Source organism: Streptomyces iranensis, assembly GCF_017874715.1.
Lineage (GTDB): Bacteria > Actinomycetota > Actinomycetes > Streptomycetales > Streptomycetaceae > Streptomyces > Streptomyces iranensis.
Genome location: NZ_JAGGLR010000022.1, coordinates 115,344 through 230,686, shown reverse-complemented (window position 1 = coordinate 230,686; position 115,343 = coordinate 115,344). Strand labels below are relative to the sequence as shown.

97 protein-coding genes and 2 pseudogenes (2 of these 99 cut by a window edge) are annotated in these 115,343 nt (G+C 71.5%); 43 read left to right on the top strand and 56 right to left on the bottom strand.

What is annotated here, in order from left to right; all coding sequences use genetic code 11:
- From J2Z30_RS35120 to J2Z30_RS35110, 3 genes are all read right to left on the bottom strand, one after another.
- On the bottom strand, positions 1-2,345 hold the beginning of the coding sequence (locus J2Z30_RS35120) for a non-ribosomal peptide synthetase (protein ID WP_209468964.1). It extends 8,530 nt beyond the left edge of the window; the window shows 2,345 of its 10,875 coding nt (coding positions 1-2,345); its start codon is at positions 2,343-2,345; its stop codon lies off the left edge, out of view.
- Positions 2,346-2,416: 71 nt separating this feature from the next.
- Positions 2,417-4,429 (bottom strand): ABC transporter transmembrane domain-containing protein, encoded by a 2,013-nt coding sequence (locus J2Z30_RS35115; protein ID WP_308280203.1) that lies wholly within the window; start codon positions 4,427-4,429, stop codon positions 2,417-2,419.
- A 57-nt stretch (positions 4,430-4,486) separates the two neighbouring features.
- A complete protein-coding gene (locus tag J2Z30_RS35110; RefSeq protein WP_044568350.1) occupies positions 4,487-4,693 on the bottom strand; it encodes an MbtH family protein in 207 nt (68 codons plus the stop codon).
- 221 nt (positions 4,694-4,914) lie between these two features.
- On the opposite strand from J2Z30_RS35110, the gene J2Z30_RS35105 reads away from it, so the two are divergent.
- Complete coding sequence (locus J2Z30_RS35105; protein WP_044568351.1) at positions 4,915-5,568, top strand: response regulator transcription factor; 654 nt, start codon at positions 4,915-4,917, stop codon at positions 5,566-5,568.
- A gap of 8 nt (positions 5,569-5,576) precedes the next feature.
- Positions 5,577-7,022 carry a sensor histidine kinase gene (locus J2Z30_RS51110; protein WP_063790869.1) on the top strand — a complete coding sequence of 482 codons (1,446 nt, stop codon included), beginning with the start codon at positions 5,577-5,579 and terminating at the stop codon, positions 7,020-7,022.
- On the opposite strand, the pseudogene J2Z30_RS50075 reads toward J2Z30_RS51110, so the two are convergent.
- The 7 genes and pseudogenes from J2Z30_RS50075 to J2Z30_RS35070 all read right to left on the bottom strand — a co-directional run.
- A pseudogene (locus tag J2Z30_RS50075) lies at positions 7,021-7,812 on the bottom strand (alpha/beta fold hydrolase); the annotation flags it as partial. The gene J2Z30_RS51110 and the pseudogene J2Z30_RS50075 sit on opposite strands and share 2 nt — an antisense overlap.
- Before the next feature lie 2 nt (positions 7,813-7,814).
- Positions 7,815-9,308, bottom strand: coding sequence for a tryptophan 7-halogenase (locus tag J2Z30_RS35095; protein WP_044568354.1), 1,494 nt, complete (start codon positions 9,306-9,308; stop codon positions 7,815-7,817).
- Between the two features lie 79 nt (positions 9,309-9,387).
- Positions 9,388-10,665 (bottom strand): (3,5-dihydroxyphenyl)acetyl-CoA 1,2-dioxygenase DpgC, encoded by a 1,278-nt coding sequence (gene dpgC / locus J2Z30_RS35090; RefSeq protein WP_044568355.1) that lies wholly within the window; start codon positions 10,663-10,665, stop codon positions 9,388-9,390.
- On the bottom strand, positions 10,662-11,321 hold the full coding sequence (gene dpgB, locus J2Z30_RS35085; RefSeq protein ID WP_044568356.1) for an enoyl-CoA-hydratase DpgB: 660 nt from the start codon (positions 11,319-11,321) through the stop codon (positions 10,662-10,664). The genes dpgC and dpgB overlap by 4 nt, the downstream gene beginning before the upstream one ends.
- A 14-nt stretch (positions 11,322-11,335) precedes the next feature.
- Complete coding sequence (gene dpgA / locus J2Z30_RS35080) at positions 11,336-12,409, bottom strand: 3,5-dihydroxyphenylacetyl-CoA synthase DpgA (RefSeq protein WP_044568357.1); 1,074 nt, start codon at positions 12,407-12,409, stop codon at positions 11,336-11,338.
- Positions 12,410-12,489: 80 nt separating this feature from the next.
- Complete coding sequence (locus J2Z30_RS35075) at positions 12,490-13,842, bottom strand: aminotransferase-like domain-containing protein (RefSeq protein ID WP_044568359.1); 1,353 nt, start codon at positions 13,840-13,842, stop codon at positions 12,490-12,492.
- A 148-nt stretch (positions 13,843-13,990) separates the two neighbouring features.
- On the bottom strand, positions 13,991-15,121 hold the full coding sequence (locus J2Z30_RS35070) for a prephenate dehydrogenase (RefSeq protein WP_107073492.1): 1,131 nt from the start codon (positions 15,119-15,121) through the stop codon (positions 13,991-13,993).
- Positions 15,122-15,310: 189 nt separating this feature from the next.
- Between J2Z30_RS35070 and hppD the strand changes: the two genes are divergently transcribed.
- Together hppD and J2Z30_RS35060 are read left to right on the top strand one after the other, a co-directional pair.
- On the top strand, positions 15,311-16,477 hold the full coding sequence (gene hppD, locus J2Z30_RS35065) for a 4-hydroxyphenylpyruvate dioxygenase (protein WP_044568361.1): 1,167 nt from the start codon (positions 15,311-15,313) through the stop codon (positions 16,475-16,477).
- Positions 16,461-17,555: an alpha-hydroxy acid oxidase gene (locus J2Z30_RS35060; protein WP_044568363.1), complete on the top strand. Its 1,095-nt coding sequence runs from the start codon at positions 16,461-16,463 to the stop codon at positions 17,553-17,555. Before hppD ends, J2Z30_RS35060 begins: the two co-directional genes overlap by 17 nt.
- Before the next feature lie 362 nt (positions 17,556-17,917).
- On the opposite strand, the gene J2Z30_RS35055 is transcribed toward J2Z30_RS35060, so the two are convergent.
- Both J2Z30_RS35055 and J2Z30_RS35050 read right to left on the bottom strand, forming a co-directional pair.
- Positions 17,918-18,883 (bottom strand): ParB/RepB/Spo0J family partition protein, encoded by a 966-nt coding sequence (locus tag J2Z30_RS35055; RefSeq protein ID WP_044568365.1) that lies wholly within the window; start codon positions 18,881-18,883, stop codon positions 17,918-17,920.
- A gap of 554 nt (positions 18,884-19,437) precedes the next feature.
- Positions 19,438-20,040 carry an LmbU family transcriptional regulator gene (locus J2Z30_RS35050; protein ID WP_044568367.1) on the bottom strand — a complete coding sequence of 201 codons (603 nt, stop codon included), beginning with the start codon at positions 20,038-20,040 and terminating at the stop codon, positions 19,438-19,440.
- Between the two features lie 213 nt (positions 20,041-20,253).
- On the opposite strand from J2Z30_RS35050, the gene J2Z30_RS35045 reads away from it, so the two are divergent.
- Entirely contained in the window at positions 20,254-20,547 is a 294-nt protein-coding gene (locus J2Z30_RS35045) for a DNA gyrase inhibitor YacG (RefSeq protein ID WP_044568369.1), read from the top strand.
- On the opposite strand, the gene J2Z30_RS35040 is transcribed toward J2Z30_RS35045, so the two are convergent.
- The 6 genes from J2Z30_RS35040 to J2Z30_RS35015 all read right to left on the bottom strand — a co-directional run bounded on the left by J2Z30_RS35040 (position 20,537) and on the right by J2Z30_RS35015 (position 27,074).
- Positions 20,537-21,610, bottom strand: coding sequence for an LLM class flavin-dependent oxidoreductase (locus J2Z30_RS35040; RefSeq protein WP_308280202.1), 1,074 nt, complete (start codon positions 21,608-21,610; stop codon positions 20,537-20,539). The genes J2Z30_RS35045 and J2Z30_RS35040 overlap by 11 nt on opposite strands.
- Before the next feature lie 54 nt (positions 21,611-21,664).
- Positions 21,665-23,008 carry an MFS transporter gene (locus J2Z30_RS35035; protein ID WP_044568370.1) on the bottom strand — a complete coding sequence of 448 codons (1,344 nt, stop codon included), beginning with the start codon at positions 23,006-23,008 and terminating at the stop codon, positions 21,665-21,667.
- A gap of 427 nt (positions 23,009-23,435) precedes the next feature.
- Positions 23,436-24,107: a TetR/AcrR family transcriptional regulator gene (locus tag J2Z30_RS35030; RefSeq protein ID WP_044568371.1), complete on the bottom strand. Its 672-nt coding sequence runs from the start codon at positions 24,105-24,107 to the stop codon at positions 23,436-23,438.
- Between the two features lie 92 nt (positions 24,108-24,199).
- Positions 24,200-25,282 (bottom strand): 4-hydroxy-2-oxovalerate aldolase, encoded by a 1,083-nt coding sequence (gene dmpG, locus J2Z30_RS35025; RefSeq protein ID WP_044568372.1) that lies wholly within the window; start codon positions 25,280-25,282, stop codon positions 24,200-24,202.
- The gene (locus J2Z30_RS35020) at positions 25,279-26,244 is read right to left on the bottom strand and encodes an acetaldehyde dehydrogenase (acetylating) (protein ID WP_044568373.1); all 966 of its coding nucleotides are present in this window, start codon (positions 26,242-26,244) and stop codon (positions 25,279-25,281) included. The genes dmpG and J2Z30_RS35020 overlap by 4 nt, the downstream gene beginning before the upstream one ends.
- Entirely contained in the window at positions 26,241-27,074 is an 834-nt protein-coding gene (locus tag J2Z30_RS35015; RefSeq protein WP_209468961.1) for a 2-keto-4-pentenoate hydratase, read from the bottom strand. The genes J2Z30_RS35020 and J2Z30_RS35015 overlap by 4 nt, the downstream gene beginning before the upstream one ends.
- Before the next feature lie 323 nt (positions 27,075-27,397).
- Here J2Z30_RS35015 and J2Z30_RS35010 point away from each other — a divergent pair, with 323 nt between their 5' ends.
- Entirely contained in the window at positions 27,398-28,198 is an 801-nt protein-coding gene (locus J2Z30_RS35010; protein ID WP_044568374.1) for an alpha/beta fold hydrolase, read from the top strand.
- Between the two features lie 13 nt (positions 28,199-28,211).
- Here J2Z30_RS35010 and J2Z30_RS35005 read toward each other — a convergent pair whose 3' ends face one another.
- Entirely contained in the window at positions 28,212-29,342 is a 1,131-nt protein-coding gene (locus J2Z30_RS35005) for a 50S ribosomal protein L11 methyltransferase (RefSeq protein ID WP_044568375.1), read from the bottom strand.
- 478 nt (positions 29,343-29,820) lie between these two features.
- Between J2Z30_RS35005 and J2Z30_RS35000 the strand changes: the two genes are divergently transcribed.
- The gene (locus J2Z30_RS35000) at positions 29,821-30,960 is read left to right on the top strand and encodes an alpha/beta fold hydrolase (protein ID WP_044568376.1); all 1,140 of its coding nucleotides are present in this window, start codon (positions 29,821-29,823) and stop codon (positions 30,958-30,960) included.
- Positions 30,961-30,979: 19 nt separating this feature from the next.
- Here the strand turns inward: J2Z30_RS35000 and J2Z30_RS34995 are convergent, their stop codons facing one another.
- The 3 genes from J2Z30_RS34995 to J2Z30_RS34985 form a co-directional block, all read right to left on the bottom strand.
- Complete coding sequence (locus J2Z30_RS34995) at positions 30,980-31,603, bottom strand: class I SAM-dependent methyltransferase (RefSeq protein ID WP_044568377.1); 624 nt, start codon at positions 31,601-31,603, stop codon at positions 30,980-30,982.
- A gap of 393 nt (positions 31,604-31,996) precedes the next feature.
- A complete protein-coding gene (locus tag J2Z30_RS34990) occupies positions 31,997-32,209 on the bottom strand; it encodes a DUF397 domain-containing protein (protein WP_044568378.1) in 213 nt (70 codons plus the stop codon).
- 1 nt (position 32,210) lies between these two features.
- Positions 32,211-33,041 carry a helix-turn-helix domain-containing protein gene (locus tag J2Z30_RS34985; protein WP_245388783.1) on the bottom strand — a complete coding sequence of 277 codons (831 nt, stop codon included), beginning with the start codon at positions 33,039-33,041 and terminating at the stop codon, positions 32,211-32,213.
- A gap of 68 nt (positions 33,042-33,109) precedes the next feature.
- Between J2Z30_RS34985 and J2Z30_RS34980 the strand changes: the two genes are divergently transcribed.
- Both J2Z30_RS34980 and J2Z30_RS34975 read left to right on the top strand, forming a co-directional pair.
- Positions 33,110-33,313, top strand: coding sequence for a hypothetical protein (locus J2Z30_RS34980; protein ID WP_308280201.1), 204 nt, complete (start codon positions 33,110-33,112; stop codon positions 33,311-33,313).
- 7 nt (positions 33,314-33,320) lie between these two features.
- Positions 33,321-34,427 (top strand): NAD(P)-binding domain-containing protein, encoded by a 1,107-nt coding sequence (locus tag J2Z30_RS34975; RefSeq protein WP_044568380.1) that lies wholly within the window; start codon positions 33,321-33,323, stop codon positions 34,425-34,427.
- Here J2Z30_RS34975 and J2Z30_RS34970 read toward each other — a convergent pair.
- A complete protein-coding gene (locus tag J2Z30_RS34970) occupies positions 34,398-35,408 on the bottom strand; it encodes a LacI family DNA-binding transcriptional regulator (RefSeq protein ID WP_044568381.1) in 1,011 nt (336 codons plus the stop codon). The genes J2Z30_RS34975 and J2Z30_RS34970 overlap by 30 nt on opposite strands.
- Positions 35,409-35,697: 289 nt before the next feature.
- On the opposite strand from J2Z30_RS34970, the gene J2Z30_RS34965 reads away from it, so the two are divergent.
- Together J2Z30_RS34965 and J2Z30_RS34960 are read left to right on the top strand one after the other, a co-directional pair.
- Positions 35,698-37,170, top strand: coding sequence for a sugar porter family MFS transporter (locus J2Z30_RS34965; protein ID WP_044568382.1), 1,473 nt, complete (start codon positions 35,698-35,700; stop codon positions 37,168-37,170).
- On the top strand, positions 37,167-37,526 hold the full coding sequence (locus J2Z30_RS34960) for a universal stress protein (RefSeq protein WP_044568383.1): 360 nt from the start codon (positions 37,167-37,169) through the stop codon (positions 37,524-37,526). Before J2Z30_RS34965 ends, J2Z30_RS34960 begins: the two co-directional genes overlap by 4 nt.
- A 60-nt stretch (positions 37,527-37,586) precedes the next feature.
- On the opposite strand, the gene J2Z30_RS34955 is transcribed toward J2Z30_RS34960, so the two are convergent.
- From J2Z30_RS34955 to J2Z30_RS34920, 8 genes are all read right to left on the bottom strand, one after another.
- On the bottom strand, positions 37,587-38,606 hold the full coding sequence (locus J2Z30_RS34955) for a LacI family DNA-binding transcriptional regulator (RefSeq protein ID WP_209468967.1): 1,020 nt from the start codon (positions 38,604-38,606) through the stop codon (positions 37,587-37,589).
- A gap of 116 nt (positions 38,607-38,722) precedes the next feature.
- A complete protein-coding gene (locus J2Z30_RS34950) occupies positions 38,723-39,748 on the bottom strand; it encodes a LacI family DNA-binding transcriptional regulator (RefSeq protein WP_044568385.1) in 1,026 nt (341 codons plus the stop codon).
- A gap of 2 nt (positions 39,749-39,750) precedes the next feature.
- Positions 39,751-41,178 carry a BNR repeat-containing protein gene (locus J2Z30_RS34945; RefSeq protein ID WP_044568386.1) on the bottom strand — a complete coding sequence of 476 codons (1,428 nt, stop codon included), beginning with the start codon at positions 41,176-41,178 and terminating at the stop codon, positions 39,751-39,753.
- Between the two features lie 178 nt (positions 41,179-41,356).
- Positions 41,357-41,542, bottom strand: a complete 186-nt coding sequence (locus J2Z30_RS34940; protein ID WP_044568387.1) for an L-rhamnose mutarotase — start codon at positions 41,540-41,542, stop codon at positions 41,357-41,359.
- 11 nt (positions 41,543-41,553) lie between these two features.
- Entirely contained in the window at positions 41,554-42,630 is a 1,077-nt protein-coding gene (gene rhaS, locus J2Z30_RS34935; protein ID WP_044568388.1) for a rhamnose ABC transporter substrate-binding protein, read from the bottom strand.
- A 29-nt stretch (positions 42,631-42,659) separates the two neighbouring features.
- Positions 42,660-43,631: an ABC transporter permease gene (locus tag J2Z30_RS34930; RefSeq protein WP_044568389.1), complete on the bottom strand. Its 972-nt coding sequence runs from the start codon at positions 43,629-43,631 to the stop codon at positions 42,660-42,662.
- Positions 43,628-44,671, bottom strand: coding sequence for an ABC transporter permease (locus tag J2Z30_RS34925; protein ID WP_044568390.1), 1,044 nt, complete (start codon positions 44,669-44,671; stop codon positions 43,628-43,630). Before J2Z30_RS34925 ends, J2Z30_RS34930 begins: the two co-directional genes overlap by 4 nt.
- Positions 44,668-46,437, bottom strand: a complete 1,770-nt coding sequence (locus J2Z30_RS34920) for a sugar ABC transporter ATP-binding protein (RefSeq protein WP_411858613.1) — start codon at positions 46,435-46,437, stop codon at positions 44,668-44,670. Before J2Z30_RS34920 ends, J2Z30_RS34925 begins: the two co-directional genes overlap by 4 nt.
- Positions 46,438-46,685: 248 nt before the next feature.
- Between J2Z30_RS34920 and J2Z30_RS34915 the strand changes: the two genes are divergently transcribed.
- The 10 genes from J2Z30_RS34915 (at position 46,686) to J2Z30_RS34870 (ending at position 63,619) form a co-directional block, all read left to right on the top strand.
- Positions 46,686-49,910, top strand: a complete 3,225-nt coding sequence (locus J2Z30_RS34915; RefSeq protein WP_044568391.1) for an alpha-L-rhamnosidase — start codon at positions 46,686-46,688, stop codon at positions 49,908-49,910.
- A 30-nt stretch (positions 49,911-49,940) separates the two neighbouring features.
- A complete protein-coding gene (rhaI, locus tag J2Z30_RS34910; protein WP_044568392.1) occupies positions 49,941-51,101 on the top strand; it encodes an L-rhamnose isomerase in 1,161 nt (386 codons plus the stop codon).
- A 135-nt stretch (positions 51,102-51,236) separates the two neighbouring features.
- On the top strand, positions 51,237-53,276 hold the full coding sequence (locus J2Z30_RS34905) for a bifunctional rhamnulose-1-phosphate aldolase/short-chain dehydrogenase (RefSeq protein ID WP_044568393.1): 2,040 nt from the start codon (positions 51,237-51,239) through the stop codon (positions 53,274-53,276).
- Between the two features lie 245 nt (positions 53,277-53,521).
- A complete protein-coding gene (locus J2Z30_RS34900; protein WP_044568394.1) occupies positions 53,522-55,138 on the top strand; it encodes a rhamnulokinase in 1,617 nt (538 codons plus the stop codon).
- Entirely contained in the window at positions 55,129-55,881 is a 753-nt protein-coding gene (locus J2Z30_RS34895; protein WP_044568395.1) for a (Fe-S)-binding protein, read from the top strand. Before J2Z30_RS34900 ends, J2Z30_RS34895 begins: the two co-directional genes overlap by 10 nt.
- Before the next feature lie 101 nt (positions 55,882-55,982).
- Entirely contained in the window at positions 55,983-57,467 is a 1,485-nt protein-coding gene (locus J2Z30_RS34890) for a lactate utilization protein B (protein WP_044581058.1), read from the top strand.
- A 62-nt stretch (positions 57,468-57,529) separates the two neighbouring features.
- Positions 57,530-58,180: a LutC/YkgG family protein gene (locus J2Z30_RS34885; RefSeq protein WP_372453362.1), complete on the top strand. Its 651-nt coding sequence runs from the start codon at positions 57,530-57,532 to the stop codon at positions 58,178-58,180.
- A 177-nt stretch (positions 58,181-58,357) separates the two neighbouring features.
- Entirely contained in the window at positions 58,358-58,549 is a 192-nt protein-coding gene (locus J2Z30_RS34880; RefSeq protein ID WP_044581061.1) for a hypothetical protein, read from the top strand.
- Positions 58,550-58,633: 84 nt separating this feature from the next.
- Positions 58,634-60,235 (top strand): penicillin-binding transpeptidase domain-containing protein, encoded by a 1,602-nt coding sequence (locus J2Z30_RS34875; protein ID WP_044568396.1) that lies wholly within the window; start codon positions 58,634-58,636, stop codon positions 60,233-60,235.
- Positions 60,236-60,688: 453 nt separating this feature from the next.
- The gene (locus J2Z30_RS34870; RefSeq protein ID WP_044568398.1) at positions 60,689-63,619 is read left to right on the top strand and encodes a glycoside hydrolase family 2 TIM barrel-domain containing protein; all 2,931 of its coding nucleotides are present in this window, start codon (positions 60,689-60,691) and stop codon (positions 63,617-63,619) included.
- A gap of 281 nt (positions 63,620-63,900) precedes the next feature.
- Here J2Z30_RS34870 and J2Z30_RS34865 read toward each other — a convergent pair whose 3' ends face one another.
- Together J2Z30_RS34865 and J2Z30_RS34860 are read right to left on the bottom strand one after the other, a co-directional pair.
- The gene (locus tag J2Z30_RS34865; protein WP_044568401.1) at positions 63,901-64,356 is read right to left on the bottom strand and encodes a peroxiredoxin; all 456 of its coding nucleotides are present in this window, start codon (positions 64,354-64,356) and stop codon (positions 63,901-63,903) included.
- A 35-nt stretch (positions 64,357-64,391) separates the two neighbouring features.
- A complete protein-coding gene (locus J2Z30_RS34860; RefSeq protein WP_044581063.1) occupies positions 64,392-64,700 on the bottom strand; it encodes a hypothetical protein in 309 nt (102 codons plus the stop codon).
- 246 nt (positions 64,701-64,946) lie between these two features.
- On the opposite strand from J2Z30_RS34860, the gene J2Z30_RS34855 reads away from it, so the two are divergent.
- From J2Z30_RS34855 to J2Z30_RS34845, 3 genes are read left to right on the top strand one after another with little or no spacing between them, the layout of a single operon-like run.
- Entirely contained in the window at positions 64,947-67,205 is a 2,259-nt protein-coding gene (locus tag J2Z30_RS34855) for an MMPL family transporter (RefSeq protein WP_044568403.1), read from the top strand.
- 7 nt (positions 67,206-67,212) lie between these two features.
- A complete protein-coding gene (locus J2Z30_RS34850) occupies positions 67,213-68,589 on the top strand; it encodes a sensor histidine kinase (RefSeq protein ID WP_044568405.1) in 1,377 nt (458 codons plus the stop codon).
- Positions 68,586-69,278, top strand: coding sequence for a response regulator transcription factor (locus J2Z30_RS34845; protein WP_044568407.1), 693 nt, complete (start codon positions 68,586-68,588; stop codon positions 69,276-69,278). Before J2Z30_RS34850 ends, J2Z30_RS34845 begins: the two co-directional genes overlap by 4 nt.
- Positions 69,279-69,395: 117 nt before the next feature.
- On the opposite strand, the gene J2Z30_RS34840 is transcribed toward J2Z30_RS34845, so the two are convergent.
- The 4 genes and pseudogenes from J2Z30_RS34840 to J2Z30_RS34825 form a co-directional block, all read right to left on the bottom strand.
- Positions 69,396-70,286, bottom strand: a complete 891-nt coding sequence (locus J2Z30_RS34840; protein ID WP_044568409.1) for a helix-turn-helix domain-containing protein — start codon at positions 70,284-70,286, stop codon at positions 69,396-69,398.
- Positions 70,287-70,441: 155 nt separating this feature from the next.
- Positions 70,442-70,522 (bottom strand): annotated as a pseudogene (locus tag J2Z30_RS34835) (IS5/IS1182 family transposase); the annotation flags it as partial.
- A 359-nt stretch (positions 70,523-70,881) separates the two neighbouring features.
- Positions 70,882-72,105 (bottom strand): FAD-dependent monooxygenase, encoded by a 1,224-nt coding sequence (locus J2Z30_RS34830; protein ID WP_044568411.1) that lies wholly within the window; start codon positions 72,103-72,105, stop codon positions 70,882-70,884.
- Positions 72,102-73,508: an MFS transporter gene (locus J2Z30_RS34825; protein ID WP_044568413.1), complete on the bottom strand. Its 1,407-nt coding sequence runs from the start codon at positions 73,506-73,508 to the stop codon at positions 72,102-72,104. Before J2Z30_RS34825 ends, J2Z30_RS34830 begins: the two co-directional genes overlap by 4 nt.
- Before the next feature lie 270 nt (positions 73,509-73,778).
- Here J2Z30_RS34825 and J2Z30_RS34820 point away from each other — a divergent pair, with 270 nt between their 5' ends.
- On the top strand, positions 73,779-74,816 hold the full coding sequence (locus J2Z30_RS34820) for a serine hydrolase domain-containing protein (protein WP_308280200.1): 1,038 nt from the start codon (positions 73,779-73,781) through the stop codon (positions 74,814-74,816).
- A 50-nt stretch (positions 74,817-74,866) separates the two neighbouring features.
- On the opposite strand, the gene J2Z30_RS34815 is transcribed toward J2Z30_RS34820, so the two are convergent.
- The 4 genes from J2Z30_RS34815 to J2Z30_RS34800 all read right to left on the bottom strand — a co-directional run bounded on the left by J2Z30_RS34815 (position 74,867) and on the right by J2Z30_RS34800 (position 79,157).
- A complete protein-coding gene (locus tag J2Z30_RS34815) occupies positions 74,867-75,727 on the bottom strand; it encodes a glycoside hydrolase family 16 protein (protein ID WP_044568414.1) in 861 nt (286 codons plus the stop codon).
- A gap of 100 nt (positions 75,728-75,827) precedes the next feature.
- Positions 75,828-77,162 (bottom strand): ROK family transcriptional regulator, encoded by a 1,335-nt coding sequence (locus J2Z30_RS34810; RefSeq protein ID WP_044568416.1) that lies wholly within the window; start codon positions 77,160-77,162, stop codon positions 75,828-75,830.
- Between the two features lie 129 nt (positions 77,163-77,291).
- Positions 77,292-78,557, bottom strand: a complete 1,266-nt coding sequence (locus tag J2Z30_RS34805; RefSeq protein ID WP_044568418.1) for an ROK family transcriptional regulator — start codon at positions 78,555-78,557, stop codon at positions 77,292-77,294.
- A 177-nt stretch (positions 78,558-78,734) separates the two neighbouring features.
- Entirely contained in the window at positions 78,735-79,157 is a 423-nt protein-coding gene (locus J2Z30_RS34800; RefSeq protein WP_044568419.1) for an ankyrin repeat domain-containing protein, read from the bottom strand.
- 240 nt (positions 79,158-79,397) lie between these two features.
- On the opposite strand from J2Z30_RS34800, the gene J2Z30_RS34795 reads away from it, so the two are divergent.
- Both J2Z30_RS34795 and J2Z30_RS34790 read left to right on the top strand, forming a co-directional pair.
- Complete coding sequence (locus J2Z30_RS34795; RefSeq protein ID WP_020866907.1) at positions 79,398-79,592, top strand: hypothetical protein; 195 nt, start codon at positions 79,398-79,400, stop codon at positions 79,590-79,592.
- A gap of 1 nt (position 79,593) precedes the next feature.
- Entirely contained in the window at positions 79,594-81,237 is a 1,644-nt protein-coding gene (locus J2Z30_RS34790; protein ID WP_044568420.1) for a membrane protein, read from the top strand.
- A gap of 159 nt (positions 81,238-81,396) precedes the next feature.
- On the opposite strand, the gene J2Z30_RS34785 is transcribed toward J2Z30_RS34790, so the two are convergent.
- Positions 81,397-82,920, bottom strand: a complete 1,524-nt coding sequence (locus tag J2Z30_RS34785) for an SCO1417 family PLP biosynthesis transcription factor (RefSeq protein WP_044568421.1) — start codon at positions 82,918-82,920, stop codon at positions 81,397-81,399.
- Positions 82,921-83,016: 96 nt separating this feature from the next.
- Here J2Z30_RS34785 and yczE point away from each other — a divergent pair, with 96 nt between their 5' ends.
- Complete coding sequence (gene yczE, locus J2Z30_RS34780; RefSeq protein ID WP_044568422.1) at positions 83,017-83,682, top strand: membrane protein YczE; 666 nt, start codon at positions 83,017-83,019, stop codon at positions 83,680-83,682.
- 256 nt (positions 83,683-83,938) lie between these two features.
- On the top strand, positions 83,939-84,313 hold the full coding sequence (locus tag J2Z30_RS34775) for an RNA polymerase-binding protein RbpA (RefSeq protein WP_014056358.1): 375 nt from the start codon (positions 83,939-83,941) through the stop codon (positions 84,311-84,313).
- A gap of 109 nt (positions 84,314-84,422) precedes the next feature.
- On the opposite strand, the gene fxsA is transcribed toward J2Z30_RS34775, so the two are convergent.
- Entirely contained in the window at positions 84,423-85,028 is a 606-nt protein-coding gene (gene fxsA, locus J2Z30_RS34770; RefSeq protein ID WP_044568423.1) for an FxsA family membrane protein, read from the bottom strand.
- A gap of 237 nt (positions 85,029-85,265) precedes the next feature.
- Here fxsA and J2Z30_RS34765 point away from each other — a divergent pair, with 237 nt between their 5' ends.
- From J2Z30_RS34765 to J2Z30_RS34740, 6 genes are read left to right on the top strand one after another with little or no spacing between them, the layout of a single operon-like run.
- The gene (locus J2Z30_RS34765) at positions 85,266-85,430 is read left to right on the top strand and encodes a hypothetical protein (protein ID WP_209468959.1); all 165 of its coding nucleotides are present in this window, start codon (positions 85,266-85,268) and stop codon (positions 85,428-85,430) included.
- Complete coding sequence (locus J2Z30_RS34760) at positions 85,427-85,861, top strand: MrpF/PhaF family protein (RefSeq protein WP_044568424.1); 435 nt, start codon at positions 85,427-85,429, stop codon at positions 85,859-85,861. Before J2Z30_RS34765 ends, J2Z30_RS34760 begins: the two co-directional genes overlap by 4 nt.
- A complete protein-coding gene (locus J2Z30_RS34755) occupies positions 85,858-86,142 on the top strand; it encodes a Na(+)/H(+) antiporter subunit B (RefSeq protein WP_044568426.1) in 285 nt (94 codons plus the stop codon). Before J2Z30_RS34760 ends, J2Z30_RS34755 begins: the two co-directional genes overlap by 4 nt.
- The gene (locus J2Z30_RS34750; RefSeq protein ID WP_044568428.1) at positions 86,139-86,939 is read left to right on the top strand and encodes an MnhB domain-containing protein; all 801 of its coding nucleotides are present in this window, start codon (positions 86,139-86,141) and stop codon (positions 86,937-86,939) included. The genes J2Z30_RS34755 and J2Z30_RS34750 overlap by 4 nt, the downstream gene beginning before the upstream one ends.
- A complete protein-coding gene (locus J2Z30_RS34745; protein ID WP_044568430.1) occupies positions 86,936-87,280 on the top strand; it encodes a sodium:proton antiporter in 345 nt (114 codons plus the stop codon). Before J2Z30_RS34750 ends, J2Z30_RS34745 begins: the two co-directional genes overlap by 4 nt.
- Before the next feature lie 4 nt (positions 87,281-87,284).
- Positions 87,285-89,099 (top strand): complex I subunit 5 family protein, encoded by a 1,815-nt coding sequence (locus J2Z30_RS34740; protein WP_044568431.1) that lies wholly within the window; start codon positions 87,285-87,287, stop codon positions 89,097-89,099.
- 40 nt (positions 89,100-89,139) lie between these two features.
- On the opposite strand, the gene J2Z30_RS34735 is transcribed toward J2Z30_RS34740, so the two are convergent.
- From J2Z30_RS34735 to J2Z30_RS34715, 5 genes are all read right to left on the bottom strand, one after another.
- On the bottom strand, positions 89,140-89,328 hold the full coding sequence (locus J2Z30_RS34735; protein ID WP_020866919.1) for a Rho termination factor N-terminal domain-containing protein: 189 nt from the start codon (positions 89,326-89,328) through the stop codon (positions 89,140-89,142).
- Between the two features lie 126 nt (positions 89,329-89,454).
- Positions 89,455-90,186: a polyprenol monophosphomannose synthase gene (locus tag J2Z30_RS34730; RefSeq protein WP_044581066.1), complete on the bottom strand. Its 732-nt coding sequence runs from the start codon at positions 90,184-90,186 to the stop codon at positions 89,455-89,457.
- 158 nt (positions 90,187-90,344) lie between these two features.
- Complete coding sequence (gene lnt / locus J2Z30_RS34725) at positions 90,345-92,324, bottom strand: apolipoprotein N-acyltransferase (RefSeq protein WP_372453356.1); 1,980 nt, start codon at positions 92,322-92,324, stop codon at positions 90,345-90,347.
- Between the two features lie 578 nt (positions 92,325-92,902).
- Positions 92,903-94,450 carry an amidohydrolase gene (locus tag J2Z30_RS34720; protein ID WP_245388793.1) on the bottom strand — a complete coding sequence of 516 codons (1,548 nt, stop codon included), beginning with the start codon at positions 94,448-94,450 and terminating at the stop codon, positions 92,903-92,905.
- Positions 94,451-94,595: 145 nt separating this feature from the next.
- Positions 94,596-95,036, bottom strand: a complete 441-nt coding sequence (locus tag J2Z30_RS34715; protein WP_044568435.1) for an Lrp/AsnC family transcriptional regulator — start codon at positions 95,034-95,036, stop codon at positions 94,596-94,598.
- Between the two features lie 217 nt (positions 95,037-95,253).
- Between J2Z30_RS34715 and J2Z30_RS34710 the strand changes: the two genes are divergently transcribed.
- A complete protein-coding gene (locus J2Z30_RS34710) occupies positions 95,254-95,619 on the top strand; it encodes a hypothetical protein (protein WP_044568437.1) in 366 nt (121 codons plus the stop codon).
- Between the two features lie 82 nt (positions 95,620-95,701).
- Here J2Z30_RS34710 and J2Z30_RS34705 read toward each other — a convergent pair whose 3' ends face one another.
- On the bottom strand, positions 95,702-96,874 hold the full coding sequence (locus J2Z30_RS34705) for an acyl-CoA dehydrogenase family protein (RefSeq protein ID WP_044581070.1): 1,173 nt from the start codon (positions 96,872-96,874) through the stop codon (positions 95,702-95,704).
- Positions 96,875-97,260: 386 nt separating this feature from the next.
- On the opposite strand from J2Z30_RS34705, the gene J2Z30_RS34700 reads away from it, so the two are divergent.
- From J2Z30_RS34700 to adh, 4 genes are all read left to right on the top strand, one after another.
- On the top strand, positions 97,261-98,544 hold the full coding sequence (locus J2Z30_RS34700) for a glycoside hydrolase family 18 protein (RefSeq protein ID WP_044568438.1): 1,284 nt from the start codon (positions 97,261-97,263) through the stop codon (positions 98,542-98,544).
- Positions 98,545-98,852: 308 nt separating this feature from the next.
- Complete coding sequence (locus tag J2Z30_RS51105; protein WP_262704163.1) at positions 98,853-98,987, top strand: hypothetical protein; 135 nt, start codon at positions 98,853-98,855, stop codon at positions 98,985-98,987.
- 91 nt (positions 98,988-99,078) lie between these two features.
- Complete coding sequence (locus J2Z30_RS34695) at positions 99,079-100,467, top strand: GAF domain-containing protein (RefSeq protein ID WP_044568439.1); 1,389 nt, start codon at positions 99,079-99,081, stop codon at positions 100,465-100,467.
- Between the two features lie 107 nt (positions 100,468-100,574).
- Positions 100,575-102,098, top strand: coding sequence for an aldehyde dehydrogenase (gene adh, locus J2Z30_RS34690; RefSeq protein WP_044568440.1), 1,524 nt, complete (start codon positions 100,575-100,577; stop codon positions 102,096-102,098).
- Positions 102,099-102,186: 88 nt separating this feature from the next.
- Here adh and J2Z30_RS34685 read toward each other — a convergent pair whose 3' ends face one another.
- Both J2Z30_RS34685 and J2Z30_RS51855 read right to left on the bottom strand, forming a co-directional pair.
- Positions 102,187-102,615, bottom strand: a complete 429-nt coding sequence (locus tag J2Z30_RS34685; protein ID WP_209468958.1) for a zinc-binding dehydrogenase — start codon at positions 102,613-102,615, stop codon at positions 102,187-102,189.
- Complete coding sequence (locus tag J2Z30_RS51855; protein ID WP_372453361.1) at positions 102,560-102,916, bottom strand: alcohol dehydrogenase catalytic domain-containing protein; 357 nt, start codon at positions 102,914-102,916, stop codon at positions 102,560-102,562. The genes J2Z30_RS34685 and J2Z30_RS51855 overlap by 56 nt, the downstream gene beginning before the upstream one ends.
- A gap of 42 nt (positions 102,917-102,958) precedes the next feature.
- On the opposite strand from J2Z30_RS51855, the gene J2Z30_RS34675 reads away from it, so the two are divergent.
- Positions 102,959-103,669: a TetR/AcrR family transcriptional regulator gene (locus J2Z30_RS34675; RefSeq protein WP_308280199.1), complete on the top strand. Its 711-nt coding sequence runs from the start codon at positions 102,959-102,961 to the stop codon at positions 103,667-103,669.
- Between the two features lie 163 nt (positions 103,670-103,832).
- Positions 103,833-105,053 (top strand): metallophosphoesterase, encoded by a 1,221-nt coding sequence (locus J2Z30_RS34670; RefSeq protein WP_044568442.1) that lies wholly within the window; start codon positions 103,833-103,835, stop codon positions 105,051-105,053.
- A 12-nt stretch (positions 105,054-105,065) separates the two neighbouring features.
- Here J2Z30_RS34670 and J2Z30_RS34665 read toward each other — a convergent pair whose 3' ends face one another.
- The 3 genes from J2Z30_RS34665 to J2Z30_RS34655 all read right to left on the bottom strand — a co-directional run bounded on the left by J2Z30_RS34665 (position 105,066) and on the right by J2Z30_RS34655 (position 108,599).
- A complete protein-coding gene (locus J2Z30_RS34665) occupies positions 105,066-106,199 on the bottom strand; it encodes a hypothetical protein (protein WP_308280198.1) in 1,134 nt (377 codons plus the stop codon).
- A gap of 169 nt (positions 106,200-106,368) precedes the next feature.
- Complete coding sequence (locus tag J2Z30_RS34660; protein WP_044568444.1) at positions 106,369-107,319, bottom strand: TauD/TfdA family dioxygenase; 951 nt, start codon at positions 107,317-107,319, stop codon at positions 106,369-106,371.
- A 44-nt stretch (positions 107,320-107,363) separates the two neighbouring features.
- A complete protein-coding gene (locus J2Z30_RS34655; RefSeq protein WP_044568445.1) occupies positions 107,364-108,599 on the bottom strand; it encodes a cytochrome P450 in 1,236 nt (411 codons plus the stop codon).
- 103 nt (positions 108,600-108,702) lie between these two features.
- On the opposite strand from J2Z30_RS34655, the gene J2Z30_RS34650 reads away from it, so the two are divergent.
- Positions 108,703-109,668, top strand: a complete 966-nt coding sequence (locus J2Z30_RS34650) for a hypothetical protein (RefSeq protein ID WP_052701240.1) — start codon at positions 108,703-108,705, stop codon at positions 109,666-109,668.
- An 89-nt stretch (positions 109,669-109,757) separates the two neighbouring features.
- On the opposite strand, the gene J2Z30_RS34645 is transcribed toward J2Z30_RS34650, so the two are convergent.
- Positions 109,758-111,017 (bottom strand): cytochrome P450 family protein, encoded by a 1,260-nt coding sequence (locus tag J2Z30_RS34645; protein WP_052701241.1) that lies wholly within the window; start codon positions 111,015-111,017, stop codon positions 109,758-109,760.
- A 29-nt stretch (positions 111,018-111,046) separates the two neighbouring features.
- Positions 111,047-115,343, bottom strand: the final stretch of a protein-coding gene (locus J2Z30_RS34640; RefSeq protein ID WP_052701242.1) for a non-ribosomal peptide synthase/polyketide synthase. Its footprint extends 18,089 nt past the window's final position; the window shows 4,297 of its 22,386 coding nt (coding positions 18,090-22,386); its start codon lies beyond the right edge, outside the window — the gene reads right to left on this strand; the stop codon is at positions 111,047-111,049.

The following is a 115,343-nucleotide window of genomic DNA, read 5'->3' as shown; positions in this document are numbered from 1 at the left end:
CGCCGCGCACTGTCGGCCTGCGTGGCCAGGTCCCGCGCCCAGTGGCGGAACGACGTCGGAACCGACGCGATCTCCCGCCCTACGACCGCGGCGGCCACGTCCTCCAGCAGGATCCGCCAGGACACCGCATCGACCACCAGCCGGTCCGCGACGACGAGGAGCCGCCCCGGCGCGTCCCGTCCGCTGTCGCACCACACGGCCTGGGCCATCACCCCGGCCCGCCGGTCCAGCCGCCGTCCGGCCCCGGCCGACTCCGCGGCGAGCAGTCGCTGGAGCTGGTCGGCGTCCATGCCTGCCGTCGCCACTCGCCGCGTCCACGGACGGACGGACACCGAGCCCGCCGGGGGCACCGTCAGCCGCCGCTCCGGTGTGGTCTCCAACCGGGCCCGCAGCATGTCGTGGCGATCGACGACAGCCTGCAGCGCACGGGAGATGTCGTCCAGGTCGGGCCCGGCCGGGAGGTCCAGCACGGCCGACCGGAATCCCGCGGCCGCCTCGGGTCTCCCGGGCCGCTGAAGTCCCTCCCGGTCCAATAGTTCGTGCATGGCCGGGGAGAGTGGCAGGTGTCCGGCGCCCCGCGCCCGGTCGCCTGTCGCGGCGCTCTCATCCAGTGGCTCGGCGATTTCGGCGAGGCGGGCCGGGGTGGCGAGCTCGAACACCTGGTACGGGGCGATCACCAGCCCGGCGCGCCGGGCCACCGACACCAGCAGCATGGTCAGAATCGAATCGCCGCCGAGCTCGAAGAAGGATGCCTCCGCGCTGACCCGCTCCAGGCCGAGGATCTCGCCATAGAGCCGGCAGAGCAGTTCCTCGGTGGGCGTCCGCGGACCACGGCCCCCGGCGGCGCCGGTGAAGTCGGGGGCGGGGAGGGCGGCGCGGTCCAGCTTGCCGTTCACAGTGACCGGGAGCGCGTCCAGGGCGACGACCGCGGTGGGCACCATGTACTCCGGCAGCCGCTCGGCCACGTACTCCCGCAGTCCGCCGGGGTCCACGTGGTCCCCCTCGGGAACGACGTAGGCCACGAGCCGCCGGTCCCCGGGACGGTCCTCCCGTACGACCACGGCGACGTGGCCGACACTCCGATGTCCGGCGAGGACGGCCTCGATCTCACCCGGCTCCACCCGGAAGCCACGCACCTTCACCTGCTCGTCGGCACGCCCGCCGAAGACCAGCTCACCGTCGGCCGTCCGCCGGGCGAGGTCGCCCGTGCGATACATCCGCCCGTCCGTGAACGGGCAGGCCACAAAGCGTTCCGCCGTCAGTCCCGGGCGGCGCAGATAGCCCCGCGCGAGCCCCGGACCCGCGACATACAACTCGCCCAGCACACCCTCGGGGACCGGCCGCAGAAGCTCGTCCAGCACGAACACCCGCGTGTTGGCGATCGGTTCACCGAGCGGCACCGGCCCGTGCTGCTCCAGGGGCGCGCTCATCGTGGCGCACACGGTGACCTCGGTCGGGCCGTACCCATTGATCATCCGCCGTCCAGGGGCCCACCGCGCCACCAGCCCCGGCGGGCACGCCTCACCCGCCACCACCAGCGTCCGCAGACTCTCCGGCAGCTCCTCCACCGTGGCCAGCACCGACGGGGGCACGGTGGCATGCGTGACGCCGTACTCGGCGACCGTCTCGCTCAACGACCCCTGCGGCGGCAGCCTGTCCGCGTCCGCCATCACCAACGCGGCACCCGAGAGCAACGCCATGCAGATCTCGGAAACCGCGGCGTCGAAGCTCAACGACGCCAGCTGCAGCACCCGCGCATCGGCGTCCACCGCGAACCGTTCGATCTGGGCGGCCGCCAGGTTGCCGATGCCGCGATGGGTCACGAGCACGCCCTTGGGACGGCCCGTCGAACCCGACGTGTAGATCACGTACGCCACGTCATCGGCGCCCACGGACGCCACGTAATCTGCGCCCACGGACACCGCGGGCGCCGATTCACCCTCCGCGGCCGGATCCCGGACCAGGCATTCCACCCCGGCCGGAACCAGCCCCCGCGTCTCCTCCGAGCACACCGCCAGCACCGGTCCGGCGTCCTGGACCATCCATCCGATCCGCTCCGCCGGATAGGCCGGGTCGACCGGAACGAACCCCGCCCCGGCCTTCACCACCCCCAGCCACACCGCCACCAGCTCGGCGGACCGGCCAAGCACCACCGCCACGAGGTCACCGCGCCGGACCCCGCGGGTGGCCAGCGCCCCGGCCACCCGGTCCGCCCGCGCCCCCAGCTCCGCGTACGACCACCGCAGACCGTCCGCGCCGATCACCGCCACCGCGTCCGGCGACTCGGCCACCTGGGCGTCGAACAACTCGCCCAGCGGTCGCCAGGATCCGGTCGTGCCATGCATGGATGTCTCCTTCTGCTGCGGTACGCGATGGCGGTGGTCGGAGCTCCGTGCTCAGCCGTGCTCAGCCGTGCTCAGCCGTGGCCGGGCGGCGGGCCGCCGGGCATCGCCCGCATCCCCGGATGAGGCCCCGGCGCATGCCCATGAGGCCCCGGCGCATACCCATTGCCCACCGGCCCGTGGCCATGAGGCGGCACCGGTCCACGCCCATTGGGCGGCGTCTCATGACCACCCGGCCCGCCACGCCCCGCGAACTGCGTGCGATACAGCTCCGCGTAGAGCCCACCCAGGGCGAGGAGTTCCTCATGGGTGCCGCTCTCCCGCACCCGGCCGCCGTCGACCACGAGGATCTGGTCGGCGTCGCGGATCGTGGACAGCCGATGGGCGATCACCAGCGAGGTGCGCCCCGCGAGCGCGGTCTCCAGCGCCCGTTGCAGCGCGGCCTCTGACTCGGAGTCGAGGTGTGCGGTGGCCTCGTCGAGGACGACGACCGGTGGCGCCTTGAGCAGCAGCCGGGCCATGGCGATTCGCTGTTTCTCGCCGCCGGAGAGCCGGTAGCCGCGGTCGCCGACGACGGTGTCGAAACCGTCGGGCAGGGACTCGAGCAGACCCCAGATCTGGGCGGCCTTACAGGCGTCGATCATCTCCTGCTCGGTGGCCTCCGGGCGGGCGTAGCGGAGGTTGTCGCCGATGGTGGCGTGGAAGAGGTAGGCGTCCTGGGTGACGACGCCGATGGTGTCGTAGAGGGACTCCAGCGTGAGGTCCCGGAGGTCGTGTCCGTCGATGCTGACGGTGCCCTCGCCGGGGTCGTACAGCCGGGGTACGAGATGGGTGATGGTGGTCTTGCCGGCCCCGGATGGGCCGACGAGGGCGGTGAGCTTCCCGGCGGGCAGCCGGAAGCTCAGCTCGCGCAGGGTCCAGTCGTTCCCGGCGCGCTCCGTCCGCGGTAGGGCGATCGATTCGAGGGAGGCGAGCGAGACGTCCGCGGCAGCCGGGTACGAGAACGAGACGCCGTCGAAGACGATTTCGGGCGCGCCGTCGCGGGGCAGGGCGATCGCGTCGGGCTTCTCGGAGATGAGCGGCTTGAGGTCGAGGATCTCGAAGAGCCGGTCGAAGCTGACGAGGGCGGTGACCACGTTGGCCTGCGCGCTGGAGAGCTGGTTGATCGGGCCGAAGAGCCGGGTGAGCAGCGTGGCCAGGGCCACCAGGGTGCCGATCTCGAAGGCGTCGTCGATGACGAGGCGGCCGCCGACTCCGTAGACCACGGCGGTGGCGAGCGCGCTGAGGAGGACCATCGACAGGAAGAGCAGTTTGCCGTTGACGGCGGTCAGGACGCCGAGGTCGCGGACCTTGCCGGCCAGCTTGGTGAACTGGCGCAGCTCCCGGCTGGGCCGGCCGTACAGCTTGGCCAGCAGCGCCCCGGTCACGTTGAACCGCTCGTTCATCAGCGCGCCCATTTCGGCGTTCTGCTCCATCTGGGAGCGCATGAGCCGCTGCAGCCGACGCCCGACGACCTTGCCGGGGAGGATGAAGAAGGGCAGCACGACCAGGGAGATCAGGGTGATCACCCAGGACAGGTAGAACATCGTGATGAGGACGAACAGCAGGGTGAGCGCGGCCGAGACGACCGTGGACAGCAGTGAGGTCAGGGCCTGCTGGGCCCCGACCACATCCGCGTTGAGCCTGCTGACCAGGGCGCCGGTCTGGGCCCGGGTGAAGAACGCCAGTGGCTGGCGCTGCACATGGTCGAAGACCTTGGTGCGCAGCTCGTAGACGAGCCCTTCGCTGACCCGGGCCGAGTACCACGCCTCGCCGAACCCCAGCAGCGCGCCGAGGACCGCCAGTCCGCCGACCGCCACGGCGATACCCACGACGACATCGGAATCATGTTCGGCGATGCCATTGTCGATGAGGTATTTGAAGAGGATGGGGACGGCCACCACAATCGCGGCGTTCGCCACGGTCATGAGCAGCAGCAGACAGATGCTGACGCGGTACGGCCGGGTATACGGAACTATCCGTTTCGCGGTCCCGGCTTTTATTTTCTGCTTGGTCACGGATGGGTCGGGGCCCACCGCGCGAATCATCATCGGCCCTGGGCCGCCTATGGACACGACGCTCTCCTCGGCTTGGGTCGTTCCGACCTATGTGAGCTGGTCGATGAGGCTCTTGGGGCGCATGTCGCGCCAGTTCTCCTCGATGTAGTCCAGGCAGCTCTTGCGGGCGTCCTCGCCGAATACGACACGCCAGCCGGCCGGTACCTCGGCAAAGGCGGGCCACAGCGAATACTGGCCCTCGTCGTTCAGCAGGACCAGAAAGGAACCGTTTTCGTCGTCGAACGGATTGGTCATCTTCACTCCTTCCAACTTCCCCGGAGCGGGCCGGAATTCAAGGTAACGAGGGCCCATCGGGAGCGGCAAGGTCGACTATTGAAGTGGCGTCCAACCGCGTATTCTCTGCACTTGGACAACGGGTGAAACCCCGCGGAAACCGGAGCCGGGGCATTCTGGATCCCGCTGTCCAGGGGGCAGGGCCGAGCAGGGCCGGTTGGACAGACCGAGGAGGGGAACGGGTGCGCGTGCTCGTGGTGGAGGACGACCAGGAAATGGCGCAGGCGGTGGCCGTCGGCTTACGGCGGGCACAGATGGCCGTCGATGTGGCGTACGACGGGGAGAGCGGTCTTGAGCGGGCGCTGCTCAGTGACTACGACGTAATCGTGCTGGACCGGGATCTGCCCGGGGTGCACGGCGACGAGATCTGCGCCGAGCTGATCGCGTCCGGCTGCCGCAGCAGGGTGTTGATGCTGACCGCGGCGGCCTCGGCGGAGGATCTGGTCGACGGGCTCAATCTGGGGGCCGATGACTATCTGGCGAAGCCGTTCGACTTCCCGGTGCTGATCGCCCGGATCGGCGCGCTGGCGCGGCGGGCGCATCCGGCCGTGCCGCCGGTGGTGCACCACGGCGATCTGGTGGTGGACACGGCGCGGCGCAAGGCCGCGCGGGCGGGCCGGCCGCTGGAGCTGGCGCCCAAGGAGTTCGGCGTGCTGGAGCTGCTGCTGTCGGCCAAGGGGCGGGCGGTTTCGGCGGAGGAGCTGCTGGAGCGGGTGTGGGACGAGGCGGCCGATCCGTTCACCAGCGCCGTGAAGATCACCATCAGCAGGCTGCGGGCCAAGCTGGGCGATCCGCCGGTGATCGAGACCGTCGCCAAGCGCGGCTACCGGATCTGAGGCCGCCGATGTCTCCGCTGCCCCGGCTCATGTCTCCGCTGTCCCGGCTCACCGCCCGGCTCGCGCACTCAGCCCTGCCCCGGCGTACGGTCCGGCTGAAGCTGACCCTGCTGTACGGGGCGCTGTTCCTGCTCTCGGGGGCGGCGCTGCTGACGATCACGTATCTGCTGGTGCTGGGTTCCAACGGCGGTTCGCTGTCCGGCGGGCAGCCCGCGCCGGACGGCGGTGGGCCGCGGGCGGGCGAGACCGACGGCCACTCTCCGCCGGTGCCACCGCCACGGGGGCGCATCGGGGAGAGCACCCGCGACGTCCTCCCGGCCGCGGCGCGGGAGATCATGGAGCTGCAGCGGGACGCCGTGCTGCACGACCTGCTGGTGCAGTCCGCCATCGCGCTGGGGCTGATGTCGGTCATCTCGATCGCGCTGGGCTGGGTGGTCTCCGGGCGGATACTGCGCCCGCTGCGTACGGTCATCGGCGCCGCCCGGGAGATCTCGGCGACCAGCCTGCATCAGCGCCTCGCCCTCGAGGGCCCGAGCGATGAACTCAAGGAGCTGGGCGACACGTTCGACGGTCTGCTCGGCCGGCTGGAGACGTCGTTCGAGGCACAGCGCCGGTTCGTCGCCAACGCCTCGCATGAGCTGCGCACCCCTCTCGCCAGGCAGCGGACGCTGGGGCAGCTGGCCCTGTCGGATCCCGACGCGGACGCGCGATCGCTGCGCGCGGCGCATGAACGGATCCTCGCCGCGGGCGCCCAGCAGGAGCGCATGATCGAGGCGCTGCTCACCCTGGCCCGTAGCCACGCGGGGATCGAGGTGCGCAGGCCGTTCGACCTGGACCGGCTGGCGGGGGAGGTCGTGGCGGCCCGCCGGACGGATGCGGAGCAGCGGCGGGTCACGCTGCGCTGTTCGCCGGCGGCCACGGTCGCGGCGGGCCACCGGCCGCTGGCCGAACGGCTCGTCAGCAACCTGGTGGACAACGCGCTGCGACACAACGAGCCGTACGGCTGGGTGGAGGTGGCCACGGCGGACGAGCCGGGTCGGGCCGTCCTGACCGTGGCCAACTCCGGTCCGGTGGTGCCGCCGAGCGCGCTGGACCAGATGTTCCAGCCGTTCCAGCGGCTCGGCGATCCGCGGACCAACAAGGAGGGCCTGGGACTTGGGCTGTCGATCGTGCAGGCCATCGCGGTGGCGCATGACGCCACGCTCGCCGTGGAGGCCCGCCCGGAGGGGGGCCTCGTCTTCACGATCGGCTTTCCGCACCCACCGGGCCACCAGCGGGGACCGCAAACGGGCCACCGGCAGGAACGGCCAACGGCCCACCGGCCGGGACCGCCACCGGCCCACCGGCAGGAACCGCCACCGGGTCACCGGCCGGGACCGCCGCCCGGCCACCGGAAGGAACCGTCACCCGCCCACCGCCCGGGGCCGCCGCCCCAGCGGCGAGGGGAGCGGTGAAGAAGTCGACGAGCGCGGCGTTCACCGCGGCCGGCTTCTCCAGATAGCCGTAGTGTCCGCAGCCGGGGATCTCGGTGTAGCGGGCGCCCGGGATGGCGTCGGCGACCTCCCGGGTGAGCTGCGGCCGTACGATCAGGTCGTGCTCGAAGCCCAGGACCAGGCACGGGCAGCGGATGGCCGCGTACGCGGGCAGCCGGTCGGGGATCAGTTGCAGGCCGAGCTGGCCGCGTACCGAGGCCAGGTCGATGGCGGAGATCTCGAAGATGTCCAGCCAGTCGCGCAGCCGCTGCTCATCGGCCAGGGTCTGCGGGGACAGGCTCTGCAGCGCGTTGACATAGGCGGCGTAGCGGGGCGGCAGCTTCACCCCGCTGTCGGCCAGGTCCATCTCCGCGATCGCCTGGGCGGTGGCGAAGGTGTCGGCCCGGCCGCTGGTCGCCATCAGCACGGCCGACCGGACGAGTTCGGGCCGCGCCAGGAGCAGTTCCTGGACGATGATGCCGCCCAGGGAGAAGCCGACGACCCGGCACGGACCCACGCCGAGGTGTTCGATGAGGCCCGCGATGTCCGCCGCCATGTCGTCGAGGGTGAAGCCCTCGGCGCAGGGATCGCTCGGCGGGATCCCGCGGTTGTCCACGGTGATCACCTTGAAGCCGGCCGCCTTGAGCGCGGGCACCTGGTGGGTGCGCCACATCCGGCCGGGGGCCCCGGTGCCGGTCACCATGACGACCGGGTCCCCCGTTCCGTGCTCCTCGTAGTTCAGCTGGATCCCGTTGATCCGGACGACAGGCATCGTCAGGCCGGTCCCGGCTGCCAGAGCATGCCGTCGTCGGAGGTGATGAGCCCGCCGGGGAACATCGGCACATCGGGGCCGAGATCCTCGCCGAGAAAGGCCCGGCTCTGCACCTGAGCGCCCTCCTGCATCGCCTGGCGCACCGCGGAGGAGCGGAACAGCGGCGTCATGTTCCCGTCGGCGTCGGCGGACATCTCGTCGATGGCGGAGACGAACTCGGCCGACTTGGACTTCATGCGCAGCGCGGCCGACTCGGCCCCGTCGAGGTCGAACTCCGAGGACGACACGCCCGCCACCAGCTCGACGAACGACTCCAGCTCGGTGTGCTGGTTGCGGGTGACCTTCTTGGCCGACCAGAAGTAGGAGTCCTCGTCCACATGCATGTCGTAGAAGGACATCAGGAACTCGTAGAAGACGCCGTACTCCCGGCGGTAGCGGGCCTCGAACTCGGTGAACGCCGCCTCCTCGGAGACGATCCCGGCCAGGCTGCTGCTGATCGAGCGGGCCGCCAATAGGGCGCTGTAGGTGGCCAGGTGGACGCCGGAGGAGAAGACCGGGTCGACGAAGCAGGCGGCGTCGCCGATGAGCACGAGGCCGGGCCGCCAGAAATTGGTCTGGTGGTACGAGTAGTCCTTGCGCACCCGCAACTGGCCGTACTGGCCCTCCGTCACCCGGGTGGCGTCCGACAGATACTCCTTGATGAGCGGGCATTCGTCGATGAGCGCCAGCAGGGCGCGTTCCGGATCGCCCTGGATCTTGTCGGCGTTCTCCCTACGGACGACGGCGCCGACGCTGGTGAGGTCGGGGGTGAGCGGGATGTACCAGAACCAGCCGCTCTCGAACGCCACGGACAGGATGTTGCCCGAGTTGGGGGCGGGCAGCCGCTTGCCGCCCTCGAAGTAGCCGAACAGCGCGAGGCTGCGGAAGAACTGCGAGTACTCCCGGGTGCCGCCCACCCGCTTGTGCAGCCGGCTGCCGTTGCCCGACGCGTCCACGACGTACGTGGCGTGCACCTCGTGCTCGGTGCCGTCCGCGTCGGTGTACCGCACGCCGGTGACCCGTTCGGCGTCCTCGATCACATCGGTGACCGACACCCGGAAGCGGACCTCGGCGCCCTTCTCCACCGCGTGTTCCAGCAGGATGTTGTCGAACTTCGAGCGCTCGACCTGGAAGGCGTGCGAAGTGGCACCCGCGATCTTCGGGGACACCGAGAAGGAGAACGTCCACGGCTCGGCGTTGGCACCCCAGCGGAACGTGCCGCCCTTCTTCGGGGTGAACCCGGCCGCGGCCAGCTTCTCCGCCACCCCGGTCATCCGGCAGACGCCGTGGATCGTGGACGGCAGCAGCGACTCGCCGATCTGGTACCGCGGAAACGTCTCCTTCTCCAGAATCAGGACCCGGTGGCCCCGCATGGCGACGAGCGCGGCCAGCGTCGACCCACCGGGACCGCCCCCGACCACCACGACGTCGTACTGCTCACGACCCTCACTGCTCATTTCGCTTCCCCCTCCTGGCGTTCATCGCTCTTCTCGCTCTTCTCGCTCTTCTCAGTTGCGCACCGGGGCGCGGCCGCCGTCATGCGCCCTGCCCCGCGAACCGGCCGACCTTGCCGATGACGTCCTCGCCGTACAGGCGCAGCGCCTGCTGCAGCGCGAACTCGGCCATATAGCGGCGGAACTCCTCGACCGGCTCCTCGGCCACGCCCAGCATCCGCCGGTTGGGCAGGACCGCCGGGCCGCCGAGCCGCTGCACGGCGCCGGCCACGGCCGTGTCCATCTCCTCCGGCTCGACCACCTCGTCGATCAGCAGCCGGGCGTCGGGTTCGGTGGCCCGGATCCGACGGCCTTGAAGGATGACCTGCCGGGAGATCCGGGGTCCGGTGTGCCGGCCGAGCCGGAAGTTCGCGGCCCCCGGCACGATGCCCTCCCGGGCCGCGGGCAGGCTGAGATAGGCGTCCGACGCGGCGAGCACATGGTCGAAGACGAGCAGCAGCTGGGTGCCGCCGCCGATGGCGAACGTCTCGACGGCCGCGACCCACGGCTTTTCGACCGTCGGGGAGTGCCAGGGCGCGGTGTCGGTGCGCACTCCCCTGACCAGCTTGTGGAGATAGCCCAGCTCGCGGCGGAGCAGAAAGCCGACCAGCGAAATGGCCCCGGCGTGCAGGCTCTTGAGGTTGATGCCCGCGCTGAACACCCGTCGGCCCCGATAGCGGGGATGGCTCATCGGGCCGCCGCGCACCACCCCGACCCGCACCTCCGGGTCGAGCAGCGCGAGGTCGACGGCGGTCTCCATGTCGTCGACCTGCTGCTCGTCCTCGGCGTTCAGACAGTCCTCCCGGCACATCGTCAGATACGCCGCGCCGTCGCGCCGCTCCATCCGTACGGACGTCGTCTCGAGGACGCCGGTCCTCGTGAACTCCGGCAGCAGCCGCAGCGCCCGCGGTGTCGGCCGCAGCATCGCGTCGAGCAGATGCGGCCCGGACCTGGGCGAGCCCAGCACGGCGCGCAGGAAGACGCCCTGATCGATCTCGTACCCCTCCTTGTCCGCCTGCCGCCGGGCGCGGTCGGCCGCGAGCTGTCCGGCCGTGGGCAGCAGCGCGGGGAAGGCGGCCGCGGCGGTGCCGACGAGTTCGGCGATGCGGAGCTCGTCGGCGCCGCCGCTGGTGAGGTGGTCGTACACCGCGTCGGCGTGGGTGTGCAGATAGCGCGTCCGCAGCGCCCGCGCGGTGTCCTTGGCCGCGGCGAGCTCGGCCCGCTCCTCAGGTCCCCGGGCGCCGGGTTCGGGCAGTTTCGCCACCAGTTCGTCGACGCGGTGGGCCGCCTGCCGCAGCTCCGGCCAGAGCGGAACGGTCATGACGCCTCCACCACGGGCGGCCGCAACGCCCGGTCACAGGCGGCCAGATGGGGGCCGAGGGCGTCCTCGAAGCTGGTCGTCGCGGCGTCGAAGAGCAGCTGCCGGCGGATCGCGACCTCCTTTCCGGCCAGCCCGCTGACCAGCCCGGCGGCGGCCGCGACCGCACCGGCCGGGTCGTCGGCCAGCTCGTCGGCCACGCCGAGCGCGAGCGCCTCGGGGGCCTCGATGGGCACCCCGAACAGCAGCGCCCGGCGGACCCGCGCGGGTCCGGCCAGCTGGACGAGCCGATAGCCGGCCATGCCGGGCCAGGTCGCCGTGGTGTCGCCGTGGACGAGCAGCCGGGTGCCCGGGGTGACCACCCGGACGTCGCAGACGAGGAAGGCGTCCAGGGCCGCGCCGCCGCAGTCGCCCGAGGCCACCGCGACGGTGGCCCGGGGCAGCCGCTCCAGGCGCCGCAGTGTCCGCTCCCACTTGCTGATGCGCATCACGTCGAGGTCGCCGGTCCAGCCCGCTGCCGGGGCCCCGCCGACCTGTACGGCGACGACTCCGCAGCCGGGGCGGTCCTCGGCCTTGTCGCACACGGCCCGTACGGCGTTCACGGTCGCGGCGGTCGGCGGCTCGGCCCCGTCGATCGCCACGGTCAGCAGTTCTTCCATGCCACCCTCCGCACTCACCACTGGACCAGCGCCGTCTCGATCGTGGAGCCGGGCCCCATGGTCATCAGCACGCCGTACTCACCCGGTTTGGCGACTCCCTCGTCCAGGAGCCGTTCGTAGGAGAAAAGGAACGAGCCGCTGGACACGTTGCCGTAGTCGCGCAGCACACCGACGGTGTGCCGGACGTCGTACCGGGTGAGCCCCAGATTGACGACGACGGCGTCGATGACCTTCTTGCCGCCCGAGTGCACCAGCCAGTGGGAGATGTCGCTGCGGCGCAGCCCGGTGTCCGCCAGCAGCCGGTCCACGACCAGTTCGGCGTGAGCGCCGACCACATACGGGATCTGCGGATCCAGGTAGAAGCTGAAGCGGCCCTGCTCGCGGTCCCAGTCGTAGCGCATGGCGTCGGAGGCGTCCGGGATGATGCAGCTGGCGAACTCGAGGATGCGCGGCCCCTCGGGGTCGGCCACGCCGTCCGGTCCTGAACGGAGCGCGATCGCGCTCGCGCCGTCCCCGAAGAGGCTGTTCACGACGGCGGTGCGCATCGTCGAGTCGATCGCGTACGCGGCGGAGCAGGCCTCGGCGCAGAGCACGACGGCGAGTTCGCCGGGGTGGGCGGCGGCCCAGCCCGTGACCACGCCCAGGGCGTTCAGCCCGGCGTTGCAACCCATGCCGACGATGTCGGAGCGGCTGCAGTGCCGGTCGATGCCGAGCTCCTTGATGAGCAGGGCGCTCAGCCCCGGGGTGAGCAGCCCGGTGGAGGTCACACAGCACAGGTGGCGCAGCTCGGCCAGTTCGGCGCCGGCCCGCTTGAGGCAGGCGCGCAGCGCATCGGCGCCCATCTCGATGGCCTTGGCCTTGTGCTTGTCGAGCAGGTCGCCCTGCGGTTCGGGGACGCGGCCGCCCTTGCCGTCCGGCGGCGGGAGCGTCAGATGACGGCGGTCGATGGCGCTGTTGAGGAAGACCGAACGGATCTTGGGGTCGGTGATCTCGAAGGCGTCGAGCACCTCCTGCTGGGTGTACGACGTGGATGTCACCGCCGTGCCCACGCCGAGGGCGCGGGGCCGTAACTCGGCTGCCAGGGTCATCGGAAGGTCCACCCCCACATACGCGGCTTGCTCCGGGGCCGGCGACTGCGACTCAGTCCGGACACGTTGCCTCACCTTTCTCACTGGGATCCGCTGGTGCTGTGCGATGCGCTGTGCGCCTCGATGAAGCGCACGAGCCTCGCCGTGCCCTCGTCGATCTCGGCGGGCGTCAGATAGCTGATGGACAGCCGGATGCCGTGGTGGCCACCGGTGCCGGGGTAGAAGTGCGCCATCGGCGTCCAGATCACGCCGAAGTCCTGTGCGGAGGTGGTCAGTACGGCGTTGTCCACCCGGAACGGGACCCGCATGGTGAGGAAGAAGCCACCGCTGGGCTCGTTCCAGCGCACCCCGAGGGCTTCCCGGCGGGCGGCGGGCAGCCGGGCGTCCAGCCGCCGCAGCATCTCCCGCATCGCCTCGCCGTAGTACGCGGCCGCCTCGGCGTTCAGCTCCGACAGCCGGCCCCGGGCGCCGAGCAGCGCGCCCGCCACGGCGGCCTGGCTCAGTGACGAGGTGTTGACCGTCACCATGCTCTTGATCTTGGCGAGTTCGTCCGCCAGCAGCCGCTCACCGCCCGTGGCGTCCCGGACCCGCTGGTCGGCCACGACGAACCCGACCCGGGCGCCGGGGAAGACCGTCTTGGAGTACGAGCCCAGGTGCACCACGCGGCGAGCCCGGTCCCGGGACTTCAGCGTCGGCAGCGGGGTGCCGGGGCTCACCTGCCGGTACGGGCTGTCCTCCAGCACCAGGAAGTCATGGCGCTCGGCGAGCTCCAGCAGCTCCTCCCGGGCCTTCGGGCCCATGGTGTTCCCGGACGGGTTGGAGTGGTCGGGCACCACGTAGAACGCGCGGGGGCGGCGGCCGCGCGCCCGCTCCGCCAGCACCGCGGCCTCCAGGTCGGCGGCGTGGAACCCGTCCTCGCGCTCCTCCACCGGGCGCACGGCCACGTCCAGCAGCCGGGCCGCGCCGGTGATCCCCACATAGCAGGGGCTGGAGACCAGCAGGACGTCGTCGGGGCCCGCGAAGAGCGCGCGCAGCACCAGCAGCATGGCCTCCTGTGCGCCGACGGTCACCACGATGGACTCGGCGGATACATCGGTGGCCTCGTCCGCACGCAGCGAGTCGGCGACGATCTGCCGGATCTGTCCGGCGGTCGGCCCGTACTGGTACAGCGCGGTGCGGATGTCCGCCGGTGAACTCCCCTGCTCCGCCAGGTGGTCCAGATAGCGGCGGATGTGGGTGAAGACCTGCTCGGTGTCGAAGAAACCGTCGTACGGCCGGCCCGGGGCGAAGGAAATCGCGTCCGGATAGCGATGGGTCACCTCGTTGAGGAAGTTCATCGTGTCCAGCACCGGCTCGGAAACGCTGCCGTGCAGCTCTGCCATTTCGAGGTGTCCCCGTTGACGGGTCTGCGCGGCGACGGTGGTTCCTGCCATGAATTCCCCCGGGCGGCAAATGAATGAGAGCGGCTGTATGAGGGCGGCTCGGATACTTCAGCATCACACGCCCGTCGGCCTTTCGACAACGCCGTCCAATTGCTCGAACTGCGCGCTTGGACGGGCTTGTCGGCGGGCCTGAGGAGCGCTATCCCGCGGGCGCCGATTCAGCCGGGGCCCGGTCCCATCCATCGGCGCCCAGCTTGGCCCCGATCCGCTCGGCGTCAGCCGTGGGAACGGGCACGCGCACCCGCAGCCCGCTCTCCTCCGCGGCCTCCACGGCGATGTCGTCCACGGCGATGCCGAGCGCCGCGACGGCGCCCAGCAGCCGGGCCAGCTCCCCCGGGCGGTCCGGGACCAGGATCCGTAAGCCCGCCTCGGCCACGGGCGGACCGGCGCCGGGGCGCGGCAGCCCGGCGAGCCCGGCGACGCCCCGGGCCAGCAGGTCCTCCAGGGTCCGTACGCCCTGGTCATGGCCTGCGTCATGGTGCTCGGCGAACACGTCTTCCCCGGCGGACGCGTCTTCCTCGGCGAGCACGTCGAGCGCCGCCGCCACCCGGGCCAGATCGTCCCGTAACTCCTTCATCACCCCGGCCATGGCGGCAGCGTTGGACCGCAGGATGTCGCTCCACAGCCGGGGGTCCCCGGCGGCGATCCGGGTCACATCGCGCAGCCCCTGCCCGGCCAGCAACGGCACCCCGGCCGGGCCGTCGCGCAGCCGGGCGGCCATCACGCTGGCCAGCAGATGCGGAACATGCGAGGTCAGCGCCACCACCTCGTCATGTTCCCGGCTGCGTATGACCACCGGGGCGGCGCCACACAACTCGGCCAGCTCCAGGCCCCGGTCCAGGGCGGCGCGCGAGGTCAGCCGATGCGGCGTCAGCGCCCAGGGGCGGCCCCGGAACAGCTCGGCCCGCGCCGCCAGCGGCCCCGATCGCTCCCGGCCGGCCAGTGGATGGCCGCCGACGTAGCGGGAGGGCTCGGGGGCGCGGGCGAGCACGCCCCGCTCCGGGCCGGTCTTCACGCTCGCCACATCGGTGTAGGCGCGGGCCAGACCGCGTTCCTGGGCCGCGATGAGCACCTCGGCGATCCGGCTCGGCGGCACCGCGAGCACGGCCAGGTCGACCGGCTCCGGCGGATCCTCCGCCCGTCCCGCGCCGAGTGCGGCGGCGGTCCTGGCGGCGGCCCGGCTCCGGTCGGAGAGATACACCGACACGCCCTGCCCCGCGGCCGCGAGCGCGACCGACGTACCGATGAGGCCGGTGCCGATGACAGCCATCGTGTGCATCACAAGACATCACCCGTCCAAGAGGACCGCGACCCGGAAACACAAAACACGGCACAGCTTATGGAGAAGGCCCGGCGTCCACGAGTTCCGTTAACCGCCGGAATGGCGCCGATAGTTGGACGCCCGCAGGCCCGCCTAAAGTTCTGCGGGCTCGGTTTTCTTCCGCATCTGGGGGCCATCATGAGGAATTCATCAAAAGCCGCGGAGCCGCTCGCGGATCTCGCCATCGACTATGTCGAGTTGTATGTGGAGAACCTGGATTCGAGCGCGTTCCAATGGGTCGACCGGTATGCGTTCGCCATAGTCGGCAGCGGCGGTTCCGCCGACCACCGCAGCCTGGCGCTGCGGCACGGGGAGATCACTCTGGTGCTCACCCAGGCGACCTCCGACCGCCACCCCGCCTCGGCGTATGTGCTCAGCCACGGCGACGGCGTGGCGGACATCGCGCTGCGCACCGCCGATGTGCGGGCGGCCTTCGAGGCGGCGGTGGCGAACGGGGCCGGTGTCCACCGGCAACCGGCCCGGCACACCGGTGACGGCACGTCCGTCACCGCCGCCGTGCACGGCTTCGGGGACGTGGTGCACACCCTGCTCCAGCGCGCGCCGGACGCGGGCCCCGGGCTGCCCGCGGGTTTCGTCCCGACGGACGGCCAGGAGCGGCCCGACGGGCCGGGCGCCGAGGCGGGCACGGCCGAGGCGGGCACGGCCGAGGCGGGCACGGCCGAGGTGGGTACGGCCGAGGTGGGTCTGCTCGACATCGACCACATCGCGGTCTGTCTCGGGACCGGCGGCCTCGGCCCGGCCGTCGCGTACTACCAGCAGGCACTGGGCTTCCGGGACGTCTTCGCGGAGCACATCGTCGTCGGCGCCCAGGCGATGCACTCGAAGGTCGTGCAGAGCCCGTCCGGCACCGTCACGCTCACGCTCATCGAGCCCGACGACACGGCCCTGCCGGGGCAGATCGACGAGTTCCTCAAGAGCCACCAGGGCTCGGGCGTGCAGCACCTGGCCTTCTCCTCGCACGACGCCGTCGGGTCCGTGCGCGCCCTGTCCGACCGCGGCGTCACCTTCCTCACCACGCCCGACGCGTACTACGACCTGCTCGGTGAGCGGATCGACCTCAGCCCGCGGCGCCTGGCCGATCTGCGCGCCACCGGGGTGCTCGCGGACGAGGACCACGACGGGCAGCTGTTCCAGATCTTCACGGCCTCCACCCACCCGCGGCACACCCTCTTCTACGAGGTCATCGAGCGGCAGGGCGCCCAGACCTTCGGCAGTGCGAACATCAAGGCGCTGTACGAGGCCGTGGAGCTGGAGAGGACCGGGCAGCGTGACTTCCGGCGCTGACCGCACCGCGGCCGACGCCGAGTGCCTGGCCGACTTCGAACGCGCCGCCGCTGCCGTCCTGCCGCCCGACATCCGGGACTTCGTGGCGGGCGGCAGCGGTGACGAGGTGACGCCGGCCGCCAACCGTGCTGCGTTCGACCGCACCTTCCTCGTCCCCCGGGTACTGCGGGACGTCTCGCGGTGCACGACGGACGCCACGCTGCTCGGCCGCCCGGCGGCGCTGCCGCTGGCGGTGGCCCCGGTGGCGTACCACCGGCTGGTGAGCGAGGAGGGTGAACTGGCCACCGCACGGGCGGCGAAGGCCGCGGGGGTGCCGTTCGCGGTCTCCACGCTGAGCAGTGTGCCGATCGAGGAGATCACCGCGGTCGGCGGGGCCGTCTGGTTCCAGCTGTACTGGCTGCGCGACGGCACCCGGACGCTGGAGCTCGCCCGCCGGGCGGAGGACGCGGGCTGTGAGGCGCTCATGCTCACCGTGGACGTGCCGTGGATGGGCCGCCGACTGCGGGACATCCGCAATCGGTTCACGCTCCCTGCCGAGGTACGGGCCGCCAACATCGACGCGGGCGGAACGGCGCACATCCCGCCCGCCGGTGCCTCGGCCGTGGCCGCGCACACCAGCGAGGCGTTCTCCCCGGCGCTGACCTGGACCACGGTGGACCGGCTGCGGAAGCACACGCGGCTGCCGCTGGTGCTCAAGGGCGTCCTGGCGCGCGAGGACGCACTGCGCGCCGCCGAGTCCGGGGTCGACGCGCTGGTGGTCTCCAACCACGGCGGCCGTCAGCTCGACGGGGCCGTGCCGAGCCTGGACGCGCTGGCCGAGCTGGCGCCCGCGCTCGACGGCCGCTGCGAGCTGCTGCTCGACGGCGGTGTTCGCAGCGGTACGGACGTCCTCAGGGCCCTGGCCCTCGGCGCGGCCGGGGTGCTGGTGGGACGGCCGGTGATCTGGGGCCTGGCCGCGGCCGGTGAGGCGGGTGTGCGGCGGGTGTTCGAGCTGCTGGCCGCCGAACTGGGCTCATCGCTGGGGCTGGCGGGCTGCGCCGACGTCACCGAGGCCCGGAGCCTGCGCACCGTACGGTGACCGCGGCCACGCCGCCGCATGGGCGATCCGGCCGGGACAGGCCCTCTCGTCCTGGCCGGATCGCCGCGCCGACATGTGGCTTCGGCCGGAGCTGTCCAACCCGAGATTTCCACTGGTTGGACGGGCCCGGCGGGGTGTCCCGGCGGACCACGCGGCGGAGGGCGGAGCCGCATATCGATGCTTTCCCCTCCCCGCCCCTTCCCGGTACCAGGGGCTCCGCCCCTGGACCCCGGCGTCTGAAGCGAAGCCCCGCCCGGGGCCCGGGACGAACCCCCCGGCGGCGGAGCCGCATATCGGTGCTGCCGGGGAGGGGCGGGGAGGGGAACAGCCCGCCGCAGGCGGCGCGGTCCCTCGGGCAGTCGCTAGGCGAGCTGCAGATCCACCCGGACCGCGATCTCGTCCCACATCCCCGCGCATTCACGGGCGAGGCTGGCGACGATGCTGCTGCAGTGCGGCGGCACGTTCGCGATGATTTCCTGCCACTCCTCCGCGCTGAGCATGTTGACGTTGAGCAGCCGGAGCAGCCTGCGGCCCGTTTCGTTGAACCGCAGGGCGGGGTCCGAGGTGAGGCGGTGCACGGCCGCGAGGCGGTCGGTCATCGGGACCACCTCGGCGGTGGCCGCGCCCGCCGTGGACCGGCTCAGCGCCTCGGTCCGCCGGCCCCCGGCCTTCGCCGCGCCGCGCGCCTTCGGCAGGGGGTCCTCGCCCCTGCTCATACGGTTCCTGACGTCCCGTGCGGTCTCCGGGGAGATGCCCGCGGCCCGTGCGATCTGGCGCAGCGACAGACCCGGGTTCGCCGTGATCAGCCTGCTCGCCAGCTCGCGCCCGGCGGCGCTGTTGATGGGACGGACCCGGCCGTCCTGACCGATGCGGCTGCCGCTGGCCGTCTCCTCGGCCGACGTCCGTCGGCGGATCTCCGCGACGGTGCCCGCCGAGATCCCCGAGACCGACGCGATCATGCGGTCCGACCACTGGGGGTGCGACACGATGATGCGGGCGGCCGCGGACTTCCGGTCCGTCATCGACAGCGGCAGGCCATGGGTGATGTTGGAGCCGACGGCCAGGACGAACGCGTCGGCCCTGCTGCCGTCGAAGAACTTGACCTTGATCTTCTCGTCGCCGCGGAGCTCCGCGGCCCGTAGCCGGTGGGCGCCGTCGACCACCCGCATCGTGGACCGGTGAACGATGATGGGCGGTAACGTGACTTCCGTCTCCGCCAGCGCTTGGATGTGCTCCGGGTCCTCCCCTGAACTTCGCGGTGACTCCGCCGTCGAAATCGACGCGATGTCGACTTCGACGACCACTTCCTCAAGTTGCTGCTCGAACATCGCCAACCCCCCCGCTCCAAGGCGAGCTCGCCTCGAAAGGAATTTCTATCCGGGGAGTGGCAGGCACACTTTGGACACCACTTCGAAGATCGCCGATCGTGGCCGATCAATATCGACCACCCCCCGTTGCTCCACTTCGCGAAATCGCGAAAGGCCGTGCAATCTTTCGACGCAGACTCTAACAGCGGTCGGCCGGTTTGACACCCCGTATCCGCGCGCGGCGCGCCGCGGTTACTCAACCAGAACTCATGGTTTCGGACAGGGCGATCACCAGCGGAATCGATGGCCTTCGGTGGCGTTCCGTACGTGCTTCTGTACGTGCTTACTGATACCAGCGGGGCGGGACGCGTCACATGAGGTGAATGCGGCTCCGTTCAGCCACTCACCTGGTGTTTCGTGTTCTTTCCCGGGGCCCCGGAGCGCGCATGAAATGCTTTCATGGGGCATGCGGGAACGCCAAATCGGGGGAATCGCGGGAATGCCGCTCCGGAATCCATGACGTCGTCCCGCCGGCGGGACAGAAAGCATTGGCTAGAGGTTCTACGGAGCGCTGTTTACGCCCCCAGGGCAGGCGGGTCGGCGGCGCGGCCGGAAATATGCGGGACCGGGTCGTCGGCCGCCTCATCCAGCATCTGGATGATCCAATCCATAAGCCCGAGACCGGCGATCTCCGCCGCGCGCTCCCAGCGGATTCTGCGCTCGGCGACCACGTTCACCTGCACAACGCCCGGCTCCTGTGCGGCTTCCGGCGACTGACGCCGCATCCGTATCTGCCGGCGTAACGCGTTGCGGGTCCAGCCGCCCTCCTCGGCCCGGGTCAGCCACTCCTCCTGCTCGGGCTCGGGGAAGGCGGCCACTTCCGCGTGGTGCTGAAAGCTCAGTTTGCCCCGCCGCCTGCCCGGCTCGAACTTGCGTGCCACCCAGGCGTAGTTGCGCAGCGTCTGATAGTCGAGCGAGGTCTGCTTCAGTGCCTGGCGATAGCGGTCGGGGTAGTGCTCCTGGCCGAAGACGAGCCAATCGCCCAGCCACCACGCGGAGGAGTCGGCAATGACGTGGATCTGCTGGCCGAGGTGGCGCCACTCGGACAGCGGCAGATCGGGAGGGAGTGACAATCCCGTTCGCCGGGTGGTCGTCCGCCCGTTCGCGGGGATGGACATCGTGCACACCTCACCTGCCCTCGTCTTCGGCGGCCTCATCCTCCACAGAGGGGGGTTTCGGCGAGGTTTCATCGCACCTGGCCGGTTTTCACCGGCCGAGAATCACATGACGCGCGAGCAGCCGAGGGCGTTACGGTTCCGAAACCCACGCACCGATCTACTGGGCGGATGGATGCGGAATCAGTCTCACCGCGAGCCGACAGAGGAGGCTACATGGACACCGCAGCCCGGCGGTGTGCCGAATGCGGCGCCGAGTTCACCTGGACCAGCAGGAACCCGACGCGCAGGTTCTGCGGCTCCAGATGCAAGACCCGGTGGTGGCGGGCCCACCGCCGTGGCACGGCCATCGCGGACGCCGCGGACCGGACGTACCACCGGTCGCAGCCGGCGCCGGTGCCCCCGCTCAGCACCGGCCACGAGTGCCCGAACTGCGGTCAGCACATCACCGTGCTCAATCTGATCGTCGCGGCCGACGGCGGTTCCGGCTCCGGTACGCTCACCGGCTGACGTCCGGCCGCAGGGCGGGCAGCACCGCGGAGCCCACGCTTTCGATCAGCTCGGTGGGCGGGTCGTAGGAGCCGACGTGCTGGAGGAACACATCGGCCACCCCGTCGGCGCGCAGCGCGATGAGCCGTTCGGCGATCTCCTTGGCGGTTCCGAAGAGGCAGAACTCCTGGGCGAAGCGCAGGGCCGCCTCGTCGCTCACCCAGGCCGAGCAGATCTCGACGGCCGCGTCCCAGTCCTCGGCATGTACGAGGTCCGGATAGACCCCCTCCACCCGCGCCGGGACGTCCAGTTCGATCCCGGCCAGGGCGAGGAAGGGCGCTCCGCCGTTCTGGGCGATCGACGCACAGATCGGCTTGAGCAGCCGGGCTTCGGCCTCCACGTCGTCGGTCACCGCGCAGAACGCCGAGACCGTCAGCGGGATCGCCTCCGTGGTCCGCCCCGCGGCGGTCAGCCCCGCGGCCTCGGCGCCCTCCCGCACCCGGGCGGTGGCACTGGCGAGCGTCGTCCGCGAGACACCGCTGAGCAGGATGACACCATCGGCGATCTCCCCGGCGAGCCGCAGGTTCCGGGGGCCGCTGGCGGCCACGTGGAGCGGTACGCCCGGATCCGGGTCCCGGAGCCGCGACCGTACGCCGTTGAAGTCACACTCCTGCCCCTGGAGCAGCGCCCGCAGCGTGGCGATCCCGGCGCGCAACTCGGCCCCCGTACTGGAGCGCATGCCGATGGGGCCGACCGAGCTGTTGCCCACGCCGAGGCCGAGGGTGAACCGGCCGGGGGCCAGCTCGGCGACGCTGCGCGCGGCCGAGGCGACGACGGCCGGGTGCCGGGTGACGAGATTGGTGACCGCGCTGCCCAGGCCGATCCGTTCCGTGCCCAGCGCGGCGGCGGTCAGGGCCGTGAACACGTCCCGCCACAGCAGCTGGGAGTCGGGGAACCACACCTGGTCGAAGCCCAGTTCCTCCGCCCGCCGGGCGGTCCCGGCCAGCCGGTCCACCCGGTCGCACGGCGGTACGCGGACACCGACGCGTATCCCGCTCTTCTCGTTGCCGCTCTCCTCGTTCACGCTCTCCTCCTGAGGGGTTGGTGTGAGTGCTTGCTATGGCACGACGCAGGTCGGTCAGCGCACCTGCGCGGTATCGCCGCCGGCCACGTGCGGAGCCGGAACGCGCGGTGGCTCCTCGGTGTCGTCCGCTTCCCGGAGGAACAGGCCCGCCACGACCGAGACGGCCGACATCGCGGCCATGTACACCGCGATGCCCACCCACCCGCCGGTGGTGTGCAGCAGATAGGTGGCGATGTCGGGGGAGAACGCGTTCCCGGCGATCAGCCCGACCGTGAAACCGACCGACATGCCGGTGAACCTCAGCCGCGCCGGGAAGACCTGCGAGAAGTACGCCGGGACCACTCCGTAGTTGGCGGAGTAGCCGATGAACAGCAGGGTGAAGCCCAGCAGCATCAGCCCGTACTGCCGCGTCTGCAGCAGCGCCAGCCAGGCGAACGGCAGCACGATCAGCGAGGCCGCCCCGGCGATGAAGACCCTTCGGTTTCCGAACCGGTCCGCCAGTTTTCCGGCGAGCGGAACGCAGACGATGATGACGAGAGTGGCCGGCAGCAGCACGGCGATCATGGTGTCCTTGTCCAGGTGCAGCCCGGTGCGGGCGTACTCCAGGCTGTAGACGGTCGCCAGTGTGAAGGCCACCCCCGAGCTCAGAATCGCGGCGGCCATCAGCAGGACCCGACCGCCGCACTCGCGGAACACCTCGACCACGGGCAGCCGGTCCACCGCGTTCCGCGCCTTGACCGCTTCGAACTCGGGGCTCTCGTCCAGGCTGAGCCGCACGAACAGACCCACTCCGACGAGCACCGCGCTCAGCAGGAAGGGAATCCGCCAGCCCCATGAGTGCAGCTGGTCGTCCGGAAGTTGGAGCACCCCGAGGAAGACGAGGTTGGCCAGGAGCAGCCCGGCCGAGGTCCCGGTATTGATCAGCGAGCCCCGGAACCCGCGTTTCCCCCGCTCCGCGTGTTCGATGGTCATCAGGACCGCCCCGCCGTATTCGCCACCGACGGAGAACCCCTGGGCGAGCCTGGCGACGATCAGCAGGATCGGCGCCGCGATCCCCACCTGACCGTAGGTGGGCAACAGACCCACGGCGAAGGTGGCGATGCCCATCAGCCCCAACGTGGCCACCAGCGTGGACTTCCGGCCCAGGCGGTCGCCGAAGTGGCCGAACACCACAGCGCCGACCGGGCGGGCCAGGAAACCGATGGCGAAGGTCGACAGCGAGAGCAGCGTGCCCGTCACCGGGTCCGAGGTGGGGAAGAAGAGCTTGGCGAACACCACGGACGAGGCCAGTCCGTAGACGGAGAAGTCGTAGTACTCGACGGTGGTGCCGATCCAGCCGGCGACCAGCGCTCGGGTGCTCTGGTCCCGGCCGGGTTCACGAACATCGGTTGCTGTCATGAGGGTCCTCTGTCCTTCAGGGACGGTCCATGGGGACGGGGAAGCCGCAGGACGCCTGCGGGGTGTCCGGCGGTACGCGTACGCCTGCGGCGGGGCTGATCCCCCTCCCCGCCCCTTCCCGTAACCGGGGCTCCGCCCCGGACCCCGCTCCTCGAACTCCCCCAGCTACCGCTGGATCCAGCCCGTCCGGCGATTGAGGACCGGGGTCGGGGGCGGAGCCCCGGCGGGGTCGGGGGCGCAGCCCCCGGTTCGGGAAGGGGCGGGGAGGGGAAAGAACCGCCGGACACCGGGCCGAGGCGAGGTCGGCTCAGCGATCGCAAGTGGGTCGTACTATGTACCGTTCGCTGTATGAGGTCAAGGCTGCTGACAGCACGCAGTACGGAAACCGAGAGACGGACGGGATATGGAGCTACGGACGTGGCGAGGCTCAGTCGCCGGTGTGCCGCAGTACGCCGTCGATGAGGCAGTCGAGCCCGAAGAGGAACTGTTCGTCGCTGGGCAGCGTGGTCATCTCCTCGGCGAGCTCCACCATGTGGGGGAAGTCCTCACGCGGCAGGGCCCCGTAGAAGTGCCTGCGCTGACGCCGCAGCTCCTCGGCCTCGGGGTGGTCGGCCTTCCCCCACGGACGGGGCGCCTGATAGCTGGCGAAACCCAGGCTGTACTGCACGATCAGCCCGTAGACGCGCACCGCGTCCCGGTCCGCGAACCCCGCCTCGCGCAGCCTCCCGATGACCGCCTCGAACGCGCCCCGCATGGACCGCGGGCCGGTGCTCACCCGGGTGGAGAAGAGCCGCACGATGCTGGGGTGCTCCCGCATCATCTCGAGGAAGGCCAGCGCCAGGGCCCGTACGACCGCCTCGGGCGAGGTCTCCTCGGCGGTGGGCAGCCGGAAGTTCCCCATGACGTAGTCGGCGATCCCGTCGAGGATCTCCTCCTTGCCGCGGAAGTAGCTGTAGAGCGTCATCGCGCCCACGCCGAGATCCGCGGCGAGCCGCCGGATCGTCAGTACGTCGATGTCCTCCTCGTCGCAGATCCGGGTGGCCACCTCGATGATCCGCTCGGCGGTGAGCGCCCTGCCACGCGACCGCTGACCCGCCACTGGGACTCTCCTCTGCGCACACCACCGGGGACCGGCGACACCGACGCCGTCGTACACCACACCGTACAGGCGTCCCGCCGATCGGGCGGCGATCAGGAGGTGTTGTCCGGGCGGGCGGTGTTGTCCGGGCGGGCGGCCAGGTCGAGCGCGATGTCCGTGATCATGTCTTCCTGGCCGCCGACCATCCCGCGGCGGCCGACCTCGACCAGGATGGCGCGGGTGTCCAGACCGTGGCGGACCGCGGCCGCCTCGGCGTGGCGCAGGAAGCTGGAGTACACGCCCGCGTAGCCGAGGGTGAGGGTCTCGCGGTCGACGCGGACCTCGCGGTCCTGGAGGGGCCGTACGAGGTCGTCGGCGGCGTCCATGAGGGGGAACAGGTCGCAGCCGTGCTTCCAGCCCATCAGGTCGGCGACGGCGATGAACGCCTCCAGCGGGCAGTTGCCCGCCCCCGCGCCCTGGCCCGCGAGCGAGGCGTCGACGCGGGTGACGCCGTTCTCCACGGCCACCACGGTGTTGGCCACGCCGAGGGCGAGGTTGTGGTGGGCGTGGATGCCGAGTTCGGTGCCCGGGTCGAGCACATCGCGGTAGGCGCGGAAGCGGTCGCGGACACCGTCCATGGTGAGCCGGCCGCCGGAGTCGGTGACATACACACAGTGGGCGCCGTAGGACTCCATCAGCCGTGCCTGGCGGGCGAGTTCTGCCGGTTCCGCCATATGCGACATCATCAGGAACCCGGCCACGTCCATGCCCATGTCGCGGGCGGCGGAGATGTGCTGGGCGGAGATGTCGGCCTCGGTGCAGTGGGTGGCGATGCGCACGGAGCGGATGCCGAGGGCGTGGGCCCGCTTGAGGTCGTGCAACGTGCCGATGCCCGGCAGCAGCAGGGTGGTGGGGATCGCCGTGCCGGTGGCCCCGACGACGGCCTCGATCCAGTCCCAGTCGGTGTGGGCGCCGATTCCGTAGGTGACGCTGGAGCCGGACAGGCCGTCGCCGTGGGCGATTTCGATGGCGGCCACCCCGGCGGCGTCCAGGGCGGCGGCGATGGTGCGGGCCTGCTCGACGGTGTAGCGGTGGCGGATGGCGTGCATGCCGTCCCGCAGGGTCACGTCCTGGACGTACAGAGCGGGCGGGACGGGCGGAGTGTCCGCGGTCGCGCCGGCGTCGGTCGTGGTCATCGTGCGGCCTCCTCGCCGGAGCGGTGTGCGGCCAGGCGCTCCGCGGTGCGCAGCGCGGCCGAGGTCATGATGTCGAGGTTTCCGGCGTAGGCCGGGAGGTAGTGGGCGGCTCCCTCGACCTCGAGGAAGACCGAGACCTTCACGGCGTCGGTGCGCGCGGCCTCGGCGGGCAGCAGGGAGCGCATCGGATCGTCGGACCCCACGTGTTCGAACTGCACCTTCTGCTTGAGGCGGTAGCCGGGCACATACGCCTGGACGCGGCCGACCATCTCCTCGACGGAGGCGGTGACCTCCTCGGTGGCGCAGCCCGAGACCAGGCAGTGCACGGTGTCGCGCATGATCAGGGGCGGTTCGGCGGGGTTGAGGACGATGATGGCCTTGCCGCGGGCGGCGCCGCCGACGCGCTCGATGGCGGCGGCGGTGGTCTCGGTGAACTCGTCGATGTTCGCGCGGGTGCCGGGGCCCGCGGAGCGGGAGGAGATGGAGGCGACGATCTCCCCGTAGTGGACGGGGGTGACCGCGCCCACCGCGGCGACGATCGGGATCGTGGCCTGGCCACCGCAGGTGACCATGTTGACGTTGGGCGCGCCGAGGTGGGCGTCGCCGTTGACCGGGGGCACCACATAGGGGCCGATGGCGGCCGGGGTGAGGTCGACGAGGGTGCGGCCGAGGGGGCGCAGCACCTCCTCGTGGCGCTTGTGGGCACCGGCGGAGGTGGCGTCGAAGACGATGTCCACGTCGGCGAACTCGTCCATCGACACCAGCCCGTCCACACCCTCGTGGGTGGTGGCCACCTTCAGGCGGCGGGCGCGGGCCAGACCGTCGGAGGCGGGATCGATCCCGGCCATCGCGGTGATCTCCAGGGTGTCGGAGAGCCTCAGCACCTTGATCAGGAGGTCGGTGCCGATGTTGCCGGAACCGATGATCGCCACTTTGGTGCGGGTGTTGGTCTCGCTGCTCACCGGTGGTCTCCTTCCGCGGCGAAGCCGACTCCTACGGCGCCCAGGTTCGAGATACGGGCGTGGAACACATCGCCCGGGGCGGCCGGGACCATCGGCCCCAGGGCCCCGGTCAGGACGAGGTCGCCCGCGCGCAGCGGATCGCCCCGCTCGGCGAGGGCCGAGGCCAGCCAGACGGCCGCGTTGAGGGGGCCGCCGAGGCAGTCGGCGCCGGTCCCGTGGGAGGCCATCTCGCCATTGCGCGTCATGGTCATCTGTACGGAGCGCAGGTTGAGCCCGGACAGTGGCACCGGGGAGGCGCCGAGGACGTACAGCCCGCAGGAGGCGTTGTCGGCGACGGTGTCCACGATGGAGATGTCCCAGTCCCGCACCCGGCTGTCGACGATCTCCAGCGCGGGCAGCGCGAAGTCGGTGGCGCGCAGCAGGTCCACGACGGTGCAGGGGCGGTGTGGCAGATCGCTGCCGAGCACGAGCGCCACCTCGGCCTCCACCTTGGGCTGGAGCAGCCGTCCGGCGGGCACCTCGCCGCCCTCCGGCACGGCCAAATCGGCAAACAGCGCGCCGAAGTCCGGCTGGTCCACGCCGAGTTGGCGCTGTACGGCCGGAGACGTCAAGCCGATCTTCCGGCCGGCGATCCGGCGGCCGGTGGCCTGTTCGCGTCGCAGGTTGAGCCGCTGCACCGCGTAGGCGGCCTCGATGTCGCCGTCGTCCAGGAGCGTGCGCACCGGCGCGCAGGCGATCCCGTCGCGGGTGGCGCCCGCGAGTGCGTCGGCGGCCTTGACCACGGCCCCGGGGAGGGAATCCGTCGGGACGTGGTCGGGAACATTCGGCACGGGCTACCTCCTGGAGAAGAACATGGGGCCGGGGCCCGGCGCTCCCGATGTGGCCTCCGGTATAGACGCGCCGCCCACCACGAGCCAACTTTCGTTCCGTCACACGGAACGGGGCGCATGGCGACGTGCCGGACGAGGTGACACTGACCTCGCGTACCCGTGTCCGTCCAGCGACCCGTACCGCCTGACGGAACACCCCGCGCGAGGGGCCTGTCCCCGCCGAACGCCTCTTGACGGCACCCAAGGAGTTCCGTACAAAGTACGACCAGAAGTGCGGGCCCGCCGCCCCGCCACGTCAGGCCCGCCACGTCAGGAGAGCGCACATGCTGACCGCCCACTACGCCCCCAGCCGGTTCGGCCAGCTGCACTACGTCGAGTGCGGCGAGGGCGAGCCGGTGCTGCTGCTCCACCAGACCCCGCGGTCCTGGGCCGAGTACCGCGATGTGCTTCCGCTGCTCGGCGCCACGCACCGGGCGATCGCGATGGACACCGTCGGCTACGGGGCGTCGGCGAAACCCGCGGACGACCAGAGCGTCGAGATGTTCGCCGACGGGGTCGAGGACCTGGTGGACGGGCTCGGGCTCGATACGTTCCACCTGGTCGGGCACCACACCGGCGGAGTGATCGCGGCGGAGGTGGCGGCCCGCCTGGGCTCCCGGGTGCGGAGCCTGACGCTCTCCGCGACCCCGTTCATCACCCCGGAGAAGCGCGCCCGCGCGGTGTGGAAACGCCCGGTCGACTGGGTGCGGCCGAATCCGGACGGCTCCCACCTCCTGGAGCTGTGGAACCGGCGCAGACACTTCTACGAGCCGGGGCAGGAGGCCGCGCTCAACCGCTTCATGGCCGACGCCCTGCGGGTGCTGGACCGGGTGGAGGACGGGCATATCGCCATCCGGCTGTTCGCGATGGACGAGCGGCTGCCCCGGATCGCCGCCCCGGCCACGGTCATCTGCGGACAGGACGACGACCCGTCGATGCCCAGCTTCGAGCCGATGGTGCGGGCGCTGTCGGCGAAGGGGCACATCGTGCCCGGGGCCGGTGTGCCGCTCCCCGAACAGCGCCCGGAGGAGTTCACCCGGCTCGTACGGGAAGCCGTCGCCTCCGCCGAGGTGGCGGGCGGCTGACTATGGCGCGGGCTCAGGGCCCTCCGGGCCCCGGGAACAGCGAGCGGTAGAAGGGGGTCGCGCGGAAGCCGTCCCCGTGGTGGGTCGAGCTCCAGCTCAGTGGCACCGCCGGGCCGTCGGCCCGGTGCAGCTCGCCGGTGAGCGCGTAGTCGGGGTGTACGCCGTCGTCGCTCAGCGTCGTGGTGAAGTCGAACTCGAACCGGTCGCCCGGCCGCACCGGCAGGCCCTCCTCCGCCAGCGGCGCGTAGACCGGGGTCCAACTGCTCGACTGCACCAGCGAGTCGATGGGCTCGTCGTCCTCGGCCACCCACAGCCGCATGCCCAGCGCGAGCCCGGAGAAGTTGCCCTCTCCGGTGAACGTCAGCATGGCGCCGTCGGTGCCCTCCGGGTCCAGGTCGCCGTTGAACTCCAGCGGCTCCACCTCGACCGGGCCCGACAGATACGACCGCTCCCGCACCTTCGGATTGTCCTGCAGCCCCTCCAGGACCACCCGCAGATCGAAGGGGCGGCCCACCGAGGCGAACACCTCCTCCACATAACGGAAGACGAACGGCGGAAAGCCGAGCGGCTCACCGCGCCCCGCGCTGCCCAGGTCCAGGGCGACGGCGGTGGTGACGCTGCGGTGCGGGATGAACACCCCGCCGGGCCTCACCAGCCGCTTCCGCGCGTCCCGCAGCACCGAGCCCGCACCCTCGGAGCCGCCGAGCGTGCCGATGATCTCCGAGACACACATGTCCACCGGTTCGGGGAGCTCGATCTCGGTGGAGAGTCCCTCGACGACCGTGATCCGGTCGGCGAAGCCCGCCTCCTCGATGGTCTCCCTGGCGATCCGCGCCGACTTGGGGATGACCTCCACCGCCCACACATGCCGCGCCCCGGCGCGGGCGGCGGCCAGCGCCCACACCGCGTCCTTCCCCGTGCCGATGTCGAGCACCGTCCGGCCGGGGGCGTAGCGCCGGACGGCCTCGACATACCGGTTCATCCGGCGCTCGTCCTTGATCATCACTTCGTACGCGACGTCGTCGTACACCGGGTACTCGCCGATCGAGGCGAACAGCCACACCGGGTTCGACTCGGGATCACATGCCCGCACCGGCACCTTGCGCCCCGGCGCGGCTAACTCCGCGATGAAGGAATACTGCATTCTTCAACCTTTCCTGGGGGGGCTTTTCGGGACCAGCATGCCAGCCCCGAAAACCCGGAATTCCCTAGGAATAGAATGCACCATGAACGAATAAAGTCCGAACATAGCACGGTTAAAGCAATGTAAAAGCGCTCGGATGCAACCCGAACAAGCGCTCCATGTCACACCCGCCCGGACGCCTAGCGATGGACCCATGGGGCAGACGCGGCGGGAAATTGACATGTTCGCGACCATAGCGATGGTTGCTTCGGGAAGTGCATTCGGCTGAATTTCGCGGCTGAGCCACCGGATCCGGCGCCGGACCGTCCGAAAATAGTCGTCACCAATACCCAGGCTGGTTATCCCCGATTATTGGCGCGACAGGCTTGTAACGCCAAACGGCGGCGCTCCCGCCTGGTGTCTTCCGGATCGGAGGGGGTAGGTGGCCGTTCGTTCGACCCGATCAACGCCGCCCTCCCCCTACGGCCAGGAGAGACACGTGCCCAGAGCCCTCGTCACCGGGATCGCCGCCACCGCCGTCGCCACCGTCCTGCTCACCGGCTCCGGGGTCGTGAGCGCCACCGCCACGGCCACCGCGCCACGCGAGCCGCATGCCACCGATGTCCACCGGGCCCACATCCAGGACGACTTCGACTCGCTCGGCCCCGAGGTCCGGGCGCTGAAACTGGACTCGGGCCGCACCGCCCACTACATCGACGACGGCCCCCGGGACGGCAAGCCGGTGCTCTACATCGGCGGCACGGGCACCAGCGCCCGGGTGGCGCACATGACGGACTTCCTGCGCAGCACCCGGGAGTCCCTCGGGCTGCGGCTGATATCGGTCGAGCGCAACGGCTTCGGCGACACCGAGCTCGACAAGAGCCTGGGGAGGGCCGACTTCGCCAAGGACGCGCTGCAGGTGCTGGACCGTATCGGGGTGCGCAAGGTCAGTGTGATCGCCATCTCGGGCGGCGGTCCGTACGCCGCCGAACTGGCGTCCCTGGCCCCCGACCGCGTGTCGTCGCTGCACCTGGCCGCCGCCCTGCCGCCGTACGGCACCCGGCCTCCGTACTGCTCGATGTCCGACGAGGAGCTGGGCAAGTCCCTGGAGAAGCAGATCGCCGACCCCCGGGTCTGGTGGGCGCTCCCGGACGACAGCCCGACCAAGCGCATCCCCGGCTTCGCCGACACCGCCTTCGAGGACGGCGCCCGCACCTACAACCAGCGCGGCCAGAAGGCAGACCCCGCGGCTCAGGTGCATGAGCAGAAGCTCTACTGCCAGCGGCCCGGCCCCGATCTGTCAAAGCTGACGGCCCCCGTCACCATCTACAGCGGGAAGAAGGACACCACCGTGCCGCCCAGCACGATCGACACCTGGAAGCAGCACCTGCCCGGCAAGCCGGCCGTGCGCAGCTACGCCGACACGGGACACGATGTGCAGTACCGGCACTGGGACCAGATCCTCGTGGACCTCGCCGGACACACGGACCGCACGGTCATCTGCTACCGGGGCCACAGCACGATGCCACCTGCCCGGATCGCCGACCCGCTGGTCGAGAAGGGCCGGGCCACGCTCGGCAGTTGCGCCTGGCAGAAGTCGGATGAGGCTGCCGGGCGTGAGGACGGGCCCCTCGGCTGAGACGAGGTCCCGAGGCACGTCACGGTCGCCGCGCCCAGAACAGGGCGTGGCCGCCGTCGCCCTCGGGGGCGAACTCCTCTCCCTCGACGGTCAGTCCGGCCTGGGTGAGCCACGTCCGGTAGGTCGCGGCGTCGGCGTGGCTCCACCACATGGTGGCGCCACCGCCGAGCCAGTTGTCGTCGCTGCCGGTCCAGGCGGTGTGCCCGGTGGTGGCCAGGAACCAGCCGCCGGGCCGGAGCCAGGTGGCGATCCTGGCGAGGAGGGGAGGTTGTTCGTCCAGGGGGATGTGGATCAGGGCATAGAGGGAGACCACGGCGTCGAAGGAGGCCGCCGGAAACTCCACGGCCGTGGCATCGGCCTGGCGGAACTCGGCCTCGGGCACGAGCTGCCGCGCCCGGCTGATGTGTACCTCGCTGATGTCGACACCGGTCACCCGGTGCCCGGCCGAGGCCAGGGTGCGGGCCACTGGTACGCCACTCCCGCACCCCAGGTCCAGCACGGTGGCGGCGGCGGCCGGGATGCGCTGTTGGAGGGCGCGGAGCCAGGGCTGGTACTTGGTCTCGGTGGCGTAGGACTGCTCGTAATGGCGGGAGAGCGCGTCGTACCCGCGCCTGACCACGTCCTTGGGGTCGTCAATGTCCACGGCGCAGCACCGTAGTTGGGGGCCGGTGCGTTCCGCGAACGGTTTTCGGGCGTCGGTGCGGCGCCGTTCGCGCCTTCGGCGCCTTTGAGCATGGGGCCGGGGGTGCCCTGGCCGGGCTCCGTCGCCGACCACCTGGCCGGTGGGGGCAGGGCCCGGTGGCGGCCACCGTCGGCCCATGTTGAGGGCCGGTCCGGACTGCGGGGGTACCCCTGGAAAGCGTTTGACAGATTAGTTGCGGCAGATCAAGGGTTTTCTGAGGGGGTACGTGGGAGGGGCTGCTCCATTGGCCCGGCGGACGGCGACGGCGCCGTGCCCCCGCCCCCCGCCGCCGCTGCTCATATGCGCCGAAGGCGCGAGACGATGCCCGCGCCTGGTCGCCCGTCCCCAGCGCCGTCAGACCTCGCACACCGCGGCGACGAACTCGGCCCAGGCCCCGGCCGGGACGACCAGGGCAGGGCCGCTCTTGTCCTTGGAGTCGCGGATGCCCACCTGGGCGGTGTGGGGCAGGTGCGCGATCTCCACGCACGCGGTGCCGTTCGCCTCACTGTAGGAGGACTTGAACCATGCGCCTTCCGGCGCGGTGTCGGACGCTATGCGGTGGGTCATGTCAGACCTCTCGTGCTAGTCGTTGCAGGAATGCTGGAGTCTCACCAGGGGCGAGAGCCGCTGCGCGCAAGCCCTCGAACCTGCGAGAGAAGGACCAGATCGTGGTGTCTTTGTCACTGATGTCGGACCCATCGGCGACGTCAGATTGCACAACCGTCGGCAACGGTGAACCGAACTCCAGGAGGGTGAAGTTGGAACCTGGACGGTAGGTGGGCGTGGACATCGGGAGGATCTGCACCGTCACGTTGTCGAGTTGAGCGACCCTGATGATCTCCTCGTACTGCTCGCGCATCACGTCCGGGCTCCCGACCACCCGGCGCAGCGAGGCTTCGTCCTGGATGGCCCACAGCTCCAGCGGGCCCTCCCTACGAGTCAGGGCCCGCTTACGTTCCATACGGATCTGGATGTGTCGCTCGACGAACTCAGTCGTCGTCTCCTCAATGGACTTCGCCGCCTGAAACAACTCACGGGCGTATCGCTCGGACTGCAACAACCCTAGGACCACATTCGGTTGCCAAGCCCGGATGCTCCGAGCACCGCTCTCCAGCCCGATGTACATCCCCATGCCGGACGGCAGGACACTGCGATAGAGCGACCACCAGCCCCGGTTGAGCGAGTCCCGGTGGATCTCGACCAGGAAAACAACGTCGTCCTCCTCCTCGACTCCGTAGCGGTCCAGCAGAGTCCGCAGCTCCGCGGTGGTCTTGAGGCCGGTCAGCCCGTTCTCCACGCGATGGAGCTTCGACGGGGAGAACGTCAACCCGTCCACCGCCTCCGTCAGGGTGAATCCGGCCTTGTCCCTCAACCGCTTGAGCTCCCAGCCGAGTTGCATGCGACGGACCGTGGGTCCTGTTGGTGCTGCCACGAGTATGCCTCCCGGTGGGTTGAGCCTGCCATGCCGTGGTGGAAGCCGTACAGCTACGGACCGGGGCCGACCTTCTCGGGCATGCGCGGCCGCTGCTCCGGGACCACCACGCGAACGCCCGTGAGCTGCGGTTCGTGGGGCATCGGCTCGCCGAGGCGCTGCATGACGCGCTACGGGTGGCGGAGAGCCGGGGGCGGCGGCTGGAGGACCGGGAAGAGACCGCGACCGAGCAGAGTTAGTAGAAACATGAACAACAGCGTGGACGTCGTGGTCATCGGTGCCGGGCAGGCGGGGTTGTCCGGGGCCTATCACCTGAGGCGGGCCGGGTACCAGCCCGGTACCGGCTTCGTGGTGCTCGACCACGCGCCCGCGCCCGGCGGGGCGTGGCAGTTCCGGTGGCCGTCGCTGACGTACGGCAAGGTGCACGGGATGTACGACCTGCCCGGCATGCGGCTGACCAGCGACGACGCGGATCCCGCGCGTCCCTCGTCCGAGGTGATCCCGGCCTACTTCGCACGCTATGAGCGCGCCTTCGATCTGCGGGTGGTCCGGCCGGTGCATGTCACCGCCGTACGGGACGGGGACGACGGCCGACTGCTGGTCGAGACCTCGGCCGGGACCTGGGCCGCGCGGGTGCTGATCAACGCGACCGGGACCTGGGACCGGCCCTTCTGGCCGCGCTACCCGGGGCAGGAGACCTTCCGGGGCCGCCAGCTGCACACCGCGCGGTACCCGGGGCCCGGGGCGTTCGCCGGGCGGCGGGTGATCGTCGTCGGGGGCGGTACCTCCGGGGTGCAGCATCTGCTGGAGGTCGCCGAGGTGGCGGCGGAGACGACCTGGGTCACCCGCCGCCCACCGGTTTTCCGCACCGGGCCGTTCGGCCAGGACCAGGGCCGCGCCGCCGTCGCGCTGGTGGAGGAGCGGGTGCGGCGGGGGTTGCCGCCGCAGAGCGTGGTGTCCGTGACCGGGCTGCCCATGACGGAGGCGATGGAACGGGCCCGGGAGAAGGGTGTTCTCGACCGGCTGCCGATGTTCGAGCGGATCACCCCGGACGGGGTGGCCTGGGCGGATGGGCGCCATGTGGAGGCGGACACGATCCTCTGGGCCACCGGTTTCCGTGCCGCGATCGACCATCTGGCCCCGCTGAGGCTGCGCGAACAGGGTGGCGGGATCGCCGTCGAGGGGACCCGGGCGGTGCGGGATCCACGGGTGCATCTGGTCGGCTACGGGCCCTCGGCCAGTACGGTCGGCGCCAACCGGGCGGGGCGGGCCGCCGTACGGGAGATCCAGGAGCTGCTGGGTGCCCCTTACGACAGCCAGTGGTCACCGGAGAAGGTCGCCGTCGGGCATTGACCGGGTGCGGGCCGGGCCGGTGCTCCCCCGGACCACGAGGGTGGGGTCGAGGACGATGTCCCGGTCGGCGGTGCGCCCGCCGTCGAGTCGTTCGGCGGCCGCCCGGACGGCGACCTCGGCCGCCTCGGCGGCGTCCTGACGTACGGAGGTGAGGTCGATGAAGGACAGCCGGGCGAGTTGGCTGTCGTCGTAGCCCACGATGGACACGTCATCGGGGACGCTGACGCCCGCACGCAGGAACGTGCCCAGCAGACCGTGCGCACAGCGGTCGTTCCCGGCGATGACGGCTGTGGGCAGCTCGGGCCGGGCGAGCAGGTCCCGGGCCACCCGGGCTCCGGATTCCTCGGTGTAGTCGCCGGGGTGGACCCGGATGTGGTCGGCCAGTCCGTGGTGGCGCATGGCGGCGCGGTATCCGCGCCGTCTCTCCTCGGCACCGGGCATGGCGCCGCCGTCTATGTGCGCGATGGCGCGGTGCCCCTGTGCGACGAGATGGTCGACGGCTTGGCGCATCCCGTTCCGCTCGGCGGTCCGGACGACGTCCGTACCGGCGGCTCGCGTCAGCGGGTTGATCTCCACGATGGAGGGCCCGCCGACCTCCGTGGCCAGATGGTGCCGCTCGAACGTGGTGCCGATGGTGATGATGGCTTCACAGCGCAGTCCGAGCAGCTCGTCCATCGCCTGACGCTCGTCGCGGGTGTCGACCATGGCGTTGAGCACGAGGGTGTAGCCGTGCTCCCGGGCGGCGGGGTACAGGGCCTCGACGATGCCCACGTCGTGCGGCTGACGCATGGTGAACAGCACGCCCAACTGCCGACTCCGCGTGCGGCGCAGAAGCTGGGCGGCGGTGTCGGGACGATAGCCCAGTTCCTCGGCCGCCTGGAACACGCGTCGGCGCGTATCGGAACTGGCACCGGGCTGGTTGCGGAACACCAGTGACACCAGGGCCTGCGAGACACCGACGCGCGCGGCGATATCGGACATGGTGGGACGCTTGGGACGCCCCACCGGGGTTCCCCGCTCGGCCGATCGGCCGGCGCCCCCTGGATCCCCCATCCCTGCCTCCTCGCGCTTCATGTCTTGACATGCGTCACACGCCGCCCCCATAGTACGTGCCACTTGTACGTACTAGTTGTACTGACAAAAAGACAAAGGCCTCTCCGCCGCCGCACGATCGTGGCCGGCCGGGCGGCCACTCACTCGACATCGGGAAACAACCGGACTTGTCGGGGCGCGACCATGACCTCCGCTGCCTCCACGAGGAGACACGACGATGAAAACCCGACTCGACTCCGAGGACTCAGACATCACACACCAAGACCCCGAACTGCCGCCGGACACCAAGGGTCCCCATTCACGACGGCTCGGCCTGGTCGCGGTCATCGTGACCTTCGGCGGGCTGCTGTTCGGCTATGACACCGGCGTCGTCAACGGCGCCCTCGATCCCCTCACCGACGACCTCGGTCTGACCGCGCTCACCGAGGGAATCGTCGTCAGCAACCTCATCTTCGGGGCCGCCTTCGGCGCCATGATCGGCGGAATGCTGTCCGACCGGCACGGCCGCCGCCACAACATCCTGCTGCTGGCCTTGGTGTTCATGCTCGGCACTCTGGGCTGTGTGCTGTCGCCGAGCTGGCAGGTGCTCGCCCTCTTCCGCTTCATCCTCGGCCTCGCCGTGGGCGGGGCCTCGGCGACGGTCCCGGTCTACCTGGCCGAGATCGCCCCGGCCGAGCGCCGCGGTTCCATCGTCACCCGCAATGAGGTGATGATCGTGACCGGCCAGTTCGCCGCGTTCGTCATCAACGCCGTCATCTTCAACCTCTGGGGCGAGACGGACGGCATCTGGCGGCTCATGCTGCTCGTCGCCCTCCTTCCGGCGATCGGGCTGTTCATCGGCATGCTGCGGCTGCCGGAGAGCCCGCGCTGGCTGGTCTCCCAGGGCCGTGACGACGAGGCACTCGCGGTCCTGTCCCAGGTCCGCACCCCCGAGCGGGCCCGCGCCGAGATGGCGGAGGTCCACCGCCTCGCCGAGGAGGAGCGGGTCGCCAAGACCGCGGGCCGGGTGGATCTCGGGGTGCGATGGGTGCGGGTGCTCATCCTGATCGGGGCGGGGCTCGGATTCTGTCAGCAGTTCACCGGCATCAACTCCGTCATGTACTACGGTACGCAGCTGCTCGGCGACGCCGGGTTCTCGGGCGACTCCGCCATCATCGCGAACACTCTCAACGGCGCCTTCAGCGTCATCGGCATCGCGGTGGGCGTCTCGGTCATCAACAAGCTCGAGCGGCGCACCATGCTGCTCGGCGGGTTCGCCCTGACCACGACGTTCCACCTGCTCGTCGGTCTCTCCGCGCTGCTGATGCCCGAGGGCACCGCGAAGGCGTGGTTCATCCTCGTGTTCGTCGTGCTCTTCGTCTTCTCCATGCAGGCCACCATCGGTCCGCTGGTCTGGCTGATCCTCTCCGAGATGTTCCCGCTGAAGATCCGCAGCCTGGCCATCGGCATCAGCATCTTCGTGCTGTGGATGGCGAACGCCCTGGTGGCCCTCGGCTTCCCGCCCATCGTGAAGGCCATGGGGATCTCGAACACCTTCTTCGCCTTCGCCGCCTTCGGTGTGCTGGCCCTCCTCTTCATCGCGACCTGTGTGCCCGAGACCAAGGGCCGCTCGCTGGAAGAACTGGAGGACGACTTCCGCGCCCGCTACTCCTCACCCGTCCCGCCCCGAAAGGAGGGTTCCGCACCATGACCGTTCTGACCGCCATCGCCGAGGGCCGCGAGGGAGACCACGCGCTGACCGCGGGAATCGCCGAGGCCCGGCTGCTGGGCACCGATCTGGTACTGGTCAATCTGCGTCTGTCGGCGCTGGACCGCTCCGGGGTGCCCGAGGACCCGCGGACCACGGTCGTCGAGCGCAGCGGTCCCGGTGACCGCGACCCGGTCGACGCCGTCCTGGACGAGATCGAGGCCCGGCCCGACGTCGACCGGCTGGTCATCGGCCTCCGCCGGCGATCGCCGGTGGGCAAGGCGCTGCTGGGCAGTGTGAGCCAGCGGCTGCTGCTGGAGAGCCCCGTCCCCGTCGTCGCGGTCAAGCCCCCGGCCTGACCGTGACGACGTAACGGGCCGACGTCTTCACCGGGGCCGCCGAGACCGGCGACCCCCAGGTCAGGCGCCCGGTCTGGACGCGAACGTGGAGTCCCGCACCACCAGTTCCGGCTGCAGCACGATCCGCCGGTGCTGGTGGGAGGCGGCCTCGTCGCCGGTCTCCTCGATCAGCAGCTCGGCCGCCGTACGCCCCATCCGGAACGCCGGCTGGCGCACCGACGTCAGCGGCACCGCGGCCGCCGCCGCGAACTCGATGTCGTCGTAACCCACCAGCGCCACCTCCCCCGGCACCGAAACCCCGGCCGCGAAGAGGGCCTGCAGCACCCCCAGCGCCAGCAGGTCATTGGCGCAGAACACCGCCGTCGGCCGGGGTGAGATCCCCAGCAGCCGGGCGCCCGCGTCGCGGCCCGAGGCCACGTCCAGCCGCTCGGCCTCGATGTGCACCATCGCCTCCTCCGGCAGCCCCTCCTCCGCGAACGCGCTGAGCAGCCCGGTGCGCCGGTCCTGGCACTGCGGGAGCAGCATCGGACCGCTGACGTAGACCACGGAGCGGTGGCCCTGGGCGATGAGATGGCGCCCGGCGAGCGCGCCGCCCTCGATGTCGTCGACCGACACCGAGCAGCCGTCGGCGCTGGGCACCTCGCGGTCCACGAAGACGAACGGGATGTCATGGCGCCGGAAGCCCTCCAGGTTGGCGCCGGTGACATCGGCCGGGGTGACGAGCACCCCGCGCACCCGGTGCTCGGCGAAGAGGCCGAGGTAGTCGGCCTCCTCCTCGGGGCTCTGCGCGCTGTTGCACACCATCACCCCGAGACCCGCCTCCCGCGCCGCACGCTCCGCACCGCTCGCCACGTCCACGAAGAACGGGTTCGCCATGTCCAGCACCAGCAGCGAGATGATGCGGCTGCGCCCGGCGCGCAGCTGGCGCGCGGACTCCTGGCGTACGTAGCCCAGCCGCTCGATCACGGCCTGCACCCGGTCGCGCGTGGCCTCGGCGACCATCTCGGGCCGGTTGATCACGTTCGAGACGGTACCGACCGACACTCCCGCCTGCCGCGCGACGTCCTTGATCCCCACCATGCGTCCCACGACCCGGGCCTCCGCCTTCCCGCGACCCACCGCGGTCGCGGGAACATCGTAATGCGCTGTTCGACCGGTCGGGCAGGACCGGGCCGCCGCGGGCCCCGGGCCCCGGCTCAGCCACGGGAGCGCACCAGGCTCGAACCGCGGACCACGAGCTCGGGCTGGAGGACGATCCGCTGGTGGCGATGGTCCCCGCCCCGCTCCCCCGTCTCCTCGATCAGCAGCTCGGCCGCCGTACGCCCCATCCGGAACGCCGGCTGGCGCACCGACGTCAGCGGCACCGCGGCCGCCGCCGCGAACTCGATGTCGTCGTAGCCCACCAGCGCCACCTCCCCCGGCACCGAAACCCCGGCCCCGTACAGCGACTGCAGCACCCCCAGCGCCAGCAGGTCATTGGCGCAGAACACCGCCGTCGGGCGCGGAGACATGCCCAGCAGCCGAGCCCCCGCGTCCCGGCCGCAGGTCACGTCCAGCCGGTCCACCTCGACATGGCGCAGCGCGGACTCGCCGAACCCCCGCTCGCGCAGGGCGCGCAGCGCGCCCTCGCGGCGGTCGCGGCACTGGGCCAGCCGCATCGGCCCGCTCACATAGGCGAGGGTGGGATGGCCGAGGCCCAGGAGGTGGCGGGCGGCGAGCTCACCGCCGGTGACGTCGTCGACCGACACCGAACACCCCTCGGCGCTGGGCAGCACCCGGTCCACGAGGACGAAGGGGATGGGCTGCCGCCGGAAGGAGGCGAGGTTGCGCCCGGTCATATCGGCCGGGGTCATCAGCACCCCGCGCACCCGCTGCTCGGCGAAGAGCCCGAGGTAGTCGGCCTCGTCCTCCGCGCTCTGCGCGCTGTTGCACACCATCACCCCAAGACCCGCCTCCCGCGCCGCGCGCTCCGCGCCCCGTGCGACGTCCACGAAGAAGGGGTTGGCCATGTCCAGCACCAGCAGCGCGATGATGCGGCTGTGACCGGCCCGCAGCTGGCGCGCGGACTCCTGGCGTACATAGCCCAGCCGCTCGATGGTGGACAGCACCCGGGCCCGGGTCTCCTCGGACACCGAGTCCGGGCGGTTGATGACGTTGGAGACCGTGCCGACCGAGACCCCGGCCTCGCGCGCCACCTCCTTGATGCCCACGCCTGGTGCCATCGTCAGGAGGGGAGGGCGAAGTCGACGACGCGGAGGGCGGAGGGCGTGGTGCCGCTGGACTTCCGCTGGTACAGATACGACAGGACGCCGTCCTGGGCGAGCCGGGTGTCGTCCACGACGACCTCGCCGAAGGCGTTCAGCCCGCTGCCGTCGTAGAGGGTCTTCCAGTCCGTCCAGCCCGAGGACTTGGACGCGGCCACGATCCGGCCGTACGGCATCACGGCGTAGGCGTTGTCGTGGGCGTCGAAGACCAGGTGGCTGCGCTGGGTGGAGCCGGGGGCCACCGGGATCTCGGTCTTCTTCCAGGCGCCCGCCGTGTCCTTGAAGACGTGGAAGGTATGGCCGTTACTCGTCCGGTCGGCGACGTAGTCGGTGGTGCACTGTCCGAAGCGGCCGGGGACATAGCTGATCAGGGCGTGGGGCGCGCCGGTGGAGTCGGTGGCCTGGCTCTCCTGATTCATCAGCGAGTGGTCGGGGTTGAGGGGGTCGACGACGGTTCCGGCGTCGCCGACCGCCACCGTGTCGGATCCTCCGGTGGTGCCGACGACGGCGCCCGCCGCGTTGCGCCAGGTGCGGCCGCGGTCGGAGCTGTGGACATAGCCGGTGTCGTGGTTGCTGAGCCCGCCGCTCGCGCACATCACCGCGTTGCTCTGCTCGCGCCAGGTGTAGAAGGCGTGCAGCCGCCCGTCGGGCCCGTAGTCGATGCCGTGCAGATACATGTTGCGGGCGGTGCTGGAGCCGTGCTCGCTGCGGTAGGTGCCGGTGGCGGAGGACCACTCGCCGAGCGCCCGCCACTTGGTGCCGTCGTACTCGGCGAGCGCGTTGCGGCCGTTGCCGGAGACGCCGACGCGGTAGCTGAGCTGAAGCCTGCCCTCGGGGGTGGCGATGAACTGGGGGTAGGTGAACTGGGAGGTGAGCGCGAGGCCGTCGAGGGTGGTCTGGACGGCGCCGAACTGGCCGGTGGTCCAGGGGTGTCCGGCGGGGTCGTCCACCAGCCCGGCCACCGACTTCACATAGAAGAAGCCGCTGCTGTGGGAGTCCATGTTGAGGTGCAGCCGGCCGTCGGTCCGGGAGATCCCCATGGAGATGACGTTGTGGGAGTCATCGGCGGTGAGCCGGTGCGGCAGGGTGACGGTCTGCCAGCTCTGCTGGGTGAGGGCGCGGCGCCCGATGACCGCGCTGCGGTCGGCGGTGTACCAGACGGCGTACTGATAGCCCTTGTAGGTGAGCAGCCCGTTCTTCTGGAAGGCGTTGTTGTTGACCAGGCCGTCGTACGAGACGAAGTAGAGGGCCTTGGGGTCGAGTCGGGTGTCCGCGAGCTTGCTGACGGCCGGGCCGGGGGCGGCGGCGGAACCCGGGGTCGCGGTCGCGCCCGGGGTCGCGGCGCCGAGCAGGGCGGTGGCGAGCGCGACGGCGGCGAGGGGTCTCATCCGGGCGTCTCCGTTCTGCGTCGTTGGACATACGGTTTCGGGGGAAGTCCGCCACGGTTCGGCAGCGCCCCGAAGGGGCGCGGGGCTGTGCCGATGTGCGGCTCCGCCGTGCGGGCGCGACCAGCCACGACGGCGCCGCAGTCGGCCGACAAGGATCGTGGCACCTCCAGCGGAGCGCTCAGGTTAGGTGGAAGACCTCCGTGAGTGGCTTCATCGCCTCGTCCGGTTTCGTGCCGTCGAGTGCTTCGAAGAGCGGCGTCTCCGAGAGCGCCGCCCGCATCTCGGGCCACACGGCCGCGTGCCGCTCGCGGTACTCCTCGATCCGGTCCTGGCGGACCTTCAGCAGAAAACACACCCGCCGCATCGCCGACCGCCTCAGAAGTGGTACTTGTCGATGTTGGACTTCTCGAAGACGGTGGGCGGGCCGAGGATTACCTCGCCGTTCTTGCCGACCGTGTACTCGCCCAGCTTCCCGGCCTTGAACTTCTCCCCCTCGGCCCCGGTGATCCGCCCGGAGGCGAGCGCGGCCGCGGCGTACGAACCGAGGTAGCCGAGCTTCTTGGGGTCCCAGAGCGCGAACTGCTCGACGGTGCCGTCCTTGACGTACTTGCGCATCTGGTTGGGCGTGCCGAGGCCGTTCAGCACGACCTTGCCCTCGTACGAGGAGCCGCTGATGTAGCGGGCGGCCGCGGCGATGCCGACGGTGGTGGGCGCGATGATGCCCTTGAGCTTGGGGTACGCCTTGAGCAGGCCCTGGGTCTCCTGGAAGGACTTCTGGTCGTCGTCGTCCCCGTACACCGTCTTGACCAGCTTCATGTTCTTGTAGGCGGGCTTGCTCAGCTCGTCCTTCATGAAGCGGATCCAGGTGTTCTGGTTGGTGGCGTTCTGGGTGGCGGAGAGGATCGCGATCTGGCCCTTGTAGTCGAGTTGCTTGGCGAGGTGCTGGACCTGGCCGCGGCCGATCTCCTCGGAGCCGGCCTGGTTGATGAAGAGCTGGCGGCAGGCCGGGGCGGTGTCGGAGTCGTACGCCACCACCTTGATGTCCTTCTTCATGGCCTGCTTGAGCGGGCCGCACACCGCGTTGGGGTCGTTGGCCGCGATCAGGATGGCGTCCTGGCGCTGCTGGACCAGGGTGTTGATGTACGACACCTGGGAGGAGGCGCTGGCGTCGGAGGGGCCGACCTCCTTGCCCTTGCCGCCGAACTCCCCGGTGGCCGAGATCCCCGCCTCGTCGATGATCTTCTCGTAGGGGTTGTTGATCTGCTTGGGCAGGAAGGCCAGCTTGAGGCCCTTCTTCAGGGGGGCGTCGGGGTCGGCCTTGGCGTCGCTCTTGGCGGCGCCGCCGTTGTCGTTGTCCTTCTTGGTGGTGCCGCCGCAACCGGCCAGGGCCACGGCCAGGGCACAGACCGCGGCGGCGGTGGCGGCGGCGCGGCGACGTCCAGGAGTGATCATGAGAAGACCTTTCGCGGTGCGTGGGTGGATCAGCTGGTCGAGGCGGCGGCGCGCCGGTGACGCCAGGCGCTCACGGTGGTGATCAGACGGGGGGTGAGGACGGAGGCCACCAGCAGCAGCCCGGTGACGATCACCTGGACCTCGTTGGCCACGTCGTTGAGGGTCAGCAGGTTCTTCAGGACACCGATGAGCAGCACCCCGGCGACGGCGCCGAACAGCGTGCCCTTGCCACCGTCGAAGTCGACCCCGCCCAGCAGGACGGAGGCGATGACGAGCATTTCGAAGCCCTGGCCGTTGTCGGCCCGCGCGCTGCCGTACCGCAGGGTGAACACGACTCCCGCGAAGGCCGAGATCAGCCCGCTGACCACGAACAGCAGCAGCTTGACGCGCTTGACGCGGATGCCCGCGAAGTACGCGGCGTCCTCCTGGGCACCGATGGCGAACAGCGACCGGCCCACGCCCGTGGCGTGCAGCACCACGGCGGCGACGGCGGCCAGCACGATGAACAGCGTCACCGGATAGGTGAGAAAGGTGCCGGGCACGGTGGTGGTGTCCACGGCCCACTTGGCGTACGTCTCGGGGAAGTCGGTGATGGCATTGGAGCCGAGCACCACCGACGCCAGCCCCCGGTAGAGCGCGAGCGTCCCGATGGTGACGGCGAGCGAGGGCAGCCCGACCCGGGTGACCAGCCAGCCGTTGAGCAGCCCGCCGGCCACCCCGACCAGCAGCACGATCGGCACGATGGTCTCGAACGCCCAGCCCGCGTCCCACAGTTGACCGGTGAGCGCGCTGGACAGGCCGAGCATCGAGGCCACCGACAGATCCACCTGCCCGGCCACCACCAGCAGTGTCATCGGCAGCGCCATCAGCGCCACCTCGGCGATGTCGTTGAAGGCGAAGGCGAGGTTGTCGCGGCTCGCGAAGCCGTCCGTGGTGCCGAGGCCGGTGAGGAAGACGGCCACCAGCAGCACCCCGACGGCGGTGTCCCACCTGAGCTTCATCGTGCGCTCCTCTTCGTCAGCGCGCGGGTCATGCGCACCCGTACGATCCGGTCCACGCTGATGGCCGCCAGCAGCAGCGCACCGGCGATGGCGTCCTGCCAGAAGGAGTCGACCTTCAGCACGGCCAGGGCGCTGCCGATCGTGGTGAGCAGCAGCGCGCCCAGCGCCGCGCCCCACACCGTGCCGGTGCCGCCGACGATGGCGACGCCACCGACCACCACCGCGCTGACCACGGTGAGTTCCCAGCCGTGGGCGTTGTCGGCGACGACGGTGCCGAAGCGGGCCAGCCACAGCGCGCCCGCGAAGCCCGAGACGGCGCCGGAGAACACATACGCGGCCAGCACCCGCCGCCGGATCGGCACCCCGGCCAGCCGGGCGGCCTCCGGGCTGGAGCCGATGGCGTACAGCTCACGGCCGCCGCGGTAGGTGCGCAGGACGTATGCGGTCCCGGCGAGCACCACGAAGGCGATCAGCGGGAGATACGGGATGCCCAGCACGCTGCCGCTGCCGAGGTCCAGCACGGACTGCGGCACATCGGCGGCGTTGATCTGCTCCCCTTGCGCCCACCAGTAGTCGACGCCCTGGATGATGTAGAGCATCCCGAGGGTCACCACCAGCGCGGGCACCCGTCCGAAGCTCACCAGCGCGCCGCTGACGATGCCGCAGCCCGCGCCGACGAGGAGGCCGAGAGCCAGGACCGTCAGCGCCCCGTGGTCGGTGCCGGAGACGAACTTCCCGCAGGCGAAGGCGGACAGGCCCACCACGGAGCCGACCGACAGATCGATGTTGCGGGTGATGACCACGACCGACTGCCCGACCGCGAGCAGCACCAGGATGGCGGCGTTGAGCAGCAGGTCCTTGATGCCCTGGCCGTCGAGGAAGCGCGGTTCGGCGATCCAGGTGAACAGCACCAGCAGCACGAGGGCCCCGGCGATGCTGATCTCCCGCGCACGGAAGACGGCGTCGACGAGCGAGCGCGCCGACCGGGCCGCCTCCGGCGCGGCGGCGGATTTGTCGGGTTTCTCGATGGTCACACTCACGTCCGGGTCCCTCCTGCGGTGGCGCCGGTGGCGCCGGTGGGCCCGGTGGCGCCGGTGGGCCCGGTGGCCCCCGTATCACCGGTGGCGTGGGGGTGCCCGCTCGCAGCGGTGGCGTCGGTGGGCCCGCTTGCTGCGGTGCCATCGGTGGGACCGGTCGCGCCGGTGGCGCGGGGGAGTTCGGTCGCGGCGGCCTCACCGGCGACACCGGCGACACCGGCGACACCGGCGACACCGGCGCCTTCGGCGCCATCGGCGCCATCCGTGAGGCCGGTCGCGGCGGCCATCACGGACTCCTCGGTGGCCTCGGCGCGCGGGATCTCGGCCACCAGCCGGCCCTCGTGCATCACCAGGACCCGGTCGGCCATGCCCAGCACCTCGGGCAGGTCGGAGGAGATCATCAGCACCGCGAGCCCGTCGGCGGCCAGCGACGACAGCAGCCGGTGCACCTCGGCCTTGGTGCCCACGTCGATTCCGCGCGTGGGCTCGTCGACGATGAGCACCGTGGGCTCGGTCGCCAGCCACTTGGCGAGCACGACCTTCTGCTGATTGCCGCCGGAGAGCACCCCGACGTGGTCGGCGAGGCTGCCGTACTTCAGCTGGAGCCGGACCGCCCAGTCGGCCGCGCGGCCGCGCTCCAGCGCCCGTTTCACCAGCCCGGCGCGGCCCAGCCGGTCCAGGCCGGTCAGCCCGATGTTCCGCTCGATGGACATCTCCATCACCAGCCCCCGCTGGCGCCGGTCCTCGGGGACGAGCGCGAGCCCGGCGTCCATGGCGGCGGTCGGCGAACCGGGCCGCAGCACCGCCCCGCCGACCCGCACCTCGCCCGCGTCCGCCCGGTCCACGCCGAAGACGGCCTGGGCGACCTCGGTGCGCCCGGCGCCGACCAGCCCGGCGAGCGCGACGATCTCACCGCGCCGCACCTCGAAGGAGACGTCCCGGAAGACGCCCTCACGGGTCAGCCGCCGCACCGCCAGCGCGGTCTCGCCGACCCGGCTGTCCTGCTTGGGGTAGAGCTCGGCCAGATCCCGGCCCACCATGCGGCGGACCAGAACGTCCTGGGTGAGCCCGGTCAGCGGCTCGGAGGCCACCAACCGGCCGTCCCGCAGGGTGGTGACCCGCTGGCAGAGCTCGAAGATCTCCTCCAGGCGGTGGGAGATGAACAGCACGGCGGCGCCCTCGGCGCGCAGCGTCTCGACGACCGAGAAGAGCCGGGCGGTCTCGCTCCCGGTGAGCGCCGCCGTCGGCTCGTCCATGATCAGTACCCGGGCGTCGAAGGAGAGCGCCTTGGCGATCTCGACGATCTGCTGGTCGGCGATGGACAGGCCCCTGGCGGGCCGGTCCGGGTCGAGTTCGACGCCGAGCCGTGCCATCAGGGCGGCGGTGGAGGTCCGTACGGCCTTGTGGTCGATCCGGCCGAGGGCCCGGCGGGGCTGACGGCCCATGAAGATGTTCTCGGCGATGGACAGATCGGGGAAGAGCGTCGGCTCCTGGTAGATGACGGCGGTGCCGACGTCACGGGCGTCGGCGGGGCCGTGGAAGACCGCCGGCTCGCCGTCCAGCAGCACCCGGCCGGAGTCGGGCCGGTGTACCCCGGCGAGGATCTTGATGAGCGTCGACTTGCCCGCCCCGTTCTCACCGGCCAGGGCATGGGCCTCACCGGCGAAGAGCTCGAGCGAGACGTCCCGGAGGGCCCGTACGGCGCCGAAGGATTTGTTCACCCCCTCGAGGGCGAGGACCGGCACACCGGTCGAAGCAGGCTGGCTCACGGAGTCTCCTGACGCGTACGCAGGGGCAGTAGCACGGGCAGTAGCACGGGCAGTAAATGAAATGTTTCAATGCCGGATTCCGGGAAGCTAGCCGGGCCCTATGCGGCCGTCAAGGGGTTGTGCACGGGATATACCCACATCGTTTCAGCCCCCTTGACGCACCCTGATCCCCGGTCCTACGGTCCAGGCGCCTTGGGTTGAATCGTTTTCATCGATCGTTCCCGTCCAGCCGCCTCTGGAGGAAGCCCATGATCAGCAGACGCCATCTGCTCGCCACCACCGCTGCCACCGGTACTGCCCTCACGGGTCTGCCCGCCCTCACCCCGTCCGCCGCCGCGTCCGCCACCGCGTCCGCCGCCGCCGAGGACCGCCCCGGCGCGGGGCCGCGGGTCCGGAGCACCACGGTGGAGTACGCGCCCCACCCGCTCGGCCTCGACACCGCCCGCCCCCGGCTGAGCTGGATCCTCGGCTCTGACGCCCGCGACCAGCTCCAGAGCGCGTACCACATCCGGGTCGCCACCTCCCCCGACCGGCTCGGCGAGCCGGACGTCTGGGACAGCGGCAAGACGACATCGCGCCAGTCGGTCCTGGTCCCCTACGACGGCCCGGCCCTGCGCCCGCGCACCCGCTACCACTGGTCGGTGCGGGTCTGGGACGGCCACGGCCGCCCCTCCCCGTGGTCCGCCCCCGCCTGGTGGGAGACCGGGCTGCTGAACTCCGGTCAGTGGCAGGCCCGTTGGATCGCCGCGCCCGCCGCGCTGACCGCGCCCCCGTCCCTGGAGGGCGCCTCCTGGATCTGGTTCCCCGAGGGGGATCCGGCCACCGAGGCCCCGGCGGCCACCCGGTGGTTCCGTACCTCCGTCCACGCCCCGGGCACCGTCCGCCGCGCCCGGCTGGTGGTGGCGGCCGACGACGGCTTCACCGCCCATGTGAACGGCACCGAGGTCGCCGCCCGCGAGGCAGTGGGCGTCCTCAAGGCATGGAGCCATCCGGCCACCGTCGACGTCACCGAATTCCTCGACCAGGGCGCCGCCACCCTCGCCATCGCGGCCACCAACGCCGAGAAGGGCCCGGCGGGGCTGCTCGCCACCCTGGAGCTCACCACCGAGGACGGCACCACCCACCACCACACGGACGCCACCTGGCGCACCACCGCCACCGAACCCCCCGCCGCCTGGGCGGACCCGGACTACGACGACAGCGGCTGGGCCACCGCCAAGAAGCTGGCGGCCTGGGGCGGCGGCCCCTGGGGCAAGGTGCTCCCCCTCCAGTCCCCCGCCCAGCTGCGCCGCACCTTCCGGCTCACCAAGCCCGTGGCGCGCGCCCGGCTCTACTCCACGGCCCTGGGCCTCTACGAAGCCCACCTCAACGGCGCCCGCGTCGGCCGCGACCAGCTGGCGCCCGGCTGGACCGACTACCGCAAGCGCGTGGCGTACCAGACCTACGACGTCACCGACGCCCTCCGCCGAGGGACGAACGCCCTCGGCGTGACCCTCGCACCCGGCTGGTACGCCGGGAACATCGCCTGGTTCGGCCAGACCCAGTACGGCGACCACCCCGCCCTGCTCGCCCAGCTGGAGGTCACGTACACCGACGGCAGCACCGAGCGCATCACCACCGACCAGCAGTGGCGCGCGGCCACCGGTCCGCTGCTCACCGCCGACCTGCTGATGGGCGAGGAGTACGACGCCCGCGCGGAGACCCCCGGCTGGACCTCACCGGGCTTCGACGACACCGGCTGGCAGCCCACCGTCACGGCCACCGACATCACCGCCGAGGTGGTGGCCCAGACCGACGTCCCGACCCGGGTGGAACGCGAGATCAAACCCGTCGAGGTCACCGAACCCACCCCCGGTGTCCACCTCTTCGACCTGGGCCAGAACATGGTCGGCAGCGTCCGCCTCACGGTCTCCGGCCCGGCCGGCCACAAGGTCCGGATCCGCCACGCCGAGGTGCTCAATCCGGACGGCACCGCCTACACGGCCAATCTGCGCACCGCCCGCCCCGTCGACACCTACACCCTCAAGGGCGGCGGCCGGGAGACCTACGAGCCGCGCTTCACCTTCCACGGCTTCCGCTACGTCGAGGTCACGGGCTACCCCGGAACGCCCTCCCCCGACGCGATCACCGGCCGGGTGATGCACACCGCCGCCCCGTTCACCCTGTCCTTCCACACGGACTCGGCGATGCTCAACCAGCTGCACTCCAACATCACCTGGGGGCTGCGCGGCAACTTCCTGTCCATCCCCACCGACACCCCGGCGCGAGACGAACGGCTCGGCTGGACCGGCGACATCAACGTGTTCTCCAGCACCGCCGCGTACACCATGGAGTCCGCGCGCTTCCTCACCAAGTGGCTCCAGGACCTGCGCGACGGCCAGACCGGCGAGGGCTCCTTCCCCGATGTGGCACCCCACCTCGGCGACGTCGGCAACGGCGTGGCCGGTTGGGGCGACGCCGGGGTGACCGTGCCCTGGAACCTCTACCAGGCGTACGGCGACACCCGGGTGCTGCGCGAGAACTGGCCGGCCATGCGGCGCTGGATCACCTACCTGGAACAGCACAGCACCGATCTGCTGCGGCCCGCCGAGGGCTACGGCGACTGGCTCAGCGTCGAGGCGGACACCCCCAAGGACGTCATCGCCACCGCCTACTTCGCCCACGCCACCGACCTCGTCGCCCGCACCGCACACGTCCTGGACGAGGACCCGGCCCCGTACGAAGACCTCCTGACCCGTATCAAGGCGGCCTTCAACCGCGCGTACGTCTCCGCCGACGGCAGGATCAAGGGCGACACCCAGACCGCCTACGTCCTGGCGCTCTCCATGGACCTGCTCCCCGCCGACCTCCGCACCCCCGCGGCCGATCGCCTCGTCGCCCTCATCAAGGACCGCGACTGGCATCTGTCCACCGGATTCCTCGGCACCCCGCGGCTGCTTCCGACCCTCACCGAGACCGGCCACACCGACGTCGCCTACCGCCTGCTCCACCAGCGCACGTTCCCCTCCTGGGGCTACCAGATCGACCGGGGCGCGACCACGATGTGGGAGCGCTGGGACTCGATCAAACCGGACGGGAGCTTCCAGGACGTCGGGATGAACTCGTTCAACCACTACGCCTATGGCTCGGTCGGCGAGTGGATGTACCAGAACATCACCGGGATCGCCCCGGCCGCCCCCGGCTTCCGCGAGATCCTCATCCGGCCCCGCCCCGGTGGCGAGGTGCGCTCCGCCGAGGGCCGCTACGAATCCCTCTACGGCCCGGTCACCACCCGCTGGTCGCAGGGCGAGGACTTCACCCTCACGGTGTCCATCCCCGTCAACACCACGGCCCAGATCTGGGTCCCGGCACGCCGCGCGGCGGACGTGACCGCTCACGGCGCCCGCCCGCTGCGCATGGCGGACGGCTGCGCGGTGTTCGCCGTGGGCTCGGGGACTCACCACTTCTTGACGCGTGGCCGACCGCGCGGCTAGGTTTCTTGAATCGTTTCATGAAGGAGATTCATGTCTGACGTTCCAGCCGTGAAGGCGGCCCTCAAGAGCCAGGCGGTCGAGACGCCGTCATGGGCGTACGGCAACTCCGGAACCCGCTTCAAGGTCTTCGCCCAGCCCGGTGTCCCGCGCTCCCCCCAGGAGAAGCTGGACGACGCCGCCCAGGTGCACGCCTTCACCGGGGTCGCCCCCACGGTCGCGCTGCACATCCCCTGGGACAGGGTCGAGGACTACGGGGCGCTCGCCAAGTACGCGGAGGAACGCGGCCTGAAGCTGGGCGCCATCAACTCCAACGTATTCCAGGACGACGACTACAAGCTGGGCTCGGTCACCCACCCCGACCCGGCGGTCCGCCGCAAGGCGCTGGGCCACCTCCTGGAGTGCGTCGACATCATGGACGCCACGGGCTCCCGCGACCTCAAGCTCTGGTTCTCCGACGGCACCAACTACCCCGGGCAGGACGACATCGCGGCCCGCCAGGACCGTCTCGCCGAGGCGCTGAGCGCGGTCTACGAGCGCCTCGGCGAGGACCAGCGGATGCTGCTGGAGTACAAGTTCTTCGAGCCCGCCTTCTACACCACGGACGTGCCGGACTGGGGCACCGCCTACGCCCACTGCCTCAAGCTGGGCCCCAAGGCCCAGGTGTGCGTGGACACCGGCCATCACGCGCCCGGCACCAACATCGAGTTCATCGTCGCCCTTCTGCTGCGCGAGAAGAAGCTCGGCGCCTTCGACTTCAACTCCCGCTTCTACGCGGACGACGACCTGATGGTCGGCGCCGCCGACCCCTTCCAGCTCTTCCGGATCATGTACGAGGTGGTCCGGGGTGGCGGGCTGACCTCGGGGGTCGCCTTCATGCTCGACCAGTGCCACAACATCGAACCCAAGATCCCGGCGATCATCCGCTCCGTGATGAACGTCCAGGAGGCCACGGCCAAGGCCCTCCTGGTCGACCGCGACGCCCTCGCCACGGCCCAGCGCGAGGGCGACGTGCTCGGCGCCAACGCGGTCCTGATGGACGCGTACAACACCGACGTACGGCCGCTGCTGGCCGAGGTCCGGGAGGAACTGGGCATCGCCCCGGACCCGATGGCGGCGTACCGGGGCTCGGGGTGGGCGGCGCGGATCGTGGCGGAGCGGGTGGGGGGAGAGCAGGCGGGGTGGGGTGCGTAACGCCTGGCGGCGGGCCCTGCCGCCAGCTCCCCCGGAGGCTTCAACTCAAGCCACTGACCCCATAGGGCACGCCCATAAAAGGCGCGCTCCTCGTCACCGCATCCCGCTGAGACTGGCCCACACGCAGAGGACGACATGACCGCAGAACCGCATCCCGAGGCGGGCGCGCTGTTGGGGCGCTCGCATCGGTTGGGCGCTGATCCGCGCAATACCAACTACGCGGGGGGAAACACCTCCGCCAAGGGAACCGCGACCGATCCCGTCACGGGCCAGGACGTCGAGCTGATGTGGGTCAAAGGCTCCGGGGGCGATCTGGGTACCCTCACTCACTCCGGGCTCGCCGCGCTCCGGCTGGACCGTCTTCGTGCGCTTACCGGTGTCTACCCCGGGGTGGACCGCGAGGACGAGATGGTCGCGGCGTTCGACTACTGCCTGCATGGCAAGGGCGGGGCCGCGCCGTCCATCGACACCGCCATGCACGGTCTGGTGGACGCCGCCCACGTCGACCACCTCCACCCCGACTCCGGTATCGCCCTCGCCTGCGCGGCCGACGGCGAGGCGCTCACCAAGGAGTGTTTCGGCAACCAGGTCGTCTGGGTGCCCTGGCGCCGTCCCGGCTTCCAGCTGGGCCTGGACATCGCCGCCGTCAAGAAGGCCAATCCGCAGGCCATCGGCTGCATCCTCGGCGGCCACGGCATCACCGCCTGGGGCGACACCTCCGACGCATGCGAGGCGAACTCGCTCCGCGTCATCCGCACCGCCGAGGAGTTCCTCACCGCACGCGGCAAGGCGGACCCGTTCGGCCCCGTCATCCACCCCACCATCCCCGAAGCCGAGCGCCATGCCCGTGCGGCCGCCCTCGCCCCGGTGATCCGGGGCCTGGCCTCCACGGACCGCCCCCAGGTGGGCCACTTCACGGACAGCGACACCGTCCTGGACTTCGTCTCCCGCGCCGAACACCCCCGTCTGGCGGCCCTCGGCACCTCCTGTCCGGACCACTTCCTCCGTACCAAGGTCCGCCCGCTGGTCCTGGACCTCCCCCCGGACGCGCCCCTCGACACGACGATCGGCCGCCTCAAGGAACTCCACGCCGCGTACCGCACCGACTACGCGGCCTACTACGACCGCCACGCCACCCCCGACTCCCCGCCCATGCGCGGCGCGGATCCCGCCATCGTGCTGATCCCCGGAGTCGGGATGTTCAGCTACGGCAAGGACAAGCAAACGGCCCGTGTGGCAGGCGAGTTCTACGTCAACGCCATCAACGTCATGCGCGGCGCCGAAGCGGTTTCCACCTACTCCCCCATCGAGGAGTCGGAGAAGTTCCGCATCGAGTACTGGGCGCTCGAAGAAGCCAAGCTCCAGCGCATGCCCGAGCCCAAGCCCCTCGCGACCCGTATCGCCCTGGTGACCGGCGCGGGCTCGGGTATCGGCAAGGCGATCGCCCACCGCCTCGTGGCCGAGGGCGCATGCGTCGTAGTCACGGACGTCAACGCGGAATCGGCGCAAGCCGTAGCCCAGGAGCTCGGCGGCCCGGACAAGGCCACGGCCGTCACCGCCGATGTCACCTCGGAAGAGCAGATCAAGGCGGCGTTCGAGCAAGCGGCGCTGGCCTTCGGCGGCGTGGACATCCTCGTCAACAACGCCGGGATCAGCATCTCCAAGCCGCTCCTCGACACCACCACCGCCGACTGGGACCTCCAGCACAACATCATGGCGCGAGGCAGTTTCCTGGCCTCCCGCGAAGCGGCAAGGACCTTCATCGCCCAGAACATGGGCGGTGACATCGTGTACATCACGTCCAAGAACGCCGTGTTCGCGGGCCCGAACAACATCGCATACTCCGCGACCAAGGCCGACCAGGCCCACCAAGTCCGCCTCCTTGCAGCAGAATTGGGCGAGCATGGCATCCGGGTCAACGGGGTGAACCCCGACGGCGTAGTCCAAGGCTCCGGCATCTTCGCGGGCGGCTGGGGCGCACAGCGCGCCGCCGTGTACGGCGTCCCCGAGGAGAAGCTGGGCGAGTTCTACGCCCAGCGCACCCTGCTCAAGCGCGAAGTGCTCCCCTCCCACGTGGCGAACGCCGTCTTCGCCCTCGTCGGCGGCGACCTGACCCACACCACGGGTCTGCACATCCCGGTCGACGCCGGCGTCGCGGCGGCGTTCCTGCGCTGACACGCGCGTGAGGGGGGCGGGGTCGGAGGGGTGGGGTCCTGGACGCTTACGTGTATTTGTGGCGCCAATCTCCGGCCCACGCAAGCCCCCGGCCAATGGCGCCGTAAATATACGGTCCAGGGCCCCGCCCCGGAGGCCCCGGCCCCCGCCCCGTACGAACCACAGCAACCACCACGCACCCCACCACCCACACCCACACCCACACCCACGCACCCCGCCCACCCACCACCCACCACGAGGTCCACGTGCCCGCCACAGAACACCGCTTCGCCGCCGTAGACCTCGGTGCGTCCAGCGGCCGCGTCATCGTCGGGGAGGTCGCCCCCGGACGGCTGGCCCTCCACGAGGCGCACCGCTTCCCCAACCAGCCAACCCGCGTCCTGGGCACCCTGCACTGGGACATCCTGTCGCTCTACCAGGGCGTCCTGAACGGCCTCAAGACAGCCGCCGCGCAGACGGGCAACGGCCTGACCAGCATCGGCATCGACACCTGGGCCGTGGACTACGGCCTGCTCGCCGCCGACGGCACCCTGCTCGCCAACCCCGTCCACTACCGCGACACCCGCACCACCGGCGCCGCCGAAAAGGTCGCGGCCGCGCTCCCGCCCCGAGCCCTCTACGCCGCCACCGGCATCCAGCGCCTCCCCTTCAACACCATCTACCAGCTCATCGCGGCGCAAGGCACCCCCACCCTCACCGCCGCCCACCGCCTCCTCCTCATCCCCGACCTCATCTCGTACTGGCTGACCGGCGAACTGGGCACCGAGCTGACCAACGCCTCCACCACCCAGCTGATCGACCCCCGCACCCGCGACTGGGCCGCCCCGGTGGCGCAGGCCCTGGGCATCGACCTCTCGCTCTTCCCTCCCCTGCGCCGCCCCGGCGACCCCGCCGGAACCCTGCGCCAGGACGTTCTCACCGAGATGGGCACAACGCACCCCATCCCCGTCACCGCCGTCGGCTCGCACGACACCGCGTCCGCCGTAGTCGGCGTCCCGGCCACCACACCAGACTTCGCGTACATCGCCACCGGCACCTGGTCCCTCGCCGGGCTCGAGCTGGACGCGCCGGTCCTCACGGAGGAGAGCCGCGCGGCCAACTTCACCAATGAGCTGGGCGTGGACGGCACGGTCCGCTATCTGCGCAACATCATGGGCCTGTGGATGCTCCAGGAGTGCGTCCGCACCTGGAACACCGAAACCGCCCGCACAGCCAGTACGAGCAGCACAGGCACCACAGGCAGCACAGCCAGCACAGCCAGCAGCACAGGCAGCGCAGACCTCACCGCCCTGCTCCGGGCCGCGGCCCAAGCCACCCCCCTCCGCTCAGTCGTCGACGCCGGCGACCCCGCCTTCATCGCCCCCCACCACATGCCCGACCGCATCGCCGACGCCTGCCGCCGCACCGGCCAGCCCGTCCCCCGCACCCCGGCCGAGACCACCCGCTGCGTCCTGGACTCCCTCGCCCTGGCCCACCGCCGCGCGATCGAGGACGCCACCCGGCTGTCCGGCCGTACGGTCAGCGCCGTGCACATCGTCGGCGGTGGTGTGCACAACACGCTGTTGTGCCAGCTCACCGCCGATGCCTGCGGCCTCCCCGTGATCGCGGGCCCGGCCGAGGCGGCGGCTCTCGGAAACGTACTTGTCCAGGCCCGGACGGCCGGAGCGATCACCGGTGGCCTGCCCGAGTTGCGCGCCCTGCTTCACAGCACCCAGCCACTGAGGCAGTATGAGCCCACAGGTGATCATTCGGCGTGGGACCGGGCAGCCGCCCGGTTCGGAGACGCACAGGTCACAAGGGCCGGCACCGGCCAGGCCAGGGCCGCCACCGGCCAGGGCGACGAGGAGGAACCGTGCGCGTAGCGCTCTTCATCACCTGCGTCAACGACACCCTCTACCCACGCACCGGCCAAGCCGTGGTCACCCTCCTCGAGCGACTCGGCGTGAAAGTCGGCTTCCCGGAGGCGCAGAGCTGTTGCGGGCAGCCGCAGTTCAACACCGGCTACCGCCACGAGACCGAACCGCTGTTGCGCCGCTACGCCACGGCGTTCCGCGACTACGAATACGTGGTGACCCCCTCGGGGTCGTGTGCGGCGATGGTGCGGGACAACTACCCCCGGATGGGCGCCAAGGCCGCCGCCGAGGGGCGCGGCCAGGAGCTCGCGGACGCGGCGGCCGAGGCGGTCCCCAAGACGTACGAGCTCACCGAATTCCTCACGGACGTCCTGAAGGTCACCGATGTCGGCGCGTACTATCCGCACACCGTGACCTACCACCCCACCTGCCACGGCCTGCGGATGCTGAAGCTCGGCGACCGCCCGCGCTCGCTCCTCGCCGCCGTGAAGGGGCTGAACCTGGTGGAGCTGCCGGGTGCCGAGGAGTGCTGCGGCTTCGGCGGTACGTTCGCCGTCAAGAACGCCGCCGTATCGGCGGCCATGGGAGCGGACAAGGCGCGCAACATCACGGCGACCGGTGCCGAGGCGGTGTGCACCCTCGACAACTCCTGCCAGCTGCACATCGGCGGCACACTCGCCCGTCAGGGCTCCGCGGTCCGCCCCGTCCACCTCGCCGAGATCCTGGCCAGCACGGAAGGAGACGTCTGGTGAGCGGAACCCACCAGGTGCACGGAGACCAGCAGCCGAGCGGAACCCAACGCGGAGCCCAAAGCGGAGCCCAACGCGGAACCCACCAGGCCACCTACCTGGGGATGCCCGCCTTCCCACAGGCGGCCGACGCCTCGACCCGGAACACCCAGCTACGTGCCAACCTCCGCCACGCCACCCACACCATCCGCGCCAAGCGCGCCACGGCCGTGGCCGAACTGGACGACTGGTCGCGGCTGCGCGCCGCGGGCGCGGCCATCAAGGACCGTACGCTGCGCCATCTCGACCAGTATCTGGAGCAGCTGGAGAGCGCGGTCACGGCGGCCGGCGGCCAGGTCCACTGGGCGGCGGACGCGGACGAGGCGAACCGGATCGTCACCGAGCTGGTACGGGCCACGGGCGAGCGCGAGGTCGTCAAGGTCAAGTCGATGGCCACGCAGGAGATCGGCCTGAACGGCGCGCTCGCCACCGCCGGGATCACGGCGTACGAGACCGATCTCGCCGAGCTGATCGTGCAGCTCGGCGACGACCTCCCGTCGCACATCCTGGTCCCGGCGATCCACCGCAACCGGGGCGAGATCCGCGACATCTTCACGGAGAAGATGTCCCAGTGGGGCCGTCCGGCCCCGGAGGGGCTGACCGACGCGCCCGCCGACCTCGCCGAGGCCGCGCGGCTCCACCTCCGCGAGAAGTTCCTGAACGCCAAGGTGGGGATCTCCGGCGCCAACTTCATGGTCGCCGAGACCGGCACGCTCGTGGTCGTGGAGTCCGAGGGCAACGGCCGGATGTGTCTGACCCTGCCCGAGACGCTGATCTCCGTCGTCGGCATCGAGAAGGTGGTCCCCACCTTCCAGGACCTGGAGGTCTTCCTCCAGCTCCTGCCCCGCTCCTCGACCGCCGAGCGGATGAACCCGTACACCTCCACCTGGACCGGCACCACGGACGCCGACGGCCCGCGCACCTTCCACCTCGTCCTGCTCGACAACGGCCGCACCGACACCCTCGCGGACACCGTGGGACGGCAGGCGCTGCGCTGCATCCGCTGCTCGGCGTGTCTCAATGTGTGCCCGGTGTACGAGCGGGCGGGCGGCCATGCGTACGGATCGGCGTACCCGGGCCCGATCGGTGCGATCCTCACGCCCCAACTGCGCGGCACCCAGAGCGAGCTGGACGCCTCGCTCCCGTATGCCTCGTCCCTGTGCGGGGCGTGCTACGAGGTGTGCCCGGTCGCCATCGACATCCCGGAGATCCTGGTCCACCTGCGCGAGCGCGTGGTCGAGGGCGGCCCCGCCTCCGTCCGTGGCACCCGTACGGTCATCAAGCCCGCCAAGGGCCACGCCGCGGAGCGCGCCGCGATGCGCGCCGCCCGCTGGGCCCTGGACCACCCCCGGCTGCTGCGCACCGGCCAGCGGCTGGCCTCCCGCACCCGCCGCTTCCATCCGCGCCGACTGCCCGGTCCGGGGCGGGCGTGGAGCGATACGCGGGAGCTGCCGAAGGTACCGGAGGAGTCGTTCCGCGACTGGTGGCAACGCACCCGGGGCGGGAGCGGCACCGGGAGCCGCCCGGAGGGAAGGAAGAAGACCACATGACCTCGCGAGACCCCGGCACCCAAGACCCCGGCACCCAGGGCCTGGACTCGCGCGCCCTGGTCATGGCCCGCGTCCGCCGCGCCCTGGCCGATGTGCCGCGTGCCGAGACACCCGGCGAGGTGCCGGTCGAGCGCACCTATCACCGCGTCCACGGCGACCGCACCGCCGCCCGGACCGTGGACCTCCTCGCGGAGAACCTGGCCGACTACCGCGCGCTCGTCCACCGCGCCGACGCCCCGTCGTCCCTCCCGGCCCTGATCGCCCGCCTCCTCGGCGACCGCGGCGCGACCAGCGTGGTCGTACCCCCGGGCCTCCCCGACTCCTGGCTCTCCGCCGTCCCCGACGCGGTGCGCCGGGTTCCGGACACGGCGGAGCTGACCCCGCACGATCTGGACGCGGTCTCCAGCGTGGTGACGGGCTGCGCGGTGGCCATCGCCGAGACGGGCACCGTGGTCCTGGACGCCGCCCCCGACCAGGGCCGTCGCCGCATCACCCTGGTGCCCGACCATCACATCTGCGTGATCCGCGTCACCGACCAGGTCGTGGACTCCGTCCCCGAGGCGCTTGAACGCCTCGACCCGGCCCGCCCGTTGACCTGGATCTCGGGACCGTCCGCGACCAGTGACATCGAACTCGACCGCGTGGAAGGCGTCCACGGCCCCCGCACCCTCGAAGTGATCCTCGCCGGGCCGGAATCCGCTGGTCGGAGCTGATGGGACGCCAAGGGAGCCCGGGAGGCATACCTCTGCCGTGGCGGGGCATATGCCATGGGGACATAGAGGGGAACATCTGCGTGGGGGATGCGGTCTTCCTCACATACCGCCGGTAACACCGCTGTTGGGCGGTTTACGCCGATGCCAATGTCGGTAGGGGCCTCTACTCTTGTGGTCATGCGTCCGACTCCTACTCACCAACCCGCCTTACTGACCACTCCCGCCACCGACCAGGCCAACGAGGCGATACGCGTCTTCCTCCGGGCTCGGGCCGGCCGGGCACTGCGGCCCTCGGAGCGGGCCGAGTACAGCCGGTTGCTGAAGATCTACACACGGGCGTTGCGCGGCGAGGTGGAAAAGGCCGCCTGAGCGGCACGGGGCGATGCGCGCAACGGCCCGCGCCACCCACGAAGGTGAAAGCGGCCGACCACAGGTGAAAATCGGGGGGACGCCATGCGGGCGGTGGGGAAGGTCGTCTTAGGGGCACTGTCAGTGGGGCTTCTGGGGGTCGCCGGCTACGGCGGATACAACCTCTACACGGGCGTGACCGGCGGCGACACCACCGCGGCCCATGACGGTCCGGTGACCGGGGACGAGGCCCGGCGGACCGCGCGGGAGTTCCTGGACGCGTGGGCGGACGGCAATGACATGCTCGCCGCCGGGCTCACCAACGACGCCGAGTCGGCCATCGGCGCCCTCAGCGGCTATCGCGACGACGGGCATGTGAAGAGGGTGACGGCCACCCCGGGCACGGCGCGGGGCACCACGGTCCCGTTCACCATCAAGGCCGAAGTGGTCTTCGGCAAGGCCCGATCCAGCTGGACCTACACATCACGGCTGACCGTGGTGCGCGGCCGGACGACCAAGAAGCCGCTGGTCGACTGGAGGCCCTCCGTCCTCCACCCCAAGCTGGGCGCCAATGAGTCCGTACGTACGGATCTGGCGGACAATCCGCCGGTCCGGGTGCTGGACCGCGACGGCGAGGAGCTGCGGCAGGGCCGCTATCCCTCGCTCGACCCGGTGCTGATCGCGCTGCGCGCGAGATACGGGGCCGACGCGGGCGGCACGGCCCGGGTGGAGGTGTCGGCGGTCAAGCCCGACGGGACCGCCGGAGCCACGCTCCACGTGGTGACGAAGGGCACCCCGGGCACGCTGCGCACCACCCTGGACGTTGGGGCGCAGAAGAGCGCGGAGAAGGCGGTGGCCACGCGCGACGGTGCCTCCGTGGTGGCGCTCAAGCCCAGCACCGGGGAGATCCTGGCGGTGGCCAACTCCGACCAGGCCGAGTTCAACGCCGCGTTGCAGGGGCAGACGGCGCCGGGGTCCACGTTCAAGATAGTCACCGCGGCCACTCTGCTGGAGGCGGGCAAGGTCAGCCCGAGCCGCCCGGTGCCGTGCCCGAAGACGGCGGCGTACGCACAGGGCATGATGTTCCACAACGTGGAGGACAGCGAGAACCCGGCCGCCACCTTCGCGCAGGACTTCGCGGCGTCCTGCAACACCGCGTTCGTCTCGCTCGCCGGGGCCGTGCCCGATGGCGCGTTGGCCCAGGAGGCGCGCACCGTGTTCGGGCTCGGGCTGAACTGGCGGGTGGGGGTCACCACCTTCGACGGCGAGGTGCCGAACGGAAGCGGCGACGACAAGGCCGCGGCCATGATCGGCCAGGGTACGGTCCAGATGAACCCGCTCACGATCGCCTCGGTCGCGGCCACCGCCCGGACGGGCACCTTCAAGCAGCCCGTCCTCGTACCGCGCTCCGTCGACCACCGGGAGATCGCCACCAGCGACCGCAGCCTCAGCCCGGCCACCGTCTCGCAGCTCAAGGCCATGATGCGGCTGACCGCGACCAGTGGCACCGCCGCCAGGGCGATGTCCGGGCTCACCGGCGACATCGGCGCCAAGACGGGTTCGGCCGAGATCGACGGCCAGCCCAAGACCAACGCCTGGTTCACCGCCTACCGGAACGATGTGGCGGCCGCCGCCGTGGTCACCGGTGGTGGGCACGGCGGTGATGCCGCCGGGCCCGTCGTCCGCGCGGTGCTCGAGGCGGGCTGAGACACCCGGCCCGTACGGACGCGCTACGTCTGCCAGGGATGCGCGCCCCGGCCCGTAGCCCGGGATCGCGTTCCAGAGGGCGTCGCCGCCGGGCAGCCCGCAGCTCGGCGCGAGCGACAGCGCGCCGAACAGACGAGGCGGGCTGCTGGCTTCCGCTCCCCGTGCGGCTCAGGGCTCCGCCTTGTCCGGGTGACAGGAGCGAGCAACGTACGGCCCCGGGACGCGCACGGAAATCCGCGTCCCGGAGGCCATCGTGAGAATGGCTACCCCATCGGCGTGAGCCGGAGCCCGTGTCGCGCTCATTTGCCGTTGAGCTTCTCGTTCGGCTGCACCTGCTTCTTCGGCAACGGCCGACCGTATGGGCCCCTGCCACTTGGCCTGGTCTGTTCCTCCAGCGCTGGCTGGTGCAGGGTGTGGCACAGACCCGTATCAAGGGCTGACCGAGGAGAGTCGATGAGCTCCACGCAGCACACGCCACTGCCCTACTACGAGGACGTCTCCCCCGGCGCGGGAGCGCTGCCGCCCCGCCCCTGGACCCCGTCCTCCGACGCCGCGCGGCTGAGCCTGAACGGGACGTGGTCGTTCCGGCTGTCGCCGACCGCCACCGCCGAGGACGACTCCTTCGCCCGCCCCGGCTTCGACGCCCGCGGCTGGGACGAGCTCCCGGTGCCCGGCCACTGGGTGCTGCACGGCCACGGGGCGCCGATCTACACCAATGTGCGCTACCCCTTCCCGGTGGATCCGCCGCGGGTGCCCGACGAGAACCCGACCGGCGACCATCTGCGCGTCTTCGACCTGCCCGGCGACTGGCCGGAGGGCGGGGACGCGGCCCTGCGCTTCGAGGGCGTCGAGTCCTGCGCCCGGGTCTGGCTCAACGGCGAGGAGCTGGGCACCTTCAAGGGCAGCCGGCTGCCGCACGAGTTCGCGGTCGGGGGGCTGCTCCAGCCGTCGGGCAACGTGCTGGCCGTACGCGTCCACCAGTGGTCGTCCGGAACCTATCTCGAGGACCAGGACCAGTGGTGGCTGCCCGGGATCTTCCGTGAGGTGACGCTGGAGCACCGCCCCGAGGGCGCGCTCGACGACTACTTCGTGCACGCCTCGTACGACCACACCACCGGCGCGGGCACACTGCGGATCGACTCCGACCCCGGCGGCCGGGTCACCGTGCCCGAGCTGGGTCTTGACCTGGCCACCGGGGAGAGCGCCACGGTCCCCGTCGAGCCGTGGACGGCGGAGACGCCCCGGCTGTACGAGGCGCGGCTGACCACCGTGGGCGAGAGCGTCTCGCTGCGGGTGGGCTTCCGTACCGTGGTGGTCGAGGACGGGCTGCTCGAGGTCAACGGCCGGCGGGTGCTCTTCCGCGGTGTCAACCGCCATGAGTTCCACCCCGAGAACGGGCGGGCGGTGGACCTCGCGACCATGCGCCGCGATCTGGTGCTGATGAAGCAGCACAACATCAACGCCGTGCGCACCAGCCACTATCCGCCGCATCCGGCCTTCCTCGGGCTCTGCGACGAGCTGGGGCTGTGGGTCATCGACGAATGCGATCTGGAGACCCACGGCTTCGTCGACCTGGACTGGCGGAACAACCCGGTGGACGACGACCGCTGGACCCCGGCGCTGCTCGACCGCGCCGAGCGGATGGTCGAGCGCGACAAGAACCACCCGTCCGTGGTGATGTGGTCGCTGGGCAACGAGTGCGGGACCGGGCGCGGGCTCTCGGCCATGGCCGACTGGATCCGGGAGCGCGACCCGTCCCGGGTGATCCACTACGAGGGCGATCTGTCCTGCGCCGACACGGACATCTACTCGCGGATGTACGCACCGCACGAGGAGGTCGACCAGATCGGCCGGCGCGCCGAGCCGCCGTGGGGCGATCCGGAGCTGGACGCGAAGCGCCGGGCGCTGCCGTTCATCGAGTGCGAGTACGCGCACGCCATGGGCAACGGCCCCGGCGGGCTGAGCGAGTACCAGCGACTGTTCCAGGAGCATGAGCGCTGCCAGGGTGGTTTCGTCTGGGAGTGGATCGACCACGGCTTCACCCGGCGCGCCCCCGACGGCCGCTTCTACCACGTGTACGGCGGCGATTTCGGCGAGGAGCTGCACGACGGCAACTTCGTATGCGACGGGCTGGTCTTCCCCGACCGCACCCCCTCCCCCGGCCTGATCGAGTACAAGAAGGTCATCGAGCCGGTGCGGATCGAGGGCGACGGGGCCGACGGCACGGTCCGGATCACCAACGGCCATGACTTCGCCGACCTGTCCCATCTCGTCTTCTCCTGGACCTATGAGGCCGAGGGCGAGGCGATCGGCTCGGGTGAGCTGGCGGTGGAGCCGCTGCCCCCGGGCGAGTCCGCCGTTCTGAAGCTCCCGGCGCCGCCCGAAGCCGAGGCCGGGGCGGAGGCGTGGTGGACGGTCGAGGCGCGGCTGGCGGCCGCGACGGCGTGGGCCGAGGCGGGCCATCCGGTGGCCTGGGGCCAACTCCCCGCCGCCGCACCCGGCACCGGCCGGGCGCGCGCCCTCGCCTCCGGGGCGGCGCCGCGCCGCGACGGCGGCCGGATCGTGCTCGGCCCCGGCGTCTTCGACGCCGTCACCGGCGCCCTGACCTCGCTCGACGGGCTCCCGGTCACAGAACCGCCCCGGCTGGACATCTGGCGCGCGCCCACCGACAACGACAACGGCGCGTCCTGGCAGCCGGACGAGCGCTGGGGCCAGATCTGGCGCCGGTTCGGACTGCACCGGACGCGGCACCGGACCGACGCGGTGGCGACGACGCCGGACGGCGCGCTGACCGTCCGTAGCCGCGTCGCGCCCGCCGCCGTGGACATCGGCCTGGAGACGGTCTACCGCTGGACCGCCGACGGGGACGGGCGGCTGAGCCTTGCGGTCTCCGTCACCCCGCTGGGCGAGTGGACCTTCCCGCTGCCGCGGCTGGGCCTGCGGCTCGGGCTCCCGGCCGCGCTGGGCGACGCCGAGTGGTTCGGCGGCGGCCCCGGCGAGGCGTATCCGGACACCCGCGCCGCCGCGCGCGTGGGGCGGTGGGCGCTGTCGGTGGACAAGCTCCAGACCCCGTACGTGCGTCCGCAGGAGAACGGCGCCCGGATCGACGTCCGCTGGGCGCGGCTGACCGCGCCCGACGGATCGGGGGTGCGGATCGAGGGCGAGCCGGCCTTCTGGTTCACCGCGCGCCGCTGGACCACCGAGCAGCTCGACGCGGCCGAGCACACACCGGATCTCGAGCCGTCGAACGAGACGGTGTGGGTGAACCTGGACCACGGGCAGCAGGGCATCGGCAGCCAGTCCTGCGGCCCGGGGGTGCTGGACGAGCACCGCCTGGACGCGGCACCGGCCGAATTCTCCTTCACCTTCTCGCGGTTGAGCTGACGGTCGTACGGTCCGGGGCCGGTCGCGGCGACCGGCCCCGGACCCGTCGCCGCTACTCCACCCGCACCGCGCCCTCCGGTCCGAGCCGCGCCCGCCGCACCTCGCCGTCCCACCAGCCGACCGTCACCAGATGGGCCCCGTCGTCCGCCGGGCCCGCGGCGGCGCGGACCAGGTCGGCAAGCGCTTGCTAGAGGGCACAAATGTCAGCGGGGGCCGCCCAAGAGGCGGCCCCCGCAAGTGTTTTCCGCCGGATGCGGAGGATGCGGACGGTGGTACGCGGCTTACCCGTTCCTGCCCCGCAGGGCATCGAGCGCCCGGTCCGCGTGCACGCCCATCCGGAACTCGCTCTTGACGATCTCCAGCACCTTGCGATCGGTATCGATCACGAAGGTGACCCGCTTGGTCGGCACCGCCGCGATCCCGCGCTTCACCCCGAACCGCTCCCGCACGGTCCCCTCCGGATCCGACAGCAGCGGATAGCCGAAGGAGTACGCATGGGCGAACTCCGCCTGCTTCTCGACCGAATCGGCGCTGACCCCGACCGGCTGGGCGCCGAGCTCCTTGAACTCCGCCGCGATGTCCCGGAAGTGGCACGCCTGTTTGGTACAGCCGGGGGTGAAGGCCGCCGGATAGAAGAACAGCACCACCGGGCCGTCCGCCAGCAGCCCGCTGAGCGAACGGGCGGTGCCGCTCTCATCCGGCAGTTCGAAGTCCTCGACCACATCACCGATGTCCATGAGGGCACGCTACCGGCCGCGCGCCCGGCGGAGCATCAGTAACGCAACCGGGCGGTGTGGCCGTCGATGCGCAGGATGCATTCGGTGAACAGCGCCATCGACGGGCTGTCGTCCGTGGGGACCAGCCGCAGCCCGAGGTCCATGATGGACCGGATGACCTGGGCGGTACGGCTTCCGTCGGGATCCTGGCCGCGCAGCGCGGACCACGCCTCGAACTGCGCCCGGACCGTCTCCCACGCCGGGCCCGGCGTGAAGTGACACAGAAAAACCGGCTGGTCGACCCCGTACTGGCGTAACTCGCCGACTGCGGCCTCACCTTGCATAAGCCACCATGTGGCACTCATCTCGTCCCCAACTCCGTACACGGGAGTGGATACCCATCATACGGGTGCGGAGGTCCCAACGAGGACCGACTCCACATCAGAGGCCTGTAGTGCGTAGGCACCAGGACACGTGCGTGGCTGGTCCGGGCGCACCAGGGGAAGACGGCGACGGGAGACGATGCCCGGCGGGGCGCCGGAGGGAAGTGTTGGAGGCGCGTGAATCCCGCGCGATTCCCCTTGCCTAGCGGTGTCTGGAGTGATCAAGAGGTGGCGACATTTCTTTACCGAATCGGACGGTGGGCCTTCCGGCGCCGTCGGCTCGTGGGTGGTCTGTGGCTGGGTGTCCTGGTGCTGGCCATCGCCGCCGCCGGGCTGGCGCCGGAGGGGAAGGAAGAAGACCTCTCCATGCCCGGCACCGAGTCGCAGAAGGCATTCGACCTGCTGGACGAGCGCTTTCCCCAGAGCAACTCCCAGGGCGCCGAGGCCCGCTTGGTGTTCCAGGCCCCGGACGGGCAGCGGGTGACGGCCAGGGAGCACAAGGCGGCCGTCGAGGACGCGCTCGGCTCCCTGAACGGGGACGATCAGGTCGAGTCGATCGCCGACCCCTATGAGGACGACGCCGTCAGCGAGGACGGCACCATCGCCTACTCCACGATCACCTACACCGAGGCCGCCGTCGACCTGACCGGGGCGACGAAGAGCGCCCTCGAGGACGCCGCGCGCCAGGCCCGGGACGCCGGGCTGACCGTGGAGGTCGGCGGCTCGGCCCTGGACGCGGAAGAGGAACCGGGCGGTACGACAGAGATCATCGGTGTGGCGGTGGCGGCGGTGGTGCTGGTCCTCGCCCTCGGGTCGCTGGTCGCGGCCGGATTGTCGCTGCTGACCGCCTTCGTGGGCGTGGCCATCGCCTTCGGCCTGGTCTCCGCGCTGACCGTGCCGCTGGGCCTGACGTCCACCGTCGCCATCCTGGCGCTGATGCTGGGGCTGGCGGTCGGCATCGACTACGCACTCTTCATCACCTCCCGCTTCCGCGACGAGCGCGCCGAGGGCAGCGAGCCGGAGGAGGCCGCCGGCCGGGCGGTGGGTACGGCCGGATCCGCCGTCGTCTTCGCCGGCGCCACCGTCTTCATCGCCCTGGTCGGGCTGGGGGTCGTCGGAATCCCCGAACTCACCAAGATAGGCATGGGCGGTGCGGGCGCCGTGGCCCTTGCCGTACTCGTCGCACTGACCCTGGTCCCCGCGCTGTTCGGCTTCTTCGGCCGGCGGGTGCTGTCCCGCGCCGCCCGCAAGGCACCCTCGTATCACCGGTCGGGAAGCGAGCGCCCGCACCGGGTGCCCACCGCGGCCGGCCGGCCCGGTCTCGGCACCCGCTGGGCGCGGTTCGTGCTGCGCCGGCCGGCGGCCGTGCTGCTGATCGCCGGACTCGGTCTCGGCGCCGTCGCCGTACCGGCGCTGAGCCTCGAACTCGGGCTGCCCGGAGACGAGTCCAAGTCGGTGGAGACCACCCAGCGCCGTGCCTACGACCTGCTGTCAGAAGGCTTCGGCCCCGGCTTCAACGGCCCGTTGACCGTGGTCGTGGACACATCGAAGTCCGGGGACACCCGGGCCACCACGGACCTGGTCGTCAAGACCATACGGGGAGTGGACGGGGTCGCGTCGGTCGGTGATCCGGTTCTCAGCCGGACCAAGGACACGGCCGTCCTCACCGCCGTCCCGCGGACCGCGCCGAACAGCGGCGAGACCAAGGACCTGGTGCACACGATCCGGGGCGCGGTCTCCGGCGTCGAGGCCGACACGGGCGCCGGCATCCTGGTGACCGGCACCACCGCGATGAACATCGACATCTCCGAAGCCATGTCCGACGCCCTCATCCCCTATCTGACCGTGGTCATCGGCCTGGCGGTGCTCCTGCTGTTGGTGGTCTTCCGCTCGGTGCTGGTCCCGGTCAAGGCCGCACTCGGCTTCCTGCTGTCGGTGGGTGCCGCCTTCGGCGTCCTCGTCGCCGTCTTCCAGTGGGGCTGGGCGGCGGATCTGCTCGGCATCGAGCAGACCGGACCGGTCATGTCGCTGATGCCGATTCTCATCATCGGCATTGTGTTCGGCCTCGCCATGGATTACGAGGTCTTCCTCTTCACCCGGATGCGGGAGGCCTACGTCCATGGCGCGGCCCCCGGCGAGGCGATCGTGCGCGGTTTCCGGCACAGCGGACGTGTGGTGGCCGCGGCGGCGATCATCATGGTCAGCGTGTTCTCCGGATTCATCGGGATGAGCAGCCCGACCATCCAGACGATGGGCGTCGGCCTGGCCGCCGCCGTCGCCTTCGACGCCTTCGTGGTCCGGATGGCGATCGCACCCGCGGTCCTGGCACTGCTCGGCCACCGCGCCTGGTGGCTGCCCCCTATCCTGAACCGTGTGCTGCCGAATGTGGATATCGAGGGTGAGAAGCTGAGCCGGCCTGTCCCGGCCTCCGCGACCGAGCCGGACGCAGCGGTGCCGCCGCTCGCCACCGGCCGGCACTGGCGCTGAGCCGGCCATGACGAACACGGGTGGCGGTGGCCCGCGACCACGCGGCATGTGGTGGCGGGAGGGAGCGATCACGGCGGCGGCGTTCGCGCTCTGTCTGCTCGGCGGCGCGTTGCGGGACGGCAGCACGCTGTCACCGCCGCCTGCCGCCGCCTACTTCATCGCCGTGGTGTCCTGTGCCGTGCTGCCGATGCGGCACCGGGCACCCCTGGCCGTCATGGCGGCCACGACCGCGGGCGGCGTGCTGGCGCCGCTCTTGGGCCTCCTGCTGAGCCCGCTCATCGTGGCCCCCGCCGCGATCGCCGTCTACTCGCTCACCGTGCGCACCGAACGGCACGCGGTGAGCGCGGTGTCGCTCACCTCCGCGGCGCTGCTGGTCGCCTTCACCCCCCTGTTCGGGGCCCTCTCGTGGAAGGACTCGAGCAGGATGGCGGCGGTGGGGGCGTTCCCGCTGGTGGCCGGCGTAATCGGTCATTCGGTGTACAACCGGCGGGCCTATCTGGCGGCCGTGGAGGAGCGGGCCCGGCAGGCCGAGAAGAGCCGGGACATCGAGGCGCGCCAGAGGGTGGCCGAGGAACGGGTGCGCATCGCCCGGGAACTGCACGACCTCGTGGCCAGTCAGATCACCCTGGCCAACGCGCAGGCCTCGGTCGCCGCCCATCTCTTCGACGCCCGCCCGGAGCAGACCCGCAAGAGCCTGAAGGAGCTCATCGAGACCACCGGCGACGCCCTCGACGAACTGCGGGCCACGGTCGGTCTGCTGCGTCAGTCCGGGGACGCGGACGCGCCCGCCGGGCCGACGCCCGGCCTGTCCCGGCTTCCCACGCTCCTCGAGTCCTTCCGCCGCGCGGGTCTGGAGGTGTCGGTGCACCAGGAGGGCACGGCCAGGCCGCTGCCCCCGGGAGTGGACCTCACCGCCTACCGCATCGTCCAGGAGGCCCTGACCAACGTGACCAAGCACGCCGGTACCGGTAGCGCCCGGGTGCGCCTCGCCTGGAGCCGCGATCGCGTGACCATCACCGTCGCCGACGACGGAGGGGGTGCCCGTACGGCGTCGACCGCGGCCACGGGACGGGGTGCGGCCACGATGCCGGAGCGCCCGCCCGGTTACGGTCTGATCGGGATGCGCGAACGTGCCACCGCGGTCGGGGGACACCTCTCCGCGGGCAGGCGCCCGGAGGGCGGCTTCCTCGTCTCCACCCAGCTGCCCCTCCCGCCCGCCAAGGACACGACGCGGAGGACGGACGGAGCGGCATGGGCTGGCGGAGCGGCATGGGCTGGCGGAGCGACCTGGCCTGATGGGGCGACACCCATCGAGGGGCGGATGGCCGACGGAGCGGCAGGCGACGGACGGACGGGCGCCGGAGAGGCCGGGGATGCGCCATGACGCTCCGGGTGCTGCTCGCCGACGATCAGGCCCTGCTGCGCGGTGCCTTCCGGATGCTTCTCGACAGTGCCGACGACATCACCGTGGTCGGCGAGGCCGCCGACGGCAGGGAGGCGGTGAGACTCGCCCGTGAGCTGCGCCCGGACGTGGTGATCATGGACATCCGGATGCCCGAGGTTGACGGTCTCACCGCCACGTCGGAGATCTGCGCGGACCCGGAACTGCGTGCCAGCCGCATCCTGATCCTCACCACCTACGAGACCGACGAGTACGTCGCTCAGGCGCTGCGCGCCGGGGCCGGCGGCTTCATCGGCAAGGGCATCGGGGCGGAGGACCTGCTGGACGCCGTGCGTACGATCGCCGACGGCGACACGCTTCTGTCCCCCGCCGCGACCCGCTCCCTGGTCGCCCGTTTCCTGGCCACACCGGACGACACCCCGTCGCACCACCCCGAACGGCTCGCCGTGCTCACCCCGCGTGAACGCGAGATGGTGGCTCTGGTCGCGACCGGCCTGTCCAACCAGGAGATCGCCGAGCGGATGTTCCTCAGCCCCTTCACCGTCCGCGCCCACGTGCAGCGCGCCATGACCAAGCTGGAGGCCCGCGACCGGGCGCAACTCGTCGTCATCGCCTACCGGACGGGCCTGGCCCACGCCGCCCCCGACGGCGGCACGGACCGCCTGCCGTAGTCCGATACCGGAGCCAGGAAGGGCCTGCGGACAGGTGGTTCGGAGACACGGACGGTGGTGAATCACTCCCCCGGAAGTGAGGCGGCAGATGCCGCGCGGGAACGCGCGCCGGACTGCCTACCCGGTGGTCGCCTTACGGTATGCCGAGGGCCGGACGCCGACCTGGCGCAGGAACGCCGATGACAAGGCACTGGGTGCGGCGAAGCCGCACCGCTGGGTGATCTGCTCGATGGTGAGGTTGGTCTCCGACAGCAGTCGCCGGGCCAGCTCGATGCGAAGCCGCGTGAGAAACCGATGTGGTGTCACGCCGGTGGCGTCCCGGAAGACACGGACGAAGTGGTACAAGCTGAGATGCAGTTCGGCCGCGATGTCGGCGAGAGTGAGCGGCTCGGCCAGGCGATCCTGCATGATGGCAATGCCTTGGCGCACAGCAGCGTGCTCATGTCCCGGCACGCGCGGCATTCGACCCTGGGACAGCAGATGCGTCGCGAGGAATGCCGCAGCCGATTCGGCATACAGGTCACTCGCCTCCCGATTGGCCGGGAGCGACCGGATGATGTGTTCGACGACCGGATCGCCCGTGCCCAGTGCGACAGACAATGCCTCGAAGTCCGGGCCGCGTTTCCCCAGCTGATCGGCAGTCTGCTCGACGATGGTCCGTGGGATATGCACCTGGACGGTGGACAGGACTGATGTCGTCGTGTAGCTGCGCACTGTCGACTGACCAGGCAACATGAGCTCAAGCCGCCCAGCCCGCCAACGACGCCTGGTTGTTGTCCCTCCTGAGCTGACCCGCATCATCGCCTCTCCAGCGGTGCACAGCACAATATGCAGGTCAGACGTTCCGGGTGCCGGCAAGTGTTCGACTTGACGAGCGTGCACGAAACTCTGCACGAGCAGCGACCGCCAGCCCGCATCGTGCCAACTGCAGAAGCCGCGTTCCACGTACTGAGCCCAGTCAACAACATCGCCGTATGGTGCCAGATCGAAGTCAGGCGAATTGAACACGCTGGGATCCTCCCTTGCGACCGCCGCTTTACGTGATTCCCCGAGTGATGGTGCGCCGCAAATCCGATTCCCGTGCTGGCGCTCGTGGTAACTGTTGACTATCTATACGTATAGTACCAACTATATCTACTACAACGATCGTTGGAGCCCATGAGCGGTCGGCGCGCCGACGAAATGGCCAGCAGCGGCGCGAGGCGATCGAGGGTGCGGTCGGCTGCGGACTTCGACGCCCCGCACGCCGGGCCAGCGGCACCGGTAGCAAGATGTGATCGCTGTGTAGGCAATCTGACGCATGTCCTCGCTTCGCGAAGCACCCTATCTTTAGTGCTGTTAATGGCGACCGGCCGGTCTTCCGCACTCGAAGCCATCGACGAATGCGCAGCCGTAGCCGCTCTGCCAAGTGGAAATACGGTGTGACATTGTGGCTTTGGCTGCTGTCCGTAAAGAGCGCCTGCTCCGTGGGCGGGAGAAGTGGTCCGATCGGGCTCCTCTCCCGCCCGCCGGGGATGCCCGAGCGCACGAGCCACTGAAGTCGTCGGCCCCAGCCACCGTACATACGGATGAATACCCAGCGAAATCCGGCTGGAGTATCAGGTCACGGCATCGGGGCGAACTCGGGCAGCGTAAGAGCCGAGTGGGCCGGTCGTGGTGTCGGGGTGGGCATGGTGACGAGGTCACGCAGCATGGTGTTGCGTTGCTCCAGGGCCCGCTCCGTGGTGGGGAAGAGCCTGGCCGCGCCGTTGTCGACCAGCGCCTGGTTCATGGCTACGAACTCGCGGACGTCGCGTTCGTAGGCGGCGAAGGCCGCGGTGTGGTCCCGGTTCGTGGCCAGGGCGTCGGCGAGCATGTAGGCACCGGCCAGCGCAAGGCTCGACCCTTGTCCGGTGAGGAACGAGGGCGCGTACGCGGCGTCGCCGACGAGCGCGACGCGGCCGCTGGACCAGTGGGGCATGCGGATCTGACCGGCCGTGTCGAAGAACAGGTCATCCGCGTCGCGCATGGCGTTGACCATGGCAGGGACCTCCCATCCCGCGCCCGCGAAGACCGTGGCGACCAGGTCCCGCTGGGCGTCGGGGTTCCGGAGGGCATCGAATGGCGGTTCCGGTTGGTGGAAGGTCAGGAAGGCGTGCAGCTCGTCGTTGTCCCCGACGGCGTAGAGGGCCGCGGCTTTCCCCGGGGTGTTCCACATCATGACCTCACGGGAGAGCCCGAAGGTGTTCGGCATGGTGAATATGGCGAAGCAGTAGCCGAGGTAGCGGTGGAACCGCTCTTCGGGGCCGAACAGGGACTCCCGGGTGTGTGAGTGCATACCGTCGGCGCCGACCACCAGGTCGAACGTGCGCCGCCGCCCACTGTGGAAAGTGACGTCGACGCCTTGTTCTGACTGGTCGAGGGTGTCGATGGAGTCGTTGAACAGGAATTCCACGTCGTCGCGGACTTTTTCGTAGAGGATCGCGGCCAGATCCCCACGACGCACTTCGAGATCCTGTCCCTCGACACTGCCGGCCACGGCGTGCGCGTTGACCGAGGCCACTTGACTGCCATCGGCGTCGAGGAAGGTGCAGCGGCGCGAATCGATGTGGGCGTCCCGCAGTTGCGGCAGTATCCCCATCCGCCGGACCACCTCTATCGCGGTGCCGCGGATGTCGATCGGGTAACCACCGTCGCGCAGTGTGCTCGCCTTCTCCACCACGGTGACCGCGCATCCGGACCGGCGCAGCCAGTACGCCAGCGCGGGTCCGGAGATACTGGCCCCGGAGATCAGGACTGTGCGCTTCGCGGTGGTACTCACATCCATCGACGGACCGGTGGGTGTCATGCGTGGGCTCCCTTTTTCTTCGTGATACGGACAACGAGCAGTGACAACGCGGCGACGAGGCCGGCGACGGCGAAACCTGTGACGAAGGCCGATTCGGCGGGCAGCCCCGTCTTCGAGTCGGCGTCGGCGTCGAGGATCGCGGCGGCGATCTGGGCGCCCAGGGCGATGCCCGTCACGCGTGTCACCACGAGCATGCTGGTGGCGATGCCGGTGTCCTTGGTCTCGACGGCGGCGGTGGCGCCGGTGAGCAACGCCGTGGTGGCGACGCCCGCGGCCATCGCGGCCAGCGCCCTCGCGAGGACGAGCTGCCATTCCGCGGTGTGCAGCGACACCAGGGCGAGCATCGTGGCCGCCGTGACGACGGCGCCCACCATGAGCACGGTACGCAGACCGAAACGCCGCGCCACGATCCCGCCGACCGAATCGCTCACCGCCCCGGCGATGGCGCCGGGGAGCAGGAACAGTCCGATGTCGGTGGTGCTGGCCCCGAAGCCGTACCCGTCGCCCGGCACCCCGAACAGCTGCGGGAGCAGATAGCTCACCATCCCGAAACTGGTGGTTATGACGATGGTGAGCAGGCACGCATGCCACATCGCGGGCTTTGCCAGCATGCGCAGATCGACCATCGGCGAGGCTGCCCGGCGCTCGACGGCAACCCATCCGGTCGCGAGGGCGGCCACGACCACCGCGAGGGCCCCGATCGCGAGTGGCGGCAGGCCCTCGTCGCCCGTCGCCCTCACGAGCCCGAGCATGAACGCGAGCAATGTGCCGCTCAGCAGAACCACGCCCGGCCAGTCGAACCTGTACTCCGATTCGATCGGCGGATCATGCGGCAGCAACCGAGCCACGACCAGCGACATCACGATGATCGCGATCGTCGGCAGCGCGAACATCCAATGCCAGGAAAGTCCTTCCGCGATCGGCCCGGCAGTCAGCGTTCCCACCATGCTGCCGCCCGTGAACAGCGCCATGACCAGCCCGATCCCCAGCTGCGACTCCCCTGCCGGGAGGTGTTTGCGCACCAGGATGAAGGAAAGGGGCAGCGCACCCACCATGGCGCCCTGCAATACCTGACCGAGCAACAACACCGGCAGGTTCGGCGCCAGGCCGGCCAGCAGACCACCGACCGAGACCACGGCCATCAGCCGGACCAGCACCCGCTTTCCGCCGTAGCGGTCGCCGAGTTTGCCCGCGACGGGTGCGATGGCGGCGCCGGTGATGAGCACCGCGTTGGAGACCAGTGCCGCTTCGCCGGAGCTGACCCCCAGCTCACGTTGCAGCAGTGGGAGCGCGGGATCCACCACTGTCTGGAGGGTGCCGAGGGCGAGTGCCAGGATGCCGAGGGCACCGATCGACAGCCTCCCGATGCGGACCGGGGGCGGGGAAAGCACAGCTTGGGACATAGACGTCCCCTTCATCGTCGGTTGCGAGTTCAGCGCGGGTCGCGAGCAGGTGCGTGAACCTGCTCGATGTGTGCGCGATGCGCGGGATTCATGCGCCTCCAACACTTCCCTCCGGCGCCCCGCCGGGCATCGTCTCCCGCCGCCGTCTTCCCCTGGTGCGCCCGGACCAGCCACGCACCTGCCCTGGTGCCTACGCACTACAGGCCGGCTCGGGCCGGTCTGACGGAGGGTGTGTTGCCACGAGAGGGCCAACGACTGGACGATGGGCCGGTGAGTGATGCTTGGGCGGGGGTCGACTCCGTTGCGCTGGAGCGGGCCGTGCGGGAGCGGGCGGGACGGCCCGTGGCCGGGGTCGAGGACATGGAGAGCTACCTCGCGGCTCAGGTGGCGGATGTCTCGCACCGCGAGGTGATCGGGCCGCTGCTGAACGGACACGGGCCCGGTGGTGTGGTCGTGCGACGCGGCGAGGTGCTCGCCCGCTGGGGCGATCCGGGCCGGGTGGAGATGGCGTTCAGCGCGACCAAGAGCGTGCTGGCCCTCGTCGCGGGTGTCGCCTTCGACGACGGACTGCTACGGCTGGACGAACCCGTGTGCGGCTCAGTGGAGTTGCCCCAGTTCGCGGATGACCACGGGCGGCGGATCACCTGGCGGCAGCTGCTGGACCAGACGAGCCAGTGGGAGGGCGAGCTGTGGGGGAAGCCGACGGGGGTGGACGCCCAGAGCGTCCGCGAGGGGACGGAGTCGGCGGGCGGGCCGCCCGGTGAGGGGTGGGCCTACAACGATGTGCGGGTGAATCTGACGGCGCTCGCGCTCACCGCCCTGGTGCGGCGGCCGCTGCCGGAGGTGCTGCGCACCCGTGTCATGGAGCCCATCGGGGCCTCCGGCTCATGGTCGTGGCACGGCTACGACAGCTCGTTCGTGGACCTCGGCGGCGTCCGCGTCCCCGTGGTGTCCGGCGGTGCCCACTGGGGCGGCGGGCTGTGGATCAGCGCGCTCGACCTGGCCCGTATCGGCCGACTCTGCCTGAACGGTGGGGAGTGGGCCGGGCGCCGGATCGTGTCACGGCGCTGGATCGAGGCGTTGTGGACGCCGTGTGCCGTCAAGCCGGAGTACGGGCTGTCGTGGTGGCTCAACGACGGCCGCGTGGTGTGGCCACAGGCCCCGTCGACCGGGCGCTGCGCCCGGGGCAACGGCGGCAATCACCTCTTGTGGGTGGACCCGGCCCGTGACCTCACCCTCGTCTCACGCTGGAGTGCCGATGTGGAAGCCCTCGTCGCGGCGGTCTCGGAGGCGGTCCGCCCCTGCTGATGACACCAGCGAGAACACCGCTCGGCGGGCTTCCACATCGGCAGCAGGTGTCAGCTGCCGCCCGTCACCTTGACGTAGTCGACGACGAGCTGCTGCGGGAAGGAGGTGTTGCCGTCCGGGTCGCCGGGCCAGTAACCGCCGACGGCCAGGTTGAGGATGATGTAGAAGGGGTGGTCGAAGACCCAGCGGTTGCCGTTGAGGTCCGAGGGCGTGCGGGTCTGGTAGACGTTGCCGTCGACGGACCAGGTGATCTTGTTGGGCGACCAGTCGATGGCGAAGGTGTGGAAGGCGTCGGAGAACTTGCCGCCGTTGGGCAGGGTGTAGCCGGCGCCGATGCCGCCCGAGCCGGAGTAGCCGGGGCCGTGGATGGTGCCGTGGACGGTGCTGGGCTCGAAGCCCACGTTCTCCATGATGTCTATCTCACCGCAGTTGGGCCAGCCCGCGCTGCCGATGTCGTTGCCGAGCATCCAGAAGGCGGGCCACATGCCCTGGCCCTGCGGCAGCTTCATCCGGGCCTCGACATGGCCGGAGGCGGTGGTGAACTTCTGGGAGGTGTTGAGGCGGGCGGAGGTGTACTCACACCGGCCGTACCAGCAGTTGTAGTTGGCCGGGTTCTCCTTGCGGGCGGTGATGACGAGGTTGCCGTTGCCGTCCAGCGCCGCGTTCTTGTTGCCGTCGGTGTAGTACTGCCGCTCGTGGTTGTTGACGTTGTCGCCGGTCTCCAGGCCCCACTTGGAGCCGTCGACCGCGCTGCCCGCGGCGCCGTCGAAGTTGTCGGTGAATTCGGCCGCGGCGGCCTTGGTCCGGGGGGTCTCCGTGGTGGCGGTGGCCGGAGCGGTGAGCCAGGGGGTGGCGGCGAGTGCGGTCGCGGAGAGCAGACCGATCACGGTGTTTCGCAACGTACTTCTCATGGAACGGTGGTGCCTTCCTGTGTGGGGGATGGGACCGGTGGGTGCCGGTCCGGTGGGGGAAGGTGTGTGTCCGGCGGTGGGGGGCCGGGGTCCGCGGGCGCTACGGCACGGGCATACGGGTGGTGGGGGCCGCGCGCGTCAGTGCTCCTCGCGGGGTGCTGGTGGCCGGGTGACAGACGGGAGGAGGGCGCGTCAGCGCTCCTTGGGGGGCGGTGGCCGGGCGACGGGCGGGACGGTGCGCGCCCTCGGTCAGGAAGTGGCGGACGGGCAGGGCGGCGGCGCCGAGCGCCACGGCGTGGGGGCCCAGCCCGCACAGCCCGATGTCGGTCCGCGCGTACGGTCTGCGCAGCGCCTGCGCGGCGACCGTCTCGCGGATCCGCGGCAGCATACGGGCGCCGAACATCAGCCCGGCCCAGCCGCCGAGGATGATCCGCTGGGGGTTGAAGAGATTGACGAGATTGGCGATTCCGGCGCCCAAGTACACCGCCGCCTCCTCCAGGACGCGCTGCGCGGCGGACGAGGTGTCGGCGGCCGCGAGCAGCGCGGCGAACGCGGACTCCTGGTCGGCGCCGGGGGTGACGCGGCCGCGCCGGGCCTGACGGTAGCGCTCCAGGACCGCCTCGGCCCCGACGTACGCCTCGAGGCAGCCGCGGGCGCCGCACCGGCAGCGGCGGCCCCCGGCCTGGACGGTGGTGTGGCCCCACTCGCCCGCGCTGTCGGTGGCGCCCCGGTAGGGGGAGCCGTGGGTGATGACGCTCGCGGAGACGCCGGAGCCGATGAGCGCGACGACGGCGTGCTGGACGCCGCGGCCCGCGCCGAACCACATCTCGGCCCGGCCCAGGGCCTCCGCGCCGTTGTCGATGTGCAGGGGCAGTGCGGTGCCGGTGCGCAGCAGCCGCTCCAGCGGGCCACCGTCCCAGCCGGTGGCCGAAACGCCGATGCCGACGCCGAGGATGTGCCCGTGGGGGATTCCGGCTTCCTCGATGACGGCGTCCAGGAAGGTCAGGATGTGGCGGACGGCGGTTTCGGCGCCCTGGGATCCGGAGCCGGAGGGTAACGGGTAGACGGCTCCGGCCCGTTGGGTGAGGGCGAGGTCGAACAGCCCGACACGGACCCGGGTATCGGCGACCTCGACGCCGATGACATACCGGTGCTCGGAGACCAGCCGCAACCGCGGCGATTCCGCATCTGTGACGGCCTCTTCCCTGACGGTCTCTTCCCTGACGGCCTCTTCCGTGACGACGCCTTCGGCGATCAGTTCGCCGATGACCGCGCTCACCGTGGTGGCGCCGAGCCCCGTCCGGCGGACGAGCTCCTGGGGGCTGAGCGGAGCGTGCAAGTACAGCGTCCACAGCAGCGAGGAGCGGCTGCCGCGCCGCGGATCGCGCACGGTGGTGCGCAGCGAGGGCTGGGCTGCCTGCGCCTTGGCCGTCATCGGTCACCTCCGGGGAGACACAATGTCCAGCCCTGTTCGATGCATGTCAATAGGTCTGGACCTTCTTGCATCAAAGAATTTGAGGCGGGGTCCGACCCAACTCCCCCTGAACCGACAGAAGTCGAACCCTCAGCGCGATCCACCGGTGGCGAGGAAGTGCGCCAGCGGAAGTGTGGCCGCGCCCAACGCCACGGCATCGGGCCCCAGTTCGGCCAGCCCGATCTCGGTCTGCGCGTACGGCCGGCGCAGTGCGTAGGAGGCGGTGGCGGCCCGGATCCTGGGCAGGACGCGGCCGCCGAGGAGCAGTCCGGCCCAGCCGCCGAGGATGATCCGCTCGGGGTTGAAGAGGTTGATCAGGTCGGCGATACCGGCGCCGAGGTAGGCCGCGGCCTCCTCCAGCACCTCGCGCGCCCGCGCCTCGCTCCCGGCGGCCCCTACGATCGCGGCGAACGCGGCCTGCTGGTCCTCACCGACACCGTCCAAGCCGCCCTCCCCGGCACCGTCCGCGCCGCCCGCACCGTCCGCGCCGCCCGCACCGGCTCCGCGCGCCCCGTGCCCGTAGCGGTCCAGCACCGCCTGGGCCCCGACGTACGCCTCCAGACAGCCGACCGCACCGCACCGGCACGCGCGCCCGCCGACCTGGACGACCGTATGCCCCCACTCCCCCGCGCTGCTGGTCGCGCCCCGGTACGGCACCCCCGCGGTCACGATGGCCGCGCCGACGCCGGAGCCGATCAGCGCGATCACCGCGTTGTCCGCGCCGCGGCCCGCCCCGAACCACATCTCGGCCTGCCCCTGCGCGGTGGCGCCGTTGTCGATGAACAGCGGCAGATCGGTGCCGGTACGCAGCAGCCGCTCCAGCGGCACCGCGTCCCGCCCGGCGGTCGGCCCGTGGACGAGGATCTCGTCCCCCTGTTCGACGACGCCTGGGACGCCGACCCCGACGCCGATGACCGCGTCCGGCGAGGCACCGCTCTTGTCGACGACCGCGTCGAGGCCGGTGAGGATGTGGCCGACGACCGGCTCCGGATCCCGCTCCAGCCCTCCGGGCGTCAGCGGATGCTCCCAGCGGGCCAGTTCCGTCAGGGAGAGGTCGAACAGCTCCACGCGGACATGGGTCTCGCCGACGTCGACCCCGATGAGATGACCGCCGCCCGGCGCGACCCGCAGCAGCGTGCGGGGGCGGCCGCCGTCGGACTCGACGGACCCGGCCTCCTCCACCAGTTCGTCGGCGAGCAGTTCGCCGACGACATTGCTGACCGAACCGGAGCTGAGCCCGGTGAGCGTCCCCAGTTCCTGGCGGCTCACCGGGCCCCGGAAGTACAGCTGGCGCAGCAGCGTCGAGCGGTTGCCGCGCCGCAGGTCGCGGACGGTCCGTCGGTTCATCTGACCCATCGGGCTCCTTCCCCCCGGCCCGAACCTACCGGACGCGGCCGCTCTTGACGCCGACTGGTTTCATCGCTTAACTCACGGTCTGAATGAAGTCTCACGCTTCACTTTTTGAACGGTCAAGGGCGGCTTGACGGTCACCGGCGGCTGAGCGGCGCTGCCTCATGACCGCCGTACGGCTCACTACTCCGCGCCCGGGGCCTGGAACAGCGCGAGCAGATCCTCCCGCCCGAACATCCGCGCCGTCTCGACGGCCGACGGCGATCCGGCGCGCGGGTCGGCGCCCTTGGCCAGCAGCACCCGCAACACCTCCGCCTCGCCCTTGAACGCGGCCCCCGCGATGGGGGTCTGACCCCGCTCGTTCACCCGATTGGGGTCGGCGCCGCGCTCGAGCAGGGCCGACACCGTCGCGGGATGGCCGTAGTAGGCCGCGAGCATGAGCAGGGAATCGCCCTTGTCGTTGGTGAGGTTGGCCGGGACGCCCGCGTCCACATAGGCGGCGAGCCTATCGGTGTCACCCTGCCGGGCCAGGTCGAAGACCTTCGCCGCCAGCTGGAGCACCTCCGGGTCGTGGGCGGGCTCGCTCTCGGGGTTCGATTCGGTCATGGCCTGTCGCCTCCGGCTTCGCTACCTGGGTATGTGATCATCCACCCTAAGGACGGCGGCCGACCCACCCGGGCAGGCGGGCACCCCGCCCCGGCGGGCGGTCGGCTCGTAGCGCCACGCCTCCATGGTGATGATTACACCGATAATCCACCCAATTGCACCTTTCGCCCGATGGATACATGCTGTGATCCTGGAACCACTCATGGTGACTGACCGTCCCCCATCAGCCAGGAGACCGTGATGATCCTGTCCATTTCCGGCGTCGTGCTGCTCGGCATCATCGTCTTCATCTTCTTCCGCAAGGACGGCCTGAAGGGGTCGCACGCGGTCATCTGTGCGCTCTTCGGCTTCTATCTCGCGTCCACCGCGATCGCTCCGAGCATCAAGGCGGGCGGCGCGAGCCTCGCCAGCCTCTTGGGTGGGATCAAGATCTGACGTGGGCCGGAGACCGTTCCCCCGCCTCCGTCTCGGCAGCGCCGGGGGCACCCCGCTCGTCCCGCTCGGCCGCGGCCGGGCGTTCGCCCGCAGCACGGCCGACGGCGTCGCCGATGTGCTCCAGCCGCTGGTCGCGCTCTCGCGCGGGTTGCGCGTGCTCGCCACCGCCGGGCGGCGCAAGTGGATGGAGCTGCCGGGCGACCGCCGCGGACCGGTGTTCACCCTCGTGGTCGCCTGCGGCTTCGTCCTTTTCCTGCTCCCGTACGGGCCACTGGCCGCGGCGATCAGCCTGATCGGCGCGGCGGGCTGGGCCGGGCGGGGGCGCGCCGGTGGCGCATCGGAGACGCCCGCCGACGGGACCGAGCGGCTGCGCACGCTCTACGAGGCGCTGGTGCCGTACTTCTCCGCCTCCGAGGACCCCAACCCGCTCTACAGCCACGGCGGCGACTGGTCCGAGGCGTTCGGCTCCTTCGCCTTCGACGAGAGCGGACGGCTCACCCGGCTGCGCCTCCACTACCCCGCGTACTTCACCGACGGCGAGCCCGCGGCCCGCACCCGGATCGAGCAGTTGCTGTACGCGAAGTCGGGACGCGGCCGTGAATATCTGTTCGAGTGGGACGAGGAGGCCAACAACCTCACCCTGACCGTGCTGCCCGCCCTGTCCACCGCGATCCACGCCCAGCGCTTCGTCACCGCGCCCGGCGAGACGGTGCTGGGCTTCACCGACCCCTCGTCGGTGCAGCGGACGCTGCCGGTGCTGGCGGGGCGGGAGACGTGCGGGGAGGGCGAGGAAGGCGAGGAGAGCGCGGAGGGCACGAGGGACGTCGGGCTCAAGAAGGCGGCAGGGGACGGGCCGGAGACCCTTGACGTACCGCCGGTGGTCTGGCGCACCGGCCCGCGCTCGACCGAACCGCATCTGCTCGCGCTCGGCCAGCCCGGAAGCGGCACCACGACCCTGCTGCGCTCCATCGCCCTACAGGCGCTGCCCCATGGCGAGGTGCTGGTGATGGACGGCGGCGGCACCGGCGAGTACGCGTGTCTGAGCGGACGTACGGGGGTGCTGGCGGTGGAGTGCGGGCCGACCGGGATGCTGGCCACGCTGGAGTGGGCGGGCCATGAGACCGAGCGCCGGCTGATCGCCGCCAACCGCGCCCGCCAGCTGCGGCACGCGCCACCGGAGGACATCCAGCGCCCGCTGTGGATCCTGCTGGACCGGCCGTCGGTGATGAGCCATCTCGCGGCGGCGGACGGCCGCACCGATCCGCAGGAGCTCCTGGCCGTGCCGCTGCGGCACGGACGGGCGGCGAACGTACGGGTGGTGGTGGCCGATCAGCTGGACGCCGCGGAGGCGCTGAGCGAGGCCGTACGGAGCCATACCCGGGCCCGGGTGGTGCTGGGCCCGGTCTCGTCCGAGCAGGTCACGGCCGTCCTCGGGGCGCCGCCGCACACCACGCCGACGCCCGAGACGCCTCCGGGCCGCGGCTATGCCCGGCTCGGCGCGGGCCCGGTGCACCGCCTCCAGGTGCCGGCCACGCCCGATCCGTACGACGAGGGGGCCGGCGAGGCCGAGCGGCAGGCGGTGCTCCGGCTGCTCCCGGCCCCGGACCCGGCGGCGCCCCCGGCCCCGGCGCCCGTCGGGGGTTAGCCGGCGGGGGCGGAGCCACCGAGGCCTGGTAGCGCTGCCGCACCGGGGCGCGTTACGGCACGTCAGGCCAACGCCACGATCACAGCCGCGGCCACGGCCACAGCCACAGCCACAGCCACAGCCACAGCCACAGCCACAGCCACAGCACGTTACGGCACGTCAGGCCACATACGTCCGCGGCGCCTCCGCCTCGATCGTGGCGCCCGTGGCCACCAGATCGGCGGCCGAGGCCAGCCGGGTGGCGGCCTTCTCCGCGACCGCTCCCCCGACCGTGAACGGCAGCCGTACGTACCCCTCGAACGCGCCGTCCACCCCGAAGCGGGGCCCGGACGGCACCCGTACCCCCAGCCGGGCGCCCGCCTCGGCGATGCGCGAACCGGAGAGGCCGCCGGTGCGGGCCCAGAGGGTGAGCCCGCCGTGCGGGACGGTGAACTCCCAGTCGGGCAGATGCCGCCGGAGGGCGTCGACGAGCGCGTCGCGGTTGCCGCGCGCGAGCTCCCGGCGGATCTCGATGGCCTCCTCCCAGCCGCCGGTGTTCAGCAGCCAGGCGACGGCGAGCTGTTCGATGACGGGGGTGCCCAGGTCCGCGTAGGCGCGGGCGGCGACCAGGCTGCGGACGACCTCGGGCGCGGCACGCACCCAGCCGATGCGCAGCCCCGCCCAGAAGGTCTTGCTCGCCGAGCCGACGGTGATCACGGTACTGCCCGCCGGGTCGAAGGCGCAGACGGGCCGGGGCAGCTCCACCTCGTCGTCCAGGCGCAGCTCGGCCATGGTCTCGTCGGCGATCAGGACCGTTCCGGCGGAGCGGGCGGCGTCGACGAGCTGGCGGCGCTGGTCCTCGGTGGCGAGGGCGCCGGTGGGGTTGTGGAAGTCGGCGACGACGTAGGCCAGCCGGGGCGCGGCGGCGCTGAGCACCTGGCGCCAGGAGGGGATGTCCCAGCCCGCGAGCCGGTCGGCCATGGCGACGGGGACGAGCCGGGCGCCCGCTTCCCGCATCAGCTGGAGGATGTTGGCGTAGCTGGGCGATTCGACGGCGACCCGCTCCCCGGGCCGGACCATCAGCCGGCAGGCGGCGGCGACGGCCCCCATGGCGCCGGTGGTGACCATGATCTGCTCGGGCATGGTCGGTATGCCGCGGGCGGTGTAGCGGTCGGCGAGCGCCTGGCGCAGGGCGGGCAGCCCGGCGGGGTAGTCGCCGTGGGTGTGGGCGTAGGGCGGCAGTTCGTCGAGGGCGCCGCGCATGGCGCGGGTGAGCCAGGGCTCGGGGGCGGGCAGCGCGGCACAGCCGAGGTCGATCACCGAGGCCGCGGCCTCGGGCGGGAGCGGATCGAGCCCCCGGGTGGGCAGCGGGCTTCCGGCGGGCATGGCGGTCCAGCTCCCGGCGCCGCGCCGGGACTCCAGGAACCCCTCGCCGCGCAGCGCCTCGTAGGCGGCGGCGACGGTGGTGCGGCTGACCGCGAGCGCCGCGGCGAGCTCGCGCTCGGCGGGGAGGCGGGCCGCGACCGGAACCCGGCCCTCCAGGATGAGCAGCCGTACGCCGTCGGCGAGGGAGCGGTAGGCGGGGACGCGGCGGCCCCCGGTCAGTGAGGCCGCGGCCCCGGCGGCGACGCCGTCGCGGGTGTGCTGTGACCCGAGCAGCCGGGCCAGTTGGGGTGCCCCGACAGCGGACGTCCATGGACTCATCGAATGCGGTCCACCTTTCGGAGATTGGCCGTGGAACTGGACTGGTTCCGGGCCACAGAGTGACATGCCGCAGGCCACTCACACCAGGAGCACGCGTTGTCCGACCTTCCACGCCGCCGTCTTCCACGCCGCCTTGCCCAGCTCTACGTGGGGCTGGTGCTCTACGGCGTGTCCATGGGGCTCCAGTTGCGTGCCACGCTCGGTCTCGACCCGTGGGACGCCTTCCACCAGGGCGTCTCCGAGCACACCCCGCTGTCGATCGGCACGGTGACGGTCGTCGTCGGCGTCGCCGCGCTGCTGCTGTGGCTCCCGCTGCGCCAGCGGCCGGGTCTTGGCACGGTGTCGAACGTGCTGGTGATCGGGCCTGTGATGGACGGCACACTGTGGCTGATACCGGAGCCGGAGGCGCTGGCGGTGCGGATTCCGCTGCTGCTCTTCGCGATCGTGCTGTGCGGCGCGGCCACCGGGCTCTACATTTCGGCGCGGTTCGGGCCGGGCCCGCGGGACGGGCTGATGACGGGGCTGAACCGGCGCACCGGGTGGTCGATCCGGCTGGTGCGGACCGGGATCGAGCTGGCAGTGCTGGCCACCGGCTTCGCGCTGGGCGGCTCGGTGGGGGTGGGCACGGTGCTGTTCGCGCTGGTCATCGGGCCGCTGTCGCAGTTCTTCCTGCGTGTCTTCGCGATTCCCGCACCCGCCGGGACGGGCTCTGGGATCGTGGCGCGCGGCGGCGCCGAGAGCCAGGTCCGGGACCTGATTTAGGGCTGGGGCCGTCGGGGCGGTAGTGTACGCCCTTGGCCTACCAGGCGGACCGTTACTGCGCGCTAAAGTACCAGAAACGCTGGGTGACATCTGCTGCCAGATGTGACAAACCGGGCGCCTGTGGGTAGAACAACGGGGCGGCACGACGGGCGACGCATGTCCCAATACGGGAATCTTCACCGCCGACCGGACGTTGACCGGATGACGACGACAGCGACACCTGTCCTGTGGGCGACAAGCCCGGGAGGCACGATTCATGAGTGAGCGAGCTCTTCGCGGCACGCGACTCGTGGTGACCAGCTACGAGACCGACCGCGGCATCGATCTGGCCCCGCGCCAGGCCGTGGAGTACGCATGCCAGAACGGCCATCGATTCGAGATGCCGTTCTCGGTAGAGGCGGAGATCCCGCCGGAGTGGGAGTGCAAGGCGTGCGGCGCCATGGCACTCCTTGTCGACGGCGACGGTCCAGAGGAGAAAAAGGGCAAGCCCGCACGCACGCATTGGGACATGCTCATGGAGCGGCGCACCCGCGAGGAGCTGGAGGAGGTGCTGGCCGAGCGGCTGGCGGTTCTGCGCTCCGGTGCCATGAACATCGCCGTGCATCCGCGGGACACCCGCAAGTCTGCCTGAGCCAAGCGGCAGACTTGAGATAACAACTGAAGTACAAGGGCCGGGGCCACTGCCGAGCAGTGGCCCCGGCCCTTGTGCGCCCTTCGCGCCGGCCGGGCGTGCCTCGGTCTCAGCCCCGGTCGCGGGGCCGCAGTCCGGGGCCCGGCTCTCCGTCGCCGTCCCGGCCCCGGTCGTCGTCCCCGTCCCGTATCACCTCGCCCTGGATGACAGTGCCCTGCTCCGGGCGCTCCTGCCCGTCCCGGTGCTCCCACTGCTCACGGGCCTGGCGGAAGGGGTCGGACGGCGATCCGGGGACGAAGCCCATCCGGCGCGACAGCGCGCTCTCCGCGCGGCGCCGCAGCAGCGCCCGGGTCGGCGGGAACAGGCACACCAGCGCGGCCACGTCCGAGATCAGCCCCGGCACCATGAGCAGCAGCCCGCCGAGCATCGTGAAGGAGCTTCCCGGCCGCGCGGCGGGCTCCTCGGCGCCCGGCCGCATGGACCCGGCCAGACTCTGCCACGCCCGGCGGCCACCGCGCTTGACCACGGCCCCGCCCACCACCACGCCCGCGACCAGCAGCAGGAAGACGGTCAGCCCGCCGGCGACGTCCGCCACCAGGGTCAGCAGCCAGATCTCCAGCACCAGCCAGGCGGCGATCCCCAGCGGTACGAAGGTGCGGGCGCGTGAGCGCTTCGGGCGGGTCGGGTCGCTCTGCTGCGATGCGCCGGTCATCATGCCTCCAAGTGTGCCCGGCCCCGTGACCGATACGGAGCGCGGGTCGCACGGCCAAGGGGCTCGAGGGGATCTCATCGGTTCCAACGCGCGAGGGGTCCCAGAGGGTCCAGGAGTCCTTGATGAGAGTCCTCGATGTGAGTCCTTGAGGAGAGTCCTTGAGGAGAACGGGCGGAATCCGCGAGAACGCGAGGTATCGGCGGCGGCGGGCCGGGTACCCGCCGCCGACGGAGGTGTCGAATGACGGCTGTGCTGGAGGTCCTCGTGTGGTGGGCGGCGCTGACCGGGATCTGGCTGGTGCTGATCAGCACCGTGGACCCCCTGGAGCTCCTGGTCGGGTCGGCCTCCGCGCTGGCCGCCGCCATGCTCGCGCGCGCCGGGCGCCGGGCGGTGGCGGACCGGTGAGCACCTCGGACGGCTGGCTGGCGGCGGCGCTGGTGCCGCTGCTCGCGCTCGTACCGGTGCTGTGGCGGATCGCCTACGGCTCGCCGAAGGACCGGCTGATCGGCCAGAACCTCACCTCGCTGCTGGCCGGTCTGGTGCTGCTGCTGGCCGCGCGGGGCTTCCACCGGACCTCGTACAACGATGTGGCGCTGGTGGTCAGCGTGCTCGGGCCCACCGGCACGCTGATCTACGCCCGCTTCCTGGACGTCCTGCCCGACTCCCGGCTGGTGCGCTGGACGGCGCTGGCGGGGGTGCCCGCCACGGTGCTGCCGCTGTGCGTGGCGACCGGGCCCGGCCGGGCCATGGTGAAGCTGCTGCTGATCGGCGCGCTGCTGATCGCGGGCAGCGTGGTGACCAGCGGCCGCGGCGGTAAGGGGGGTGTCACGGCATGACCGATGTGCTGATCGTCGTGGCGCTGCTGCTGGTCGCGGGCGCCGCCACCGCCGCCGTGCTCAACCGGGACCCGGTGCGGCAGGCGCTGGTGCTGTCCTTCCTCGGGCTGACGCTGGCCCTGCTGTTCACCTTCCTCCAGGCGCCGGACGTCGCGCTCTCGCAGCTCGCCGTCGGCTCCGCGGTGACGCCCCTGATGATCCTGCTGACCGTGCGCAAGGTGCGGCGCCGCCCGGGGAGCGGCGGCGACGGCGCGGACAAGCCGGCGGGCCGGGAGCGATGAGCTCCCGGGTCCGGCTGTGGGTCTTCCTGGTGGGCGCCGCCGGGTTCGCCGCGCTGTTCGCCGCGGCCTGCTTCGATCTGCCGGCGTTCGGCACCGTCCCTCATCCGTACGGCGTCCGGGCCGTGCACGCCGCCCTGAGCCATCACACGGCCAATGTCATCGCGTCCGTCAACTTCGATCTGCGCGCCTTCGACACGCTCGGCGAGGAGAGCATCCTCTTCTCGGCCGTCATCGGCACCGTGGTGCTGCTCCGCCAGGCCCGGGACGAGCACCGCAAGGATCCCGAACCCGCCACGGTCCATCCCCCGGTGCGCCGGTTCGCGCTGCTGACGCTGCCGTTCGCGCTGCTGGTGGGCCTCTATGTGATCGCGCACGGCCAGGTCAGTCCGGGCGGCGGCTTCCAGGGCGGGGTGGTCACCGCCACCGCGCTGCATCTGCTCTACATCGCCGCCGACTACCGGGCCCTGGAGCGGGTCCGCCCGCTGACGCTCTACGAGATCGGGGAGGCCGCCGGGGAGGCCGCGTACGTGATCACCGGATTCGCGGCCGTCCTCGCGGGGTCGGCGTTCCTGACCAACGTCCTGCCCTTCGGCACCCTCGCGACCCTGTCCTCCGGCGGCACGGCGATGGTGCTCAACGCGGCCGTCGGCCTGGAGGTCACCAGCGGGATCGTGGTCCTGCTGGCCCGATTCCTGGACCAGGCGGTGGAGATCGAGGACCCCGGGGAAGACGACGGGAGCCCGCGGCACACGGGAGGCGGCGGGGGCAACGGAGACGACGAGAGGGAGCCAGCGTGACGGTCCTGCCGTATCTGGTCGCCGGATGGATCTTTCTGATCGGTGTGTACGGGCTGGTGACCAGCCGGGACCTCATCCATGCCGTGGGATGTCTGGCCGTCACCCAGTCCTCCACCTATGTGCTGCTGCTCGCCGTCGGCTACCGGAACGGCGGCACCGCCCCGGTCTTCGCCGACGCGCCCACGAACAGCCGCGTGGTCGACCCGGTCGTCCAGGCGCTCGCCCTCACCGACATCGTGGTCGGCGCGACCGTGACCGCGCTGCTGCTCGCGCTCGTCGTCCAGCTCCGCAAACGTCATGGCACGGTCGACCCGGACGCCCTGTCCGAGCTGAAGGGCTGACCGGGTGGACACCGCGCGACTGCTGCCGCTGGTGGTGGCGGTGCCGCTGCTGGGCGCGGCGGTGCTGGTGGCCACCGGACGGCGGCTGCCCCGGCTGGTCTCCGACATCGTGGGCTGCGCCTTCGCCGCCGCCACCGCCGCCACGGCGCTCCTGGTGCTGTTCCGGGCCGGTCGTCCCGGACCGGGGACGTATCCGGTGGAGTGGGTGGGCGGCTGGCGGCGGGTGGGCATCGTGCTGGTCGGCGATCCGCTGGGGGCCGGGCTCGCGGCGCTGGTCTCGCTGCTCGTCGTCGCCGTCCTCGTCTACTCCTGGCGCTACTTCGAGGAGCCGCCGCGCCGTCACACCGGCTCCTTCCCCGCGCTGATCCTGGTGTTCCAGGCGGGCATGTGCGGTTTCGCGCTGACCGGCGACCTGTTCAACGCCTTCGTCTTCTTCGAGCTGATGGGCGTGGTCGCCTACGCGCTGACCGGCTTCCGGGTCGAGGAGCCCAAACCGCTGCAGGGCGCGCTGGCCTTCGGGGTGGTGAACTCCCTCGGCGGCTACGTCACCTTGCTGGGCATCACACTGCTGTACGCGCGCACCGGGGAGCTGGGGTTCGCCCAGATCGGGCGGAGGCTGGACACGGACGGGCCGGACGGGCTGGTGCTCGCCGCGTTCGTCCTGGTGACCACCGGGCTGCTGGTGAAGGCGGCCGCCGTTCCGTTCCACTTCTGGCTGCCCGACGCACACGCGGTCGCGCCGACACCCGTGTGCATGCTGCTGTCCGGGGTGATGGTGGAGCTCGGTGTCTACGGGGTCGCCCGGGTCTACTGGACGGTCTTCTCAGGGCCCGGAGGGCTCTCCCACCCCGACTTCACCCGCGCCCTGCTGGTGCTGGGCGTCCTCACGGCGCTGCTGGGCGCGGTGATGTGCTGGCAGCAGCGCCATCTCAAACGGCTGCTGGCGTTCTCGACCGTGGCCCACACCGGGCTGTTCCTGATCGGCGTCGCCGTGCTGACCCCCGAGGGGATCTCGGGGACGGCGCTGTACGTGCTGGGCCACGCGGGTGTGAAGGCGGCGCTCTTCGCCTGCGCCGGGGTGCTGCTGGACCGGTACGCGACCGTGGACGAGTACGAGCTGTTCGGGCGGGCCCGGGAGCTGCCGGCGGTCGGCGTGCTGTTCGCGGTGGGCGGGCTGGCCCTGTGCGGGCTGCCGCCGTTCGGCTCCGGGCTCGGCAAGGCCGCCGCGGAGGAGGCCGCGGGGCACACCGCCGGATGGCTGCCCGCGCTCTACGTGCTGGTGTCGGCGGTGACCGGGGGCGCGGTGCTGCGCGCCGGGCTGCGGATCTTCGCCGGAGTGGGCCGGCGGCCCCGGGACGAGGAGGAGGGCGGCCCGGAGACCACCGGCGAGGAGGAGCCCGAGACCCGCGGCCGCCTCCTGCGCATCCCGGTGCCGCTGCTGGCGGTGCCCGCCGCGCTGCTGGCCGCGTCGCTGGCCCTCGGGGTGATCCCGGCCGTCGGGTCCGCGGTCGGCCGGGCCGGGGCGCTGTTCACCGACACCGGCGGCTACCGCCGGACGGTCCTCGACGGACATGCCACGGCCGCCCCGGCGCATCCGCCACCGCACTGGCAGCTGACCGGGATCCTGCTCGGGCTGCTCTCCGCGGCCCTCGCCATCACCCTGGCCACACTGGCGGTACGGCGGCCGGTCCACACCGGGACGGCCGCGCTACTCGCGCCCGTACGACGACTGCAGTCCGGGCATATCGGCGATTACGTCGCCTGGCTGATCGCCGGGACGGCGCTGCTCACGCTGCTGACCGTCCCGGGGGTCCGCTGAGCCGACGGGACCGGGCACGCCCGGTCCCCCAGGTCAGTGGTCAGCGGTGGCGCAGTGCCGAGATCAGCTGGCTCTTGGACATCTGGGATCTGCCCTCGATGCCCGCCTTCTGGGCCTCGCGGTACAGATCCTCCTTGGTCCGCGTCTCCATGCCGCCCGACTTGGCGCCCCCGCGGGCCGCCATGCGGCGCCCCGACGTCTTCCCGCTCTTGGCGGTCGCTTTAGCCATGTTCCGCCTCCTTCCGCCTCAAGTGTCCGGTACGGGGCGGAACATCGCTCGCGGGACTACTCCGAGCGCGGAGTGCGGCCCGGCCTCGGGGACCGGAGAACCGGGCCCGGGGTCCGGGATCCGGGCCTAGGACTCCTTGGAATCCTTGCGGCCCAGCACCTTGTTGACCCGCGAGCCCACGCCCCAGGACATCACCCGCCAGGCGGCCTCCGTGACGATGTCGCGGCTCATCTTGCTCTCGCCGCGCTCGCGTTCGATGAAGGTGACCGGGACCTCGATGACGTGGAAGCCCGCCTTGATGGCCCGCCAGGCCAGGTCGATCTGGAAGCAGTAGCCCTGGGAGGCGACCTCGTCCATGCCGATGCCCTCGAGCGTCTCCTTGCGGAACGCCCGGTAGCCCGCCGTCATGTCGCGGATCGGGACATCGAGGAGCAGGCGGGAGTAGGTGCTGCCGCCCCGGGAGATGAACTCGCGGGACTTGGGCCAGTTGACGATGCGGCCGCCGGGCACCCAGCGGGAGCCGATCACCAGATCCGCGCCCTTGAGCGCGGTGAGCAGCCGGGGCAGCTCCTCGGGCTGGTGCGAGCCGTCGGCGTCCATCTCCACCAGCACGCCGTAGCCGTGCTCGATGCCCCAGCGGAACCCGGCCAGATAGGCGGCGCCGAGGCCCTCCTTGCCCTTGCGGTGCAAGACCTTGACGTGGTCGTCCTCCGCGGCCAGCTCATCGGCGACCTTGCCCGTGCCGTCCGGGCTGTTGTCGTCCGCTACGAGGACGTGCGCGTCCGGCACCGACTCCCGGACCCGCGCGACGATCGGCTTGATGTTCTCCGCCTCGTTGTAGGTCGGGATGATCACCAAGGTCGTACCGAGCGGACCGTACTTCCGCCGGCCACCGTCGTCCTGGCCCTCGTTGCTACGGCGCGGCTCCTCGGCCTCGGCGCCGGCCTCCTCGGCCTTCGCGCTCGGCTCGTCGGCCTTGGTGCCAGGCTCCTCGGCCTCGCGTGCGTCGCTCACGGCTACTGCCCCTTCTTGTCCGTACGTCCCCGACGGCCGATCATGATCGCGGCCGCGCAGGACAGAACGCCCACCATAGCGAGCACCCACTCGGGGGTCGCACCGACGCGGTCGGCCAGGGTCTTGCCGTCACGCAGCGGGATGCGCGCGGTGAGCACATCTTGCGTGAATTCTTTCGTCCGCTGCTCGATCGTGCCATCCGGGGAGACCACGGCACTGATCCCGCTGGTGGCCGCGGTGATCACCGGCCGGCCGTGTTCGATCGCCCTCAGCTTGGACATGACCAGCTGCTGCTCGGGCTGGCCGCTGCGTCCATAGGTGGCGTTGTTGGTCTGGACGACGATCGCCCGAGCGCCCGCGTTGACCGTGTCGCGCACGATCTCGTCGTAGGCGACCTCGAAGCAGATCACATCGCCGAGCCGCGCCGGGCCGACGTTCAGCACACCGGTGTGATCACCGGGGTAGAAGTCGCGGGGCACCCGCTGCAGCCGGGTGATGACCTTGCTGAGCTCCCGGCGGAAGGGGACGTACTCACCGAAGGGCACCGGGTGCTGCTTGGTGTACGAGGCGCCGGGGCCGCTCTTCGGATCCCAGACGATGCCCTGGTTCTCCACATAGCCCTGTTTGGTCGGATGGTCGACCAGGGCGCCGACCAGCACCGGAACGCCGATCGACTTCACGGCCTCGTCGATCCGGGCGTACGCCTCCCGATACTGGAAGGGATCGAGGTCGGAGGCGTTTTCCGGCCATATGACGAGATCGGGCTTGGCGATCCGGCCCGCCTTGATGTCCTTCGCCAGGTTCAGGGTCGCCTTCACATGGTTGTCGAGGATCATCATCGGCCGGCCCAGGAAGTCCATACCGGGCTGCTGCACATCGCCCTGGACGACGGCGATGTCGACCGAGTCGTCGGCGGCGGTGGGGATGGGCACCGCGAATCCGGCGGCCGTCACGGCGGCCGCGACGGCCACGGCCCCGGCGGCGGGCAGGGCGCGGCGCGGCGAGAAGCCCCCGGCGGCGCGCAGCCGCCACAGGGTGAGCGCGGCACCGGCGAGCGCTCCGCCCGTCAGGGCGACGCCGAAGGTGACCAGCGGGGCGCCGCCGAGCGCGGCGAGCGGGGTGTAGGGCGAGCCGGTGTTGGCGAAGGCCAGCCGGCCCCAGGGGAAGCCGCCGAAGGGCACCCGGTCGCGGGCCCACTCCTCGGCGACCCACAGACAGGCCGTCCACAGCGGCCACAGGGCCGGTACGGGCAGCCGGGAGACCAGGGCCAGGCCCGCCCCCATCAGGGCGAGGAAGGCCGCCTCGATGACGGACAGGCCCACCACCGCGTCCCAGCCCACCACGCTGAGCCACTTCAGCAGCAGCAGGAAGAACGGCACCCCGAAGGCGAAGCCCGTCCAGGCGCCCTGGCGGGCGGTCCGGCCGTGGGTGAGCAGGGCCAGGGCGGCGACGGCCACCAGGGACAGCGGCCACACCCCGAACGGCGGGAAGGCCAGGCCGAGCACGAGCCCGCTGACCGCCGCGAGCGCGCTGCGCCGCGCCTCGCGGCGGGCGAGCAGGCCGAGGCGGCGCAGCCGGCCGGGCCGCCGCTCCCCGGCGGACGGCGTGGCGGACGCCCCGGGGGACGGAGCGGAGGCGGCTATGGGGGCGGAAGCGGCCCCGGGGGCGCTGGAGGCGGCACCGGACGCGGCGGCCCCGGGGCCGGCGGTCCCAGACGCGGCAGACCCGGTCGCGCCGGATTCGCCGCCCTCGACGGCGGCACGGCCCCCGACTGCGTCACGGCCCTCGACGGGCGGCTTACGACCCCCCACGGCGTCACCGCCCTCGACGGGCTCACGACCCCCCACGGCGTCACCGCCCTCAGCGCCATCGGCGCCCTCCGTGGGCGGCGTGGCGGCGGAGCCGGTCGTCCGCTGACCCGGTCGGTCTGCGTCCGGCCCGGTGGGGGCGGCTTCGGCGGTGGTGTCGGAACCCGATGGCACGGTGCGGCCTTCCTACAGGTCGTGCTGTGGTGAGGTGACCGTATAACGCGGGCGCGCGGAAGTGGTCCCGAGGTGCGGATTGTGACCTCGGGGTAGAGAAACGCTTCGGCCATGGCGGGGGTTCCCTCGCCCGGCGGCGGCCCCGCCCCCGCGTCGGGGGGCGGTCCGCCGGTGTGCGCGTGCGGAGTGGGGGCCCGACGCCCTTCGGGCCGACCTGGGACCCGCTGGCTGCGGATCGACCGAGAGCCGTTGTCTACTGAGCGTCCGGGCCCCTCCCGGGTCGCACCTGCCGACCCGGCGATCCCTCCCTCGCCCCCGTGCACTGGACCTGGCTCCCAGTGGTGGCGCACCACGGCGGCGCGTCTCCCTCTGGCCCAGCGGCGTTCGACGACTGCGTGAAGATTCCCCGGTCGGGCGTCCTGTGGTGGACGAGGCCGAACCTACCGGCCACCGACCGCACCCTGTCAACAGCCACATGACCTGCGCCGTTTCCTCAAATGACCAGGTCAGTACGGACGGTGTTCAGATGCCACGACAGGCCGGGGGCTCATCGTTCGGCGGTACGGGGCGCCCGCGCGTCACTCGTCCGGCCGGAGGTGGACGGTGCGTCCGCCCACCACCGTGCGCACGCAGACGGGCAGTTGGCCGCCGGGAGTGAGGTCGGGCAGACCGGGAGTGCCGGAGCGGGGGTCGGTGGACCATCCGGCGACCCGCGTGTCGGGCACCTGCACGATGAGCTCACCGGTCCGCCAGATCGCGTAGTCGGCGGGCGCGCCGGGCGCCAGGACGCCCGCGTCGTCCCGTCCGACGGCCCGCCAGCCGCCGCGGGTGTGGGCGGTGAAGGCGGCGCGGACGGAGATCCGGTGCTCCGGGGTGCGGTGGAAGGCGGCGGCGCGCACGGTGCCCCAGGGGTCGAGCGGGGTGACGGGGCTGTCGGAGCCGAGCGCCAGGGGCACTCCGGCGCGCAGCAGCGCCGCGTAGGGGTTGAGGGTGCGGGCCCGCCCGGGGCCGAGCCGCTGGGCGTACATACCGTCCTCGCCGCCCCACAGGGCGTCGAAGGCGGGCTGGACGGAGGCGGTGAGGCCGAGGTCTGCGAAGGCCGCGATGGTCTCGGGGGTGAACATCTCGGCGTGTTCGACGCGGTGCCGGGCGGCGCGCACGCGGGCGAGCCCGACCTTGTCGGCGGCGGCCCGTACGCCCTCCACGACGGCCGTGACGGCGGCGTCGCCGATGGCGTGGAAACCGGCCTGGATCCCGGCCTCGGTGCAGGCGGTGACATGGGCGGCGACGGCCGCTGCGTCCAGGTAGGCGGTGCCGGTGTGCGGCGTGTCGGCGTAGGGCTGGTGGAGACACGCCGTATGCGAGCCGAGCGCCCCGTCGACGAAGAGGTCGCCCGCCGCGCCGATGGCGCCGAGTTCGCGCACCTTGTCCAGGTCGGAGGCGCTGCTCGCGGCCTCGGCCCAGTAGCCGTACACCCGCGGCCCCGGCTCCCCGGCGGCGAGCTCGAGCAGCCCGGTGAGGTCGTCCTCGGAGGAGATGTCGGGCCCGGCGCATTCGTGGAGGGTGCCGATGCCGAGCGAGGCGGCGCGGGCGAGGGCGGCCCGCTGGGCGTCGGCGCGCTGCCGCTCGGTGACGACCGCGTGGGCGGCGGCGCGTACGGCGTGGTGGGCGGCGCCGGTCAGCGGCGTGTCGGGGTGGTACCCGGACAGGTCCGACACGCCGGGCACGAGGTCCAGGAGTGCGGTGGTGACGACGGCGGAGTGCACATCGATGCGGGTGAGATAGAGGGGGCGGCCGCCGGTCGCCCGGTCCAGCTCGGCCCGGGAGGGCGGCCGCCCCTCGGGCCAGCGGGCGGCGTCCCAGCCGTGGCCGAGCAGCACCCGGTCGGCGGGGTGGGCGGCGGCGTGGGCGCGGACCCGCTCCAGCGCGTCGGCGAGCGTACGGGCACCGGTGAGATCGAGTCCGGTGAGGGCGAGCCCGGTCGCGGTGGTGTGCACATGCGCATCGGTGAAGGCGGGCGTCACCAGTGCCCCGTCCAGCTGGATGACCTCGTCCACTCCGTCCGCGAAGCCGTCCGCGGCCCCTTCTGAGCCGACCCAGGCGACGGTGCCTCGCTCGACGACCATCGCGGTCGCGAACGGATCGGCGGGGCTGTGGACCTCACCTCCGCGCAGCAGGACGGTACGGCCTTCGGGGGCCTGGGCGGGGGTGGGGACGTTCACGGCGGGCTGCCTCGATGGGGGTATGCGATGAGGGGTGCGGGGAGGGCGTTCAGACGCGCGGCGGGCGCGCCTCGTAGGGCGTGGAGAGGACCACGGTGGTGCGGGTGGAGACACCGGCCAGCGAGCGGATCCGGCTGAGCAGGTGCTCCAGCTCCAGCGGGGTCGCGACGCGCACCTTGAGGATGTAGTTCTCGTCTCCCGCGACGCTGTGGCACGCCTCGATCTCGGGCACCTCGGCGAGCCGCTCGGAGATGTCGTCGGGCGCGCTGGGGTCGAAGGGTTTGACCGAGATGAACGCGGTAATGGGAAGCCCGACGGCCTCGGGGTCCACGACGGCGGCATAGCCGCGGATCACGCCCCGCTGCTCGAGACGGCGAACCCGCTGATGCACGGCCGATGTGGACAGGCCGGTGGCCTTGCCCAGGTCCGTGTAGCTCATCCGGCCGTCCTTGACGAGCAAGTCCACGATCTGTCTGTCCAACTCCTCCACAGCCGATCACCTTATGTGGTCGGGAGGGCTCCGGCACAACGGGTAGGCACAGCGGACATAGGCCCCGCTACGCCGCACCTGCACCGGGCATGTGACGAACACCACATGTCCTCATGGGTGTCCTATGAGATGTGGCGATTACCTATGCGGCCGCGAGGGAAATGCTTGCTGTGGTCGAGGCCGACGCGCCTGGCCAGCCCACCCGAGGGGGAAACTCATGCCTCATCTCGAGCGCCTCGACGCAGGCGACATCGATATCCACGAGATCCACGACACCTATGAGATGTTCCGGGTGATCTGCCCGGACTGCGCGCGCCCCATCGCGCTCCTCGCCGACGAGGACGTCCTTCCCGAGCACGCGCTGTGCTCGTCTCCGTGGGACCCGTTCGGGCTCACGGTCTGCGCCGGCACCGGCCGCCGGGTGACCGACGCCGAGCCCGCCGACGCGTCGCTGGACGCGTTCGAGCGGGACGCCGCGCTGCTGCTGACGCTTCCGGCGGGCCTGGACTGGCGGACGCAGCCGTTCTCCCACCTCGGCGGGCCCGGCTCCCGGCCGGTCCGGTTCTCGATGACGCGGGGGTAGGGATACGGCGGGGGCGCAGGCCGCGCCCCCAACCGAAACACCGGCCCCAACCGAAACTCCGGCCTCAGCCGAAACTCCGGCCTCAGCCGACCTCAGGTCCCGCGAGAGCGCGGGCGATGACCACCCGCTGGATCTGGTTGGTGCCCTCCACGATCTGGAGGACCTTCGCCTCGCGCATATAGCGCTCGACCGGGAAGTCCACCGTGTAGCCGTATCCGCCCAGCAGTTGGACGGCGTCGGTGGTGATCCGCATCGCGGCGTCCGTGCAGAACAGCTTGGCCATCGCCGCCTGCTTGGAGAACGGCCGCCCCGCGTCCCGCAGCCGTGCCGCCGTCAGGTACAGGGCGCGCCCGGCCTCGATCTGCGTGGCCATGTCGGCGAGCATGAAGCGCAAGCCCTGGAAGTCGGCTATCGGCCGGCCGAACTGCCGCCGCTGCGCGGTGTACGCGAGCGCCTCGTCCAGCGCCGCCTGGGCGACGCCGACGGCGCAGGCCGCGATGCCGAGACGGCCCGCGTCGAGGGCGGACAGGGCGATCGCGAACCCCTGGCCCTCCTCGCCGATGCGGCGGGCGTCGGGGACCCGCACCCCGTCGAGGTGGATCTGGGAGGTCGGCGAACCGGCCATGCCCATCTTGTGCTCGGGTGCGGCCGCCGAGAGCCCGGGGGCGTCGGCGGGCACGAGGAAGGCGCTGATGCCGCGGGTGCGCTCGGGGCCGGTGCGGGCGAGCACGGCGTAGAAGTCGGCGATGCCGCCGTGGGTGATCCACGCCTTGGTGCCCTCGAGCGTCCAGGTGTCCCCGTCGCGGGTGGCCCGGGTGGTGAGCCCGGCCGCGTCGGAGCCGGAGGAGGGCTCGGAGAGGCAGTACGCGCCGAGCAGTCCGCCGCCCAGCATCGCGGGAAGGTGCTCGGCCAGCTGCTCCTTGCTGCCGTAGCCGGCGAGGGCGTGGCAGGCCAGGGTGTGGACGCTGACGCCGAGGCCGACGGTCAGCCGGGCCGCGGCGAGCTCCTCGAGGACCTGGAGGTAGACCTCGTACGGCTGGTCGCCGCCGCCGAACTCCTCGGGGTGGACCAGCCCCAGCAGCCCGGACTCGGACAGCAGGGTGAACAGCTCGCGGGGGAAGCGCCCGGCGGCCTCCTCCTCGGCGGCCCGGGGCTTGATCTCCCGTTCGATCAGCTCGCGGACGAGCGAGATCAGGTCGCGGGCCTCTTCGGTGGGCAGCTCACGCTCCACCGGCTGCGGGCCGTGATCGGTCATGGCGGCGCTCTCCTCTCCCCTGGTCAGGCGCTTCGGCGGCGTGCGCCGGGGTGAGGCGGCGCCACCGGTGATGCTGCCGCCGGCCGGTCGGCCCGTCGGATCGCGCACGGTGATGACCTGCACTGCGGCGGTTGGAGTATGCCCGATCCGGAGCCATCCGGTACCGGTCGCCCGATCTTCAACCAAATTCACACATGGGTGCACCCACCACCTTCCTCCACACACTCCCACCAACGTCGCACGCATGGAGCAAATTGGCCCAGACCATTGACCCCACTGGTCTAGTCCTTCTACCTTTTCCCCACCCTGTCCTGCGCGTTCATGTCAAGCTATGGGCAGGTCGTCGGGCAGTTCACTCTCCCCTCACCCCCCACCGAGGAGATTCCATGCTCAGACCAGGCAGACTGTCCGCCGCGCTCGCGGCGATCTGTACGGCGGTGCTGACCGCCACTCTGCTCGCGGGCTCGGCAGCGGCCGGTGAACCCCGGAGCGCCGACATACCCCAGGCCACGTCCAAGGCCGCGGCCACGTCCAAGGCCGCCAAGACCCCCACGACGAAGGCCGCCGGCAACAAGGTGGTCGGCTACTTCACCGAATGGGGCATCTACCAGCGCAACTACCACGTCAAGAACGTCGAGACCTCGGGCTCGGCCGCCAAGCTCACCCACATCAACTACGCCTTCGGCAATGTCACCGGCGGCAAGTGCGCCATCGGCGACTCCTACGCCGACTACGACAAGGCGTACGACGCGGCGAGCAGCGTCGACGGCCAGGCCGACACCTGGGACGCGGGCGCCCTGCGCGGCAACTTCAACCAGCTGCGCAAGCTCAAGAAGCTCCACCCCGGTCTGAAGGTGCTGTGGTCCTTCGGCGGCTGGACCTGGTCCTCCGGGTTCACCGAGGCCGCCAAGAACCCCGCGGCCTTCGCCCAGTCCTGCTACGACCTGGTCGAGGACCCGCGCTGGGCGGATGTCTTCGACGGCATCGACATCGACTGGGAGTACCCCAACGCCTGCGGCCTCTCCTGCGACACCAGCGGTAAGGACGCCTTCAAGAACCTGATGTCCGCCGTGCGCGCCAAGTTCGGTTCCTCCAACCTGGTGACCGCGGCGATCACGGCCGACGCCTCCTCCGGCGGCAAGATCGAGGCCGCCGACTACGCGGGCGCCGCGAGTTACGTCGACTGGTACAACCCGATGACGTACGACTTCTTCGGCGCGTGGGCCGCACAGGGCCCCACCGCCCCGCACTCCCCGCTCAACTCCTACAACGGCATTCCGCAGCAGGGCTTCAACACCGACGCCGCCATCAGCAAGCTCAAGGGCCTCGGCATCCCGGCCTCGAAGCTCCTGCTGGGCATCGGCTTCTACGGACGCGGCTGGAGCGGCGTCACCCAGGACGCCCCCGGTGGCACGGCGACCGGTGCCGCGCCCGGCACCTACGAGGCGGGCATCGAGGACTACAAGGTGCTCAAGGGCTCCTGCCCGGCGACCGGCACGGTCGCGGGCACGGCCTACGCGCACTGCGGCAACCAGTGGTGGAGCTACGACACCCCCGCCACCATCGCCGGGAAGATGAACTACAAGCAGCAGCAGGGCCTGGGCGGCACCTTCTTCTGGGAGCTCAGCGGCGACACCGCGAACGGTGAGCTGATCAAGTCCATCAGCTGACCCCACACCAACGCCCCTGATCGACGCGGGCGGGGAGCCATCACCGGCTCCCCGCCCGCTTCGTCGTGCGCGCCCGCGCACAACCGGCCCATCGGCGTCAAGCGTTCAAGCGGCGCACGAGGGGGCGCGAGGAGCGTATGTGGAGAAGACCCCCCGGTAACTCCGCGTACTCCCTGTGAACGCGCTCCGTCCGGGGCTCGTACCTCAACGCGGCTTGTTCTGGCTATTGCGGGGCATCCGCCCCACAAGGAAATCTGAGCGCACGGGTGGCCCGCTCCACTCCGCGCGCGTGAACCAAAGGAACGATCATGAGCTCCGAGCAGTGCCCGAGCTGTGGCGGCCAACTCGCCGTGAACCAGGACGGGTGGAAGATCTGCCACTCCTGCGGCTATGCCTCCCCGCCCGGGGTCGTGCCCGCCCCCTCCTTGCCCGCGCATACCTGACCCGCCGACTCCTCCCGCCGCCCGATCCGTGAAAGCCTGAGACTCCGCACCTCCCCGTTCCGCCCCTCCCCGTACCGCTGAGCGAGGCACCATGGTCAATCCCTGGCTGGCGATGGCGTCAGGCACCGACCCCGCCGAGCGCACCCGCGACGTGCGCCGCGCCCATGAGGCGTTTCTGACGGAGGGGGCGGTGAGTCCGGCCGTACGGCCGGTGGTGGCGGAGTCCTGGCGGCGCTCGGCCGACGCCCGGGTCACCCAGGAGTGCAAGGCGCCGATCGACCTGACGGACGACGCGCTGGACACCTATCGCGCGGACCATCCGCTGGCCCGGGTGATGCCGCTGTTCCGGGAGTTGCTGGGCACCATCGCCTACGACGGGGCCCATCTGCTCGCGGTCTGCGACGAGCAGGGCCGGCTGCTGTGGGTGGAGGGGCACGCGGGGGTACGGAACCGGGCCGAGGGGATGAACTTCGTGGCCGGGGCGCGCTGGGACGAGCGCCACGCGGGCACCAACGCGCCCGGGACGGCACTCACCGTCGACCACGCGGTGCAGATCTTCGCCACCGAGCACTTCAACCGCAGTGTGCAGCCGTGGACCTGCGCGGCCGCCCCGCTCCACGATCCGCACACCGGGCGGCTGCTGGGCGCGGTGGACATCACCGGCGGGGACCATCTGGCCGCCCCGCACAGCCTCGCCCTGGTCCAGGCGACCGCCCGAGCCGCCGAGGCCCAGCTGGGCGCCGAGGTGCCGCGGAAACGCGAGCCGCGGATCTCGCTGACGGCGCTGGGGCGGGACGAGGCGCTGCTGGTCGTCGACGGACGGCGGCTGCGGCTCGGGCGGCGGCACAGCGAGATCATGGTGCTGCTGGCCGGCCATCCGGAGGGTCTTTCGGGCGACCGGCTGACGCTCGAGCTGTACGGGCCACGGGCCGACGACCGCTCCCCGGTGACGCTGCGGGCCGAGCTGTCCCGGCTGCGCCGCCTGGTGGGCCCGCTGCTGGGCTCGCGCCCGTACCGGCTCTGCACACCCGTGCGCACCGATCTGGCGGACGCCGCCGAGGCGTTGACCTCCGGCGACGCCTACACGGCGGTGCGGGCGTACAGCGGGCCGCTGCTGCCGCTGTCGGAGGCGCCGGGGGTCTGCCGGATGCGGCGGGTGCTGGAGGACGGGGTGCGGCGCGCCGTGCTGTCCCACGGCGATCCTGAGCTGCTGCGGCGCTGGGCGCAGACACCGTGGGGCGAGGACGATCTGGAGGTCGCGGAGGCGCTGCTGACCATCATTCCGGCGCATGCGCCCGGACGGGCGGCTCCGGCGGCGCGGGTGCGGCGGCTGCGGGAGCTGTACGGGCTGCCGGGCGGCGCCCACCAGGGCAGCCATGAGGGCGAAGCCCTGCGCCACCAAGGCGGCCATGAGCACGGAGCCCTGCGGCAAGGAGGCGGCCACCTGAACGCAACGTCGGCGCAACGTGGCCGCGCCTAGCCTCCCCGTCGGCTCCGCCCGCGTCGGCGCGGGCGGAGCCTGGACGCGCACCCGAACGACGCGTCCGACAACGGGACCCACCACGCGTACACCAGGGAGGCCGCCCCATGACGCGTTTCGCAAGCCCCGGCTCCGAGGGCTCGGTCGTCACGTATCAGCCGCGCTATGACCACTGGATCGGCGGGGAGTACGTACCGCCGGCCCAGGGCCGCTACTTCGAGAACCCCACCCCCGTCAACGGACAGCCCTTCACCGAGATCGCCCGGGGCACCGCCGAGGACGTCGAGCGGGCCCTGGACGCCGCCCACGCGGCCGCCCCCGCCTGGGGCCGTACGGCGCCCGCCGAGCGCGCCTCGGTGCTGCTGAAGATCGCCGATCGGATGGAGCAGAACCTGGAGGCCCTCGCGGTCGCCGAGAGCTGGGAGAACGGCAAGCCGGTACGGGAGACACTGGCCGCCGACATCCCGCTCGCCATCGACCACTTCCGCTACTTCGCGGGAGCCATCCGGGCCCAGGAGGGCAGCCTCTCCGAGATCGACCACGACACGATCGCGTACCACTTCCATGAGCCGCTGGGCGTGGTCGCCCAGATCATCCCGTGGAACTTCCCCATCCTGATGGCCACCTGGAAGCTGGCCCCGGCGCTGGCCGCGGGCAACGCGGTGGTGCTGAAGCCGGCCGAGCAGACGCCCGCCTCGATCCACGTCTGGATGAACCTGGTGGCCGATCTGCTGCCACCGGGTGTGGTCAACATCGTCAACGGCTTCGGCGTGGAGGCCGGGAAGCCGCTGGCGTCCAACTCCCGGGTGGCCAAGGTCGCCTTCACCGGGGAGACCACCACCGGCCGCCTGATCATGCAGTACGCGAGCGAGAACCTGATCCCGGTCACCCTGGAGCTCGGCGGCAAGAGCCCGAACATCTTCTTCGACGATGTCTCGGCCACCGACGACGACTTCATGGACAAGGCGCTGGAAGGGTTCACCATGTTCGCCCTCAACCAGGGCGAGGTGTGCACCTGTCCCTCGCGCGCCCTGGTCCAGGGCGGCCACTACCAGGCGTTCATGGACGCGGCCGTGGCCCGTACCGAGAAGATCACGCAGGGGCATCCGCTGGACACCGACACCATGATCGGCGCCCAGGCGTCCAACGACCAGCTCGAGAAGATCCTGTCGTACCTGGACATCGGCCGGCAGGAGGGCGCCCGCGTCCTCACCGGCGGCAGCCGCGCCGAGCTCGGCGGTGAGCTGGAGGGCGGCTACTACGTCGAGCCCACGATCTTCGAGGGCGACAACCGTATGCGGGTCTTCCAGGAGGAGATCTTCGGGCCGGTGGTCGCGGTGACGCGGTTCGGCGACTTCGACGACGCGATCGGGATCGCCAACGACACGCTCTACGGGCTGGGCGCGGGGGTGTGGACCCGGGACGGCTCGACCGCGTACCGGGCCGGGCGCGCCATCCAGGCGGGCCGGGTGTGGACCAACTGCTACCACGCCTACCCGGCGCACGCCGCCTTCGGCGGCTACAAGCAGTCCGGGATCGGCCGCGAGACCCACAAGATGATGCTGGACCACTACCAGCAGACGAAGAATCTGCTGGTGTCGTACTCGCCGAAGAAGCTCGGCTTCTTCTGAGCACCGCAACAGGGCGCCTGACGAGGGCGGATACCCGTCAGGCGCCCTGTCGGCGCACGGGTACCGATGCCGGAGAAGACGGACGGGCTCAGACGTTGATCACGGTCTTCCCGATCGTCCGCCTGCTCTCGGCCAGTTCGTGGGCTGCTCTCATCGTGTCCACACTCAGGCCGCTGAGCACCGTCGTGGCGATGGGACGCAGCCGGCCCGCGGCGACATCCGCTGCCAGTTCGGCGAGGATTCTGCCCTGGCCGGCGATGTCGCCACCGGCCATGATCTTGCTGAAGACGGTTTCGGTGTGCAGCGACACCGATTTGCCGACGAGCGGTCCAAGGTCGAGCGGACCGTTCAGATCGATGACGGCAAGGTGACCGAATGGCCGCAGGATCTCGGCGATCCAGCCGACATTGCCGATGGTCCCCGAAGTGGACAACACCAGGTCGATCCGGTCGGCACCGGCGTCACGCAGTTGACCGGGCACGTTTCCGGTGTGGTCGACGACCACATCCGCTCCCATCCTCGTGCACCACTCGCGTGATTCGGGACGCGAGGCCGTGCTCGCCACCAGGGCCGAGGTTCCGCTCTTCAGCAGCTGGAATCCTCGCCACCACACGATGGTCGACCGCGAGCCGCTCCGCCCAGGCGCCGTCTCGTGACATGTCTCCGGTGCCCATGACGCGATCGCCGACTGCGAAGCCCGTGGCTTCCGGTCCCACGGCTTCCACCACCCCGGCGAACTCCCACCCCAGGATGATTCGTCCGCCCGGTTCAGCGCTGCGCATCTGCCGGATCGCCGCTTCACCCGGAGTGATTCCCACGGCACGGATCCCGACGAGCAGATCCGTGTCAAGCCGGAGAGCGTGCGTGAACACTTTTTGATGCCAGGTATCATCACAATGGGCGAGATATCGGCCTCGGCCCGCACGCAGCGGTGCCGTCTTGTCGAGGAGGTGTCCGAGGTGCCACGCATCACCCAGGAGCAGAAGAAGCTCAACCGCGAAAAGATCGTCCGGGCAGCAGGCGAAGGCTTCAGGCTGCACGGCATCGACGGGATCGGCATCGAGGAGCTGATGAAGACCGCCGGGATGACGCACGGAGGCTTTTACAACCACTTCTCCTCGAAGGAAGACCTCGCCCTCGAAGTCTACCGTCAGGGCTTCGCCGACTCGCTCAACGCGCTCGCCGCCATCCGCAAGGCACATCCCCGCTCCGCCCGAGCAGCCCTGCACGACATGGTCGACGTATACGTGACGGCCGCCCACCGTGATCACCCGGAAACCGGCTGCGCCTCAGCCGCCCTGGCAGTCGATGCCGGACGCCACGGCGCCACATCTCAGGCCGAGTACCGGCGCGGGCTTGAGGGATACTTCAGCACCATCACCGAGATGGTGCTCGATCGCGCGCACCAATCCGGCACCGAACCGACTGCGGCAGAAGCCCGCGAACAGGCAGTGGCGCTGTTCTGCCAGATGGTCGGCGCGCTGGTGGTCTCCCGCGCCGTCGCCGAGGCCGACCCCGGGCTGTCCGACGAAGTCCTGACAGCCAACCGCAAACAGCTCAGGCAGAGCTAAGACGGCGGTGTGGGCGAGCCGTTCCGCGTGGTGTTTGACGTAGGCGTTGTCCCGGGTCGGCCCCGCGCCAGTGGGGGAGTTCGGCGAAGGCCGAACCGGTCCGGCCGGCCCAAGGCGACCGGATACAGTGCGCGAGACGGCAGCTTGGTCAGGGAGGGGAAGCGTGACCGACACCAGCAACACCCGGCCCGCCGAGGGTGAAGCGCGAGCGCCGCGGCAGAGCCGACTGCGCCGCCTGATGCGCTTCATCCCCATGATCGCCCCCGTCCTGCTGTGGGCCGTGCCCTGCTGGGTGCTCCTGCACAGCGGCCAGCACTGGCCGCTGCCCGTCACGCTGGTCGGCACCGCCCTGTTCGCCCTCGGCCTCATCGGTATGCCGCTCGCGATGGTGCGGGGCCACGGCCGGCGCCAGCAGGACCGGGCGGCGATCGTCGGTGACACCCTGCTGGGCACCAGCTGGACTCTGTTCACCTGGTCCGTTCTGCTCGGCGTCCTCTTGCGGCTCGCCCTGACCGTGGCCGGCGTCGGCGAGAGCCAGGACCGGGCCCGAATCGTCACCTGGGCCGTCCTCGGCACGACCGCCGTACTGCTCGGCTGGGGGTACGCCGAGGCCCGCCGCGTGCCACGCGTGCGCCGACTCGACGTGCAACTCCCGCGGCTGGGGCCTGGGTTGGACGGCATCCGCGTCGCCCTCATCACCGACACCCACTACGGCCCGCTCGATCGCACTCGCTGGTCGGCGCGGGTGTGCGAGACGGTGAACACTCTGGAAGCCGACCTGGTCTGCCACACCGGCGACATCGCGGACGGCACGGCCGAACGCCGCCGCGCCCAGGCCGCCCCACTCGGTACCGTGCGGGCCACCCGGGCCCGGGTATACGTCACCGGCAACCACGAGTACCACAGCGAGGCCCAGGGCTGGGTCGACCTGATGGACGAGCTGGGCTGGGAGCCGCTGCGCAACCGCCATCTGCTGCTCGAACGCGGAGGCGACACCCTCGTGGTCGCCGGAGTGGACGACGTCACCGCCGAGTCCTCCGGCCTGCCAGGCCACCGCGCCCACCTCGCCGGAGCCCTGACCGGCGCCGACCCCGACCTACCCGTCCTGCTCCTGGCGCACCAGCCCAAGTTCATCGACCGGGCAGCAGCCGCCGGCATCGACCTCCAACTCTCCGGCCACACCCACGGCGGCCAGATATGGCCCTTCCACCACCTCGTCCGCATCGACCAGCCCGCCCTCGCCGGCCTCAGCCACCACGGCCCCCGCACCCTCCTCTACACCAGCCGCGGCACCGGCTTCTGGGGCCCGCCGTTCCGCGTCTTCGCCCCCAGCGAGATCACCCTGCTCGTGCTCCGCTCCCCGCACCCGCCCGCCTCGATATAGCACTCCGGCTTATCAGTCCCCCGGCGCCGCGTCCGTGGCGGCGATCGCGCAGACCGGACGGGTGCGGGCGGCGTACGAGCGGGCCGCGGCGATCAGTCCGAAGCCCAGGCCGCCGAAGGCCAGCCCGCCGAAGAGCACCATCCAGGTGATTCCCGCGCTGGAGGTGAACGCCCCGTCCGGTTTGATCCTGGGCAGCACACCCGTGGCGCTGAGCGGGGCGTAGATCACGAGGACGACGCCGTACACCGACAGGCCGATGGCCGACAGCCACGCCGGGAGGAGTGGCAGGAGCCGGGGCACCCGCCGCCCGGTGAGGAGAAGCGTCCAGCGTGGGAACACCTGGCCCCAGGGGTACATCAACCCCAGCAGCAGGAAGATCCCGGCCAGCGCGGCCAGGACGGTGACGTCGACGCCCACTGAGGCGAGCGCCTTGGCCGCGCCCGAGCCGCCCGCGTTCTCCTCGCGCCACTTCTCCGCCGTGACGCTCAGCGCGTCGCCGCCGAGCGTCCAGATGGTCTTGACGACCGCCCACGGCAGAAGCCCGCTCATCAGCAGGTACACCTGGACCCGGGTCCGCCGGGACGCCACGGAGGCGGGCGGGTGGGCCAGCGGCCCGCTGCCGTCGCCGGTGTGCCCGGCCCCGCACCGCGGGCACCGGCCCCGCAGCCGCCGCCGGTGGGAGAGGCCGACCAGCAGCAGCAGGGCCAGGCCCACGGTGTTCAGCAGGACATGGGCGAAGCCGGTGGCGCTCTCCACGCCCGATAACGACGCCAAGGTGACGACGTACGCGGGCAGGCTCGCCATGCCCATCGCGAAGACGGGGATCGCCACGGCCAGCACCGCCGCCACCGCCACCCGGCCGCGCCGCGCAAGTGGCCGGGGGGTGGCCAGGCAGGCCCCGGCGGCCAGCAGGGCGAGGGCGGCCAGCGCGAGTTGGACGCCGGATGCGTAGGCCACATGCGGCGACCAGGGCACGGTGGTGCCCGCGGCGGCCCAGACCACCTGGACGGCGGCGTACCCCACGCCCCACACCGCGGTGGCGTGGGGCGCCCACCGGGGCCACCGCCGCGGCCACGCCCGCCACGTGGGCTCCGGGGACGGCAGCCCGGGGCCGGGGTGGGCCGGGGTTTGCGCGGAAACAGTCACCGTGACCTCCGGTTTCGCGGTGCCGACAGTCCAGCCTGTCCCGTGGGGGCGGCGGGCGCATCCGTCCCGCGGGCGCACCGCCTCCGCCGCGCGGGGGAGGTTGGATGCGCCTCGCGGATGACACCCCGACACCCCGCCCCTCCCCGCACGTCCCGCGGGGCCGGGCGGATCAGAACAGGACATTTCCATTGCCGGCCCGGTGGGCCCGGGTACGGCGGTGGTCCAGATGGATGAAGGTGCGGTGCAGCCACCGGTCGTAGCCGTCGTACTTGGGCTGGTATGCGGTGCGCCCGTGGATGGCGATGCGGTTGTCCACGACGGCCATCTCCCCCGGCCGCAGGACCAGCGTCCGCGCGGCCTGGAGGAACGCGCCCCGCAGAGCCTCCATCGCCACCTTCGCCTCGTCGTCGTCGGTGGTCGTCGCGTGAAAGTCCACCTTCACGTCGGGATCGTCCGGGTCCCCCCTGAGCACCGCGTGCGCGGGGTCGGGGCCGCCGCCGCTGAAGGACGGCGGCGGGGTGGTGGTGAAGCGCTCCTCCCGCAGGACGCGCAGCGTCCCGGGGCTCAGCAGTCCCAGGGCGGTACGGATCGACGACACCATCGTGCCGGCGTTCAGGGGCTGGTCGTTGCGCAGACAGAGCAGGCCGACGTAGTCGGGGCAGTGTGGATGGAACGCGTTCTCCACGTGCATCTCCAGCGGGGTGGAGCCGGCGTTGCTCTGCGACTCCTCGCGGCCGGGCACGGGCACCACGTTCTGGACGAGCGCACCGGACTTCTCGTCCCGGTACGCCGCTATCTCGCCGATCTGCAGGGTGACCATCACGGCGACGGCAGCGGGCACGGTGGCGGTGCGCTCCACCGACTCGGGCACGGTGGGAGTCAGAGGCAACTCCGCTTCGTCCACCGGCAGATTGCGCACGATCAGGACGCCGTCCCGGCCGGGGTCGTGGCGGAAGAGGCGGGTGGCCTCCCGCAGCCGCGCCGGAAGACGGCAGGACATTCTCCGGGCCTCGGCCACCCAGTGCGGATCGTCGATGAGGCCGGGCGCGGTGGCGGCCAGTTCGGCCGCCACCGCGCCCGTCTCCCGGCGGTCCGCGGCGGACAGGTTCACAGTGGTCATGTCTCTCCTAGAGGTCCTCGGGGCTGACCTGACGCCGGCACTGGTCAGCGCGACGGGGTCGCGCGGCGGGTGAGGGTGACGGGCAGCGAGGTGAAGCCCCAGATGAGGTTGGACTGCATGCGCCGCGGCGCGCCGCGCGGCGCGACCAGGTCCACCCGGGCCAGCAACTCCTCGAAGAAGATGGTCAGTTCGCTGGTGGCGAGCGCGGAGCCGAGGCAGAAGTGCGTACCGGTGGCGAAGGTGAGGTGGCGGTTGGGGGTGCGGGCGATGTCGAAGCGGTCGGGATCGGCGAACACCGCCTCGTCACGGTTGGCCGCGGGCAGCCACACCGCCACCTGGTCGCCGGGCCGGATCCGGTGGCCGCCGAGGTCCACCTCGCGCCGCGCGGTGCGCAGCACATGCAGTGCGGGGCTGGTGAAGCGCAGGATCTCCTGGACGGCGGACGGCAGCAGCTCGGGCTCGGCGCGGAGCCGGGCCCACTGGTCGGGCGCCCGGAGGAATGCCAGCAGCCCGCCGATGGTGGCGTGGCGGGTGGTCTCGTTGCCACCGGAGATGAGCCCGTTGCAGTTGAGCAGGATCTCCTCGTCCGTCAGGGGCGCGCCGTCGACGGTGCCGTGGGCGAGGGCGCTGACGATGTCCTCCTGCGGATCGCGCCGCCGCCGGGCCAGCAGGTTGTCGTAGTAGACGAGGAGTTCCGTGTGCGCCTCGGCGATCCGCTGGGGGTCGGTGCCGGCTGTCTCATCCGCCCCGAAGGCGATCATGGTGAGTTTGAGCATGAAGTCCCAGTCGGCTCGCTCCACGCCGAGCATGTCGGAGATGACCGAGACCGGGAGGCGCGCGGCGACCTGCGCGAAGTCGACGTCGCCCTGGTCGAGCGCGGTCTCGATGACCTCGACCGCGGTCTGCCGGATGGTGTCGGTGAGCCGTCCCACCATCCGCGGGGTGAACGCGGAGTTGATGACGCGGCGGACGCCTCCGTGCCGGGGCGGGTCGGTGACGATGAGCATCTTCCCGGCCGCGGCCTCGTTGGACGCCGGGTCGGCGTCCAGGCGCATACCGCCGGTGGACGAGAAGGTGCCGGCGTCCTTGAGCACCTGGGCCGCCGGATCGTGGCCGAGGACGGACCAGTAGTCGGCGGCGTGGGGCCGCCGGGTGAGGAAGACGGGGTGGGCGGTGCGCAGCCGCCGCCATACCTCCTCGATGCCGTCCTCGGTGTAGCGGCGGGGGTCGGCCAGGTCGGGTGGTGCGGTGCTGAACAGTGGGTCGGTGGTCTGGGACATGGGGTCTGCCGATTCTCGATTCTTGGAAGCCGACTGCCATTTCGCGCGGGCGTGTTCGTACCGTGTGCTCGGCAGCGGCGAACGGATGGACGGGAGAGCTGACATGGCGTCAACACAACGACGGGGGCGGGCCCGCGCGGCATGGGCGGTCGCGGGGTGCGCGGCCACGTTCGCCGCGGCCGCCCTCGCCCGCCGCCGTGAGCGGGGGCCGTTCCCCGGCGAGCGGTTGCTGAAGGGCGCATCCGCCGCGGGTGGTCTGGCGCTGGCGGCGCTCACGGCCGTACCCGCGGCCCGGCACCGGACGCGGGGGGCCGCTCAGCTGGCGGCGCGCGGCGCGGCCGCGGGGCTGGTTCAAGGGGGGAGTCACCTCCTGTTCGACGCGCTGACCGTGGCCCTGCGCCGTACGGCCGGAACGGCGGACCCGGACGCCGCCGAAGTGGTCCCGGGCCGGGTGGCGGCCCGCTGTCTCGCCCTCGGCTCGGCCGCGCTGACGCTCTCGGCCGCCCGGTGGCAGGCGCGGGAGGGAGCACCGGCCTGTCCGCGGTGCGGGCGGCGGGCGCGCACGGCCGCGTCGCGGGCCCCGGCGTGGAGTGGCTACGCGGCGTGCGCGCTGTCCCTGCCGTACCCGGTGGTGAAGCTGGCCTGGGAGTGCGGCAGCGACATCGGTATCACCCGGCCCGAGGTGATCCACGCCGTCCCGGGCGGCTGGCTGCCGGTCGTGCCCGCCCTCGCCGGATCGCTCCTGTCACTGGCGCTGGTCCGGCCGTGGGGCCGGGTGTTCCCGCGCTGGGTCCCGGTGGTCGGGGGTTCGCGGGTGCCACGGCCGCTGGTGCTGGTGCCGAGCTGTTTCGGCCTCGCGGTGCTGGCCGAGGTGGCCCCGGCGGCGCTGGTGGCGGGTGTGCGGTACGTCAACGACCCGGCCACGCCGCCGGTCGAGGAGATCGGGCTGCGCCCGTGGGTTCCGCTCATGTTCTATTCCTCCTGGGTGTTGTGGGGCGTCGCGCTGGCGGGGGCGGCCTGGGAGTACCACCGCACCACCGCGGGCTGCCCGGCCTGTGCGCGGTCGTGAGGTCTCCGGCCCGGCGGGGCAAGGGCCGGGCCGGAGACGCTCGCGCGGCCGTGGGGTGGGTCCCGGAGCGGGACCCACCCCACGGGGTGTCAGGTGAGCAGCACGGACAGCTTCAGCGGGGTGCGGGAGATGGGATTGGGGATGAACGGCACGTCCCCGTCACCGGCCAGCCGCAGCCGCGGGAAGCGCTCCAGCAGCCGCCCGATGGCGATCGCCCCCTCCATCCGGGCGAGCGGGGCGCCCAGACAGTGGTGGATGCCGTAGCCGAACGTCAGGTGGCCGCCGGCATGGCGGGTGACGTCCAGCCGGTCGGGATCCGGGAACTGCCCGGGGTCCCGGTTAGCGGCGCCCAGGGACAGCAGGACCGGCTGGCCCTTGCGGATGGTGACCCCGGCGACGGTGGTCGGGGCGCCGGAGATCCGGACGTTGGTGAGGAACAGCGACGGGTCGAACCGCAGGAACTCCTCGACGGCGCCCGGCATCAGCGACGGATCCCTCTCCACCAGCGCGCGCTGCTCGGGGTTGCGCAGCAGCGCGTGCACTCCGTTGCCGATGAGGCCCACGCTGGTCTCGAACCCGGCGAGCAGCACGATGAACGCGGTCGAGATCAGCTCGATCTCGCTGAGCCTGCCCTCGTCGGTGTCCCGGGCCTGCACCATCTGGCCCAGCAGGTCCTCGGTGGGGTGGGCGCGCCGCTCGGCGATGAGCTCCTTGATGACGTCGATGATCCGGTAGGCGATCTCCTCCCGGCCCTCGTGGGTGTCACCGCCGCTGAAGTCGCGGGCGTTCCGCGACCAGTCGTGGAACACCTGGCGACGGTCCTCGGGGACGCCCAGCAGTTCGCAGATCAGGACCAGCGGCAGCTGCCAGGCGTAACGCTCCATCAGGTCCACCGGGCTGCCGTCCGCGCCCTCCTCGGCCAGGCGGTCCAGCAGCTCGGCGGCGGTCTCTTCGACCCGCGGCCGCATCCGCTCGGTCTGCCGCCCGGTGAACGCGCCGCTGAGCAGCTTGCGCAGCCGTGTGTGCTTGGGCGGGTCGGTCACCACCGGGTGCTCGTTGTAGATCCGCCAGATGCCGCCCTCCTCGTCGGAGACCGGGTCGTCCTCCGGATCCGGCTTCTGCCGCAGCACCGGGTCCAGGTGGGCCAGCCGGATGTCCTCGTAGCGGGTGGGCACCAGCCACCGTGAGCCGTCCGGCAGCTCCGCCCACCAGACGTGCGACTTCTCCCGCAGCCGGGCGAAGAAGCCGTACTGGTCGCGCACCAGCTCCGGGTCCATCAGCTGGAAGACGGGGACGCCGTCGCCGGACGGGCCCGCCGGATCCTGGCGCGCGTCGGTCGCTTGTCGCATCGGGTGTGCTCCTTCGGTGGAGAGGTCCGTCAACGGTCGGACGGGTTCGGGGTGGTGCGCGCGTCGCGCAGGGACCGGGCGAGCACCGGGCCGATCACGGCCCAGGCGGCGGCCTTGGTGATGTCGTTGTGGGCGCAGGCCACGTCGTGCCGGACCACGCGCCCGTCGACGTACGGGTCCCACAACCGCGGTGTGTAGGCCGAGCCCTCCTTGCCGTGCGCGGCGTGGAAGACCAGCACCTCGCCGCGGAAGGTGTCCAGGCGGAAATCCGCGGTGATGCGGGAGATGTTGCTGCCCACCCGCGCCAGGGCTTCGATGTGGCGTTCCTCCAGCCCGGCGATGGCGCTGTCGCCGTCGTCGAGCAGGGCGCGGGCCCGCGCGTGGTCCAGCGGGCCGTCGCCCAGCTCCGCCGGATCGTGGCCGAGGTAGGCCAGCAGTTGCCGCAGAACGTCCTCGGGACGCTCCTCGACCGCCTCCTGGGTGTTGACCACGGGGTAGGCGTCGAGAATGGCCAGCGTCGCGACGTGTTCCCCGGCGGCCTGCAGCCGGGTGGCGATCAGATGTCCCAGGACACCGCCGAGCGACCAGCCCAGCAGATGGTACGGGCCGTGCGGCTGGATGGCCCGGATCTGCTCCAGGTAGTCCTCGGCCATTGCCGCCACCGACTCCGGCAGCGGTTCGTCGCGGGCCAGGCCGCGCGCCTGGAGCGCGTACACCGGGTGCTCGGGGTCGACGTGGCGCAGCAGCCCCGTGTACGTCCAGCTCAGCCCGCCCGCGGGCGGCAGGCAGAACACCGGCTCGGCGTCGCCGGTGCCCCGCAGCGGCAGCACCACGTCCAGCGGGTCACCCTCGTCACCGGCGGTCAGCCGCTCGGCGAGGCCCTCGACGGTGGGGCCGTCGAACAGCGCGGCGATGCTCACCGCGGTGCCGAAGGCCAGGTTCACCCTGCTGACCAGCCCGGCCGCGGTCAGTGAATCGCCGCCGAGGTCGAAGAAGTTGTCCTCGACCCCGATCCGGCGGACCCCCAGCGCCTCGGCGAACAGCCCGCACAGGATCTCCTCCCGCGGTGTCCTCGGTGCGCCGCCGCCGGTGCTGCCCGCGGTGTCCGGCGCGGGCAGGGCCGGCCGGTCCAGCTTGCCGTTCGGGGTGACCGGCAGGGTGTCCAGGGCGACGAACGCCGCGGGCACCATGTAGTCGGGCACCTGGCCCGCGAGGTGTTTGCGCAGCACCATCGGGTCGAGTCGGCCCCCGTCGTGCGGCACCACATACGCCGTGAGGCGGCGTCCGGCCGGGCCGGACTCCCGCAGCACGACGGCGGCCTGCGCCACGTCCGGGTGGCTGAGGAGCACCGACTCGATCTCGCCGGGCTCGATCCGGAAGCCACGTACCTTCAGCTGCTCGTCGGCCCGGCCGACGAAGGTGAGCTGCCCGTCGTGGGTCCAGCGGACCAGGTCGCCGGTGCGGTACATGCGTCCCCCGGGCGTGCCGAACGGGTCGGCGACGAACCGCTCCGCCGTCAGCGCGCTCCGGTTGAGGTAGCCGCGCGCCAGGCCGGGCCCGCTGACGTAGAGCTCACCGGCCACCCCGGGCGGCACCGGCCGCAGCCGCGCGTCCAGCACATAGGCGGAGGTGTTGGCGATGGGCCGGCCGATGGGGACCGCGGCACCCGCGGTGAGCGGTTCGCTCATCGTGGCGCACACGGTCAGCTCGGTCGGCCCGTACGCGTTGACCATGCGCAGCCGCGGCGCCCACTGCTCCACCAGATGGGACGGGCAGGGCTCGCCCGCGACCACCAGGGTGCGCAGTCCGGGCAGCCCGTCGGGCGCCACCGCGGCCAGCGCGGTGGGCGGGACGGTGGCGTGGGTGACGCCGTGCCGGGCGACCACCTCGGCCAGCGCGGGACCCGGTATCAGCTCGGCCGCCGGGGCCAGCACCAAGGTGGCGCCCGCCGTCAGGGCGGTGACGATCTCCGAGACCGCCGCGTCGAAGCTGGGCGAGGCGAACTGCAGCACACCGCTGTCCGACTGGATGGCGAACCGCTCGGTCTGCGCCGCCGCCAGGTTGCCGATGCCCCGGTGGGTGACCACGACGCCCTTGGGCCGCCCGGTCGTGCCCGAGGTGTAGATGACGTACGCGGCCTCGTCGGGTGAGGCGGGCCCGGCCGGGGCCGGGGGCGCGTCGCTGTGGGCCGCCCACGCGGCACGTACCGCGGGGTCGTCCAGGACGAGCGTCGGCCGGTTACCGCCGGCTTCCTCCAGCAGGCGCACCGTGTCCGTGGTCGCGATCATCAGCGCCGGGCGCGCGTCGTCCAGGATGAACGCGCACCGCTCGGCCGGATAGCGCGGGTCGACCGGCAGATACGCCGCGCCCGACCGGGCGACGGCGAGCACGGCCACCGCCGTGTCGGGCGTGCGCTCCAGCACCAGACCGACCAGCGAGCCCTTCCCGGCGCCCCGTTCGGCCAGCAGCCGGGCGAGCTGGTTCGCGCGCCGGTCCAGCTCCGCATAGCTCAGCCGCTCGTCCCCGCAGGTCACGGCGGTGCGCCGCGGGGCGCGCCGGGCCTGCTCGGCGACCAGCTCGGACCAGCGCGGTGACGGGACCGCGCGGGCGGTGTCGTTGAACCGCCGCAGCACCTGGTCGCGCTGACCCGGGCCGAGCAGGTCGATCCCACCGGCCGGCTGGTCCGGGTCGGTGGCCAGCGCCCGCAGCCAGCGCGTCAACTGGTCCACGAGCCCTGCCGCGGTCGGCGCGTCGACCACATCGGGCCGGTGGTCGACGCGCAGCCGCAGCGTTGCCCCGCGCATGGACGCGCACAGGGCCAGCGGATAGTGGGTGGCCTCGCGCGTCTCGTCTCCGCTGACGTCCACCTCGCCCGGCTCGGCGGCCAGGCCCGGCGGCGGGGCTGGGTAGTTCTCGAACACCGTGGCCGAATCGAAGAGTTCGCCCAGGCCCGCCAGCCGCTGCACGTCGGACAGGCGCAGGTACGGATAGGCCATCAGCGCCGACTGCTGCCGCTGGATCCGCTCCAGCAGCGCCGACAGGGGCTCCGACTGGTCCAGGCGGACCCGGACCGGCAGCGTGTTGATGAACAGCCCGACCATCGTCTCGATGCCCGGCACCTCCGGGGGCCGCCCGGAGACGGTGGCGCCGAACACCACGTCGTCCCGGCCGGTGAGCCTGCCCAGCAGGGTGGCCCAGGCGCCCTGCACCACCGTGTTGAGGGTCAGCCCGTGGCGGCGCGCCACCTCGGCCAGCGCCGCGCTCAGCTCCTCGTCCACCTCCACGACCCGGCGCTCCGGCGCGGCCGGTACCTGGGCACCGGTCCGCGGCGCGAGCAGCAGCGGCTCCTGCAGCCCGGCCAGCGCCTCGCGCCAGGCGTCCTCGGCCTCGTCCCGGCCCTGCCGGGCGAGCCAGGTGAGGTACCCGCGGTAGTCGGCCGGGACGGGCAGAGCCCGGTCGTCGCCCGCCGCCCCGTACAGGGCGGCCAGTTCGCCCAGGAGGATCGGCATGGACCAGCCGTCGAGCAGGATGTGGTGGTTGGTGAACAGGAAGCGGTACGCGTTCTCGGCCACCCGGATCAGGGTGAAGCGGATCAGCGGTGGCCGGCCCGGATCGAAGCGGCGCGCACGGTCCTCCGCGACGACGCCCTCCACCTCGCGGTCGAGCTCCTCGCCGCTGAAGGTCCGCAGATCGTGCTCGTACCAGGGCAGCGGCAGGTCGTCGACCACCACCTGCACCGGGCGGTCCAGGTCGTCCTGGCGGAAGGCCACCCGCAGGTTGGGGTGGCGGCGCAGCAGGGTGCGCACCGCCGCCCGCAGCGCGTCCCGGTCCACGTGGCCGTCCAGCGCCCACAGGAACTGGACGGTGTACGGGTCGTGGCCGGTCTCGTCATAGCGGGCGTGGAAGAGCAGCCCCTCCTGCAGCGGGGTGAGCGGCAACACGTCCGCCAGGCCCGGCAGATCGGCCTCGAGCCGCTCGATCTGGCGCTGTGTGAGCTGGACGAGCGGCAGATCGGAGGGGGTGCGCCCGCCGGCGCCCGGCCGGCGCGGCAGGTCGGCCAGCGCCTGGAGCGCCTCGACCCAGCCCGCGCACAGCTCGTGGACCTCCTCGTCGGTGAACAACTCGTCCGGCCAGGTCCACATGCAGCTCAGGGACGGTCCGTCGGCCGTGTCGTCCGCGCGCGCGTTGATCTCCAGGGCATGGCCGAACGGCCGCTGCCCGTCGGTGTCGCCGTCATAGCGGCCGGTCTCGTACACCGGCTCGGCGGCGGTCGGCGGCAGCGGGTCGCCGGGCGTCGCGAACCGGCCGAAGTAGTTGAACGCGACC

Bases quoted from the DNA above. Each gene is read 5' to 3' on its own strand.
- J2Z30_RS34960 (WP_044568383.1), top strand. From the start codon at position 37,167: ATGACCGTTCTGACCGCCATCGCCGAGGGCCGCGAGGGAGACCACGCG.
- J2Z30_RS34750 (WP_044568428.1), top strand. From the start codon at position 86,139: ATGAGCTCCCGGGTCCGGCTGTGGGTCTTCCTGGTGGGCGCCGCCGGG.
- J2Z30_RS34850 (WP_044568405.1), top strand. From the start codon at position 67,213: ATGACGAACACGGGTGGCGGTGGCCCGCGACCACGCGGCATGTGGTGG.
- J2Z30_RS34970 (WP_044568381.1), bottom strand. From the start codon at position 35,408: ATGTCCGATATCGCCGCGCGCGTCGGTGTCTCGCAGGCCCTGGTGTCA.
- J2Z30_RS34955 (WP_209468967.1), bottom strand. From the start codon at position 38,606: ATGGTGGGGATCAAGGACGTCGCGCGGCAGGCGGGAGTGTCGGTCGGT.
- J2Z30_RS34825 (WP_044568413.1), bottom strand. From the start codon at position 73,508: ATGTCCCAAGCTGTGCTTTCCCCGCCCCCGGTCCGCATCGGGAGGCTG.
- J2Z30_RS34865 (WP_044568401.1), bottom strand. From the start codon at position 64,356: ATGGACATCGGTGATGTGGTCGAGGACTTCGAACTGCCGGATGAGAGC.
- J2Z30_RS35115 (WP_308280203.1), bottom strand. From the start codon at position 4,429: ATGATTCGCGCGGTGGGCCCCGACCCATCCGTGACCAAGCAGAAAATA.
- J2Z30_RS34880 (WP_044581061.1), top strand. From the start codon at position 58,358: ATGCGTCCGACTCCTACTCACCAACCCGCCTTACTGACCACTCCCGCC.
- rhaI (WP_044568392.1), top strand. From the start codon at position 49,941: ATGTCTGACGTTCCAGCCGTGAAGGCGGCCCTCAAGAGCCAGGCGGTC.
- J2Z30_RS34890 (WP_044581058.1), top strand. From the start codon at position 55,983: ATGCCCGCCTTCCCACAGGCGGCCGACGCCTCGACCCGGAACACCCAG.
- dpgB (WP_044568356.1), bottom strand. From the start codon at position 11,321: ATGGAAGAACTGCTGACCGTGGCGATCGACGGGGCCGAGCCGCCGACC.
- J2Z30_RS35035 (WP_044568370.1), bottom strand. From the start codon at position 23,008: ATGACAGCAACCGATGTTCGTGAACCCGGCCGGGACCAGAGCACCCGA.
- J2Z30_RS34720 (WP_245388793.1), bottom strand. From the start codon at position 94,450: ATGGTCGTCGAGCGAGGCACCGTCGCCTGGGTCGGCTCAGAAGGGGCC.
- J2Z30_RS34885 (WP_372453362.1), top strand. From the start codon at position 57,530: ATGGCCCGCGTCCGCCGCGCCCTGGCCGATGTGCCGCGTGCCGAGACA.
- J2Z30_RS34810 (WP_044568416.1), bottom strand. From the start codon at position 77,162: ATGACGGCCAAGGCGCAGGCAGCCCAGCCCTCGCTGCGCACCACCGTG.
- J2Z30_RS35005 (WP_044568375.1), bottom strand. From the start codon at position 29,342: ATGCAGTATTCCTTCATCGCGGAGTTAGCCGCGCCGGGGCGCAAGGTG.
- J2Z30_RS34655 (WP_044568445.1), bottom strand. From the start codon at position 108,599: ATGTCCCAGACCACCGACCCACTGTTCAGCACCGCACCACCCGACCTG.
- J2Z30_RS34930 (WP_044568389.1), bottom strand. From the start codon at position 43,631: ATGAAGCTCAGGTGGGACACCGCCGTCGGGGTGCTGCTGGTGGCCGTC.
- dpgC (WP_044568355.1), bottom strand. From the start codon at position 10,665: ATGACCGTTCCGCTCTGGCCGGAGCTGCGGCAGGCGGCCCACCGCGTC.
- J2Z30_RS51110 (WP_063790869.1), top strand. From the start codon at position 5,577: ATGTCTCCGCTGCCCCGGCTCATGTCTCCGCTGTCCCGGCTCACCGCC.
- J2Z30_RS34785 (WP_044568421.1), bottom strand. From the start codon at position 82,920: ATGAGTCCATGGACGTCCGCTGTCGGGGCACCCCAACTGGCCCGGCTG.
- J2Z30_RS34945 (WP_044568386.1), bottom strand. From the start codon at position 41,178: ATGAGACCCCTCGCCGCCGTCGCGCTCGCCACCGCCCTGCTCGGCGCC.
- J2Z30_RS34940 (WP_044568387.1), bottom strand. From the start codon at position 41,542: ATGCGGCGGGTGTGTTTTCTGCTGAAGGTCCGCCAGGACCGGATCGAG.
- dpgA (WP_044568357.1), bottom strand. From the start codon at position 12,409: ATGACCCTGGCAGCCGAGTTACGGCCCCGCGCCCTCGGCGTGGGCACG.
- J2Z30_RS34695 (WP_044568439.1), top strand. From the start codon at position 99,079: ATGGTCAATCCCTGGCTGGCGATGGCGTCAGGCACCGACCCCGCCGAG.
- J2Z30_RS34985 (WP_245388783.1), bottom strand. From the start codon at position 33,041: ATGCAACTCGGCTGGGAGCTCAAGCGGTTGAGGGACAAGGCCGGATTC.
- J2Z30_RS34700 (WP_044568438.1), top strand. From the start codon at position 97,261: ATGCTCAGACCAGGCAGACTGTCCGCCGCGCTCGCGGCGATCTGTACG.
- J2Z30_RS34765 (WP_209468959.1), top strand. From the start codon at position 85,266: ATGACGGCTGTGCTGGAGGTCCTCGTGTGGTGGGCGGCGCTGACCGGG.
- J2Z30_RS35095 (WP_044568354.1), bottom strand. From the start codon at position 9,308: ATGAGCAGTGAGGGTCGTGAGCAGTACGACGTCGTGGTGGTCGGGGGC.
- J2Z30_RS34815 (WP_044568414.1), bottom strand. From the start codon at position 75,727: ATGAGAAGTACGTTGCGAAACACCGTGATCGGTCTGCTCTCCGCGACC.
- J2Z30_RS35045 (WP_044568369.1), top strand. From the start codon at position 20,254: ATGGACACCGCAGCCCGGCGGTGTGCCGAATGCGGCGCCGAGTTCACC.
- J2Z30_RS34735 (WP_020866919.1), bottom strand. From the start codon at position 89,328: ATGGCTAAAGCGACCGCCAAGAGCGGGAAGACGTCGGGGCGCCGCATG.
- J2Z30_RS34685 (WP_209468958.1), bottom strand. From the start codon at position 102,615: ATGGGAGCGGATGTGGTCGTCGACCACACCGGAAACGTGCCCGGTCAA.
- J2Z30_RS34650 (WP_052701240.1), top strand. From the start codon at position 108,703: ATGGCGTCAACACAACGACGGGGGCGGGCCCGCGCGGCATGGGCGGTC.
- J2Z30_RS35010 (WP_044568374.1), top strand. From the start codon at position 27,398: ATGCTGACCGCCCACTACGCCCCCAGCCGGTTCGGCCAGCTGCACTAC.
- adh (WP_044568440.1), top strand. From the start codon at position 100,575: ATGACGCGTTTCGCAAGCCCCGGCTCCGAGGGCTCGGTCGTCACGTAT.
- J2Z30_RS35050 (WP_044568367.1), bottom strand. From the start codon at position 20,040: ATGTCCATCCCCGCGAACGGGCGGACGACCACCCGGCGAACGGGATTG.
- J2Z30_RS34645 (WP_052701241.1), bottom strand. From the start codon at position 111,017: ATGCGACAAGCGACCGACGCGCGCCAGGATCCGGCGGGCCCGTCCGGC.
- J2Z30_RS34875 (WP_044568396.1), top strand. From the start codon at position 58,634: ATGCGGGCGGTGGGGAAGGTCGTCTTAGGGGCACTGTCAGTGGGGCTT.
- dmpG (WP_044568372.1), bottom strand. From the start codon at position 25,282: ATGACCACGACCGACGCCGGCGCGACCGCGGACACTCCGCCCGTCCCG.
- J2Z30_RS34705 (WP_044581070.1), bottom strand. From the start codon at position 96,874: ATGACCGATCACGGCCCGCAGCCGGTGGAGCGTGAGCTGCCCACCGAA.
- J2Z30_RS34755 (WP_044568426.1), top strand. From the start codon at position 85,858: ATGACCGATGTGCTGATCGTCGTGGCGCTGCTGCTGGTCGCGGGCGCC.
- J2Z30_RS34805 (WP_044568418.1), bottom strand. From the start codon at position 78,557: ATGGGTCAGATGAACCGACGGACCGTCCGCGACCTGCGGCGCGGCAAC.
- J2Z30_RS34870 (WP_044568398.1), top strand. From the start codon at position 60,689: ATGAGCTCCACGCAGCACACGCCACTGCCCTACTACGAGGACGTCTCC.
- J2Z30_RS34660 (WP_044568444.1), bottom strand. From the start codon at position 107,319: ATGACCACTGTGAACCTGTCCGCCGCGGACCGCCGGGAGACGGGCGCG.
- J2Z30_RS34775 (WP_014056358.1), top strand. From the start codon at position 83,939: ATGAGTGAGCGAGCTCTTCGCGGCACGCGACTCGTGGTGACCAGCTAC.
- J2Z30_RS34800 (WP_044568419.1), bottom strand. From the start codon at position 79,157: ATGACCGAATCGAACCCCGAGAGCGAGCCCGCCCACGACCCGGAGGTG.
- J2Z30_RS34795 (WP_020866907.1), top strand. From the start codon at position 79,398: ATGATCCTGTCCATTTCCGGCGTCGTGCTGCTCGGCATCATCGTCTTC.
- J2Z30_RS34710 (WP_044568437.1), top strand. From the start codon at position 95,254: ATGCCTCATCTCGAGCGCCTCGACGCAGGCGACATCGATATCCACGAG.
- J2Z30_RS34990 (WP_044568378.1), bottom strand. From the start codon at position 32,209: ATGACCCACCGCATAGCGTCCGACACCGCGCCGGAAGGCGCATGGTTC.
- J2Z30_RS35070 (WP_107073492.1), bottom strand. From the start codon at position 15,121: ATGGCTGTCATCGGCACCGGCCTCATCGGTACGTCGGTCGCGCTCGCG.
- J2Z30_RS34905 (WP_044568393.1), top strand. From the start codon at position 51,237: ATGACCGCAGAACCGCATCCCGAGGCGGGCGCGCTGTTGGGGCGCTCG.
- fxsA (WP_044568423.1), bottom strand. From the start codon at position 85,028: ATGATGACCGGCGCATCGCAGCAGAGCGACCCGACCCGCCCGAAGCGC.
- J2Z30_RS34915 (WP_044568391.1), top strand. From the start codon at position 46,686: ATGATCAGCAGACGCCATCTGCTCGCCACCACCGCTGCCACCGGTACT.
- J2Z30_RS35110 (WP_044568350.1), bottom strand. From the start codon at position 4,693: ATGACCAATCCGTTCGACGACGAAAACGGTTCCTTTCTGGTCCTGCTG.
- J2Z30_RS35055 (WP_044568365.1), bottom strand. From the start codon at position 18,883: ATGTTCGAGCAGCAACTTGAGGAAGTGGTCGTCGAAGTCGACATCGCG.
- J2Z30_RS34950 (WP_044568385.1), bottom strand. From the start codon at position 39,748: ATGGCACCAGGCGTGGGCATCAAGGAGGTGGCGCGCGAGGCCGGGGTC.
- J2Z30_RS34830 (WP_044568411.1), bottom strand. From the start codon at position 72,105: ATGACACCCACCGGTCCGTCGATGGATGTGAGTACCACCGCGAAGCGC.
- hppD (WP_044568361.1), top strand. From the start codon at position 15,311: ATGAGGAATTCATCAAAAGCCGCGGAGCCGCTCGCGGATCTCGCCATC.
- J2Z30_RS35075 (WP_044568359.1), bottom strand. From the start codon at position 13,842: ATGGCAGGAACCACCGTCGCCGCGCAGACCCGTCAACGGGGACACCTC.
- rhaS (WP_044568388.1), bottom strand. From the start codon at position 42,630: ATGATCACTCCTGGACGTCGCCGCGCCGCCGCCACCGCCGCCGCGGTC.
- J2Z30_RS34860 (WP_044581063.1), bottom strand. From the start codon at position 64,700: ATGAGTGCCACATGGTGGCTTATGCAAGGTGAGGCCGCAGTCGGCGAG.
- J2Z30_RS34975 (WP_044568380.1), top strand. From the start codon at position 33,321: ATGAACAACAGCGTGGACGTCGTGGTCATCGGTGCCGGGCAGGCGGGG.
- J2Z30_RS34965 (WP_044568382.1), top strand. From the start codon at position 35,698: ATGAAAACCCGACTCGACTCCGAGGACTCAGACATCACACACCAAGAC.
- J2Z30_RS34845 (WP_044568407.1), top strand. From the start codon at position 68,586: ATGACGCTCCGGGTGCTGCTCGCCGACGATCAGGCCCTGCTGCGCGGT.
- J2Z30_RS51105 (WP_262704163.1), top strand. From the start codon at position 98,853: ATGAGCTCCGAGCAGTGCCCGAGCTGTGGCGGCCAACTCGCCGTGAAC.